Annotated in this window: 78 protein-coding genes; 61 read left to right on the plus strand and 17 right to left on the minus strand. The window is 62.8% G+C overall.

Going from position 1 to position 89,875, the window contains the following annotated elements; genetic code table 11:
- The 4 genes from CRD15_RS07730 to CRD15_RS07745 all read left to right on the plus strand — a co-directional run.
- Positions 1-970, plus strand: a 970-nt coding sequence (locus CRD15_RS07730) for a hypothetical protein (protein ID WP_187402287.1), incomplete at its 5' end; no start/stop codon positions are given.
- 4 nt (positions 971-974) lie between these two features.
- On the plus strand, positions 975-1,226 hold the full coding sequence (locus CRD15_RS07735; protein ID WP_187402288.1) for a hypothetical protein: 252 nt from the start codon (positions 975-977) through the stop codon (positions 1,224-1,226).
- Between the two features lie 109 nt (positions 1,227-1,335).
- Complete coding sequence (locus CRD15_RS07740; protein ID WP_187402289.1) at positions 1,336-1,788, plus strand: hypothetical protein; 453 nt, start codon at positions 1,336-1,338, stop codon at positions 1,786-1,788.
- Positions 1,789-2,018: 230 nt separating this feature from the next.
- Positions 2,019-2,900, plus strand: a complete 882-nt coding sequence (locus tag CRD15_RS07745) for a hypothetical protein (RefSeq protein ID WP_187402290.1) — start codon at positions 2,019-2,021, stop codon at positions 2,898-2,900.
- Between the two features lie 201 nt (positions 2,901-3,101).
- Here CRD15_RS07745 and CRD15_RS07750 read toward each other — a convergent pair whose 3' ends face one another.
- Positions 3,102-3,698 (minus strand): hypothetical protein, encoded by a 597-nt coding sequence (locus CRD15_RS07750; RefSeq protein WP_187402291.1) that lies wholly within the window; start codon positions 3,696-3,698, stop codon positions 3,102-3,104.
- Between the two features lie 158 nt (positions 3,699-3,856).
- Here CRD15_RS07750 and CRD15_RS07755 point away from each other — a divergent pair, with 158 nt between their 5' ends.
- Entirely contained in the window at positions 3,857-5,386 is a 1,530-nt protein-coding gene (locus CRD15_RS07755) for a peptide MFS transporter (protein ID WP_187402292.1), read from the plus strand.
- 29 nt (positions 5,387-5,415) lie between these two features.
- Here the strand turns inward: CRD15_RS07755 and CRD15_RS07760 are convergent, their stop codons facing one another.
- The 4 genes from CRD15_RS07760 to CRD15_RS07775 all read right to left on the minus strand — a co-directional run bounded on the left by CRD15_RS07760 (position 5,416) and on the right by CRD15_RS07775 (position 9,505).
- On the minus strand, positions 5,416-6,507 hold the full coding sequence (locus CRD15_RS07760; RefSeq protein ID WP_187402293.1) for a Xaa-Pro peptidase family protein: 1,092 nt from the start codon (positions 6,505-6,507) through the stop codon (positions 5,416-5,418).
- Between the two features lie 72 nt (positions 6,508-6,579).
- Positions 6,580-6,792 carry a hypothetical protein gene (locus tag CRD15_RS07765; protein WP_034970372.1) on the minus strand — a complete coding sequence of 71 codons (213 nt, stop codon included), beginning with the start codon at positions 6,790-6,792 and terminating at the stop codon, positions 6,580-6,582.
- Positions 6,793-6,952: 160 nt separating this feature from the next.
- Complete coding sequence (locus tag CRD15_RS07770) at positions 6,953-8,776, minus strand: DUF2075 domain-containing protein (protein WP_187402294.1); 1,824 nt, start codon at positions 8,774-8,776, stop codon at positions 6,953-6,955.
- Between the two features lie 36 nt (positions 8,777-8,812).
- Positions 8,813-9,505 carry a DUF1707 domain-containing protein gene (locus tag CRD15_RS07775; protein ID WP_187402295.1) on the minus strand — a complete coding sequence of 231 codons (693 nt, stop codon included), beginning with the start codon at positions 9,503-9,505 and terminating at the stop codon, positions 8,813-8,815.
- 249 nt (positions 9,506-9,754) lie between these two features.
- Between CRD15_RS07775 and CRD15_RS10145 the strand changes: the two genes are divergently transcribed.
- On the plus strand, positions 9,755-9,916 hold the full coding sequence (locus tag CRD15_RS10145) for a hypothetical protein (RefSeq protein WP_255463805.1): 162 nt from the start codon (positions 9,755-9,757) through the stop codon (positions 9,914-9,916).
- Between the two features lie 162 nt (positions 9,917-10,078).
- Here CRD15_RS10145 and CRD15_RS07790 read toward each other — a convergent pair whose 3' ends face one another.
- Positions 10,079-10,813, minus strand: a complete 735-nt coding sequence (locus tag CRD15_RS07790) for an IclR family transcriptional regulator (RefSeq protein WP_187402296.1) — start codon at positions 10,811-10,813, stop codon at positions 10,079-10,081.
- A 58-nt stretch (positions 10,814-10,871) separates the two neighbouring features.
- On the opposite strand from CRD15_RS07790, the gene leuC reads away from it, so the two are divergent.
- Together leuC and leuD are read left to right on the plus strand one after the other, a co-directional pair.
- A complete protein-coding gene (leuC, locus tag CRD15_RS07795; protein ID WP_187402297.1) occupies positions 10,872-12,293 on the plus strand; it encodes a 3-isopropylmalate dehydratase large subunit in 1,422 nt (473 codons plus the stop codon).
- Positions 12,294-12,399: 106 nt separating this feature from the next.
- Positions 12,400-12,996: a 3-isopropylmalate dehydratase small subunit gene (leuD, locus tag CRD15_RS07800; RefSeq protein WP_187402298.1), complete on the plus strand. Its 597-nt coding sequence runs from the start codon at positions 12,400-12,402 to the stop codon at positions 12,994-12,996.
- A gap of 78 nt (positions 12,997-13,074) precedes the next feature.
- Here the strand turns inward: leuD and CRD15_RS07805 are convergent, their stop codons facing one another.
- Positions 13,075-14,058, minus strand: a complete 984-nt coding sequence (locus CRD15_RS07805) for a bifunctional NUDIX hydrolase/histidine phosphatase family protein (protein ID WP_187402326.1) — start codon at positions 14,056-14,058, stop codon at positions 13,075-13,077.
- A gap of 164 nt (positions 14,059-14,222) precedes the next feature.
- On the opposite strand from CRD15_RS07805, the gene CRD15_RS07810 reads away from it, so the two are divergent.
- Together CRD15_RS07810 and CRD15_RS07815 are read left to right on the plus strand one after the other, a co-directional pair.
- On the plus strand, positions 14,223-15,227 hold the full coding sequence (locus CRD15_RS07810; RefSeq protein WP_034976137.1) for an NAD(P)H-dependent glycerol-3-phosphate dehydrogenase: 1,005 nt from the start codon (positions 14,223-14,225) through the stop codon (positions 15,225-15,227).
- 57 nt (positions 15,228-15,284) lie between these two features.
- Positions 15,285-16,418: a D-alanine--D-alanine ligase family protein gene (locus tag CRD15_RS07815; protein WP_187402299.1), complete on the plus strand. Its 1,134-nt coding sequence runs from the start codon at positions 15,285-15,287 to the stop codon at positions 16,416-16,418.
- 534 nt (positions 16,419-16,952) lie between these two features.
- Here CRD15_RS07815 and CRD15_RS07820 read toward each other — a convergent pair.
- Positions 16,953-18,233 carry a DUF3515 domain-containing protein gene (locus tag CRD15_RS07820; protein ID WP_187402300.1) on the minus strand — a complete coding sequence of 427 codons (1,281 nt, stop codon included), beginning with the start codon at positions 18,231-18,233 and terminating at the stop codon, positions 16,953-16,955.
- A gap of 79 nt (positions 18,234-18,312) precedes the next feature.
- Here CRD15_RS07820 and CRD15_RS07825 point away from each other — a divergent pair, with 79 nt between their 5' ends.
- Both CRD15_RS07825 and CRD15_RS07830 read left to right on the plus strand, forming a co-directional pair.
- On the plus strand, positions 18,313-19,311 hold the full coding sequence (locus CRD15_RS07825) for a thiamine-phosphate kinase (protein ID WP_187402301.1): 999 nt from the start codon (positions 18,313-18,315) through the stop codon (positions 19,309-19,311).
- A 9-nt stretch (positions 19,312-19,320) separates the two neighbouring features.
- Positions 19,321-20,028 (plus strand): uracil-DNA glycosylase, encoded by a 708-nt coding sequence (locus tag CRD15_RS07830; protein ID WP_187402302.1) that lies wholly within the window; start codon positions 19,321-19,323, stop codon positions 20,026-20,028.
- On the opposite strand, the gene CRD15_RS10240 is transcribed toward CRD15_RS07830, so the two are convergent.
- On the minus strand, positions 20,025-20,492 hold the full coding sequence (locus CRD15_RS10240; protein WP_080716699.1) for a MarR family winged helix-turn-helix transcriptional regulator: 468 nt from the start codon (positions 20,490-20,492) through the stop codon (positions 20,025-20,027). The two genes, CRD15_RS07830 and CRD15_RS10240, sit on opposite strands and share 4 nt — an antisense overlap.
- Before the next feature lie 13 nt (positions 20,493-20,505).
- Here CRD15_RS10240 and CRD15_RS07840 point away from each other — a divergent pair, with 13 nt between their 5' ends.
- The 15 genes from CRD15_RS07840 (at position 20,506) to lysX (ending at position 41,610) form a co-directional block, all read left to right on the plus strand.
- Positions 20,506-21,006 (plus strand): VOC family protein, encoded by a 501-nt coding sequence (locus CRD15_RS07840; protein ID WP_187402303.1) that lies wholly within the window; start codon positions 20,506-20,508, stop codon positions 21,004-21,006.
- A 125-nt stretch (positions 21,007-21,131) separates the two neighbouring features.
- A complete protein-coding gene (locus CRD15_RS07845) occupies positions 21,132-22,667 on the plus strand; it encodes a DAK2 domain-containing protein (RefSeq protein WP_043011903.1) in 1,536 nt (511 codons plus the stop codon).
- 3 nt (positions 22,668-22,670) lie between these two features.
- Positions 22,671-24,836: an ATP-dependent DNA helicase RecG gene (locus tag CRD15_RS07850; protein ID WP_187402304.1), complete on the plus strand. Its 2,166-nt coding sequence runs from the start codon at positions 22,671-22,673 to the stop codon at positions 24,834-24,836.
- Positions 24,837-24,875: 39 nt separating this feature from the next.
- Positions 24,876-25,112: an acetyl-CoA carboxylase biotin carboxyl carrier protein subunit gene (locus CRD15_RS07855; RefSeq protein WP_187402305.1), complete on the plus strand. Its 237-nt coding sequence runs from the start codon at positions 24,876-24,878 to the stop codon at positions 25,110-25,112.
- A 5-nt stretch (positions 25,113-25,117) separates the two neighbouring features.
- The gene (locus CRD15_RS07860; protein ID WP_034991541.1) at positions 25,118-25,687 is read left to right on the plus strand and encodes an RsmD family RNA methyltransferase; all 570 of its coding nucleotides are present in this window, start codon (positions 25,118-25,120) and stop codon (positions 25,685-25,687) included.
- 10 nt (positions 25,688-25,697) lie between these two features.
- Positions 25,698-26,183 (plus strand): pantetheine-phosphate adenylyltransferase, encoded by a 486-nt coding sequence (gene coaD / locus CRD15_RS07865; protein WP_187402306.1) that lies wholly within the window; start codon positions 25,698-25,700, stop codon positions 26,181-26,183.
- 72 nt (positions 26,184-26,255) lie between these two features.
- Positions 26,256-27,011: a DivIVA domain-containing protein gene (locus CRD15_RS07870; protein ID WP_034970425.1), complete on the plus strand. Its 756-nt coding sequence runs from the start codon at positions 26,256-26,258 to the stop codon at positions 27,009-27,011.
- 18 nt (positions 27,012-27,029) lie between these two features.
- Positions 27,030-27,575: a DUF177 domain-containing protein gene (locus CRD15_RS07875; protein ID WP_070551591.1), complete on the plus strand. Its 546-nt coding sequence runs from the start codon at positions 27,030-27,032 to the stop codon at positions 27,573-27,575.
- A gap of 24 nt (positions 27,576-27,599) precedes the next feature.
- Positions 27,600-28,334, plus strand: coding sequence for a ribonuclease III (rnc, locus tag CRD15_RS07880; protein WP_034976111.1), 735 nt, complete (start codon positions 27,600-27,602; stop codon positions 28,332-28,334).
- A complete protein-coding gene (mutM, locus tag CRD15_RS07885; protein ID WP_187402307.1) occupies positions 28,327-29,190 on the plus strand; it encodes a bifunctional DNA-formamidopyrimidine glycosylase/DNA-(apurinic or apyrimidinic site) lyase in 864 nt (287 codons plus the stop codon). The genes rnc and mutM overlap by 8 nt, the downstream gene beginning before the upstream one ends.
- Positions 29,191-29,216: 26 nt before the next feature.
- A complete protein-coding gene (locus tag CRD15_RS07890) occupies positions 29,217-30,692 on the plus strand; it encodes a sodium:alanine symporter family protein (RefSeq protein WP_043011911.1) in 1,476 nt (491 codons plus the stop codon).
- Positions 30,693-30,698: 6 nt separating this feature from the next.
- The gene (locus CRD15_RS07895; protein WP_043011913.1) at positions 30,699-31,100 is read left to right on the plus strand and encodes a GtrA family protein; all 402 of its coding nucleotides are present in this window, start codon (positions 30,699-30,701) and stop codon (positions 31,098-31,100) included.
- Positions 31,101-31,136: 36 nt separating this feature from the next.
- Positions 31,137-34,625, plus strand: coding sequence for a chromosome segregation protein SMC (smc, locus tag CRD15_RS07900; RefSeq protein WP_187402308.1), 3,489 nt, complete (start codon positions 31,137-31,139; stop codon positions 34,623-34,625).
- Between the two features lie 21 nt (positions 34,626-34,646).
- Positions 34,647-38,300, plus strand: a complete 3,654-nt coding sequence (locus tag CRD15_RS07905; RefSeq protein ID WP_187402309.1) for a hypothetical protein — start codon at positions 34,647-34,649, stop codon at positions 38,298-38,300.
- A gap of 22 nt (positions 38,301-38,322) precedes the next feature.
- The gene (gene lysX / locus CRD15_RS07910) at positions 38,323-41,610 is read left to right on the plus strand and encodes a bifunctional lysylphosphatidylglycerol synthetase/lysine--tRNA ligase LysX (protein WP_370546945.1); all 3,288 of its coding nucleotides are present in this window, start codon (positions 38,323-38,325) and stop codon (positions 41,608-41,610) included.
- Here the strand turns inward: lysX and CRD15_RS10245 are convergent.
- Positions 41,579-42,874 (minus strand): alpha/beta hydrolase-fold protein, encoded by a 1,296-nt coding sequence (locus CRD15_RS10245; protein WP_187402311.1) that lies wholly within the window; start codon positions 42,872-42,874, stop codon positions 41,579-41,581. The two genes, lysX and CRD15_RS10245, sit on opposite strands and share 32 nt — an antisense overlap.
- A gap of 91 nt (positions 42,875-42,965) precedes the next feature.
- Between CRD15_RS10245 and ftsY the strand changes: the two genes are divergently transcribed.
- The 9 genes from ftsY (at position 42,966) to trmD (ending at position 55,870) form a co-directional block, all read left to right on the plus strand.
- Entirely contained in the window at positions 42,966-44,411 is a 1,446-nt protein-coding gene (gene ftsY, locus CRD15_RS07920) for a signal recognition particle-docking protein FtsY (RefSeq protein WP_187402312.1), read from the plus strand.
- A 201-nt stretch (positions 44,412-44,612) separates the two neighbouring features.
- The gene (locus CRD15_RS07925; protein ID WP_034976096.1) at positions 44,613-45,974 is read left to right on the plus strand and encodes an ammonium transporter; all 1,362 of its coding nucleotides are present in this window, start codon (positions 44,613-44,615) and stop codon (positions 45,972-45,974) included.
- Positions 45,971-46,309: a P-II family nitrogen regulator gene (locus tag CRD15_RS07930; RefSeq protein WP_034976093.1), complete on the plus strand. Its 339-nt coding sequence runs from the start codon at positions 45,971-45,973 to the stop codon at positions 46,307-46,309. Before CRD15_RS07925 ends, CRD15_RS07930 begins: the two co-directional genes overlap by 4 nt.
- A gap of 112 nt (positions 46,310-46,421) precedes the next feature.
- The gene (gene ffh, locus CRD15_RS07935; RefSeq protein ID WP_034970463.1) at positions 46,422-48,005 is read left to right on the plus strand and encodes a signal recognition particle protein; all 1,584 of its coding nucleotides are present in this window, start codon (positions 46,422-46,424) and stop codon (positions 48,003-48,005) included.
- A gap of 50 nt (positions 48,006-48,055) precedes the next feature.
- Positions 48,056-52,150 carry a hypothetical protein gene (locus CRD15_RS07940; RefSeq protein WP_187402313.1) on the plus strand — a complete coding sequence of 1,365 codons (4,095 nt, stop codon included), beginning with the start codon at positions 48,056-48,058 and terminating at the stop codon, positions 52,148-52,150.
- 209 nt (positions 52,151-52,359) lie between these two features.
- Complete coding sequence (gene rpsP, locus CRD15_RS07945; protein WP_034976085.1) at positions 52,360-52,875, plus strand: 30S ribosomal protein S16; 516 nt, start codon at positions 52,360-52,362, stop codon at positions 52,873-52,875.
- 233 nt (positions 52,876-53,108) lie between these two features.
- On the plus strand, positions 53,109-54,452 hold the full coding sequence (gdhA, locus tag CRD15_RS07950) for an NADP-specific glutamate dehydrogenase (protein ID WP_034973064.1): 1,344 nt from the start codon (positions 53,109-53,111) through the stop codon (positions 54,450-54,452).
- Between the two features lie 3 nt (positions 54,453-54,455).
- On the plus strand, positions 54,456-55,019 hold the full coding sequence (gene rimM, locus CRD15_RS07955; RefSeq protein WP_034976083.1) for a ribosome maturation factor RimM: 564 nt from the start codon (positions 54,456-54,458) through the stop codon (positions 55,017-55,019).
- A gap of 2 nt (positions 55,020-55,021) precedes the next feature.
- The gene (trmD, locus tag CRD15_RS07960; RefSeq protein WP_034991573.1) at positions 55,022-55,870 is read left to right on the plus strand and encodes a tRNA (guanosine(37)-N1)-methyltransferase TrmD; all 849 of its coding nucleotides are present in this window, start codon (positions 55,022-55,024) and stop codon (positions 55,868-55,870) included.
- A 23-nt stretch (positions 55,871-55,893) separates the two neighbouring features.
- Here trmD and betA read toward each other — a convergent pair whose 3' ends face one another.
- A complete protein-coding gene (gene betA, locus CRD15_RS07965; RefSeq protein WP_034976079.1) occupies positions 55,894-57,678 on the minus strand; it encodes a choline dehydrogenase in 1,785 nt (594 codons plus the stop codon).
- Positions 57,679-57,910: 232 nt separating this feature from the next.
- Between betA and betT the strand changes: the two genes are divergently transcribed.
- The 11 genes from betT (at position 57,911) to CRD15_RS08020 (ending at position 70,680) form a co-directional block, all read left to right on the plus strand.
- A complete protein-coding gene (gene betT / locus CRD15_RS07970; protein WP_043012573.1) occupies positions 57,911-60,094 on the plus strand; it encodes a choline BCCT transporter BetT in 2,184 nt (727 codons plus the stop codon).
- A gap of 91 nt (positions 60,095-60,185) precedes the next feature.
- Entirely contained in the window at positions 60,186-61,757 is a 1,572-nt protein-coding gene (locus CRD15_RS07975) for an aldehyde dehydrogenase family protein (RefSeq protein WP_187402314.1), read from the plus strand.
- 124 nt (positions 61,758-61,881) lie between these two features.
- Positions 61,882-64,155: a Tex family protein gene (locus tag CRD15_RS07980; protein WP_187402315.1), complete on the plus strand. Its 2,274-nt coding sequence runs from the start codon at positions 61,882-61,884 to the stop codon at positions 64,153-64,155.
- Positions 64,156-64,266: 111 nt separating this feature from the next.
- A complete protein-coding gene (gene rplS, locus CRD15_RS07985) occupies positions 64,267-64,608 on the plus strand; it encodes a 50S ribosomal protein L19 (RefSeq protein WP_034976072.1) in 342 nt (113 codons plus the stop codon).
- A gap of 85 nt (positions 64,609-64,693) precedes the next feature.
- Complete coding sequence (gene lepB, locus CRD15_RS07990) at positions 64,694-65,527, plus strand: signal peptidase I (protein ID WP_034970500.1); 834 nt, start codon at positions 64,694-64,696, stop codon at positions 65,525-65,527.
- 12 nt (positions 65,528-65,539) lie between these two features.
- A complete protein-coding gene (locus CRD15_RS07995) occupies positions 65,540-66,166 on the plus strand; it encodes a ribonuclease HII (RefSeq protein ID WP_034970504.1) in 627 nt (208 codons plus the stop codon).
- 4 nt (positions 66,167-66,170) lie between these two features.
- Positions 66,171-66,476 (plus strand): DUF2469 domain-containing protein, encoded by a 306-nt coding sequence (locus tag CRD15_RS08000; protein WP_005295294.1) that lies wholly within the window; start codon positions 66,171-66,173, stop codon positions 66,474-66,476.
- Between the two features lie 165 nt (positions 66,477-66,641).
- Complete coding sequence (locus tag CRD15_RS08005; protein ID WP_051873926.1) at positions 66,642-67,001, plus strand: YraN family protein; 360 nt, start codon at positions 66,642-66,644, stop codon at positions 66,999-67,001.
- A 3-nt stretch (positions 67,002-67,004) separates the two neighbouring features.
- Positions 67,005-68,567, plus strand: coding sequence for a YifB family Mg chelatase-like AAA ATPase (locus CRD15_RS08010; protein ID WP_187402316.1), 1,563 nt, complete (start codon positions 67,005-67,007; stop codon positions 68,565-68,567).
- Entirely contained in the window at positions 68,564-69,754 is a 1,191-nt protein-coding gene (gene dprA / locus CRD15_RS08015) for a DNA-processing protein DprA (RefSeq protein ID WP_187402317.1), read from the plus strand. Before CRD15_RS08010 ends, dprA begins: the two co-directional genes overlap by 4 nt.
- Before the next feature lie 17 nt (positions 69,755-69,771).
- Positions 69,772-70,680 (plus strand): tyrosine recombinase XerC, encoded by a 909-nt coding sequence (locus tag CRD15_RS08020; RefSeq protein ID WP_034972957.1) that lies wholly within the window; start codon positions 69,772-69,774, stop codon positions 70,678-70,680.
- Here CRD15_RS08020 and CRD15_RS08025 read toward each other — a convergent pair.
- Entirely contained in the window at positions 70,655-71,236 is a 582-nt protein-coding gene (locus CRD15_RS08025; RefSeq protein WP_034972956.1) for a M23 family metallopeptidase, read from the minus strand. The two genes, CRD15_RS08020 and CRD15_RS08025, sit on opposite strands and share 26 nt — an antisense overlap.
- Positions 71,237-71,714: 478 nt before the next feature.
- Here CRD15_RS08025 and rpsB point away from each other — a divergent pair, with 478 nt between their 5' ends.
- The 5 genes from rpsB to CRD15_RS08050 all read left to right on the plus strand — a co-directional run bounded on the left by rpsB (position 71,715) and on the right by CRD15_RS08050 (position 75,919).
- Positions 71,715-72,551: a 30S ribosomal protein S2 gene (gene rpsB, locus CRD15_RS08030; protein WP_034991587.1), complete on the plus strand. Its 837-nt coding sequence runs from the start codon at positions 71,715-71,717 to the stop codon at positions 72,549-72,551.
- A gap of 170 nt (positions 72,552-72,721) precedes the next feature.
- Positions 72,722-73,540 (plus strand): translation elongation factor Ts, encoded by an 819-nt coding sequence (tsf, locus tag CRD15_RS08035; RefSeq protein ID WP_034970521.1) that lies wholly within the window; start codon positions 72,722-72,724, stop codon positions 73,538-73,540.
- Positions 73,541-73,712: 172 nt separating this feature from the next.
- Positions 73,713-74,414, plus strand: a complete 702-nt coding sequence (gene pyrH, locus CRD15_RS08040) for a UMP kinase (RefSeq protein WP_222866530.1) — start codon at positions 73,713-73,715, stop codon at positions 74,412-74,414.
- Between the two features lie 56 nt (positions 74,415-74,470).
- A complete protein-coding gene (frr, locus tag CRD15_RS08045; protein ID WP_034976062.1) occupies positions 74,471-75,028 on the plus strand; it encodes a ribosome recycling factor in 558 nt (185 codons plus the stop codon).
- 36 nt (positions 75,029-75,064) lie between these two features.
- Positions 75,065-75,919: a phosphatidate cytidylyltransferase gene (locus CRD15_RS08050; protein ID WP_034982093.1), complete on the plus strand. Its 855-nt coding sequence runs from the start codon at positions 75,065-75,067 to the stop codon at positions 75,917-75,919.
- A 4-nt stretch (positions 75,920-75,923) separates the two neighbouring features.
- Here CRD15_RS08050 and CRD15_RS08055 read toward each other — a convergent pair whose 3' ends face one another.
- A complete protein-coding gene (locus tag CRD15_RS08055) occupies positions 75,924-76,286 on the minus strand; it encodes a lipopolysaccharide assembly LapA domain-containing protein (RefSeq protein ID WP_370546955.1) in 363 nt (120 codons plus the stop codon).
- A 98-nt stretch (positions 76,287-76,384) separates the two neighbouring features.
- Here CRD15_RS08055 and rlmN point away from each other — a divergent pair, with 98 nt between their 5' ends.
- Complete coding sequence (rlmN, locus tag CRD15_RS08060; protein WP_034972950.1) at positions 76,385-77,497, plus strand: 23S rRNA (adenine(2503)-C(2))-methyltransferase RlmN; 1,113 nt, start codon at positions 76,385-76,387, stop codon at positions 77,495-77,497.
- Between the two features lie 5 nt (positions 77,498-77,502).
- On the opposite strand, the gene CRD15_RS08065 is transcribed toward rlmN, so the two are convergent.
- Positions 77,503-77,904, minus strand: coding sequence for a DUF2631 domain-containing protein (locus tag CRD15_RS08065; RefSeq protein ID WP_034982091.1), 402 nt, complete (start codon positions 77,902-77,904; stop codon positions 77,503-77,505).
- Between the two features lie 153 nt (positions 77,905-78,057).
- Between CRD15_RS08065 and dxr the strand changes: the two genes are divergently transcribed.
- The 3 genes from dxr (at position 78,058) to ispG (ending at position 81,715) form a co-directional block, all read left to right on the plus strand.
- Positions 78,058-79,242 carry a 1-deoxy-D-xylulose-5-phosphate reductoisomerase gene (gene dxr / locus CRD15_RS08070; RefSeq protein ID WP_370546957.1) on the plus strand — a complete coding sequence of 395 codons (1,185 nt, stop codon included), beginning with the start codon at positions 78,058-78,060 and terminating at the stop codon, positions 79,240-79,242.
- Positions 79,227-80,471 (plus strand): RIP metalloprotease, encoded by a 1,245-nt coding sequence (locus CRD15_RS08075; protein WP_043012567.1) that lies wholly within the window; start codon positions 79,227-79,229, stop codon positions 80,469-80,471. The genes dxr and CRD15_RS08075 overlap by 16 nt, the downstream gene beginning before the upstream one ends.
- An 83-nt stretch (positions 80,472-80,554) precedes the next feature.
- On the plus strand, positions 80,555-81,715 hold the full coding sequence (gene ispG / locus CRD15_RS08080) for a flavodoxin-dependent (E)-4-hydroxy-3-methylbut-2-enyl-diphosphate synthase (RefSeq protein WP_034972946.1): 1,161 nt from the start codon (positions 80,555-80,557) through the stop codon (positions 81,713-81,715).
- Here the strand turns inward: ispG and CRD15_RS08085 are convergent.
- Positions 81,708-82,430, minus strand: a complete 723-nt coding sequence (locus CRD15_RS08085) for an ABC transporter ATP-binding protein (protein WP_187402319.1) — start codon at positions 82,428-82,430, stop codon at positions 81,708-81,710. The two genes, ispG and CRD15_RS08085, sit on opposite strands and share 8 nt — an antisense overlap.
- Positions 82,427-83,308: an FtsX-like permease family protein gene (locus tag CRD15_RS08090; RefSeq protein ID WP_034991603.1), complete on the minus strand. Its 882-nt coding sequence runs from the start codon at positions 83,306-83,308 to the stop codon at positions 82,427-82,429. Before CRD15_RS08090 ends, CRD15_RS08085 begins: the two co-directional genes overlap by 4 nt.
- Before the next feature lie 154 nt (positions 83,309-83,462).
- Between CRD15_RS08090 and CRD15_RS08095 the strand changes: the two genes are divergently transcribed.
- Genes CRD15_RS08095 through CRD15_RS08115 form a run of 5 tightly spaced genes read left to right on the plus strand, consistent with a single transcriptional unit; the run spans position 83,463 to position 88,588 of the window.
- The gene (locus CRD15_RS08095) at positions 83,463-84,557 is read left to right on the plus strand and encodes a sensor histidine kinase (protein WP_187402320.1); all 1,095 of its coding nucleotides are present in this window, start codon (positions 83,463-83,465) and stop codon (positions 84,555-84,557) included.
- A gap of 9 nt (positions 84,558-84,566) precedes the next feature.
- Positions 84,567-85,217 (plus strand): response regulator transcription factor, encoded by a 651-nt coding sequence (locus tag CRD15_RS08100; RefSeq protein ID WP_034970557.1) that lies wholly within the window; start codon positions 84,567-84,569, stop codon positions 85,215-85,217.
- A gap of 20 nt (positions 85,218-85,237) precedes the next feature.
- The gene (locus CRD15_RS08105; protein ID WP_187402321.1) at positions 85,238-87,130 is read left to right on the plus strand and encodes a penicillin-binding transpeptidase domain-containing protein; all 1,893 of its coding nucleotides are present in this window, start codon (positions 85,238-85,240) and stop codon (positions 87,128-87,130) included.
- A gap of 11 nt (positions 87,131-87,141) precedes the next feature.
- Entirely contained in the window at positions 87,142-88,011 is an 870-nt protein-coding gene (gene map / locus CRD15_RS08110; protein WP_187402322.1) for a type I methionyl aminopeptidase, read from the plus strand.
- Positions 88,012-88,036: 25 nt separating this feature from the next.
- Positions 88,037-88,588, plus strand: a complete 552-nt coding sequence (locus CRD15_RS08115) for a carboxymuconolactone decarboxylase family protein (protein ID WP_187402323.1) — start codon at positions 88,037-88,039, stop codon at positions 88,586-88,588.
- On the opposite strand, the gene CRD15_RS08120 is transcribed toward CRD15_RS08115, so the two are convergent.
- Complete coding sequence (locus CRD15_RS08120; RefSeq protein ID WP_187402324.1) at positions 88,585-89,736, minus strand: HNH endonuclease signature motif containing protein; 1,152 nt, start codon at positions 89,734-89,736, stop codon at positions 88,585-88,587. The genes CRD15_RS08115 and CRD15_RS08120 overlap by 4 nt on opposite strands.
- Between the last annotated feature and the right edge of the window lie 139 nt (positions 89,737-89,875).

Below are 89,875 nucleotides of genomic sequence, written 5' to 3' on the forward strand. Positions count from 1 at the left end.
TCTGGCCGACTCGCAGGAGCATGCATTCAAAGCCAGTCGAATCCGTGAGCTGATGGTTGATGGGGAGCCACTTCATGTGCCCGTGGACGGGGTTGACTACCAGGTGCGCGGACCTAAGTCTAAGACTGTCAAGTTCGGCAAGACCATTTGTCGGAAGTGTAACAACGAGCTGACGAAGCCGTTTGATGATGCATATGACCACTTCATCGCTTTTCAGTACGAGCACTTTGACTACTTCCGCGAACGTGATGAGTACCAATGGTCAGAGATCTTCGATGGAACCGACTTCACGCAACGCGACCTTGAACGCTACTACCTAAAGAATGTGGGATGCCGGATGGTTGACGCGGGTGCACGTGTGCCAGAAGAGATTCGGACATACTTGTTCAACGCCAGGCAACTGCCCTCGCATAGCTTGCTTTTCTACCGTAACTATGAAGTAGACGAAGCCTTTAGGATCCTCAGCACAATAGTCGGCGGGGAACAGGCTGATTTCATGAGTACGTACGCCAGAGCGAGCGCTACCGGACTGGACGGGAATGCCTACGTGCAGGGGCAACCGATGGGCTATTTTGCTGCGGTAATTCAGGACGGACCTGTTGGAGTCGTGTTCCAGTGGGCAGATCCGAGTCTTGAACAAATCCCGCCACTCACCTTTGGCATTCAACCGAACTTCTTCATGCGGGATCGGGAAATGTTTCAAGGGCCAATCCGTGAACTACTCAATACCTGGGATGACTACACTCGAGGCGTATTTCTTTATCGAGACCTTGAAAAGGTTCGGGCGGAGTTGGAGAAACTTACCGCGCAATTAAATGACCCAGCTCTCCAGCCTGTTGAAAAGCTCTCTGTTATGTACGTTGCGCAGACCAAGCAGAAAAGGGTGAATGCGTTGCTCGCGGAGTTTCAGGAGGTCTTACCAAAAGCGCTTCGGCTTACAGGACAGGATAAACACGACAACGGCTACTAAGTCTGTGCCGACTTCGGTTCGACGGACCGTCGCTCAGCTCCCCGCCGAGACTGTCACCCAGACTCAGACCGCAACGGTGACTTCGACTCTTGCAGCTCCGACGGTCGCCAAGACCGTCTCCGCCGAGCCAAGCGACTCCGGTTCATCTGATGGCTCGGTAATTGGCTGTATCATCGGGCTTCTCACCGCTCTGGGCCTCGGTGGTATCGCTGGATTCATGGCTCAGACCATGAACATTCCTGGCCTGAATTTCTAATCTCAGCTGTTGAAACCGACCCCGCTCCGTTGACTCGACGGAGCGGGGGTTCGCCGATCTTGCTCTCATCCGGCATACTCATTCCCGTCCCTACGGCGCAGGATCATGCATGACCGCATCAACATTTGCCCACGAGGGTTTCTGGATCATCGGAGCCGAGACCAAAGCAGCAATCCCTCAATCAGAGTTCCCGCCCGACATCGTGGCGATGATTGATCTGCCTACCGCTCGCAAGTACTGGCCTTACCTCCCTCACGTGGATCTTGACGTGATGGAGCAACGCCACCCAGGAGCCACGGAACTTATCACTGACCTGAATCGCGCTTTGCACAACGAGTGGGACATGCTCGACGGCTGGACGGGACCGTCTGAATCTGGTCAAGCCCAGCTAATCGTTGAGTGTGTCACGGCTGAGGTTGAGGATCGAGAGCTGGCTTCTTTTTGCAGCGGCATCATCGAGGACCTGTTCCTGTGGGCCATGAATGATGAGCGGTTGGCGATGGAGGGGCGCAAGGTTCTCAAAGAATATGGGGTGCAGAATCCCGAGGCACTGTTGACATAACCCGGCTGGGCTTGCTGACGGTGAACTGGAATTGTGGCGATCGGAACTGCGGCGTAACTATCTGCATTGGCTGATCCTGAATGCTGTGGCAGCGGAACGGCAGGGGGATCGCTTGTCAGCATGGCAGGTGACGGGGTTCGCGGCGGTAAGGGAGTGGTTGACGGGCTTGATTGATCATGAATAATTGTGCGCACAGCTCGGCCCAAGCGTGCACCCGTTAATATATTTCCATGTCTGAAGAGTCTTTCCTGCTGAAGTACGATGGCGCACGTCTGCAGTCCGAGCCGATGTCGGTTGCAGAGATCGGTCCCGTCTTCCTGGCGTTGGACGAACTCGTTAAGGCTATCTACCGCAACGTCGATCCACTGTCCGCCGAAGTGCCTGAGCTGGAGATCGTTGGAGTCGAGCAAGGCTCGTATTCGGTCTTCTTCGATGTTGGAAGTCAGGTTCTCGATGGGGTTCTGAACTGGGCCTCGGACCCGAAAGCCAACACTGCACTCACCCTTGCGGGTGGTGTTGTAACTGTCAAAGAAATCATCGGCTGGGTCTTGAAGGCACTGTCAAACAAAGCCGCGATGCAGGAGCAAAAAGAAGCTCCCTATCGAGATCTTCGTGAGAACTTGCAACTTGAAAGGCTAACTGATGCGCTCTTAGCAAAGCCTCGGGGGCGCAAGAATGTTGCAGCGATCGTAAGGCCGACTCTCGAACCAGGGATTGAAACAGTCGAACTGGCCTGCTCTCGCAGCGTTAAAGTGCACATCAACGAAGAAGAGGCACGGAGAATGGTCAACTACGCGGAGACGCTTCCAGAGCCAACCGTTCAAGTTGTGACCGTCTCGGCTCGCTTTGCCACGGCGAATCTCATTGAGCCCCTTAAGCGCAAATGGCGAATTGAGACTGAAGAGTTTGGAACGATATCCATTTGTCTGCTTGACGAAGAGTTTGCAGTTCTCGTTAGCTCGGGCGAAGTGAACCTTGCGCGGACGTACGACATGCGGATCCGTGTAGAGACTCAGGTCGGACCGGACGATGAAGAGAAGTCGAGCTATGAGCTGTTGACTGTATATACAGACGATGATGAAACTGGCGAACAGATGGAGATGGAACTCTAGACTGTGAGCGAAGTGACTCGTGGACTAGATCGCATCCTCGCTGGGTGAGAACGCCGAGGTAGCTGCCTTGCCGTGGTGCACACCCCGAAATTCTGTGGTGCAGGGGTATCGGCAGGTTGGGGGTTCAGGCTGGTGGGGGAGTTTCGTGAAAGCGCTAGAATTGTTAGCATGGCTTTCAGACCGTGCTTTTTTGTTTACGCCCTATAGCTCGCAGGTAGCACCAACCTCGATCAAGCTTTCGGGTGCTCCCAATCCGCGTAAGTAATCCGGTGTGTAGCATCTACCGCCCATTCCGGAGGTGCGTTCACTGTCGGGCGCAACCTTTTCCCACTCCCTGCCGTTGAAGCGTTCAATCCAGGTGGCATCGGTTTGGTATGTGCCAACGTAGGCCCAGAGACCGTCGCAATACATGGAGACTACGTTGCGGCCGGGCTTGGAGACCGCGTTTTCGACCTTGGTCCAGTGGCATTTGCCCTTCGCTTGCTGCGGCGGCTTCGATGCTGTCGGGGATGTTTCTTCGGAAGGCTGCTTAGGTGCCGAGGAACCGAGAGTGGGATTGGGCTTTTCCTTCTTGGTCTCGCTTGGCTTGCCCGTGGGTTCGGTAGATTCCTGGCTTTCCTGCTCGTTGGAATCCGAGGCGGCGCTCGAAGCGGTGGTATCTTCCGCGACGGTCACCGGTGCGTCGTCACTGTCGTCTGAGCACGACACTAGAGCGAGGGGGAGCAGCGCAGTAAAAACCAGAGAGCCGATCCGGCGGGAGGTGCGGGAGGTGCGTGAGGTGTGGGTAGTGAGGTTCATGAACCTGATTATCTCAAAAGCTTGCCCTGAAGAGTCCCGGTTTGATGGTTACTTGCTTCAAATGTGACATCGGAGTTAAGACAGGGGCACAACACTCAATCTTCGAGAAATATGCCAATGACTTCGTTTATCCGCAACGGTTGTGATGGAATTAACGAATGACTTCTCAATCGAACCCGGAGGGTTCCCCCGCACCAGACGGGGCCTCCACAGCAACCGCGCAATCATCTAGCGCACACCAGGAAGAGCGGACATTCTTCGGCCACCCCTTCGGCCTAGCTAACCTCTCCGGCGTGGAGATGTGGGAGCGCTTCAGCTTCTACGGCCTCCAGGCTCTGCTTGCCTTCTACCTCTACTACTCCGTGACTGACGGTGGCCTTGGCATGGACAAGAGCACCGCCACCTCCATCGTCGGTGCCTACGGTGGCTTGGTGTACCTCACCGGTGTGGCCGGCGCATGGGTTGCCGACCGCATCCTCTCTGCGGAACGCACCTTGTACTACTCCGCGGTGTTGGTCATGCTCGGTCACATCAGCCTGGCCCTTTTGCCGGGCTACATCGGCGTGATCCTGGGCCTGGTGTGCATTGCCGTTGGCTCCGGTGCCCTCAAGACGACCTCGCAGGTGGTTCTGGGCGACCTCTACGACCGCGATGACCCTCGCCGCGACGGTGGCTTCTCTATCTACTACATGGGCGTGAACATCGGTGGCCTGCTCGGCCCGCTGATCACCAACGCGCTGTGGGGCTGGAAGGGCTTCCACTGGGGCTTTGGCGCCGCCGCCCTGATGATGGCTATCGGCCTGGTGCAGTACACCCTCCTGCGTAAGCAGACCATTCAGGACGCGGGCCACGACGTTGTTAACCCGCTGCCGCGTAAGAAGTACCTGCCGGTATTCATCGGCGCTGCTGCAGCGATCGTTGTTTTCGTACTGCTGTTCATCACTGGTGTGCTGAAGGTTGGCCAACTGTCCAACATCACCGCGCTCCTGGCCGTCATCATTGCCGTTGTTCTGTGGGTACAGATGTACCGTTCCAAGCTGGTCACGGATGTCGAGCGTTCCCGCCTTGTCGGCTTTGTCCCCATGTTCGTGGCTTCCGTGGCGTTCTGGTCGCTGTTCCAGCAGCAGTTCACCGTGATTGCCGTGTACTCCGACGAGCGTCTGAACCGCAACCTCTTCGGCATGGAGATTCCCCCGGGCGTGGTGCAGTCCATCAACCCGCTGTTCATCATCCTGTTCGCCGCCGTGTTCGGCGCGATGTGGACGAAGCTGGGGGACAAGCAGCCTTCCTACGCCGCGAAGTTCTCTATGGCACTGGTTGTGATTGGCGGTGCGCTGCTGCTGTTCCTGCCGTTCGCCGGTGGCGGAGCGAACTCCACCCCGATGTGGGCCATGGTGCTGATCCTGTTCCTGTTCACCATGGGCGAGCTGATGCTGAGCCCAGTGGGTAACTCCATGGCCACCCGCTTGGCCCCGAAGGCATTCCCTACCCGCATGTTCGGCCTGTGGTTGCTGTCGATCAGCTTGGGCACGTCCCTGTCGGGCAGCCTGGCTGCCTTCTACAACCCAGAGGATGCCTCCGCGGAGCGGACTTACTTCATCGCGATGTTCGCGGTGATGGTCGGCCTGGGCGCGGTCATGTTCCTGGCCCGCAAGTGGATCCTCAAGCTGTTCGTGGATGTCCGCTAAACCCAGCTGGTTATCCAGCTAGGCTTCTCTCACCCCACGCGCACAAGCTCGTGGGGTGTTGTGTTTATGGGCTCTACCTTTTTGGACGCCACAATCACAATGTCTTCGATGCGTGCGCCCCACTGACCGGGGATGTAGATGCCGGGTTCAATGGAGAATGCCATGCCCTCTTCAATCACAAAGTCATTGCCGGCGATGATGTACGGCTCTTCGTGGCAGGAAAGCCCGATGCCATGGCCGGTGCGGTGGATGAAGTACTCGCCGTAGCCGGCCTCTTCGATGATGTCGCGGACGACCTTGTCCACGTCGCCGGCCGTCACGCCGGGCTTGGCGAATTCCAACCCGGCTTCCTGGGCGCGCTGCAGCACGTCATAGATCTGCTGCTGCTCGTCGGTGGGCTCGCCGACGACGTAGGTGCGGGTGCAGTCGGAGTGGTAGCCGCTGGCCAGGGTGCCGCCGATGTCGACGACCACCACGTCGCCGGATTCGATGACGCGATCGGAGTGATCGTGGTGCGGGTCCGCGCCGTGCGGGCCGGAGCCGACGATGATGAAGTCCACCACCTCGTGTTCCTCGAGGATGAGGCGTTCCAGTTCTTTGGCCACGTCGTTTTCGGTCACGCCTGCGCGCAGCAGGTTCGGGACCTGGCGGTGGACTTCGTCGATGGCGGCGCTGGCGCGGCGCAGCTCGGAGAGCTCTTCATCGTCCTTGCGGATGAACGCCTGGGCCAACACCTGGGTGGCGTTGACGGTGGAGATGCCGCGGGACTGCAGCTCCAGCAGGTGGTCGGCGGTCATTGCAGCGCTGACGGCATAGGAGCCTTCGGCGATGTAGCCGTAGGGGTCTTCGCCGTCGTTCCACCCGATGATCTCCACGCCGAGTTTGCCCGCCACGGACTTCTTCAGGTCTGCGACATCCACGCCGGGGACGATGATGCGGGTGGCGTCCTTAGTAAGAACCAGAGCCGTGAACCGCTCGTGGGTGGTGATCTTCGACGAGATCAGGTACTCCATGTCCGGGCCGGGGGTGGCGATTACGCCGTCCAGGCCCGCCTGTGCGGCGATGTCGCGGACGGTGGCAAGACGCTTGCTAAACGTTTCGGTTGGGAAGAATTCACTCATGGCCACCAGGGTACGCTCCGGGGTGTGGGGGAGCAGTGGGGTGTGGGTGGAGAACCGGCGGGAAGGGGACGGTTAGCCGTTGCAGTTGGGGCCTTCGGTGAGGACAATGTTCGGTACGCCCATTTCGCGCAGGTAACGCTCCGTGTAGCAGGGACCGAAGCCACTTTCGTACTCACTGTCCTGGGGGATCAGCTTCCATTCGGCGCCATCGAACTTGTATAGGGCAAGTCCACCAGAGCCGTAGCGGCCAACGATTGCCCATCTCCCATCGCAATACTTAGACACGAGGTTATCGGTCCCTGGTTGGTAGGTGGCATGGTAAACATCCGGCCAGATGCATTCGCCCTTCGCTGGCTCCTTTGTCTGCTCTTCTGGCTGCTGAGTCTGTTCGGAGGATTCTTCGGATTCTTTAGAGCCGACGGTTGAATTTGTCTAGGGATTTCTTTTACGCATGGAATTTCTGTGCCTGGATTAGAGCATTCCGAAGCTCCTCATCGCACGCGTAGACAAACAATCCGTGAACGCCACGGGTCATCAAAACGTAGAGCTGATTCCACAGAAGTTCATCGGAAAAATCCCCTTTGCCGGAGCCATAGCTGAGTGTCCGCTTATTTGTTGCAGCTCTGAAGAAGCTCTTATCAGGCGAGATTCTGATCTGGCCGTTTTCTAGCTTCACCGATGGACCGATGATTACCCCGGCATAGTTCAAGTCGAAGCCTTGAACGGTGTATACCGAACCAACCTCGTTGATAGTCTGAGGCTGCTCCGCCCAGGCAAGCTTCTTCCGCTTGGTTGCGGCGTCAACTGTTATTTCTCTATTCCAGGGCATAAAGAAATCCCCGATGGATACACCCCACGAGTCACCATTTTCCGGCTTCCTAGAAGCGTTGTATGGCCAGTCGTATGTAGCAACCATTCTGCTTAAGCCACGGTCAGTGTCCGAGGCCTTATGTTTGATTGCGTTTCGCATATCGTTGACGTCGGCAAAAAACTCTACGTGATAGCCCTCGGCATCCCGATGGGAGGTATCCAAGTCGAGATTGGTGATTCTATGTTCCTTAAGGAACGAATTGAGCCAGTCCAAAGTGCCTTGAGACGCAGCCATGCGCATCTGTTTCCTCAGGGGAACCTTTGAATACTTATCCGCAGCCACGAACTCGTGAGGTTCCTTCTCCCACCATTGGTTTGCCTGTAATACCTGTTGCTTATCGTAAACGGCGACGGTTACCTTAGCTCTACTGATGATGTCTAACAGCTGGTTATCGCCCCGGTAGCTTTGCTTGCCTTGGGTCCACAGTAGGTGTGCTTCGTCGATCAGTACGAGATCAACCTTTTCGTTTGTCGAATGGCGATCAATAAACCTGGTTGGCTTCAAGACCCGTTCGTTGCTTTTCGAGTGAAGACCAAGCTTTTCAGCGATCTGCGTGTAGACATTTACCTGTTCGTCGTGGTTAACGACCAGGTAACAATCGAGTCTGCGTTCTTCACCAGACTTGGTGGTGACGGGGTTTTGCATAATGTCGTAGAAAAGGCTACTGAGCAATACGGTTTTACCTGCGCCGGCCTCACCTTCGACCATGACTAGGTTGCCTTGCGACCCCGCATGAATCTTTTCGTACAGCACCTCCATGATATCTCGCTTGGCTGCGACTTGTTCCTCGGTCAAGCTGTGGAAAGGGGAGGCCTTGTAAAGAGCGGAGTCATAAACTTTTTCAAGCTCCGGGAAAAGATTCGCATCGATGGTCTGAAGCTGTGCCCAGATTTCATGGAAAACTTCGTCGAATCGCTCTTTGGTGTAATAATCTAACTGATCGTTGCTGCGCCGGTTCTCAAGTTTTTTAACAGCGTCCACGCTGGAGAGCATGAGCATTAAACGATTCTCTACGTCGAGAGTCAATGACTTATTAAAAAGCTCATGGCCGAGGATGATTAGCTGACTGTTCTTGGAATCCTTGAGCTTGGTCCAGTCTGCGTCATCTTTTCTAGTGTTTTTTAGGTGGGATGTAGTGCGTTGGATAATATCCGTAGTTTCACCCACATACGCCGTATAGGGCTTGGTTTGATTCTTTTCTTCATTCTTGATTACGTAAACGACCGGAAAATTATAGAGAAGATCATCGTCAGTTTTAATCGTTCGATCTCTAAATGCTGCTAGGCGATCATTCTCTTCGCGGCGGATTTTTAGCGACTGAACCCCCGCTTCGTTAAACGCGATTTGTTGATGGATCGCCTGTGTGTCGGCCTGTTTGCGCAATTCAGCATTCTCCATATTTGTTATTCATTACTAATGGTGGTCGTTCGGTTGCTAACCCCGCACAACCTTCACGGTCACGCCGCCGAAGATTGACAGCCCGCGGATCCGCAGCAGGGGAGCGTCCGCCGGCAAGCTGTTCGGGTGGATTGCGCCGTTCTCCACCACCAGCTCGTCGCCGCCAAAAATGCCCAGGCCACCCATGTCGATGCGCACGCCCTCCGGCACCAGCACATCCGCGCCACCAAAGCAGCTATTCAGCCACAGCGTGGTCACCGGATCGCTAAACCGGCATTCCCGCAGGTCAAAGTCCGAACCGCCGAAGATGTTGAAGTTCCAGTGGGTCTTCGGCACCTGCCACGCCGCCTTCGTCACCCCGCCGAATATCGCCAGGCTGAAGCCCGTCTCGGAACCCCCGCCAGTCACCAGCGACCGCGACCGCGCAAGAACCATTTCGCGGTGGCGTTGGGCGTCCGAAGTTTGGTGAGCAGCCCACTCCGCGTCACTCGGCGCGCGGTGCGCAACCGCAGTGCTCGCCTCGATCCTAAACAGCATTTCCGCAGGCTCGTCCACGAGATCATCCAGCAAGTCCACCAACTCGCTACGCTGGGTAGCAGCATGCGCCTGCCCCGACCGCTCGTCGAACTCCGTGAGGGTCAACTGCCCATCGGCCAGAGCACCGGACAGCACCTCCACAGCGGCGGATCTTTCCTGGTCAGTGCAGCGCTTGTCCTTGTAATCGCTCATACTTTTACCCTACTAAAGGAGTCCCCCATTCTCTCTCCATATCGCGTAAACCTGGACTGGCTCTGGGGCACCCCACCCGGCAACGACGGCACGCCCGCCACTGTTCGTGCCGCTCTTTTTGGTATTGACGCCCACACTTCAGCCGAAGCCTGGCTCCGTACCCTCTCGGCGGACGAGGACGGCCGGCGGGGTGAGGGAGGCTGGGGCGCCGAACTGGCCAACCCCGACGACACGACTGGCCCGGCCTTGGTGGACATCACTTCCGCCGGCGAGGATGTGGCCGACGGAATCGAGGACGGCACTCAGAACCTCTACGAGTTCCTTGCCGAACGTGTCGCCCGTGCCGAGCGCGGCGAAACCCCCGGTGCCAGCGAGCTAACCGTGGAGTGGCGCGAGCTGCCGCGCACCTAGCGCATCCAGCCCGTCGCTACTTGTCGTCGTTCTCCAGCGGGCCGAGCTCCGCGACCAGAACCTCCTGGGCGACCTTCATGGCTGACAGGGCAGCAGGCTGCGGTCGCGGCGGGCTAGCCCGTCGCGGGTCCACACGGAACCCCAGACGGGCTAGGGGAGTAGCTACTTCCGCAGCAGGTTCTCCAGCTGGCGGGCGGATTCCTTTAAGTCCGCGCCGAACTTCTCCGCCGGGTGGTCGCCCATGCGCGCCACGGGGCCAGAAATGGAAAGGCAGGCGATGACTGTGCGATTCGGCATATCCGCCCCGAAGATCGGCACGGATGCCGAAGCCAGGGAGGGGTCGCGCTCCGCAGAGGATTCCGCGATCCCGTCGGCCGCGATCTTCTCCAAATCCTCGCGCGTGTACGCGGCCTGGGGGAGCACCTGGTTCTGGAACGCCTCCGGTGCATAGGCAACCAGCAGCTTCGCCGCGGAGCCTGCAGACAATGTCATCCTGTGACCCACCGGAACCGTGTCCCGCAGACCAGTGGCGGGCTCGGCGTTGGCGATGCACACGCGCTCCATCCCGGAGAGGCGATATAGCTGCACGGATTCGCCGGTCTTTGTCATGAGGTCGGGGAGGATGAACTCTGCGGCGTCCTCAAGACGAGAAGAGGTAGACGGCGCCATCTCGGACAGGGCTGGGCCAGTGACCCACGCACCGTCGACCCCGCGCTCGATCAACCGGTGCTTTTCCAGTGCGACGGCGATACGGTGCGCGGTGGCGCGCGGCAGGCCGGTGATGGCGCACAGGTCGGAAAGGTTGCGAGGTTCTGCTGCGATGACCGATAGGATGAAGATCGCTCGGTCCAAAACTTGAATACCGCTAGTTGCGGGAATTTCCGTATTGTGTCCCATGATTTGATACTATACATTCCATCCAGTGGAACTGTATAGCGGACACAGAGGAGAGACCGTGACGAACCAACCCTTAACCCTCGCGGAAAAAGTTTGGCGCGACCACATCGTCGCAGCGGGCGAAAACGGCGGACCCGACCTGCTGTACATCGACCTGCACCTGGTTCATGAGGTTACCTCGCCCCAGGCCTTCGACGGCCTGCGACAGGCCGGCCGCACGGTCCGCCGCCCGGATCTGACCATCGCCACCGAGGACCACAACGTTCCCACCATCGGCGTGAATACCGGCGACCTGCAGGAAATCCAGGAGCCCACCAGCCGCCTGCAGGTATCCACCCTGCGCGACAACGCCAAAGAATTCGGCATCCGCCTGCACTCCATGGGCGACATTGAACAGGGCATCGTCCACACCGTCGGCCCGCAGCTGGGCCTGACCCAGCCCGGCATGACGGTCGTCTGTGGCGACTCGCACACCTCCACCCACGGCGCCTTCGGCTCCATCGCCATGGGTATTGGCACCAGTGAGGTCGAGCACGTCCTGGCCACCCAGACCCTGCCACTGAAGCCTTTCAAGACCATGGCCATCGAGGTCTCCGGCGAACTGCAGCCGGGCGTGACCTCCAAAGACCTGATCCTGGCCATCATCGCCAAGATCGGCACCGGCGGCGGCCAAGGCCACATCATCGAATACCGCGGCGAGGCTATCGAGAAGCTGTCCATGGAAGCCCGCATGACCATGTGCAACATGTCCATCGAGGCCGGCGCCCGCGCGGGAATGATCGCCCCGGATCAGGTGACCTTTGACTACCTGGAAGGCCGCCCGCACGCACCACAGGGCGCGGATTGGGATGCAGCCGTGGAGTATTGGAAGTCCCTGCGCACCGACGACGACGCGCAGTTCGATACCGTCGTCCACATCGACGGCTCTGCACTGACCCCCTTCGTCACCTGGGGAACCAACCCCGGCCAGGGTTTGCCACTGGCGGAATCCATTCCGCAGCTGGAGGACTTCACCAACGACAACGACCGACTCGCCGCCGAGCGCGCCATGGAGTACATGGACCTCAAGCCAGGCACCCCGCTGCGCGACATCAAGATCGATACGGTCTTCCTCGGCTCCTGCACCAACTCTCGCATCGAGGACCTGCGCGCGGCCGCGGAGGTCGTCAAGGGCCGCACCGTTGCCGACGGCACGCGGATGATCGTTGTTCCTTCCTCCACGCGGGTGAAGATGCAAGCGGAGGAAGAGGGGCTCGACCAGATCTTTATTGACGCCGGGGCGGAGTGGCGCACCGCAGGTTGTTCCATGTGCCTAGGCATGAACCCGGACCAGCTTGCCCCGGGCGAGCGGTCGGCCTCCACCTCCAACCGAAACTTCGAAGGCCGCCAGGGCAAGGGCGGGCGCACGCACCTGGTCTCCCCACCAGTTGCCGCCGCCACCGCCGTGACGGGCCACCTTGCAGGCCCGGCGGATCTGTAAACCGACCGCTAGATACCCGCACAAGACCCGCCCAAAAATTTTTTTCGAGCCTCCCCGCCAGCGACCTAGACAGCAGGTGGGGGAGCAGAAAGCAGAAGAGAACACCATGGAAAAGTTCAACACCCACACTGGCGTGGCGGCACCGCTGAACCGCTCTAACGTCGACACCGACCAGATCATCCCCGCCGTCTACCTGAAGCGCGTGACCCGCACCGGCTTCGAGGACGGCCTGTTCGCCGGCTGGCGCAAGGACCCGGAGTTCATCCTGAACCAGGAGCCCTACAAGAACGCCTCCGTGCTGGTGGCCGGCCCGGACTTCGGCACCGGCTCCTCCCGCGAGCACGCCGTCTGGGCGCTGATGGATTACGGCTTCCGCGTGGTTCTTTCCTCCCGCTTCGCGGACATCTTCCGCGGCAACTCCGGCAAGGCAGGCCTGCTGGCCGCCCAGATGGAACAAAGCGACATTGAGCTGATCTGGAAGCTGCTGGAACAGCAGCCGGGTGCGGAAATTACCGTGAACCTGGAGGACCGCACCGTCACCCTGGGCACCCACACCTTCGGCTTCGACGTAGACGACTACACCCGCTGGCGCCTGATGGAAGGCCTGGACGACATCGGCCTGACCCTGCGCAACGAGGAAACCATCGAGGCCTTCGAATCTCAGCGCGCCAGTTTCAAGCCACGCACCATTCCCGCCAGCTAGCGCAGGCTAGCTACGGCGCCGGAGCAGCAGAGTCAGGGGGACAGGCCGGGGCGCCGGAGCAGCAGAGCCGGGGACCGCTTACTTTACAGACAGCGGGCTGGCCAGGTAGTCCAGCCCCAGCAGCTTATCCCCGGCGAAGTGCAGCACCCACGTGCTGGACTTCTTCACCCGCATATCCTCAATCTCCACGTCGTGCTCGCCCGCAACGCGGGCCAGCACGCCCGGGATCACCGTGCCCTGGGCAACGACCATCGACACAGGCGCGGTCGTGGTGGCGTGGAACGCATCCACCGCTGCATCCGAATCGGCAGCCCACCCGGCATCGCCCAGGTTGGCGTCAAAAGAAACTTCCAGGCCCAAGTCCTCAGCGATAGGCGCAGCCGTGTGCTCGCAGCGCACCGGCACGGCAGACGCGATCGCCTCCGGGCGGTAACCCGACAGCTCAGAGACCAGCAGTTCCGCCTGGCGGCGGCCCTTCTTCGTCAGAGGGCGCAGGTCATCATCGCCAGCCCAGCCCTCGCGGGCGTGCGCCTTCGCGTGGCGGACGTACAGCACACGGCGGTCGCAACCCAGCTGCAGCAGCCCCATGGCGGCATCCACGACCTTGAGGTCAGCCTCGTAGCTCAGCAGCTCCTTCGCCTCGGCAGGGGAGACCCAGCGCAACTCGTCGGACTCCTCGTTGGCCTCGAACTCGCCGGACAGGTGCTGGGCAGTCCAGTAGTACACCACCTTCGTGCGCGAACCGACCGGGTAGTGGACGTACCCCAGAAGCCAGCCCAAGCGCACGTCAAAGCCGGTTTCTTCCCAGATCTCGCGCATGGCGGTACCCGGCAAGTTCTCGCCCGGATCGACCTTGCCCTTCGGCAGGGACCAGTCATCGTAACGCGGGCGGTGGATCAGGGCGATCTCCACGTTCGTGGACTCTGGGGCGGAAGGGGTGGAGGCGGCGGCGTCCTTAGAAAAGCGCCAAATAACCGCGCCCGCGGCGAAGGTGGGGCGGGCAAACTCCTCGCTGGGGCGGGATCCGATGCGGGTCACGTGCCCCTGATCGTGCCGCGACATAGCCAGGGACGTAGAAAGATCGCCAGTTCCTGTGTGAGTGATCACTTTTAAAGGGATCCCTTTCGATAGACTATTGCCGACAATCGTATAACGAACCCAAAAGTTATATCGAACTCAAGCAGACAAATAAGCGCACGCAGTGCAGGTGGGAAGGCAACAAGCAGATGGTGCAAGTAGCAGTGATGGGCGCAGGATCCTGGGGCACGACTGTTGCCAAGGTATTTGCCGACGCCGGAAACGAGGTCCGCCTCTGGGCACGCCGCTCCGAAGTCGCCGAGGACGTACGCGACAATCACCGCAACAGTGCCTACCTGGGGGATATCGAACTGCCGGAATCACTGACCGGGACTTCCGACCCCGCCGAGGCCCTGGACGGCGCGGAGATCGTGGTGCTGGGTGTGCCTTCGCAATCGCTGCGCGGGAATCTGGAGAAATGGACAGAGGCCGAACTGATCGGCCCAGACGCCTCCCTGGTGAGCCTGGCCAAAGGCATCGAACATTCCAGCGGCCTGCGGATGAGCCAGCTGATCTCCGAAGTGGCGGGCGTGCCCAGCGAACGCGTGGCCGTGCTAACCGGGCCGAACCTGGCGCGCGAGGTAGCACAAGGCCAACCCGCCGCAACCGTCGTGGCCTGCACCGACATGGACCGCGCGAAGCTGATCCAGGCGGCCGTGGCCGCGCCTTATTTCCGCCCGTACACGAACACGGACGTCATTGGCTGCGAGATCGCAGGCACGTGCAAGAACGTCATCGCGCTGGCGGCGGGCATTGCCGCGGGCATGGGATTCGGCGACAACACTGCCGCGACCGTGATCACCCGCGGCCTGGCGGAGACCACCCGCCTGGCCCTGGAGGTCGGGGCCGACGCGCGGACACTCAGTGGCCTGGCGGGTATGGGCGACCTGGTGGCAACGTGTACCTCTACTCTGTCGCGCAACCGCCGATTCGGCGAACACCTGGGCAAGGGGGAGACCCTGGAAGAGGCTGCTGCCTCGACTAAGGGCCAGGTTGCCGAGGGCGTGGTCAGCAGCCAGTCCGTGTTCGAGCTGGCGGGGAAGGTCGGCGTGGAAATGCCGATCACGGAAGCCGTCGTGGGAGTGTGCCACGAAGGCGCAGACGTGCAGCAGGTGATGATGGGGCTGCTCGGGCGCAGCCGGAAGGCAGAGTAGGGGAAACTGCGGGGCGGTGGGGATGTGGCGTCCAGAAAAGGGCTAAGGTAAAAACCCGTGAGTAACGAACCCAAGAAGCACGCACGAACCACCGTCGCCGTTCTGTACGGCGGGCAGTCGACTGAGCACTCCGTATCTTGCATTAGTGCAGGTGCGGTGATCGACCACCTGGATCCCGAGATCTACGAGGTGGTGCCAGTCGGGATTACCGAAACCGGCGCGTGGGTGCCGGGGACGACGGATACTACGCAGCTGCGCGCGGATGGGCGGGAGATGCCGCGCGTGAAGGACGACGGTGTGCACGTGCAGCTGACTTTTGGCGGCTCGGCTGGCTCGGCTGAGGGCGGCGCTGGCTCGGCTGAGGGCGGCGCTGGCGAGATGCGCTACGTGACCGGCCCGCAGGCAGGCGAGGTGTTTGCCCAGGTAGACGTTGTGTTCCCCGTGCTGCACGGCATGAACGGCGAGGACGGCACCGTGCAAGGCGTGCTGGATCTGGCGGGCGTGCGGTATGTCGGCAACGGCGTGCTGGCGTCTGCGGCGGGCATGGACAAGGACTTCACCAAGCGGCTGGCGCGCGAAGCTGGGATCCCCGTCGGCGAGGAGCTGATCCTGTTCCAGCCACGCGAACTGACCGCGGAGGAAAAGGAGCGGCTGGGGCTGCCCGTGTTCGTGAAGCCCGCGCGCGGCGGATCCAGCATCGGCATTTCCAAGGTGGACAGCTGGGAGGACTTCGATTCCGCCGTTGACCTGGCCTTTTCCCACGATGGCAAGGTGATCGTGGAGGCGATGATCCACGGCGCCGAAGTCGAATGCGGTGTGCTGCAGCACGCGGATGGCTCGATCGTGTCTTCTGTTCCGGCGATGCTGAACGGCACCGAGGATGGCGCCGAAGGGTTCTATGGTTTTGACGCCAAGTATGTCGATTCGACCGTCTCCGCCACCATCCCGGCGCCGCTACCTGCGGAGACGTTAACGGAGATCCGTCAACTGGCCATTCGCACGTTCAACGCGCTGGGGTGCGACGGCATCGCGCGAGTGGACTTCTTTGCCACGGAAAACGGGCCCGTGCTGAACGAGATCAACACGATGCCTGGGTTTACCCCGATCTCGATGTATCCGAAGATGTTCGCCGCTGATGGCGTGAGCTTCGGCGACCTGGTCAGCGCGCTGATCGCCCGCGCCCTGGCCTAGTGACATTTGGCGCGGGGAGTGTCTGTTTTAGCCAGCTGCGGGGGCAGATTTCCGTTCTGACGGCATTGGGGCTGGGTGTGCCTATTGTCAGCCTGCGTGAGGGAGGGGGTGTGTCGGAACGGTTGTAGTTTTTGGCCGCGGAGGGCGGGGCAGTGCCGGGACAGTTGCAATATTTTGGGCCGCGGAGGGCGGGGCAGTGCCGGGACAGTTGCAGTTTTTTGGGCCGCGGAGGGCGAAAGTGTCGGAAAAGTTGCAGTTTGTTACTGGGGCGCATTTTCAATATTGCAAACCTGCTGGTCAGGAGCTTTTTGCTCGCGAGGGTGCGAGAGACAAGTTTACGTTCTGCAACTTTTCCGACATTTAGCGACATTTAGCGACATTTAGCACTTATAGCATGGTGCGCGTGAGGTTCCTGTTGCAGCTGGGAAGCGCCGGACTGCGGGGAAGGGCTGCTTCTGCTGGGTCTGGGGGCTGTTGCAGCTGGGAAGCGCCGGACTGCAGAAGTGAGCTGCAGAGGTGAGCTGCAAGGGCGGGCTACTGCTGGGCAGGGGCAGGCTGCTTCTCAGTCTTCTTAAGGGAAGAGGAGATTGCACTGGTCACGGAGGCAATGACCTCGTCGCCGGCGGATTGAGGCATCGCGAGGCCGACGATCTGTTCGTGGCCAAGTGCATACCAGTGACCCATGGTTGAGCCTCGCGAAAGCGAGGGGTCGGAGAACCAAGGGACGTCGTCTACCTGGGTCAACTGGGCTCCCGGGGCGTAAGACTTGGGCATGGCCAAACCACAGCGAATGACCACCGGCTCACGGTCGTCGGCCAAGTATGTGGCCGAGCCGCTGGGGGCCTTGTCAAGTGCGGAGCGGCTCACATCTTTGGGAAGGGAACCAAATTTGGCCTGGTCAGAGGACTTGCCAGAGCCGGTGGAAGTGTGGACCAGTCGCCAGCTGCCCAACGCGGACGGCAGGGAGTCCAGGAACTTGCGGCACGCGGGAGAATTAGTCTCGCCGCCGGAGGTGCCGGAACCGCCGGAACCCTCGGAACCGCCGGAACCCTCGGAACCGCCGGAACCGTCGGAAGTGCCAGCCCTACCGGAACCGTCGGAAGTGCCAGCCCTACCGGAACCGTCGGAAGTGCCAGCCCTACCAGCCCCACCGGAACCGTCGGAAGTGCCAGCCCTACCAGCCCTACCGGAACCGCCGGAACCGCCGGAACCCTCGGAACCGCCAGCCACCGGAGCATCGGACAGGGGGTAGGGGGCGGGCTTTGCTGGAGAGTTGGCGTCATAAATAGAAGAAAGAGCGGAACCCACCGCGCCGAGCGCGCCACCCACATCCGCCGACGTCGTCACCGCCACCGCGGGCGAACCCCCGACCGCATACCAAGTCCGCAGGTCAGAGCCAGGAGTCGCATCGGACACAGCCGTCCAGCGCACTTCCCCCGCAGAAAACACCGGCGACAACACTGTGTACTGGTCGGGGACGTTCACTCCGCAGCGCACGGACAGCTCTGCGCCGGAAGAGTCGCGGTACCCGGCAGCGCCCGAAGGCGCGGGCTCCCGAAGTTCCACAGCGCGGAAGCGCCCCAGGTCGCCCGGCAGCCTATCCACGAAATCGGCGCACACCTGCGACGACGCCTCCGGCGCATCCACCGGCCCCATCGCCATCGGTGCGTACACCTTCCGATCCACCGTGATCTTCGCAGCCGTAATCACCGCGATAATCAGCGCAACGGCCAGCACCGTCGACAGAATAATCAGGTACCGCGGGGTATCAACGGCACGCGGGGTGGAGTCGGGGGAGGAGGCTTCGTCACTCATAGCGCACCATCTTAATTAGACTGTTCGCGGGATCCCAAGGTGACCCCGCCCGCACACCGCACTACGGAAAGACTGTTGCATGCGCACTTCACTCACTGTCGCCGAGGCCGGCGAGGCCGCCACCATCGCGGCGATCCGCAACGCCGCGCCGAGTTCTCTTAATGGTGATGACGCCGCAGTGTTGGAACCCGCCGGTACCAATTCACGGCACGTGTGCTCGACGGACATCCTCGTTCAGGGGCGGCACTTCACGTTCGACTACTCGACTCCGTGGGAGGTCGGGGTGAAGGCGGTGACGCAGAACTTCGCGGACATCCAGGCGATGGGCGCGCGGCCGACGGCGATTCTGATGGCGATTGCCACGCCGGGGGATCTGCCGCTGCAGACGGTGGCGGATATTGCGCGGGGGATCGACGAGGCCGCATCGCCGTGGGCTGCGGAGCTTGTTGGCGGGGACGTTGTGACCAGCAAGGACCTGGTCATTTCCATCACCGCGATGGGGGAACTTTCCGGCCCGGCCGCGGCTTTGACGTTGGATGGCGCGGGCGTGGGGCAACGGATCATCGCCAGCGGGCCGATTGGCTACAGCGCGGCCGGCCTGGCGATTCTGCGGCACTATGGTTCGCGCAAGGCGATCCCGGCCGACGATCTGATCCTCAACGAGCTGGCCGATTGGCACTGTGCCCCGCGCCTGCAGCCGGGACGTGGCTCTGTTGCGCGGGCGACGGGTGCGAGCGCCATGACCGATAACTCCGACGGGCTGATCGTGGACCTGTGCGCCATCGCGGAGCGTTCCGGGGTGTGCCTGGACTTGGACGGGGCGGCGCTGGTGCCCGACGAGAAGCTGCGGCACGCGGCGCAGATGACGGGCAAGAACCCTCTGGAGTGGATCTACACCGGCGGCGAGGACCATACTCTTTTGGGAACTACGGACGCCCGCATGCCCAGCGGCTACCGCCGCATCGGGACTGTGCGTAGCCTCTCGGAGGAGGTTGGGGAGGACCCGGCTGGCGGGTTGGACTACGTACTGGTCGACGGTGGCCGCCCGCCATTTACACATGGCTGGCAGTCGGTGTAGGCAGTGGATATGGACTCTGCACAAGCACAAGCACAAGCACAAGCGCAGGCACACCAGCTGATCGAGCGCATCCACCCGGCGTGGTACCTGCCGGGGTTGCAGTCGGTGCTGGCCGGTGCTCTGGAGGAGGCACAAGCTGCGGCAGGCCAGGGTCAGCGGGCGCAGACCCTGCCCGCGCCAGAAAAAATTTTGCGAGCCTTCGAGTCCGACCCCACCCAGGTGAAAGTGCTGATCGTCGGGCAGGATCCGTATCCCACGCCCGGGCACTCGGTGGGGCTGGCGTTTTCCGCGGAGCTGCCCGCGGGCGAACCACTGCCGAAGTCGCTGAAGAACATCTACACCGAGTACACAGACGACCTCGGGCTGCCCGCCCCGGCCGACGGGGATCTCTCCCCGTGGGCCGACCGTGGGGTGCTGCTGCTCAACCGCGTCCTCACTGTGCAGGCGGGCAACGCGGGCAGCCACCGCGGCCGTGGCTGGGAGGCCATCACCGAGGTCGCCGTCCGCCAAGTCGCCGCAAACCCGCACTTCGCCGCGATCCTGTGGGGTAAGCAGGCCCAGCAGCTCGCACCCCTCATTGGCCAGGAGCGCTGCGTGATGTCCCCGCACCCCTCGCCGCTGTCCGCCTATCGTGGTTTCTTTGGTTCGCGACCGTTTAGCAGGGCAAATGCGATCCTTCAGGCTTCCGGCGGTGCGCCCGTCGACTGGCGGCTCTAGCAACGATGGCCGGGTCCATTCGTTGCTTTGTCGGATTGTGCAGCCTCCAGTTTTCCGAGGAGGTCTTCCAGAGTGTTCAACTCTCGATGGGTGAGTCCCTGGAAAAATGAGTCACGTCCTTGACGTAGGGCAGGCTGAACATCGTGCCACCACTGCTGGCCAGCGGGTGTCAAACACAGGAGTCGCGATCTCGCATCGGCGGGGTTTGATCGAGCTTGAACCCACCCGGCCGTCGTGAGCTTTTTGATTGTGGCGCCGATGTTTCGCGGGTCAACGGCTGTAACCATTGCTACCTCGTTTTGCGTTCGTTCGCCTTCCGCAAGCGCCGCCATGGCCGTGAACTGCGCGGTGGTAATTCCCTGCTCTGTGAGGAGAGCTGCCCATGCTCTCTCGGCGCGGCGTCCAAGTGTGGCCAACAGGAAACTGGCGCCTTGGCGGTACTTGACTTTGCTCGAAGTATTCATATTTTATGTATACATGACTTCGTTGAAAATCCCGACTGGACACAACACAATAAACCCCTTCGCTATCGTCCCCGACTCCGTTAGCTTCATTCACTTCGTGGAAACAGTTTTCGATGGTCGAGAAGCAGCCCATGTTCGCACGCCGGATCGAGATGGTTCGATCATCCATGCGGAAGTTATGGTTGGAGATGCCACCATCATGCTGTGTGATCGAAAGCAGAATTGGCCGTTCACGCCAGCCCTCCTGCAGATCTACGTTCCTGACGCCCAGGCGTGCCTTGATAGGGCTGTAAAGGAAGGAGGCCGCGTCGTCACTCCAATTAGTGACTTCTACGGTGGCTATCGTCTCGCAAGACTTCTTGATCCGTGGCAAAACCTGTGGTGGCTCTACGAGCCGACGGCTCAACCGCTGAGCCAGGACGAGCGCGACAGTGACACTGAGTGGCACGATAACAAGCCGAGTACCGTCTACAGCACTCTCATGGAGACTATGTGCTCTCTGGGTGAACGATAAGCAAGTCAACACCCGCCTGGATTCGTGATGGATGCGGTAGATCTACATCACTGGCACGGAAGGAATAACGCGCCACGATCCCGCAAACCGCCCTGCTGTCCGGCTGGTTCGCTAGGGTAGTGGGAGTGAAATCTAGGAAGGCAGAGGCGCAACCGGTGGCGGAAGCACAGCCGGTGAATCAGGCACCCGCCCAGCTCGACGCGCAGGTTGTCGCCCAGTGGGCGCGGCATTCCGCCAGCCAGTTGCGCGAGAACTGCCAGGCCATCAACGCCCTCAATGTCTTCCCGATCCCGGATTCCGATACCGGCTCCAACATGGCCCACACCATGGCCACCGCCGTCGCGGCCGTCGATGCGCTGCCGGAGGGCGCAACCCTTTCCGAAGTCACCATCGCCCTGGCCACCGGCGCCGTCCGCGGCGCCCGCGGCAACTCCGGCCTGGTGCTCAGCCAGGTGATGCGCGCCCTCGCCGAAAGCGCCTCCAAGGGGCACATCGACGGCGCCGCCGTGGCCGACACTTTGTCGCAGTCGGTGGGCTTCGTCCGCGCGGCGATTTCCTCGCCTGTCGAGGGCACAGTCATCACCGTCCTCGATGCCGCCGCAGCCGCCGCCCACAACGGTGATCCGCAGCTTTCCGCCGTCGCTTCCCGCGCGCTGCACGCCGCCGAGCAGGCCCTGGCCGATACCCCCAACCAGTTGCCCGTCCTCGCCGAAGCGGGTGTTGTCGACGCGGGCGGCCAAGGCCTCGTGGTGATCCTGCAGGCCCTGGTCGATGTGCTGGACGGTGCTGGTTTTACTGATGACGCCCCCACGCCCGACCACGACCGAACCCAGCAAGAAGTCGAAGTGATGTTCTTCTTCGAGGGGAACCTGGATGCCCTGCGGGGGTTGCTGGAGGCCCACGGCAACTCCGTGATCGTGGGGCCGCTGGCCCCGGAGGCCGGCACCGCGCACGTGCACACCGACCAGGCCGGCCCGGTGATCCAAAAAGCCTTCGAACTGGGCACCGTCACCGATCTGCGCATCGAAGTTCTGCCCGCCGACGGGGAAGCCAGCCACCCCGGAATCCAGGGCGCGCCCGCCCCGACGACCAGCCAACCTAAGGCGGAAAACCACGGGCCTTTCATCGTGGCGCTCACGCCCACCGGCGGAGTCGCCCAGTTGTTTGAGGCCGCTGGTGCTGTGGCTGTGGCGTCACCAAACAACAAAACCTTGGGCGAAGCAATGCGGAACCTGGGCAGCGGACCGGTCGCCGTGCTGACCAACGGGCAGGACATGTCGGTGCTGCGCGGGCTGGATGGCGCGCGCGAGATCGACATCATCGACACAAAATCGCTGGTCGGCGGCCTAGCGGCGCTGGCGGTGAACGATCCCGGGGTGGACTGGGACGACAATGTCGAAGAGATGATAGACGCAGTAGACGCGCAGCGCTACGCTACCTGCCCGCCAGAAGGCATGGTCGATACGCTGAGCTCCATGCTGGCCGACGGCGGCGAGCTAGTCACTCTACTGTGGAGTGCCCCGGCAACCGATCAGGCGACCATCGACGGGCTCAAGGCCACGTTCGCGGAGCTCTACCCGGACGTGCAGATCGACGATCACCGCATCGAACTACAAGGCAACGACTATGACCCGCGCCTGGTGCAGATCGGAGTGGAATAGCCCATGTTGGGGTGGCAGGACCCGCGCCCGCTATCGGTAGCGATCTCCAACGACCGCGCCAAACGGCTGGCGGATAAACCCGGGATCAAGACGATCGCGGATGCGGTGTTGAACTTCCCAACAACCTACGCGCGGCTCGGCTCGCCGCAGAGTCTGGACGAGCTGCGCGTGGGGGAGAAGTACACGTGCGCCGGAGAAATCCTCCATGCCACTGAGCGGGAGAACCTCTCCGGGCGCGGTCCGCGGAAGTTCCTTTCCTTCACTTTCACCGACGGCGTGCGGAACTTCCGCTCCGCACTGTTCGGGAACGTGGCCTACCACCGGCAGCGCATCAAGAAGGGCTCGATGATGCTGCTGCACGGCAAGCTATCCGAGTTCAACGGCCAGTGGGAGCTCAAAAACCCCAGCTACGTATCCATCCTGCCCGCCCTGGATGCGGAGTTCGGGATGTTCGGGCCGCTGAAGACCATCGTGGACGTCATGGGGTCGGAGACCGCCGCGCAGGAACTGTTGGCCAAGCCGTGGATGGCGGGCTACAAGCGCCGCCCCGGCACCTCCACCGCGGAGATGTTGGGCGTGATGGACCACGTGCTGCGGGTAATGGACGAGCCCGGCGAGTTCCTGCCCCTGCCACGGCGCAACCCCGGCGCGCCCGCCTGGCCCGTCGACGGAAAGGGGCGGCCATTGATCAGCTTCGCCGACGCACTGCGGCACATTCACCAGCCCACCGAGGCCGGGCCCGAACCCGCCCGGCGCAGGCTGAAGTTCAACGAGGCGCTGGAGTTGCAGCTGGTCATGGCTCTGCGGCGTAGTGACGCCACGAAGCGCACCGGCGTGGCACTCGCGCCGGGGGAGAACGTGGGGAAGCTCATTGCGGGGCTGCCCTTCGACCTCAGCGCGGGACAGAAAATGGCGCTGGAGGACATCGGATCCCGGCTGGGTGGGACGACCCCGGCGAACCTGCTGCTGCATGGTGAGGTCGGCTCCGGCAAGACGATGGTCGCGCTGATCAGCATGCTGTGGGCCGTGGACTCCGGCTACCAGTGCGCATTTATCGCGCCGACGGAGATCCTGGCCGTGCAGCACGCCCGCAACCTAGTGAAGATGCTGGAAAACACCGACGTGCGGGTATCCGTGCTGGTTGGATCCCAGAAGCAGGCCGACAAGCAGCGCACGCTATTGGATCTGGTGTCGGGGCAGACCGACATCCTGGTGGGCACGCACGCGGTGATCCAGGACTCGGTGGAGTTCTATCGCCTGGGCATGGTCATCGTCGACGAACAGCACCGCTTCGGCGTGGAACAGCGCAACAAGCTGCGGGAATCCGCGCCGGTGGACGCGACCCCACACATGATGGTCATGACCGCCACCCCGATCCCGCGGTCGGTGGGAATGACAATGTTCGGCGACCTGACGCCCATCACGCTGGTCGGCAAACCCGGCGGACGCGGGGACATCGAAACGGTTGTAGTGCCCGCCGACAAATACCACTGGGTGCGGCGGGCCTGGCAACGCATGCGTGAGGAAATCGACGCTGGCGGGCAGGCCTACGTCGTCGCGCCCCGCATCGACGGCTACTCCGGCGTGGAACAATGGAGCGAGCGCATCGCCACGCAGGAACTCCCCGGCTGCAGCGTGGCCATGCTGCACGGCAAAATGGACGCCGCCGACAAGGACCGGGTGATGCAGGACTTCGCCGCCGGGAAGATCGACGTGCTGGTCGCCACCACCGTCATCGAGGTCGGCGTGGACGTGCCGAACGCCTCCATGATGATGATCCTGGAGGCCGAGAATTTTGGCTTCTCCCAACTCCACCAGTTGCGCGGGCGCATCGGCCGCGGGCGGCGGGATTCGCTGTGCCTGCTGCACACCACCGCCGCGCCGGATAGTCCCTCCTTCCACCGCCTGCAGGTGGTGGCCGACAGCAACGACGGATTCCGCCTGGCCGAGGAGGACCTGAAGATGCGCACCGAGGGAGACATCCTGGGCGAGGACCAGTCGGGGCGGTCGGCGCGAAGGGCGTCACTACTAGACCTCAGCACCGACGGCGAGATCATTGAATCGGCGCGCGACTATGCGGAGGCGCTGGTGGCCTACGATGAGCAGCTGGCGCGCTCGCTGGTGGTGGACATCGAGATTGACGACCAGGACTACATCGAAAAGAGCTAGCCGCCAAGAGCGAGACACTGCATTGCTAGACTCTGGGGCATGGAAATCTGTGCCCCATTCGCGGGAGTCGTGCACTTCCTCGTCGCCGACGGCGAACCCGTAGATACCGGCGACGCGCTATGCACGGTGGAATCGCTGAAGCTGGAAGCGCCCGTGCTCGCGCCGGGGCCCGGGGTGGTGCGCAGGACGAACTCTCAGGACTACGTGGACGTGCACGGCGGGGACGTGATGCTGCACGTAGAACCTCACCCGGTACAACAGTTAGGCAGGACCTAAAAACAATGACACGCATCATCTCCGGCACCGCCCGCGGCCGCAGCATCAAGGTCCCCAGCGAGGGCACGCGCCCCACGGCTGACCGCGCCCGCGAGGGACTGTTTTCCTCCCTGCAGGTCCGTTTCGGCTTCGTCGACGAGGTCGTGCTGGACCTCTTCGCCGGCTCGGGCGCCCTTGGACTGGAGGCCGCCAGCCGCGGGGCCAAGGAAGTCACGCTCGTCGATAACAGCGCCGCTGCGATCAAGGTGATCAAGGACAACGCGCGCGTCGTGCCTGAGGCGAAGGTGCAGGTCGTGGAGGCGAAGGCGTCATCCTTCCTGGCCGGAGCTCCGCGCAACCACTACACAATGGTTCTGGCCGACCCGCCCTACGAGCTCACCGACGAGGCTGTCGCTGAAATGGTGGAGGCGCTCATTCCTGTTCTTACTAGTGACGCCGTCGTGGTGATCGAACGCAATAGTGCCTCACCAGAGACCGCGTGGCCGGAGGGTTTCGAGCCGACCGGGCAGAAGCTAAAGAAGCGCACCTACGGCATCGCCCGCTTCGACATGGCGATCTGGCGGGGCGAAGGTTAGGTTGGTTGGCATGCGAGTAGTTTGCCCTGGATCTTTCGACCCCATCACGCTGGGACACCTGGATATCTTTACGCGCGCTGCGGCTAACTGGGAGGAGGTCGTGGTTCTGGTGACCTATAACCCGAACAAGAACGGCCTGTTCACCGCGGAAGAGCGTATCGAGCTGATCGAGAAATCCATTGCAGCCATTCCCGACGGGCCGAAGAACATCACGGTGGATACCTGGGACAAGCTGCTGGTGGACTACCTGAAGGAAAACGACATTCAGGCGATGGTCAAGGGGCTGCGCAGCTCCCTGGACTACGAATACGAGCTGCCGATGGCGCAGATGAACAAGCGCCTGTCGGGCGCGGAGACGTACTTCCTGCTGACCTCCCCGGAGTACGGGTACGTGTCCTCCACCCTGTGCAAGGAGGTAGCGAAGTACGGCGGGGACGTGTCCGGGTTGCTGCCGGAGCCGGTGGTTGAGGCGGTGGAGGAGAAGTTCCGCGGCTAACTCGCCCAAAGCCGTACCCAAAAGCCGTGTCTAAACCTGTAGTTGAGGTCAAGTGATGGCATGGTGGGAGCCATGTACAAAACATTCCAGGGTATGGATGACCTACAGCAAATGGTGGAGCAGGCCTATGGCGTGCCCATGACCTCCAACTGCATGGTTCCGCGGCGCGAGGTCCTAGACATTCTCGACGAAATGCGCAACGCAATTCCCATCGAAATGGACGATGCGCAGGACGTCCTCGACCACCGCGACGACATCGTTGCGGACGCGCAGGATCAGGCGGACGCCACCATCTCCAGCGCCAACTCTGAAGCCAATGCGATCGTGCAGGACGCACAGAACCGCGCCGACCAGATCCTCCAGGATGCCCAGGAACGCGCCACCAACACCGTCGCGCAGGCAGAGGATCAGGCCGACCGCCTGGTCAGCGATGCTCGCCGCGAATACGACCAGGTCACCGGTCGCGCCGCCGATGAGGCCGAGCGCCTGGTCAGTGAAGGTAACGCCAGCTACCAGCGCTCCGTCGACGAAGGCCTGGCAGAGCAGCGCCGCCTGGTCTCCGAGTCCGAGGTTGTGCGCAACGCAGAGGCCGAGGCCAAGCGCATCATCGAATCCGCCCACGCCGATTCCGACCGCCTACGCACCGAGTGCGACCGCTACGTCGATTCCACCCTGGCCGAGTTCGAAGACACCCTCACCACTACGCTGCGTACCGTCAACCGGGATCGCTCCGCACTGCGCAAGGGCGCTGGTGCTTCCGGCTACCAGAACGGCACCGCCGGCTACCAGAACGATTCCGACCCCCACGGTTACCGTCAGCAGCGATAACCGGGTAGAAAGAAGGGTATGAGTAACCCCTTCGTTCTTGCAGTCGGCGATATCCCTACTGGACTCAGCGAGCCGGTCGACGCCCAAGGGGCGTCCCCAGTACCGTGGGGCGGCAACATGCTGGGCGTAGCAGAGGGCGCGCCCGTCGAAGTTCATGGAACCCTGGCGAACTTGGGCGAGGCGATCATGGCCACCGTGCAGGTCAGCGGCGAGGCCACGGGCACCTGCTCGCGCTGCTTGCAGGATCTTTCCACCACCCTGGAATACTCCATCAGCGACGTGTTCGGCCTGACCCCGGACTTCATCACGGCCGAAGACAGCGCGGACGACGAAGCCGAGGAAGAACTCGACGAGCCGCTGCTGGTCCACGACAACGCCATCGACATCACCCAGCTGGTCATCAACGAAGCCGGGCTCAACGCCCCGTTCAGCCCCGTGTGCACCGACTTCGGCGCCGAGTGCCGCGAGGATACCCCGAGCCCGGACGGCATCAGCGAAGAGGCAGACGACGAGGACAAACCCGATCCGCGCTGGGCTGGCCTGGAAAAGTTCAAGAACCTCTAAAAAGGAAAGGCACCCTAAAACCACATGGCTCGTAAACGCCGACTGACCGGCGAGGCCGCCCTCAACGCCGCCTATGGCAAGTCCGACCACGCCCCGCTGCTGGAAGCCTGGGGCGTGGATCTGCCAGATGATCTGCTGCGCCTGGCACTGACCCACCGCTCCTTCGCCAACGAAAACGGCCATCTGCCGAACAACGAACGCCTGGAGTTCCTCGGCGATGCCGTCCTGGGCCTGGCCGTTGCAGAGCAGCTGTACCGCCAATTCCCGGAGCGTGCGGAATCCGATATCTCCAAGATGCGCTCCGGCGTGGTGAACATGTACGCCCTGGCCGGTGTTGCCCGTCGCCTGGGCATGGGGGAGTACATCCTGCTCGGCCGCGGCGAAATGCTGACCGGCGGCAAGGACAAGCACTCCATCCTGGCGGACTCTGTGGAGTCCATGCTCGGCGCGATCTACCTGCACCACGGCTTCGAAGTCGCCCGCGCCACAGTGCTGCGTATTTTCTCCGACATGATCACCGAGGCTCCCACGACTGGCCTGAACATGGACTGGAAGACCGTGCTGCTGGAGAAGCTCTCCGACATGAAGCTGCCCCTGCCCACCTACGAGGTGCGTGGCGAAGGCCCGGAGCACGACAAGACCTTCTTCGCCACCGTCACCATCGACGACCTGGTCGCCCACGGCGAAGGCCACACCAAGAAGGTCGCCGAGCACGCCGCCGCCAAGCAGGCCGTGCAAAAACTTAAAGAGCGTGCCTGAGCTACCCGAGGTTGAGGTTGTCCGCCGCGGCCTCGAAGAGCACCTCGTCGGCCGTCGCTTTACCGACGTCGAGGTCTGTCACCCGCGCGCCGTTCGCTCCGGCGACCCGGATGCGCTTGTCTCTTTTCTTTGTGACGCCACCGTCTCCGCCGTCAAACGCCGCGGAAAATTTTTGTGGCTGGATTTTGGCCAAGACCTCCTGCTGCAAGTGCACCTGGGCATGAGCGGCCAGATGCTCGTGGCCGACCCCGGCCAGGTGCAGTCCCCGCACGTGCGCATCCGGGCTGGCCTATCCGATGGGCGCGAGCTGTGCTTCGTGGATCAGCGAACCTTCGGCGAGTGGCGGCTGGAAAAAGCCGTGCCGGATCCGTGGGGAGTGGGGGCCGAGGGGGCGTCCAAAAAATTTTTACCCCACAACGTCCGCCACATCGCCGCCGATCCGCTAGAGCCCGCCTTCGATGCGCGGGAAGCGGTGGAGCGGATGAAGGCCAAGCGTGCGGCGGTGAAGACGGTGCTGCTGAACCAGGAGGTTGTCTCCGGTATCGGCAACATCTACGCCGATGAGGCGCTATTTCTGGCGGGCGTGCGGCCGCGGCGCAGTGCCGCTTTGCTGAGCAGGCCCACGCTGCACCGGATCGTGGACGCGGCGGCGGAAGTGATGGAACGCGCCCTGGAACAGGGCGGCACCAGCTTTGATTCGCTGTACGTCAACGTCAATGGAGCATCGGGCTATTTCTCGCGTTCCCTGAAGGTGTACGGGCGCGGCGGAGAGCCGTGCAAGAGGTGTGGGTCACTGATCAAGCGCATTGTGATCGGTGGCAGATCCACGCACTATTGTGCTCAGTGTCAAAGATAGCAATCGTTTCGGGTAAGTTTTTTCCCATGGAAATGATTGAAAATTTCGTTGCGAATACGCTGAACGAAAATATTTGGAAGATTATCCCCGTCTTCCTGCTCTCCGCCGGCGCCTACTTCGGCATCCGCACCCTGCTGGTGCAGCTACGCATGGTGCCGGACATGTTCCGCTCGGTAAAGGAACCCGCGGTCGGCAAGAGCGGCGAGAGCATCTCCGCATTCCAGGCCTTCAGCATCTCGGCTGCCTCGCGCGTGGGTACAGGCAACGTCGTGGGTGTGGCCATCGCCATCACGCTCGGCGGGCCGGGCGCAGTGTTCTGGATGTGGATGGTCGCCCTCGTCGGTGGCGCGACTGCCTTCGTGGAGGCCACGCTGGCCCAGCTGTGGAAGTCCCGCGACAAGGACGGCTACGTGGGAGGCCCGGCCTACTACATGACGAAGGGCTTGGGCGCGAAGCCGCTGGCACTGGTCTTCGGCATCGCCATCACCATCACCTATGGCTTTGTGTACAACGCGGTGCAGACCAACTCCATCGCGGAGGCCGCGGGTTCGTCCCTGCACGCCCTGAACTCCAACATCGCACCCGATGCCGCATGGCTAAAGGTTGGCGTTGGCCTGCTGGTGGCACTGCTGACCGCCCTGGTGATCTTTGGTGGCGTGAAGCGTATCGCTAACGCAACCCAGGTGATCGTGCCCCTCATGGCCACCGCCTACATCCTGCTGGGCGTGCTGGTTCTGGCAATCAACATCAGCGAGGTGCCAGCTATGTTCGGCACTATCGTGGAGCACGCCCTGGGTATCAAGGAGATCGCCGGTGCTACCCTGGGCGCGGCGTTCATGAACGGTATGCGCCGCGGTCTGTTCTCCAACGAGGCCGGCCAGGGCTCCGCCCCGAACGCAGCCGCCACCGCGGCGGTATCCCACCCGGTCAAGCAGGGCCTGGTGCAGACCCTGGGCGTTTACTTCGACACGCTGGTGGTTTGTTCCATCACCGCCTTCATCATCCTGCTGTCCAACCCGGCCTACGGCGAGGGCGTGCAGACCGCCAACCTGACCCAGAGCGCGCTATCCGCTCAGGTGGGCGAGTGGGGTACCCACTTCATCACGATCATCCTGTTCTTCCTGGCGTTCTCCTCCGTGCTGGGCAACTACTACCTTGCACAGGCGAACGTGGAGTACTTCACCAAGTCCAAGACCAAGCTGAACATCTTCCGCGTGCTCGTGGTGCTCTGCGTGTTCGGCGGCGCCATCGGCACCGTCCCGCTGGTCTGGTCCCTGGCCGACACCTTCGCCGCCTCGATGGTTCTGATCAACCTTTGCGCCATCGTCCCGCTGGGTGGCGTGGCTATCAAGCTGCTGCGCGACTTCTCCCAGCAGAAGGCCGCGGGCGTGGATCCGATCTTCCACCGCGACAGTCTGCCGGAGTTGAAGAACGTCGAGTGCTGGGACGGCACGGATCCGGAGTGCCAGCGCCGCGAGCTCCACAACGGGGCTACCAGCTAGTTACGGATGGAACTGCCCGCACTAACCAAGAAGATCGGCGCATTCACACTCGTGGGCGTGGTGGGGGCGTGCTTTGACTTCGGGACGAGGACGTTGCTGCTCAACCTCGGAGTCATCGGCTTCGTCGCTCGTGCCTGCAGCTACATTGTGGGCAGTACCGTTGCCTATTACCTCAACAGCTTCTTTACGTTCCAGGGGGATCGTTCGAACGCTGAGAAGGCTCGCGCTGCGGTGGTCTACACCATCTGCTTTCTAGCGGCGGTTCTTGTCGACGCCCTCATGCGCCTCTCGGCAACAGAGATGCCTCACATATTGTTCTGGTCGTGGTTCGTTTCCCAGGCGGTCGCCACGGTTTTGAACTTTGTCCTACAAAACACCTGGGTGTTTAGAGCACAGAGCGCTGCCTAGCTACTGAGCGCTGTAGCGCTTTGATAGCATCAGGCAATGCACTTAAAGTCGTTGACGCTCAAAGGATTCAAGTCCTTCGCGTCCGCGACGACCCTGAAATTAGAGCCGGGCATCTGTGCAGTGGTGGGGCCGAACGGTTCCGGAAAATCCAACGTCGTGGATGCCCTGGCCTGGGTCATGGGGGAGCAGGGCGCTAAGACCCTGCGCGGCGGGAAGATGGAAGACGTCATCTTCGCCGGAACGGGGGACCGCAAGCCACTGGGGCGCGCGGAAGTCACTCTGACCATCGACAATTCCGATGGCAAGCTGCCCATCGAATACTCCGAGGTTTCCATCACCCGCCGCATGTTCCGCGACGGTGCCTCGGAATACGAGATCAACGGCGCCAAGGCCCGCCTGATGGACATCCAGGAGCTGCTGAGCGACTCCGGCATCGGCCGCGAAATGCACGTGATCGTCGGACAAGGCCGACTATCGCAGATCCTGGAATCCCGCCCCGAGGAGCGTCGCGCCTTCATCGAGGAGGCCGCTGGTGTGCTGAAGCATCGGCGTCGAAAAGAAAAGGCGCAACGCAAGCTGGTCAACATGCAGGCCAACCTCGACCGCCTGCACGACCTGACCGACGAGCTGCACAAACAGCTCGGGCCGTTGGCGCGCCAGGCAGAGGCCGCGCAGAAGGCCTCCGCCGTGCAGGCCACCATCCGCAGCACGCGCGTGCAGCTGGCCGCGCACAAGGTTAAGCAGCTATCCGAGGAGCTCAGCGATTCCACGCGGCGCAGTGAGATGCTGGCCGAACAGCGCGCCGAACTGCAGGCGGAGCTGGAGGAACACAGCGAGACCCTGGCCGTGACCGAGGAAGAACTGCGCACCGCCTTGGAGGAAGCCGAGGCGGCGAAGAACCTTTGGTACCGGCTGTCCGCGGTGCAGGAGAAGAACTCCGCCACCTTGCGCATCGCCAGCGACCGTGCGGAGCAGGCGCAGGTCGCCGAATGGTCCGGCCCCGACCCACAGGAGCTGCTGGAACGCGCCGAGCGCGCCGCCGAGGAGCAGGCCGAGCTGGAAGAAAACGTGGAGATCGCCGCGGACAAGCTGGAGACGATCGCCGAGCAGGTCGCCGAGGCCGAGGAGGCCGCCCACGCCGCCGAACAGGAACACTTCGCCCAGGTCCGTGCTATTGCCGACCGGCGCGAGGGCGTGGTGCGCCTGCTGGCCCAGCACGAGGCTGCCGCCACCCAGCGCGACAACGCCGCCGCGGAGGTCGAGCGCCTGCAGGACAACGCCGCCGAGCAACAGGAAACCCTCGACGGCCTGCTGGAGGACATCACCGAGGCAGAGGAAGCCTTGCGCGAGACCGAAGCCTCCGGCAGTGACCTGGAGGAAACCCGCGCCCAGGCCGACCGCGAGGCCGCAGGCGCGGAGGAGCGCGCCGAACAGTTGCGCGCCGAACAGCTGCAGCTGGAGCGCGACATAGCCACCGCCGAGGCCACGATTGCCGCCTGGCAGGACCGGCTGACCCCCACCGACGGCGCTGCGGTGGTCGTCCGCGCCGCCGACAAGGCGGGCATTGCCACCCGCCGCCTGGCCGAGCAGCTGCACATTCACGACGGATGGGGTGCCGCCGCGGCCGCCGTTTTAGGCGATGCGGCAAGCTCGGGAATTGTTGCCCCTCTTTCGGACGCCCTCATCTCCGCCCTCACCGATGCCCGCGAAGGCCGGGCGGTGCTGCTGGACCCGACGGCTCCGGAAGGGGACGCCAGCGCGACGTTCCGCCTGGATACCGACGTCTCCGCAGGCAATTGGCTGCTGGATCTGATGGACGTCCCCGCCGACCTGCTGCGCCCCCTGACCGCCCTGCTGGTGGACGTTGTGGCGGTGGATAGTGCGGCGGAAGCCAGGAAGGTCGTGGCCGCGGACCCGCGCCTGCGCGCGGTGACGAAGGACGGCTCCGTCTACGGCGCCGGGTGGGTTGCCAGTGGATCCGGCGGGACCACCCCTGTCGAGTTGGCGGATAGGATCGCGGCGGAAACAGAGGGCGTCACAAAGAAAAAGAAGGAACTAGGCGACCTGCAGGCCGCACTGTCCGGTGCGCTCGACGCGGCCAGCGACCTACGTACCGCGGCGGCTGCGGCGCGCGCAGCGGAGCAGGAACAACGGGCCCTGCGCGACGCGGCAGCCAAGCGCCTGGGCGCGCTGCAAAAGCAGGGCGACGCGGCACAGAGGCAACTAGAGCGCAGTACCGCCGAACAGCAATCGGCCGAGCAGCGCTTGGCGAAGGCCACCGAGGAACTCGACGAGCTAGCCGACCGCGTGGCGCGCGTGGACGACGAGGACCACACGACCGAGCCCTCCTCGGCCGAGCGCGATGCCGCAGCGCTGCACCTGTCCCAGGTCAAGGCCATGGAAATGGAAGCCCGCCTGGCGCAGCGCACCGCGGAGGAACGCGCGCAATCCACCCGCGGCAAGGCCGAGAACCTACGCCGCCAGGCCCGGGCGGAAGAAGCCGCGCGCAAACACCACCAGCAGCAACAGGCCCGTCGCGCCGCTGCCCGGGAAATGGCGACCTGCGTGCGCGAACAATCCCAGAGAATCGCCGACCGCATCGCCGACGCGCTGGCCACCGCCGAAGCCAACCGCTCGCAGACCGAGCATGCACACAAGCAGTGGCAGACCACGATGGCGCAGCAGCGTGACAAGGTCTCCGCCCTGACCGCGCAGCTGGGGCGCATGAACGACAACGCACACACCGCCGAGCTGGCGCGCACCCAGGCGCAGGTGAAGATCGAGCAAGCCGTGGCCGGGGCGATGGAGCAGCTGGGGCTCACCGCCGAACAGCTGCTAGCCGAGGAGCTGCCGGAGGACTTCGACGCAGCCGCCACCAAGGCCGAGCTGAAGAAGGCCGAGAAGGCACTGAACTCGCTGGGCAAGGTCAACCCGCTGGCGCTGGAGGAGTTCAAGGCGCTAGAGGAACGCTACAACTTCCTGGCCCAGCAGCTGGACGATGTGGAGCGGGCGCGCAATGACTTGCACGAGGTCATCGCCGACGTGGATGCCACGATTCTGCAGCTGTTCACCGAGGCATGGGAGGACGTCGAGGTCGCCTTCCCGCACGTCTTTAGCACCCTGTTCCCGGGTGGCGCGGGCCGATTGGTGCTGACCGACCCGGACGACATGCTGACCACCGGCATCGAGGTCGAAGCCCGCCCGCCGGGCAAGAAGGTCAAGCGCCTGTCGCTGCTGTCGGGTGGCGAGAAGTCCCTGACCGCCCTGGCGATGCTGGTGGCGATCTTCAAGGCCCGCCCGAGCCCGTTCTACGTGATGGACGAGGTCGAGGCCGCGCTGGACGACGTGAACCTGCGGCGCCTGATCGCCCTGTTCGAGGAACTGCGGAAGGATTCGCAGCTGATTGTGATTACCCACCAGAAACCCACCATGGATGTGGCCAACGTGCTGTACGGCGTGACCATGCGCGGCGACGGTGTGACCAGGGTTATTTCGCAGAGGATGGCTCCCGAGAAGACCGCCTGAACGGTGGCGTAGGATGGTCGCGTGAGTTCTAGCGAGAAGAGTCCAGCCAGCGCAACAGCTAACACCAGCCCGATCTCTGATCTGCAGGATTCCCTCCTGCCGTGGGCATCGACGACGGAGGCGACCCTTGCCGGGAAGTTGGCGGACGTCGAGCTCTTCGTGGAGCTGGATATCGACGGCGACGAGCTAGAGCGCCTTACCCGCTTCTTCGGCACCTTTATCGCCCGCCAGGTCGCCGCTGGATCCACCGAAAAGGCCCTGCTAGAGGCCTGCCCAGCGCTGACGATCGCCACTCTGCTGTCCCGCGCCGCGCGGTTCAATGAGGTCTCGGAACTGCCAGCGGAGTACTGGTACGGCCTTGGTTTGGAGCCGACGCCCACACGTACCCAACTGATCGAGGGGCGGTTCGCGGAGCTACTGTCCGCCGCTGGGCTGGATCCCATGGACGGCGTATCCGGCGGGCCGGATGGGGAGCTCGGGCGCCTGTTCGCCCACGTGGGCATCGCCTCGGACTGGGTGCCGGAGCTAATCGAGCTGGTGGATAGGCACCGCCAGCAGGGCGCGGATGCCGCGACGGAGATAGACTCTTCCGAGATTGCCGCCGAGATCGCCCGCGGCATCGTCGCCGAGCTGGCCGACGAGCCCCGGCAGGTGGGGCCATTGTGCGCCACGCTGCCGGACACCGCGGCGAAGCTGATTGCCCCGATCGTGGAGATCGTCACCCACGCCGCGGCACACCCGGAATCCTGGGAGTACACCCTTCCGCCGGTGGAGCTGCCAGCACTCATCCTCGAGGATGTGATCGAAGAGCTGCGTGAGAGGCCGGTGGGAACGGAAGATCGGCGTCACAGCGTAGGCGTGGCGCACCGCGAGGACCAGCCGCGCCTGCAGCTAGACACGCTGCGACAGCGCGTGGTTCTGCGCCTGCCCGCCCAGCCCCTAGAGGTCGACGGGAAGCTACACACCGAGGTGCGCTGGCGGGTCGACTTCGACGGCGCGCCCGCGGCCTTCCGCACGATGCACGCCGACAACGCGGGGCGGGCCGTATCGGAGATCCTGGACATCCCGGTGCGCCAGCCACTGCGCAAGGTCAGCGTGCGCAACGCCAACGACGGGCAGCACTGGCAGCTGCCACTGGTGGATAACGATGATCCGGTGCTGGTGTTCACCATCCGCGGGGCCGATCTGACCGGCCGAGTTTCCCTGCACCACCAGCAGGTCTACGTTGTCGTTCCCGCCGAAACCACCGCCGTGGATCCGGTGACCGGCACGGAAATTCCGGTACTGGAAGAACAGCCGATGAAGAGCTGGAACGGGTGGGTAATCCGACTGCTGGACCTCAGCGAATCCCTGAGCCTGCACATCGCCAAGCCCGGCGAGCACAGCCCGTCCATGGTCGGCGTGCGCGCGGTGGACCCGCGCCAGCGCGTGCAGTTCGTCGAGCCCGACGACGTAGTTGGAGGCGTGGAAACGACTAGTGGCAAGGTGATCCACTGCGAAAGCCTGCAGGTGGAGTTCCCGCCGACGATCTCCGGCGCGGCGGAGACCTGGTACCTGTCCGTCTCCTCCTACGCCGGGCCCGGCGAAACGGGCGAGGAAGTCTCGGACGAGGAACCGCTGGAGGTTCCGGCTGAGGGTGGCCTGTTCGACGTTTTCGACCCCGAGGCCTGGGAAAGCCCCTGGGTAGGCGAGTACCTGGTGCGCCTGCGCGGCCCCCGCAACGAATCTTTCCGCCACGAATACGCGCTGGTGGAAGGCCTTTCCCTGGAGATGGACTTCAGCGGCCCCAGCGCTCAGACGCGCCTGCCGATGGCCGGCGGCCTGAGCCCTGTCACGGTGCGCCTGCTGCCGGGGGACAAGCCTTTCGAGAAGATCCCTCCGCAGAAGCTCGGCCCCACCGATCGCTTCACGACGACAATCGTGGAGACCGACGCGGGCGATGCGCTGCCCGTCATCGTGAAGCCCTCGCGCCTGCGCTATCAGCTGACGATGCAGGGCGAGGATCCGATGTGGCGCACCGACCCCATTGAGGTCTCCGCCCGTTCCATCGACACGCAAACCCGTTTCCGCGTGCGCCCTGGCTTCCGCCCCGGCATGGGCTCGAAGGCAGAGAACCGCGCGCTGATGGGGGACGCCCGCGTGGTGATCCGCAACCACCACGGCTCGCCCGTGCGCACCCTGAAGCTGCAGACAATCGACGAGGTCACCTGGTTCGTGGACCTGGCCGAGGCCGAGGCCTCCCTGGCGACCCTGACCTCCGGCTCCATCGAGCTGGAGTTCGTCGAGGATCGCCGCGTGAGCGTGCGCCTGGCCCGCATCGTGCCGAGCTTCGATTACTCCGCCACGGTCGACGGGGCGGCACTTTCCATCACTAGCGACGCGCCGGATGTTCCGGTGAACTTCGGGGCTCCCGGTGCGGGTGCGTGGGTCTGGCCGAACACCGCCCCCTGGCAGCCGGCGACCTTCGTCGAGTTGGCAGCTGCCCCCGCGGGAGCAGAAGGCGGGGCCATCGCACAAGGTACCCTGCCCGCCGAGCTGGTGGGCGCCGGCCCGCTGAGCGTGCAGCTGTTCGGCCGGGATCGCTTCAACTACCTCCGCGCCCCCGTAGCGGCGGGCCAGCACAGTGCGGTCGCAGAGGCCACCGGCTACTTCGGAGCCCACAGTGAAGGCGCGGACGAGGATCCGTGGGCGAAGCTCTCCGCATTCCTGGCGGGAGAGTCCACGGAACTGCCCAGCGACACGGCCACACTGTCTACCCTGTGGGACGTGCGGGCAGGCTGGCTTCGCGGACGCTTCGACGTGCTGGATAACCTGCGCACGGCGCTGACCAAAAACCCGCGCGAATCCGTGCACGCCATGTCCCAGTCCCTGGTTCCGGCGGCGGACCGACCCGCGCAATTCATCCTGTCCGGGCTGGTGCATTCCACCCTGGTGGGTGCGGAAGCCGAACGATCGAACACGCCCTGGATCGCAGCCCTCGAGATCCTGGGGGACCTGTCGCTGGTGGACCCGGAGGGGGCGTCAGAACTAGAAGCGCAAGAAGCACAGACCCAAGAAGCGAAGGCGAAGGACAAGCGCCTGCGCCAGGAACTCAAGCAAGTCGCCGGGCAAGCGGTCGTGCAGACGCTGGACACGGGGCGCGATGTCTCGCTGGATACTGCCTGCATCGACAACACCACCGTGCAGATCGCACACATGGACGCGGCACAGCAGCAGGCCGTGCTGGACATGTTCTTCGGCAAGGCGGGCGTGGTACCGGGCGCGCTGAGCGACGAAAACAGCCGCCTGATCGCGGTGTTCGAAACGTTTAACAAGCGGCAGGAACTGTCCGCGCTGCTGGGCGACCCGGAACTGATGAAGACCGCCGTCACGCTGCTGCGGAAGGTTAAGTCCGCCAACCGCCAGCTGTACCTGTCGGCGCGCGTGCGCTTCGACAAGCTGGAGGGCGTGGATACGGATACCCCGGAGAACCGCTGGGCGCTGGCGCCCGTCGTCTCCATGGTCTTCGCGCTAGCCACCCGCATGTACGCGCACAAGAAGATGTCCAGCCTGGGCAAACTGCTGGATGCCTACCCGGGGTGGGCGGCCATGGCGCGCCTAGTGCCGGATCTGGTGACGGGCGACATTGTGATGGCAGATGCGATGGTGCGCGGCGTGTTCGGCCCGACTGTGTAACCCAGCGTGCATAATTCATTGGGTGAATGTTGATCGCAGAAACCTACCAAAGCTGCGGACCCGCGCAGGGGGCCGCGCCGCGAAAGACCCGCTAGCGACACAGGCGTTCTTCCCCCGCTTCATTGGCACCATCCTGTGCGCCTATGCGCTGATGGCACTGGTGCTCAGCATCTCCAGCGCCGCCCGCGTGCATGTCCGACAGATGCTGGTGGTGATGGATAACGTCTTCCTGCCAGTGCCTGTGCCCTCGGTGGCGTGGTCGGCGGCGCTGCTAGTGCTGGGAGTGGGGCTGTACAAAGCGAAGCGCGCCGCCTGGGTCGTGGCCGTGGCAGCGCTGCTGATCCTCAACGTCAGCAACGTGCTACTTCTTTGCCTGCCGCAGTACTTCGACCCGGTCCCGCAGTGGGCACACTCCCTGTTTGTAACGGGTATGGGAGTGCAGTTCCTGCTGCTGCTGTTGATGCTCAGGCAACGCAGGGATTTCTTCACCCACACCGTCAAGGGCGCAATCCTCGGCGCATTCCTAACGTGGCTGGTTGGCACCGTCGTGGTGTTCCTCATCGCGCTGGTGCTGGTTAACGTGTTCCACGGGAACCTATCCGCCGAAACGCGCACGCTGTGGTCGTTGAACCACTCCGCCGGGTTCTCCCTGTTTAACCACGCCCACGTCGCCGGCACACCGCCGAAGGTCGTCAGCTTCCTGGTATCGGCCCTGGCCGCGGTCGTGCTGTTGCTGGCGGGGCTGTTTCTGCTCCGCTCGCACCGCGACGAATACGGTATCGGCCCGGAGGACGAGGCAGCACTGCGAGCCCTCATCCGCCGCTTCAACACCAACGACTCCCTGGCATACTTCGCCACCCGGCGCGACAAGTCCGTCGTCTATGAACCGAAGGGTCGGGCAGCGGTGACTTATCGCATCGAAGCCGGCGTGTGCTTGGCGTCAGCCGACCCGATTGGCGATCCGAGGTACTGGGATCAGGCAATCTCCGCCTGGCTGGACCGTGCGCGCTCGTTTGGATGGGTTCCGGCTGTGATGGGGGCGTCCGAACCAGCGACCAGAGCGTACGAACGGCATGGGCTGAGCTCGATCCACCTGGGGGACGAGGCCGTCATCGACACGCAGAATTTCCGCCTCTCTGAGCTGCGCGAGGTGCGCCAGGCCCGCGCGCACGCACAGAAGGCGGGTGTGCGCGTAAGGATCCGCCGCCACGGCGAACTCAGCGCCGAAGAGATGCAGCGGGTCGAGGCACTGGCCGACCAGTGGCGCGATACGACCGACGAACGCGGCTTTTCCATGGCCCTGGGCAGACTCGGCGACCCGCAGGACAAAGACTGCCTGCTGGCCGAAGCGCTGGTGGGGGAGGAAACGGTGGCGGTCCTGTCGTTTATCCCCTGGGGGCTCAGCGGCGCGTCGCTGGACCTGATGCGCCGCAGTCCCAGCGCCCCGAATGGCACGGTCGAAACGATGATCGTGGCGCTGTGTACCGAGGCGAAGCTGCAGAAGCTATCGCTAAACTTCGCCGTGTTCCGCGAGCTCTTCGCCAGCGAGGATGCCGTGGCCGTCGGACCGGTGCGGAGGCAAGCGCGCCGGGTTTTGACGTACCTGTCCAAGTGGTGGCAGATGGAGACCCTCTATAGGTCGAACCAGAAATACAAGCCCGTGTGGATTCCGCGCTATGTCTGCTACCCGGATTCGCTGTCGATGGCGCGAGTCGGGTTGGCCTCCGGCATTGCGGAGGGCTTCGTGCCGACCATGGGCAGCCTGTTCAACCGCAGCGGCAGCGAAGAGCACCGCGGCTACACATCCACAGCCACCAGCCAGCCCGAGGCAGCCCAAGCGCTGAACTACGTGGAGCAGGTGACGGATGCGAATAAGCAGACCGCCAGCGAGCAAACGGCCGTGCGCATCAAGAAGGCCATGGCGCTGCGGGAAGCTGGGGCGGAGCCCTGGCCCGTTGCTGACCCTATCGCTGGCTCTGGTGCCGTTGCGGTTGTGCGGTGCGCGGAGGTTGCCGAAGGTCAAGGCAATGGTAGTGACGCCCACCGTGGCGGTCCGCTGCGCGTATCCGGCCGGATCGTGGCCAAACGCGACTTTGGTGGGGTGATTTTCTTTGAACTGCGGGATGCCTCGGGCACCTGCCAGATCCTGGTCGAGGTCCCGGGGGAGCAGTTGGCCTGGAAGATCCGCGCGCTCGACTTGGGTGACCTGGTGGCGGCGACGGGTGTGCGCGGGGAATCCCGTACCGGCGAGCCTTCGCTTCTGGTGGAGGACATCACGGTGGAGGCGAAGGATCTACACCCATTGCAGTGCCGCGGTGCTGGCATCGGGGAGGTCAACCAGCGCCTGCGTGCCCGGTCGGTGGTGAACGCGGCGATCCGCAGCACCCTGGACGGGTTGGGATACATGGAGGTTGAGACCCCGATTTTGCAGCGCGTGCACGGTGGTGCGAACGCGCGGCCGTTCAAGACCCGCAGCAATGCGGCCAACCAGGACCTGTACCTGCGCATCGCGCCGGAGCTGTACCTGAAGCGCCTGCTGACCCAGGGGGCGGAGAAGGTCTACGAGCTGGGGCGAGTGTTCCGCAACGAGGGTGTGGATGCCACCCACAACCCGGAGTTCACCACGGTGGAGGCCTATGCGGCGCACGGCGATTACGAATCCATGCGATTAGTCGCCCAGAAGATCATCCAGGCCGCCGCCACGGCCTATTACGGCGAGCCAGTGGTGATGGACCCGGAGGGCCAGCTGGTCAGCATCGCGGAGGACTTCCCGGTGAAGACCGTTTACGGCGCCATTAGCGAGCGTCTGGGGCAGACCATCACGCCCGAGACGGACTTCGAACAGCTGCTGGCCCTGTGCACCGACCGTGACATTGCGGTGCAGCCGGGCTGGGATGCCGGCGAAGTGGTGCAGGAAATGTATGAGCATTTGGTGGAGTGCACCACCACCACGCCGACGTTCTATACGGACTTCCCGACTAGCGTGTCGCCCCTGACCCGCCAGCACCGCAGCCAGCCCGGTGTGGCCGAGCGTTGGGATCTGGTGGCCTGGGGCGTGGAGCTGGGAACGGCCTACTCGGAGCTCACCGACCCGCTGGAGCAGCGCGACCGCCTCGAGGCGCAGTCGTTGAAGGCCGCTGGCGGCGACCCGGAGGCGATGGAGGTCGACGAGGCTTTCCTGCGCGCCCTCGAAAACGGCATGCCGCCGACCGGCGGCTTGGGCTTGGGCGTGGACCGGCTGATCATGCTCCTCACGGGCCGATCGATCCGCGAGGTCCTTAGCTTTCCAGCCCACCCCGGCGGACAATGAACGGGAAGGCCAGGTTCAGCCCTCCGCGCCAGGTCTTAAAATTGTGCGCGCCGGATATCTCGTGGTAGCTGGCCTGCATCTTCGCGGCGACGGCCAGCGGCTGCAGGTGCTTGAGGGCCGCCTTGGCAGAGCTATCGTCCCGGCCGGCGATAAACATGCCCGCGGTCCGCGGGTAGGTCCGCTTCTTCAGCAGATCTTCGGGGTTCTGAGCCTTGAACTTGTCCTCGGAACCGCCAAAGAAGTTCTGCACTGTGGATTCGTGGCTGGTGCCGTCGTCGGGGGTGCGTTCGCCAGAGATGTTGACGAAGCTGCCGTAGCTGTCGGGGTGGTTGGTGATCACCTGGAAGGCACACGTGCCGCCGTAGGAAAGCCCGCCGATCGTCCACGTGTGCTGATCCGGGTTGGGGGACAGGTGCTGTTGCACCCAGCGGGGCAGGTCGACCGTGAGAAAGGTCTGCACCTTTCCCTTGTTGGAGTCTGTACACACTGGGTTTTCCCAGGTACCGCCCGTCGCGTCTGCGGAGATGATGATTGGGGCTACACCACCGTGCTGTTGTTGGTACCGGCGAGCGATCTCGGTAGCTTGTCCCGAATCGAACCACTGGTCGGGATCGCCCGGGATGCCTGCGAGCAGCACCAACACCGGCAGCTGGGGGCGCGGCGAGCTAAACCATGCCGGTGGCAGGTAGACCCGCAGATCCCGCGCATGGAATCCCGATTCCTTCTTCGGTGCGGAGACGTTGAGCATGCTGCCTTCTGTAGGCAAATCGGGGTGCTTGGTTCCTCGCCACTGCTTCAACGGTACGGCCGGTGCTTTCGGTAGCTCGTCCACGCTGTGGAAGGTGCGCAGTTCCACGGGGTCTACCTCGCCGACGTCTTGGTATAGCTCGTAGGACTGGTTCGCCGCCGCCACTGCGCCCACGGCAAGTAGCGCTACTAGCAGGATCGTCCAGGATTTTTTTATTGATGCCCCCACGCACCAACCCGCCATGTTTGCAGCGAGGATCAGCGCGCTTGCACCCAGCAGTAGACGGAAACCGATTTCCGACCAGGGAGTGGTGGTGCCCAACATCAAGACTGCGAGCCCGGCGCCGGTGAGCACGACAGTGACGGCGAGGGACCACAGGACTGCGCGCCATCGGCGCCCCGGGGGATCTGAGGGGAGGGCGAAGAAGAGTGCGGAGAGAACCGCCAGAATCACAGCCCAGGTGACAACCTCTGGCCATGTACCCGTGAGGGGAATTTCGCGAATGAACTCGATCACGAAGGCTTATCTTATGCCGGTCGAAGTGAAACTTGGTACACGTCAGTGCTGAGCACGACATTATGTGCAAAGTTCTGATTCACTGGAGGTCATGAATAGTGTTTTGATGTGGGTCCTCATTGGACTATTGATTCTGGCCATCATCGTGGCGCTGCTGGTTGTCCTAGGTTTGCGCCGGAAGAAGGCCAAGCAGATCTCCTTCGAGAAGAAGGAAGAGATTGAGCAGAAGAAGCCCAGTAGTGGCGATTATCAGGCGCAGGGTGGATTCAATTTCACCGCCGGTGGTGGCGCCGGTGCAGCCGTTGCCGAGAAGCAGCCAGAGAAGCAGCCGGAACTGCGCCCCGACCAGGAGCTGAAGCAGACCGCGCCAGCTCCCGAGCCAACTCCTGAACCGGAACCGACTCCTGAACCGGGACCAACCCCGGAACCGGAGGCCACCCCTGAGCCGGAACCGACTCCTGAACCGGAGGCCACTCCTGAGCCCGAGGCTCCGAAGGCAGTGCCCACCCCGGCGCCCGTCGCTGAACCGGAGCCAGAACCAGAACCCGAGCCTGTCGCAGAGCCCGAGCCAACCCCAGAGCCAGAGCCAGCTCCAGCCGAGCAGCGCGAGGAGATCGCACCCGTCCAGGGTCGCCTGGGCAAGTTGCGCGGACGCATGTCCAAGTCGCAGAACGTCATCGGCCGCGGCGTGCTGGGCATCCTCAGCGCCGGTGACCTCGACGAGGACGCGTGGGAGGAGATCGAAGACACCCTCCTCATGGCTGACCTGGGCACCCCAACCACACTGAAGGTGGTCGAGGACCTGCGCGAGCGCATCGCCGTCAACGGTGTGTCCAGCGAGGAAGAAGCCCGCGGCATGCTCCGCGAGGCTCTGATTGATGCCTGCAAGCCCGACATGGATCGCTCTATCAAGGCCATGCCCTACGAGGGCAAGCCGGCCGTGATCATGGTGGTGGGCGTCAACGGAACTGGCAAGACCACCACCACCGGCAAGCTGTCCCGCGTGCTCATCGGCATGGGGCACAAGGTTTTGCTGGGCGCGGCCGATACGTTCCGCGCAGCTGCGGCTGACCAGTTGGAGACGTGGGGGCGTCGAGTAGGGGCAGAAACAGTACGCGGCGCCGAGGGTGCGGATCCCGCCTCCGTAGCCTTCGACGCGGTGGCGAAGGGCGTCGAGGCAGGCGTAGACGTCGTTCTAGTCGATACCGCCGGCCGACTGCACACCAGCGTGGGCCTGATGGATCAGCTGGGCAAGGTCAAGCGCGTCGTGGAGAAGAAGGCCAAGGTCGACGAGGTGCTGCTGGTGCTGGATGCGACCGTCGGCCAGAACGGCCTTATGCAGGCGCGCACGTTCCGCGAAGTTGTGGACATCACCGGCGTGGTGCTCACCAAGCTGGACGGTACTGCCAAGGGCGGCATCGTCTTCCAGGTCCAGGAGGAACTCGGCGTTCCGGTGAAGATGGTGGGCCTCGGCGAAGGTGCGGATGACCTGGCGCCGTTCGAGGTTGAAAGCTTCGTCGACGCACTGCTGGGATAGCGCTACCCCCGCCGGACATTGTTCAACTAAAAATTTTCCCGATCCAGCCCCGTATGCGTGAAGCAAACGGGGTTGATCTCTTATCTGGGTCGAAAATCTAGTGATCTGCGTCTCAAAAGTTTTTTTGCCACTTTTTGTGCAAAAGCACCTGGTTAACCTCTGCTGCACAAGTGCTGAGACTCACAGATATGGATGTAAACCATGACCCCAGACCAACTTGTACTAACCTCCGGAAACTCGGCCTGGATGCTCATCAGCGCTTCGCTGGTGCTGCTGATGACACCGGGCCTGGCACTGTTCTACGGCGGAATGACTGGCCGCCGTCAAGTGCTCAACATGATGATGATGTCCTTCGGCGCCCTGGCCATCGTGCCCGTCCTCTACGTGCTGTGGGGATGGTCGATGTCCTACGCGGGTACGGATGTCGCGGGATTGTTCGGAAACCCCTTCAATGCGTTCGGTCTTTCTGGCGAGATTATTGACGCCACAGGCAAACCGGTCGAAGGTGCCAACGGATACCCCAACGCCATCGACATCGGCTTCCAGGTGACCTTCGCCATCATCTCCACCGCGATCATCTCCGGCGCCCTGGCCGGCCGTGTGAGGTTCGCTGCTTGGTTGGCCTTCGCCGGCGCGTGGGTAACCCTGGCGTACTTTCCGCTGGCACACATGGTGTGGGGTGGCGGCCTGCTCGGCGACGGTGAGCGTTCCATTGCCGCCTGGATGTTCGGAACCACGGATGGTGAAGCCACCATTGCGCCCATTGACTTCGCAGGCGGCACCGTGGTGCACATCTCCGCCGGTACGGCGGCGCTGGTGCTGGCGCTGATCGTTGGCAAGCGCGCCGGGTTCCCCGCAAAGGTTGGCCGCCCGCACAACCTGCCGATGGTGATGCTCGGCACCGCGCTGCTGTGGTTCGGTTGGTACGGCTTCAACGGTGGCTCTGCCTTCGCTGCTGACGGCATGGCTGGTCTGGCCTGGGTCAACACCACGGTTGCTGCCTCGGCTGCGATGCTCGGCTGGATGCTCTGCGAAACCATCCGCGACCGCGCCGCTACCTCCTTGGGTATCGCCTCTGGCGCCGTCGCAGGTTTGGTTTCGATCACCCCGGCGGCGGGAGCGTTGACGCCCCTAACTTCCATCGTCCTCGGATTCCTAGGTGGCGTCATCGCCTGCATGGCAATCGGTCTCAAGTACCGCTTCGGCTACGACGACTCCCTCGATGTCGTCGGTGTGCACCTCGCCGCCGGGCTGTGGGGCACGGTCGGACTGGCGCTGCTGTCGAAGGACAATGGCTTGTTTACCGGCGGCGGGGTGGATGGCCTCAAGCTGCTGGTGGTGCAGATCGTGATCGCGCTGGTGGCGATGGTCCTTTCCGGCGTGGTCACCTACCTGATCGCGATCCTCATCAAGGTCACGATTGGCTGGAGGGTCGACGACGAGGGCGAGGATACGGGCATCGACCTGGTGGAGCATCGCGAGTCGGCCTACGATCTTAAAGTCACCTCCAGTTCGCACATTCGCAGCATGTACAGCGCCCAGCCCAAGGGAGAAAAAGAATGAAACTCATCACCGCAGTAATCAAGCCTTTCACGCTGCCGGATATCCGGCAGGCTCTTGAGTCGATTGAGATCCACGGGCTCACAGTCAGCGAGACCCAGGGCTTCGGCCGCCAGCGCGGCCACAGTGAGGTCTACCGCGGCGCCGAGTTCGCATCGGACTTCGTGCCAAAGGTGAAACTGGAGATCGTGGCGGCAGACAACTCAGTGGACAGCATCGTCGATGCGATTGTCGGCGCTGCCTGCACCGGAAAGATCGGCGACGGCAAAATCTGGATCACCCCGGTGGACGAGGTGATCCGCGTGCGCACCGGGGAACGCGGAGAAGCGGCGCTATAAGACGCTGTAAGAGCTGTAACACGGGTGGCGGAATGTGACTGTTTTACTGCCTACTGGCTAAGCTGGGGGAGTTAAAAGCCATCCTTCGACACCTACAAGGGAGCACTCACTAGTGTTTGAGTCTTTGTCAGACCGCTTGCAAAATGCCATGAAGGGACTTCGTGGCAAGGGCAAGTTGTCCGAGGCTGATATCAATGCCACCGCACGCGAGATCCGCCTTGCGCTGTTGGAGGCCGATGTTTCCCTCCCGGTGGTGCGCGCCTTCATCAAGCGCATCAAGGAACGCGCCGCCGGGGCAGAGGTATCCGAGGCACTCAACCCCGCCCAGCAGGTCATCAAGATCGTCAACGAGGAACTCAAGGAGATCCTGGGTGGCGAGACCCGTCGCCTGAACCTGGCCAAGCACCCGCCGACGGTCATCATGCTGGCCGGTCTGCAGGGTGCTGGTAAGACGACCCTGGCCGGCAAACTGGCCCTGCACCTGGCCAAGAAGGGCCACACCCCGATGCTGGTGGCCTGTGACCTGCAGCGCCCCGGAGCGGTGCAGCAGTTGCAGATCGTCGGCGAGCGCGCCGGGGTGAAGACCTTCGCCCCGGACCCGGGCACCAGCCTGGATTCCCACGATCACGAGATGGGCACCAGCCACGGCGATCCCGTCGACGTTGCGCAGCGCGGTATCGAAGAGGCCTACCGCAGCCAGCACGACATCGTCATCATCGATACCGCAGGTCGCCTGGGTATCGACGAGGAGCTCATGCGCCAGGCGCGCAACATTCGCGATGCGGTGGAGCCCGACGAGGTGCTCTTTGTTATTGACGCCATGATCGGCCAGGATGCCGTTACTACGGCCGAGGCGTTCCGCGATGGCGTGGATTTCACCGGTGTGGTCTTAACGAAGCTGGATGGTGACGCCCGCGGTGGTGCCGCCCTATCGATCCGTGAGGTCACCGGCAAGCCGATCCTGTTCGCCTCCACCGGCGAGAAGCAGGAAGACTTCGACATCTTCCACCCGGATCGCATGGCCAACCGCATCCTCGGCATGGGTGACGTGCTGACCTTGATCGAGCAGGCCGAGCAGGTACTGGACGCCGAAAAGGCCGAAGACTCCGCCATGCGCATGGCCTCCGGCGAGCTGACGCTGGAGGACTTCCTCGAACAAATGCTAATGGTCCGCAAGATGGGTCCCTTGGGCAACATCTTGAAGATGATGCCCGGCGGCTCCCAGATGTCGAAGATGGCCGACATGGTGGATGAAAAGGAGCTCGACCGCATCCAGGCCATCATCCGCGGCATGACCCCGGCGGAGCGCAAGGATCCGAAGATCCTCAATGCCTCGCGCCGCAAGCGCATCGCCAACGGCTCCGGCGTTAGCGTCTCTGACGTCAACAAGCTGGTCGAGCGTTTCTTCGAGGCCAAGAAGATGATGGGCAAGATGGCCGGCCAGTTCGGCCTGGGTGGGCGCTCCGCGACCAAGAAGCAGAAGAACCACCGCAAGGGCAAGAAGGGCAAGAACGCCAAGAACAAGAACCGCAAGAACATGCGCAAGGGCATGGGCGGCGGCATGCCGGGAATGCCGGGGATGCCGGGCATGGGCGGCGGAATGCCCAGCATGAAGGACCTGGAGAAGATGCAGGAGCAGCTTCCCCCGGGGTTCGAGGGCATCGACCTGTCGAAGATGAACTTCCCCAAGAAGTAGCGTCTGGCTTCGCCCTGTAAATCCAGTCGAACCGCTGTAGCTTGGGCGATATGGAATTCGAGTTTCATTTCGTCCGGCCCGAGCCACGCTTTCTGAACAACGCTGAAACTCAGGCCACGTTGTTGCGGGCTGCGGATCTCGACGAATTGCGTGGCACGCCGGATCCAGAAATGGAAGACTTTGCCCAGGAACTCGGGGGAATCCTGGGGGCGGATTTTCCGCCTCACCGTCTGATCAGCGCCTCGGTAGACACCGATAATCCTTTCGCAGTGAACGACGTTCGGCGTGCTGCGATAAAGCACCGTGTTTCTGCGTACTTTGGTACGTCGGATCTTTTTGTTGACGCCAGCGGCATCAGCGGGGCAATCGCTCCAGAGTTCTATGTGACGAACTCCCTGGGCACTGCGTGGGCTCAGGTCAGTGAACGCACAATTGACTGGGCGTTTGCGGATGCTTTGCGCGCACCCGTTAGCGAGGGGGTGTGGGTGCGCATCACCACGTACGATCCGCGTCCCGACGAGTTCGGGCACTCGATGCGTTTCCACCTGCTGGAAAGCGGGGAGGTCAAGGTGGTGTGGGCGAAAAGCACGAATGAGATCTTCGATATTCAGTGGCGCCAGGCGGTGAAGTATGAGGAGGCGCGAGCTCAGCTCCTCGCCTTCGCCGATCGCTGCCCGACAACTCTTCATCACTACTGGCAGGATCCTCAGCGCCACGGAAACGCGCCGGTCGCGGAAACCAGCATCAAGACCTGCGAACTCAGCCAACGTTCGCAGTACAGGCTGCGTCGGCTCGGGGCATTCCGTGAACTTCCTCCGGGTGTTCCGCTACGCCTGCACGACCAGGTTGAAGGTGCTCTGGAGCTGGGTAGAGATCAGGAAGGGCAGTGGCGTGCTTCCTTGAAGCGATCGCCTTACGAAGGGGTTGAAAAAGATTTTGAAAGCCCCGATACCTTGCTGGAGATCGCGGAGGCCTATACCTGCAAGGAGAGGGGGAAGGTTCTCGACTACTTCCCGGAGACCGCCGAAATCCCTGCGCCACTGGCGCATACCGTGAGCGCCGTGGTGCTTCCGGAGCGCGACGAGCCGTGGACCAACTCCTCGGTGTGCAGAATGCACCTGTGTGCGATGAGCCATAACTTTGCAGCGGTCGGCTCGGTGGAAAATTTTTTCCAGAAGATAAACCGGGACTTCGCTTCGTGGTTCGATGTCATCGACCCACACAATGCAGAGCGCGGGCAGATTAAAATCAAGATCCCGCGAAAGGAATCCAACCGTGCCTTCGACCTGCTAACTGCAGTGGCGATGCGGCACGGCGTTTCTTTAGTTGTTGACAACAGTGAGGTGCTGTTCAATTCGTCTGGGCGGCGCCGAGAAGGGCAGTGGCGCAGCACAGCAGAACTTTTTGAGTCCGGCCAGTGCCGAAATCGGTGGGAAGTCGCCACGCCTCAGGTGCTATTGGAAGCGATGGTGCTGAACTATTCGAACTGGCAACTCCGGCTAACCTACACGTCCGAAGATCACCCCAGGTGCCGACAAATTCTCATCGTCGAACCGAACAGCCAAGAGCACGACCGCTTCACCATCACGGCCTACGAATCCGGCAGTTTCTTCCATGAGCAATGGCGGAGCCGGACCACACGGGAAGCTACGTCGCTGTCGCAAGGACAAACCCTCGACCTTATCCAGCAGGTAGCCTACGAACCGCTACAGCTTGACGAGTTCATTCACTGGGACTCTAGGCTTGGTTATTCGCTTGGCCCTGAGGAGCTGCCGTTCAAGATCAGCACCCACACTCGAAAATCCACCTCCTTGGACGACCGCCTGTTCAAAAAGGCACTAAGGGAGTTTGCGTCCGAAGAAGCTGGCGGCTGGATCGAGATAACGGACGTGCGCACCCCCGGAGATTTCCTCCGGATCGAACCTGCCGACAACCCCGGGTGGGTCATTACCAAATGGGGCTACAACCGCGGCGGAACCGAACGCGGCAACGTATACGCCAGCGATATGGACGCGGCCACCGAGATCTACCAGTCATTCGTCGGCGACAACTGGACTTCGCTGGATAGAAGGCGAATTAAGGTAGAGCCGAAGAGGGCGCACACCCCGTTGTACGTTCACTTCCCTAAAACTCAGACACACACAAGCCACCACGAGCTTGTCCACGAGTTTTATGCCCAAGAGCAGCCGGATCTGGACGTTCCGCCTCCAGGGATGGAGGACGTATGCCGGGATCTCGAAGGCTTTTTGAAGCAGAAGTATGTGCCACAGCAACGGGTGAAGATCCTCGTAGATCCGGTCGATACGGAACGGATTCGGGGCATCTGTCAGATCGCAATGAAGCACCATGCTCTCGTCTTCGATGACGATAGAGGTCTACTCGCGAACGGCGTCGGCTCCGATATGCAGGTCGGCAGTGGAGCCAGATTGACGAACTCGCTCGGAAGTTTTTGGCGCGAAGTCTCCGGCAGAACCTTGGACCTAGCCTTTGAGGATGCTCTGCGCCCCCGTCATCCGACCGACGTATGGCTAAAGGTGGGGATCGGACGGAACTTTATCCGGCCAAGCGACACATTGTCCTCCACACTTGAAGCGGACGGCAGCTGGCTGATGACATGGCAGTTTGCGGAGACTGCGCTCGGCGTCCATAAAAAGAACCTCGAGTTTCGTGCCAGTAACTACGAAGAAGCACGAGAGTTGCTGCTCGCGTTCGCGGATCGTAGCCCATACCTTGAGCATCTCCCGTGGCAAGAGAGTGAAGCAAAGACCACGTCAGAGAATGTAACTCTGGTGCAGCGAGCGGCGATGCCACTGCGCAGGTTTGAGGCTGTGCTCGAACTGCCGCGGGGAACCATGATGCCGCTGCAGGACAAGAATGGTGAGCGCTTACTATTTGGCCAGACTCGCACGGGCCGATGGCTCGCTGCCTTAAGCCGGGACAACGGGTTTGTTGCGACCCGAACATTCACCAGCGGCCAGGGGGTAGTGGAGTTTGCCCGCTGGTACGTAGCTGCTGACGTGGCCGAAGTTAATGATGTCTTCAAAGCTTTTATCCCATCGCTGGAAGAGCGCTGGGCACCCCGAGGGATGGCGGAGGTGAGCTTCCTGATGCTGCCGCAGCGCGCCGAACCGTGGGCGGATACGACCGTTGTGCACTTCCAGCACTGGCTTGCGCAGAACAACCACGCCGCCTCTGAACAGATGCGTGGTTTTGTCGGAGCTTTGCTGGAAGCGCGTTCGGCTGGTTTGCAGTTTACGAGTTCGGCTGGTGGCGCTGTCGAAGCTCAGGCTCTAACGAGCGTATGGGTGGATCGCGCCGGGCTTTTAGATACATTGACGCAGATGTCTAACATCGCAGTGGCTCACGGTATTTCCATGGTGGTGAACGGAAACCACGTGCTACTGAACTTTGCATGGACTGCCACAGACTCGTCGAATATCTGCCTCATGATGAAGGGAACCGATAGCTTCACTAATAAATCTTGGATGCAGCCGTCCAGTGCCGCTTTTGCGCAAGCTATACAGAGAATCGCCGACGATGAAAAGGTAGTTGTGTGCAACCGTATTCACACGGGACCTGGTGTGGCGGACGAAGACTTCCAAGAGTTTCTGATGGCTATCGAAACCGATAAACGAGGCTACTGCCTATCGTACGAATTGCCCGGTGGGATGAAGAATGATGCGCATGATTTGTCGGGTGGGCAGGTCAGCGATGCTTTCAAAATTTTTGTTCAGTCGCCAACGCAGCTTCTCGGTTCAGTGAGCTGGGACAGTTTTGGTCAGTCGCAGATGCTAACGGCGGAATTGGAGCGTTTCGAGATGCAGTCGAACCTTTTTGAACCCGTTCCGCTGGGGGCTGACAACCTGCACGAACTGCAGGCCGTGAGGCTGCCGGCGACCGGAGATTTCATCCAGGTGCTCGACTCGCAGGTTGAGGGCGATTATATCCGCGTCTACAACGACAGCGGTAGGTTCCGCACCGGCTTCCTCGTCAGTTGGGGGCACGACTTTGGGCAGATCGAAAATTATCAGCGCAAGACCAAGCACCTCGACGAGGCTCTGAAGCTCGTCGCGCACTACGTTGCGGGCGATCGTCGCGAATTTGCCGGGCTCGGTTGGAAGCGACGGGAGGTGAAGGGGCGCTAGGAAGGGGGATTTGGTTAACGCAGGTACCGGCCACTACACTTATCCGGGTTGTCTGTGTAACACCGTCCCCGACCACGGTCGGCCGGTGGTCACGCGCAGCAAAAATACCAAGGGCTGAACCGGTTCCGAGCAGGGAAAATTTTTGCAGAAATTTGTTCTCGGAGCGTCTGAACTGCCCAGTGACCAACTCAAAGAAAAGGAGCCAACACATGGCCGTCAAGATTAAGCTGCAGCGCCTGGGTAAGATCCGTACCCCGGAGTACCGCGTCGTCGTTCAGGATGCTCGCACCAAGCGTTCCGGCAAGGTTATCGAGAACCTGGGTATCTACCAGCCGACCCAGGAGCCGTCCCTGATCCAGATCGACTCCGAGCGCGCACAGTACTGGCTGGGTGTCGGTGCACAGCCGACTGAGCCGGTTCTGGCTCTGCTGAAGATCACCGGTGATTGGCAGAAGTTCAAGGGCATCGAGGGCGCCGAGGGCACCCTGAAGGTGGCCGAGGAGAAGAAGTCCAAGCTGGATCTGTTCAACGAGGCTCTGGCTGAGGCTGCCGATGGCCCGACCGCAGAGGCTATCACCGAGAAGAAGCGCAAGGCCAAGGAAGAGGCAGAGGCTAAGGCCGCTGCTGAGGCTGCCGCTGCTGAAGAGGCTGCTGCCAAGGAAGCTGAGGAGGCCGAGAAGGCTGAGGCTGCTGAGGGTGAGGCTGAGGCTGAGTCCGCAGAGTAAAATCTGCTGGTAGTTTTCACTACTTACTCCACTAACCCCAGGACAGGTGTTCGCACCTTGCCTGGGGTTAGTTGCGTTTGAGGCCATTTGCGTTTGGGGTTAGTGTGTGCTGCCCCCGAGCTACCACCCTAAAGGTGTTGTCCACCACGAGGAGTAGAGTGAATGACTGTCATCACAGATCGGCTGAATGCCGATCGCGGATTCTATGCAAGAAGCGAAGAAGGCACATTTTTATGAACGTCGAAGAAACCGTCAGCGGATACTACCAGCAGATTATTCAGCGCAATGCCGGTGAACCCGAGTTCCACCAGGCTGTCGCAGAGGTGCTGGACAGCCTGACGTACGTGCTGAAGAAGGACGAGCACTACGCAGACTATGCCCTCATCGAGCGCATGTGCGAGCCAGAACGACAGGTGATCTTCCGCGTGCCGTGGATCACGGACGAGGGCGAGGTGCGCGTGAACCGTGGCTTCCGCGTGCAGTTCAACTCCGTGCTCGGCCCGTACAAGGGCGGCCTGCGCTTCCACCCATCCGTCAACCTGGGCATCATCAAGTTCCTCGGCTTCGAGCAGATCTTCAAGAACTCCCTGACCGGTCTGCCGATCGGCGGAGGCAAGGGCGGCTCCGACTTCGACCCGAAGGGTAAGTCGAACCGGGAGATCATGTCCTTCTGCCAGTCCTTTATGACGGAGCTGCACAACCACATCGGCGAGGAGGTGGACGTTCCCGCCGGCGACATCGGCGTGGGTGGCCGCGAGATTGGCTACTTGTTCGGCCAGTACCGCCGCATGACTAACCGCCACGAGTCCGGTGTGCTCACCGGAAAGGGGCTGACCTGGGGCGGCTCGCTGGTTCGCACCGAGGCCACCGGCTACGGCACCGTGTACTTCACCCAGGAGATGATGGCTGCCCACGGCGACCGCTTCGACGGCGCCAAGGTGATCGTCTCCGGCTCCGGCAACGTCGCCATTTACGCGGCTCAGAAGGCTCAGGAGCTCGGCGCAACCGTGGTGGCTATGTCCGACTCCTCGGGTTATGTGCACACTCCGGAGGGCGTGGATATCGAACTGCTGAAGGACGTTAAGGAGGTGCGCCGCGCCCGCCTGTCCGACTACGCCAAGGAGACCGACGGCGTGACCTACCACGCGGCCGGCAATATCTGGGAGGTCGAGGCCGACGTGGCTCTGCCGTGCGCCACCCAGAACGAGCTGGACGGCGAGGCCGCGAAGACGCTGGCCGACAACGGCTGCCGCTACGTCGCCGAAGGCGCGAACATGCCCTGCACCCCGGAGGCCATCGAGGTCTTCCGCAAGCGCAAGATCTTCTTCGCCCCGGGCAAGGCTGCCAACGCCGGCGGTGTGGCTACCTCGGCGCTGGAGATGCAGCAGAACGCCTCCCGCGATTCCTGGTCCTTCGACTACACGGACAAGCGTCTGCGCGACATCATGCGCAACATCTTCAAGTCCTGCGACGTCACGGCCAAGGAATACGACAAGGAAAACGATTACATCATCGGCGCCAACATCGCCGGCTTCCGCAAGGTAGCGGACGCAATGCTGGCCCAGGGTGTCATCTAGCCTATGGAGTTGCAGATCGGACGGGTTATCAAGCCCCACGGCGTACGCGGCGAGGTTGTCGTCGACGCGACCACCGACATCCCGGAGCAGCGCTTCGCCGCAGGTGAGGTGCTGAAAGGCAAGCAGGCGGGCAAGGAGCTTTCCCTGACGGTGCGTTCCTACCGCCCGCACCAAGGCCGCCTGTTGGTCACCTTCGAAGAAATCGCCGACCGCACCGCCGCCGAGTCCCTGCGCGGCGTGCGATTCTTCGCCGCCCCGGTGCACGACGAGGACGACGACGGCTACTACGACCACGAACTCGAAGGCCTCACCGCCTACCTGTTGGCCCCCGAAACGGATCTCGAGGGCGACGAGATCCAACTCGGCGATCTGGTCGGCCAGGTCGTCGCCGTCGAGCGCACCCCGGCCGGGCAGTTGCTGGTTATTCTTATCGACGCCGAATCCCAGCTGCCAACGGCTGGAAAGGAAGTACTCGTTCCCTTCCGCCACGAAATCGTCCCCGTGGTGGACCTGGAAGAAGAAGTACTAGTACTCACCCCGCCTGAGGGGCTTTTGGAGCTGAGCTAGCCGTGCGCCTGGACGTAGTAACGATCTTCCCCGAATACCTCGAGCCCCTGCGCCACGCCCTGCTGGGCAAGGCCATCGAACAGGGGATCCTCAGCGTCGGCGTGCATAACCTGCGCGACTGGACCAGCGACGTGCACCAGTCTGTGGATTCCACGCCCTGTGGCGGTGGCCCCGGCATGGTGATGAAGCCCGAGGTCTGGGGGCCTGCCCTCGACGACGTCGCGGCCGGCACCGGGCCGGTGGCTGCCTCTGCCGACCTGGAAAGCTCGGCGGAACACAAGCGCAACCTGCTGCCCGCAGCACCCGAGGGGAAGGCTGAGACGGCAGGGGAGGAAGCGGGTGGCGTCCAAAAACCGCTGTTGATCGTGCCCACACCGGCAGGAAAGCCTTTCACCCAAGACATGGCGGAGCGATGGAGCAGGGAAGAGCACGTCGTATTCGCCTGCGGCCGCTACGAGGGTATCGACCAGCGCGTGGTCGACGACGCGCAGAACCGCTACCGGGTGGAGGAAGTCAGTATCGGCGATTACGTGCTGATCGGCGGCGAGGTCGCGGTGCTGGTGATGGCCGAGGCGATGGTGCGCCTGATCCCCGGCGTGCTGGGCAACCAGGCCAGCCACCAGGAGGATTCCTTCCAGGACGGGCTGCTGGAAGGCCCCAGCTACACGCGCCCCCGGCAATGGCGCGGGCTGGACGTGCCCGACGTGCTGTTTAGCGGCAACCACGCCAAGATTGCGCAGTGGCGCCGGGAACAATCCCTGGCTAGAACCAAAAAAATACGCCCTGACCTGCTGGATAGCGTGGAGCTATCCGCGGCAGATCGGGCGTATCTGGACGGGTTGGAACCCTAGAGCCCTAGAGCCCTAGCCCGCGTTTAGTGGTCAGCGCCCGGGATGGCGTTGACGTGATCGCGGACCTCTTCGCCTTCTGCGTACAGCGGCATGCCCTGCTTTGCGCGGTAGAAGGGGATGTCGATCGGATCCAGGGGCTTTTCGCCCTTGATCAGGTCGGCAGCCTTCTCCGCCAGCATGATTACCGGGGCGTAGATGTTGCCGTTGGTGATGATCGGCATGACGGAAGCGTCGGCGATGTACAGGCCCTCAACGCCGTGGACCTGCATGGTCTCCGGGTCGACAACCGCCATCTCGTCATCGGCGGGGCCCATCTTGGCGGTGCAGGACGGGTGCAGTGCGGTCTCCGCATCGTTGCGGACCCACTCCAGGATCTCCTCATCGGTCTGCACGGCAGCGCCGGGGGAGATCTCGCCGTCGGTGAATTCCTTCATCGCCGGGGTATCCAGCAGCTTGCGGGAGGTGCGGACAGCCTCGACCCACTCGCGGCGATCCTGGTCGGTAGCCAGGTAGTTGAACAGGATCTCCGGCTTTTCCTTCGGGTCGTTGGACTTGATGTGTACGTGGCCCAGGGTGTCGGAGTACATCGGGCCGACGTGGAACTGGAAGCCGTGCTCGCCCTCCGGCTGGGAGCCGTCGTAGCGGATCGCCATCGGCAGGAAGTGGAACATCAGGTTCGGGTAGGCCTCGTCGTCGTTGGAACGGGCGAAGCCACCGGCCTCGAAGTGGGAGGAAGCAACCGGTCCGCGGCGGGTCAGCAGCCACTGCAGGCCGATGAACGGGCGGTTGATCATCTTGTAGTACGGCTGGGAGCTCACCGGCTGGGTGCAGTTGTACTGCACGTAGACCTCGAGGTGGTCCTGCAGGTTGTTGCCGACGCCGGGCAGGTGCTTCTTGACCTCGACGCCCGCCTTTTCCAGCACCTCGCGGTCACCGATGCCGGACAGCTCCAGCAGCTGCGGGGTGTTGAAGGCGCCACCGGAAAGGATGACCTTGTCCGCGAATACGCGGTGGGTCTGACCCTTCCATTCGTACTCCACGCCCACGGCCTTGCCGTCTTCGATCAGGACCTGGGTGGTGAATGCGCGGGTGCGGACGTCCAGGTTCTTGCGGTCCTTCACCGGGTGCAGGTATGCGCGGGCCGCGGACAGGCGCTTGCCGCCGAAGATGTTGCGGTCGAAGGGGGCGAAGCCTTCCTGGCGGTAGCCGTTTACGTCGTTGGTCAGGTTGTAGCCGGCCTGCTGGACGGACTTGAAGAAGGCCTGGAACAGCGGGCTGGTAGCCGGACCGCGGGTCAGCTTCAGCGGGCCGTTGTGGCCGCGGCGCGGGTCGTTTGCGTCGGCGCCCAGGGCGGTTTCCATCTTGTTGAAGTAGGGCAGGACGTGGCTCCAGCCCCAGTTGGACATGCCCGGCAGGTTGCCCCACTTGTCGTAGTCCATGGGGTTGCCGCGCTGGAAGATCATGCCGTTGATGGAGGAGGAACCACCCAGCACCTTGCCGCGAGCGTGGTAGATGCGACGACCGTTCATCTCCGGCTCCGGCTCGGATTCGTACTTCCAGTCGTAGTGCTTGTCGCCGATGGGGAAGGAGAAAGCGGCCGGCATGTGGATGAAGAGGTCCCAGAGGGAGTCCGGGCGGCCTGCCTCCAGCACCATGACGTCCTTGGTGGAATCTTCGGACAGTCGGTTGGCCATCACCGAACCGGCGGAACCGCCACCGACGATGACGACGTCGCGCCGGCGGTCCTCGATTACCTGGCCAGCGGTGTCGTTCTTCTTACCTGGAATCAGCTTGTCGATGAAACCCATCTATTCACTTGCCTCCTAGTTAAATGATTGATCGTTGACCAGTATGCCACATTTATTTATCGGTTCGCTAGGTAGCAGGTCGGAAGCATGATTAATGTACCTCGCTAGTGAGGTAGATAAAGCACCGATGTGAGGGGATGTGCTGACTTCCTAGTAATACCTGTGTACTCTAGACAATTGTATTTCTTAGAAAATGAACTCCCTTTGGCGGGAAGTACTTGAGGAGAATTACATGACAAATTCCGAAAACGACCACCGGCGGGCATCTGCCGGCGGTGCCGAATCGACCGGCGCCACCCCGCGCGTCATCGTCGGCTCTTTCGATGTTAACGACCGCGACAGCTATTCGCCGGGCGAAGTCACGCCCCCGAATCCCAACTGGCCTGTTTTCGCTATTTCGGCAGTCGGTATCCTGATCGTCGCCCTGTACGCATTCTTCGGCCGCGAGCAGGCAAAGGAATCGCTGTTTTCCGTCACCGGTTGGATTTCCACCAACCTCGGCTGGTTCTACATCGTCACCGCAACCGTTGCTGTGATCTTCGTCCTGGTCGTCGCGTTCTCGAAGTCCGGCTCCATCCGCCTCGGCCCGGATCATTCCCGCCCGCAGTTCCGACTGTTCTCTTGGTCGGCGATGCTCTTCGCCGCTGGCATCGGCGTAGACCTCATGTTCTTCGCCGTCGCCGAGCCGGTGACTCAGTACATGGCGCCTCCGGTGGGGGATGGGCAGTCCCGCGAGGCTGCCGAGCAGGCCGTCGTGTGGGCGCTGTTCCACTACGGCATCACAGGCTGGGCTCTGTACGCGCTGATGGGTATGGCCTTTGGTTACTACGCCTACCGACTGAACATGCCCCTGGCCATCCGTAGCGCTCTGTACCCGCTGATCGGCAAGCGCATCCATGGCCCAATCGGCGGTGCGGTGGACGTCGCCGCAGTGCTGGGAACCGTCTTCGGTATCGCAGCCTCCCTGGGCATTGGCGTGGTGCAGCTGACCTATGGTCTGCACCTAATCTTCGGATGGGAGGAAGGCGTGGCCGTACAGTCCGGCCTGATCGTCTTCGCCGTCGGCATTGCCACTCTGTCCGCTGTCTCCGGCGTGGACAAGGGTATTAAGCGCCTGAGTGAGATTAACGTGTTGCTGGCCATCGGCCTGGTCATCTACGTCACGGTTACGGGCCAGACTGCTTTTCTTCTTGACGCCCTCGTCATGAACATCGGAGACTACGTGTCTTCCTTCCCTGGCATGACGATGGATACGTTTGCTTTCTCCGAGGATCCGGAATCCACCAAGGCCTGGATGGGCGCGTGGACGCTGTTCTTCTGGGCTTGGTGGGTGGCCTGGGCTCCGTTCGTCGGCCTGTTCCTGGCCCGCATTTCCCGCGGACGCACCCTTCGCCAGTTCGTGGTCGGCGTGCTGACCATTCCTTTCCTCTTCATCCTGCTGTGGATGAGCCTGTTCGGTAACACCGCCCTGAAGCGCGTGATCGGTGGCGACGATGACTTCGCCAACAGCACTATGGAAAACCCGGAGCAGGGCTTCTATGCCCTACTGCAGGACATGAACGGCGGCACCGTGTTGATCGTCCTGTCCACGCTGATCGGCCTGCTGCTGTACATCACTTCCGCCGACTCCGGCGCGCTGGTGACCGCCAACTTCACCTCCAAGATTGAGGATTCCCGCCAGGATGGAGCCAAGTGGTCGCGCATCTTCTGGGCCGTGCTGGTCGGTGTGCTGACGTTGGTCATGCTGCAAATTAATGGCGTCGAAACAGTACAGTCCGCAACGATCGTGATGGGCCTACCGTTCACCATCGTGATCTACCTGATCATGTTTGGTCTGTGGCGTTCGCTGCGATTGGAGAACTACGCGGCCGAAGCGCGCGGGGTGTCTCTGCACGCCGCAATGTCCGGACGTTCCAGTGGTGGGGGAGACAAGCAGACCTGGCGCAAGCGCCTGTCGCGCGCCTCCACCTGGCCGAGCCAAGACAAGGCAAACGAGTACCTGCAGAACGTCGCCCAACCCGCGCTGGAATCCGTCGCTCGCGAGCTAAAGGCAGAGGGGATCGAAACTACGTTGGTGGCCGCCAAGGTGCCGAACCTGCCGGTGAACCAGCTGGATCTGACCCTCCACCTGGGCGAAGAGCAAGACTTCCGCTACCAGATCTACCCCATGGAGCACCCGGTGCCGAGCTTCACCCGCAGCACCAGCAACGAGGAGAACTACTACCGACTCGAGGTGTTCGACAACACCGGCTCCCTGGGCTACGACATTTACGGTTACACCACCGAGCAGCTGATCGATAACGTCCTGGACCTGTACGAGCGCCACCTGGAGTTCCTGCACATGCAGCGCGACCTTCCGGGAACCTCGGACATGTCCGACGGTGCGGATCCGGTGCGCACCTGGATCGAGGACTAGCCCAACATTCCCGCCCCAACATTCCCGCCCCAACATTCCCGCCCCGACATTCCCGCCCCTGAAGAACCCCAAGAAAGCGAGAAACCCAACCGTGAACACAGCACTGTTCGACCCAACCACCTGCGAGCTGCTGGCCGGAGTGCACAAGAACTCTGGCGCCCCCGCTTCGCTGTTCATCAACGGCCAGTGGGTGCCAGCCGAAGCCGGCGAGACCCGCACGATCATCAACCCCGCCGACAACACCACGGTCGGTGAGGTCTCCGAGGCCTCCGACGTGGACACGGAAAAGGCCATCGCCGCGGCCCGCGCTTCCTTCGACTCCGGCGTTTGGGCCGACGTACCCGCCGTCGAGCGCGGAAAGCTGCTGCTGCAGGTGGCGGCCAAGATCCGCGAGAACAAGGACGTGTTCGCCCGCGCAGAATCCGCCGATACCGGCAAGCGCCTGGTGGAGTCCGAGATCGACATGGAGGACATTGCCAACTCCTTCGAGTACTTCGGCACGTTGGTCCAGCACGAGGCCGGTCGTGTGGTCGATCCGGGTGACGCGAACGTGCGGTCCCGTATTGACGCCGAACCGGTTGGCGTCTGCGGCCTGATCACCCCGTGGAACTACCCGCTGCTGCAGGTGGCCTGGAAGGTGGCTCCCGCTCTGGCCGCCGGTAACTCCTTTGTGCTGAAGCAGGCAGAGCTGACCCCGCACACCGCCATGCTGCTAATGAGCATCCTGGATGAGCTGGGCCTGCCGGCCGGCGTGGCCAATCTGATCACCGGCGCAGGCGCGAACTGCGGTAACCCGCTGTCGCAGAGTCCGGACGTGGACATGGTCAGCTTCACCGGCGGTCTTGTCACCGGCAAGCTGATCGCCCGCAATGCGGCGGAGACCGTCAAGCGCGTGGCCCTGGAGCTGGGTGGCAAGAACCCGAACGTCATCTTTGCAGACGCAGACTTCGACGCTGCCGTGGATAACGCGCTCAACGGCGCGTTCGTCCACTCCGGTCAGGTGTGCTCCGCGGGCTCCCGCATCGTGGTGGAGGAATCCATCCACGACAAGTTCGTCGAGGCGCTGGTGGCCAAGGCCGAGCAGATTAAGATCGGTGGCCCGCTGGACGAGGCCGCCGAGACCGGCGCTCTGATTTCCGCCGATCACCGTGACAAGGTCGCCGCCTACGTCGACCACGCACGCGAGCAGGGGGCGAAAATCCTCTGCGGCGGTCGTATTCCAACGGCTGAGGACAACGAGGGCTCCCACTCCACGGGCAACACTGATCTGACCAATGGCGCGTTCTACCTGCCGACCGTCATCGACGGCTGCACCAAGGAGATGGACTGCGTCCACGACGAGGCCTTCGGCCCGACCGTGACGATCGAGACCTTTACCTCCGAGGAAGAGGCCGTGGCGATCGCCAACGACACGGAATACGGCCTGGCCGGCGCCGTGTGGACCTCGGACGCCGGAAAGGCAGAACGGGTTACGCGCAAGCTGCGTCACGGCACCATTTGGATCAACGACTTCCACCCCTACTTGCCGCAGGCGGAGTGGGGAGGAATGAAGCAATCCGGTAACGGTCGCGAACTCGGCCCCACCGGGTTGGCTGAGTACCAAGAGTACAAGCACGTCTACACCAACATCGCCCCTGCCGTGACTGGTTGGTTTAAGGGCTAAGGCTTTCAACGCCAGGTGGTTGGTTGCCGACCGCCACCTGGAATGCCTGCAACGGAATTCACTGGTGTTGCTCCCGAGTGGGGCGAGGATTTCGGCAAGCAGTAGCCCCTCTAGAATGTGGGGAATGACAGATAGCATCGCTAGCATCATTGCCCGTGAACTCGGAGTAGATACGCCCCGGGTTCAGGCCACCATCGACCTGCTGGACGATGGGGCTACCGTGCCTTTCATCGCCCGCTACCGCAAGGAAATCACCGGCGGTATGGACGACGGCCAGCTGCGTCAGTTAGAGCAGCGCCTCAACTACCTGCGCGAGCTCGCCGCCCGCAAGGAAGCGATCCTGAAGAGCATCGATGAGCAGGGAAAGCTGACCGACGAGCTGCGGCAGAAGATCATGGCCGTGGACACGAAGGCGCGCCTCGAAGATCTTTACCTACCGTTCAAGAAGTCTCGCCGCACCAAGGCCGCCATCGCCCGCGAAGCCGGCCTGGGCGAGCTAGTCGACAAGCTGCTCGCCGGTGGCAGCCCCGATGTGGCGGAGGACTACGTCCAGGAAGGGTTTGTGGACGCCGCCGCCGTGATGGCCGGCGCCCGTGCCATCGTGGTCGAGGACATTTCCACCGACGCAGATCTGGTGGGGGAGATCCGCGAGGAATACTTCCGCCGCGGCCGCGCGGAATCCGCGGTGATCGAAGGGCAGGAAGAACAGGGGCAGAAGTACCGCGATTACTTCGAATTCGACGAATCCTTTGAGGACCTGCCGAGCCACCGCATCCTGGCGCTGCTGCGCGGAGAGAACGAGGGCGTTCTGCGCGTGAACTTTGCGCCAGGGGAGGACGACGAGTTCTACCAGGGCATCATCGCCGACCGGACTGGACTGCAGCCGCAGGGGGACGACGCAGACAGGTTCCGCGCCGAATGCGTGCGCTTCGGCTGGCGCACCAAGCTGGCCGTCAGCTCCGCGGTGGATGTGCGCATGCGCCTGAAGGAAAAGGCCGATGAGGCCGCCGTGAGCGTGTTCTCTAAAAACCTCAAAGACCTACTGCTGGCCGCCCCCGCTGGTCACCGGGCAACGTTGGGCCTGGACCCGGGGTACCGCAACGGCGTGAAGTGCGCCGTGGTGGACGGCACCGGCAAGGTGCTGGACACGGTGGTGGTCTACCCGCACTCCGGCCAGTGGGATAAGGCGCGGGCAATCCTCAGCGCGCTGGTGAATAAGCACGGCGTGGAGCTGCTGGCGGTCGGTAACGGCACGGCCAGCCGCGAAACCGAGAAGCTGGCCAAGGAGATCGCCGGTCTGGCCGAGGGAACCAGGCCGCAGACGGTTGTTATCTCCGAGGCGGGCGCCTCTGTGTACTCGGCCTCCGAGGTGGCGGCCCAGGAATTTCCGGACATGGATGTCTCGCTGCGCGGTGCGGTCTCCATCGCCCGCCGCCTACAGGATCCGTTGGCGGAGCTGGTCAAGATCGACCCGAAGTCCATCGGCGTGGGACAGTACCAGCACGACGTGAACCAGACCTTGCTGGCCGCTGGCCTGGATAGCGTGGTCGAAGACGCGGTGAATTCCGTGGGTGTGGACGTGAACCTGGCTAGTGCATCCTTGCTGAACCGGGTGGCGGGCGTTACCCCGACACTGGCGGAAAACATCGTGGCCTATCGCGACGAAAACGGCGCATTTAAGTCCCGCAAGGAGCTGCTGAAGGTGCCGCGCCTGGGGCCGAAGGCCTTCGAACAGGCCGCGGGCTTCCTGCGCATCAATGGCGCGGCCGATCCGCTGGACGGCTCCGCCGTACACCCGGAGGCCTACCCACTGGTGCGCCGCATCGTGGAATCCACCGGAGTGGAGGTTGCCCAACTGGTGGGGAACACCGCCGTGTTGAGCAAGCTGCGGGCCGGGGACTTCGCCGACGATACGTTCGGTATCCCCACGGTCACGGACGTGCTGGCTGAGCTGGACAAGCCGGGGCGTGACCCGCGCCCGACGTTCAAGACGGCTACGCTCGCCGAGGGGATTGAGACCATCAAGGACCTCACACCCGGCATGGTGCTGGAAGGCACCGTGACGAATGTCGCCGCCTTCGGTGCCTTCGTCGACATCGGAGTGCACCAGGACGGCCTGGTCCACGTCTCCGCCATGAGCAACAACTTCGTCAAGGACCCGCACGACGTGGTCAGCTCCGGCGAGGTTGTGAAGGTGCGGGTCGTCGACGTGGATATTCCCCGCAACCGCATCGGCCTGTCGCTACGCCTGCAGGACGAACCCAACGGCCAGCCCAAGCCGCAGAAGGGGGCGGGGCAGAAGCGCAACCCTAGGAAGAAACCCAGCTCCCGAAACCAGGCGCCCCAGGGCAGCATGGCCGCCGCGCTGAAGAACGCGGGATTTGGTAATAACCGCTAGTCGGTGGCATACTACTCAAGTTAATTTCTGTTGTGGGTACGAACCCGTAGGCGCGCGCCACGCGAAAAGCCGCGAGGATCCTCTATCCAGACGAGCAAAAGGATTTCATCCATGCACATTCTAGATAAGGTCGATGCAGCTCAGCTGCGCGACGACATTCCAGAGTTCCGTCCCGGCGATACCCTGGACGTCCACGTCAAGGTTATCGAGGGCTCCAAGTCCCGTCTGCAGGTTTTCCGTGGCGTTGTGATCCGTCGCCAGAACTCCGGCATCCGTGAGACCTTCACCATCCGCAAGATCTCCTTCGGCATTGGTGTGGAGCGTACCTTCCCGGTTCACTCCCCGAACATCGACCACATCGACGTTCTGTCCCGCGGTAAGGTCCGCCGTGCGAAGCTGTACTACCTGCGCGATCGTCGCGGTAAGGCAGCCCGCATCAAGGAGCGCCGCTAACCCTTCACCCCGAAGCGGTACCAACCCAGTCACACTCGTGTGGCTGGGTTTTTTGCTGTTGAGGGCACTGGTATCCTGATTCCTTGTGACTCATCGACAGGATTCGAACGACCCCAACGCAAACCCCGACAAGCGCCCCGAAACGGATTACGTCAACGGTGCGCCGCAAGGCGAGGCTCAGCCGGAGGAGGGGGCGTCACCAAAAAAGAAACAGAAGAAGACCTACCCATGGTGGGTAGAGATGCCGATAATCATCTTGATTACGATGCTGGTGCTCGGCGCCTTCAACAACTTCGTTGGGCGCATGTACCTGATTCCTTCCGAGTCGATGGAACCCACCCTGCACGGCTGCCACGGCTGCACGCCCGACCGCATCTTCGTGAACAAGCTGGCTTACCGCGGGGACAAGAGCCCGGAGCCGGGCGACGTGATCGTCTTCGTCGGCACGGAATCGTGGAATGAGGAATACGTTTCCCGCCGCAGCTCCAACGGCGTGATGCGTGGCCTGCAGAACCTCGGCGCCACGATCGGCATCATTGCACCGGACGAGAACACCCTGGTCAAGCGCGTAATCGCCACCGGCGGCCAGACCGTGCAGTGCCAGGAAGGTGACCCGGGCATCATGGTCAACGGCAAGAAGGTCGACGATTCCTACACAATGAACCCGCCGGTCAACCCGATCGACCCCACCACGGGCTCCAAGGAGTGCCAGGGTGACTACTTCGGGCCGGTGACCGTGCCGGAAAACTCCGTGTGGGTGATGGGCGATAACCGTACGAACTCGCTGGATTCCCGCGCGCACATGGGCGACGAGTACCAGGGCACGATCCCGGAGGAGAACATCGTCGGCGAGGTCGAGTCCATCCTGCTGCCGTTCAGCCGCATCGGCGGCGTGGATTCCCTGCCGATCCAGGGCTAGATCCCAGGCTCGATGGAAAGTGAGCTCATCGCCGCGGGACTGGGGCCAGTCGCCGGAGTGGACGAGGCCGGTCGCGGGGCGTGCTGCGGGCCGATTTCGATCGCAGCCTGCATTCTGCCCGCGGAGTTGGAGAACACGGGGCTAGACCGCCTGACCGATTCCAAGAAGCTGACGGAGAGGACCCGCGAGCGCCTCTACGACGTCATCCGGGACGTCGCCGTTGCCTATTCGATCATCCACATCAGCGCCGAAGACATCGACCGCTTTGGTATTCAGCACGCCAACGTGTCCGGCATGCGACGGGCAGTGGCGGCGCTGGAGGTGCAGCCCGGCTACGTGTTGACGGACGCGGTCAAGGTTCCCGGCCTGCCTATGCCTCACCTGCCTGTGGTGAAGGGCGATCAGATGGCCAAGTGCATCAGCGCGGCAAGCGTGCTGGCAAAGGTTTCCAGGGATCGAGTGTTGCGAACGCTCGACGAGGAATTCCCGGGGTATGGTTTGGCTAGTCACAAGGGTTATGGCACCAAGGCTCACATGGACGCGGTGAGTCTGCACGGTGGCACCCCGTATCACCGCTACAGTTACAAGAACGTGGCTGCTGCGCACCGGCAGTGGCTCGAGGGAAAGGATCGAGGGTAGGTTCGTGAGCGCTGAGGAACTAGACGACTACGAAGCAAACGTCGAGCTGTCGATGTACCGCGAGTACCGCGACGTGGTCAGCCAGTTTTCCTATGTGGTGGAGACCGAGCGCCGCTTCTACCTGGCCAACGCCGTGGAGCTGATCCCGCGCAACTCCGGCGGCGAGGTCTACTACGAGGTCCGCATGTCCGACGCTTGGGTGTGGGACATGTACCGCCCCGCCCGTTTCGTCCGCTACGTGCGCGTGATTACCTACAAGGACGTCAACATCGAGGAGCTCGACAAGCCCGAGCTGCAATTACCGGACTGACCTGCTTTTTCTCTTGTGAACTCACAGCCCAGGGGTTTTCCACAGCCCCCTGGGCTTTTGTTGTTCTTGTTTGTTTAGTGACGCCCCCTTGCGGGGATAATGCCCCACACTTGTGAACCAGGTGCCGACCGTGGGGGTCGGTGCCGGTATCAAGAAGGGGACGCAATGGCGGTAAACAAGCGCGCGGTGGGCGACGCGGGGGAGAGTCTGGCCACCGAGTATCTACAGCGGGCGGGGTACGAGGTGCTGGATCGGAACTTCTATACCCGCTACGGGGAGCTGGACGTGGTGGCGCGGACACCCGAGGACGGCCTGGCTTTTATCGAGGTGAAGTATCGTACTTCGGACTCCGACGGGGGCGGAGTGGCGGCGGTGGGGCCGCGGAAACTGAGGCGGATCCGCACGCTGGCCGGATTGTGGTTGGAACAGAACCGCGAGGGGGTGCAGTTTTCTGGGGGACTGCGCGTGGACGTGATCGATGTTGGTCCCGATGGGGTACGCGAGCACGTCGAAGGGGTGTGGTGACCAGTGGCCGTGGGGCACGCGCAGTCGATTGCGTTGGAAGGGACACGGCGGACGGTGATCACCGTCGAGTGTGATGTGAGTAGGGGGCTTCCCGGCATCTCGATCGTCGGTATGGGGGATACCGCAGTGGTGCAGGCGAAGGATCGCATCCGTTCGGCGCTGAAGAACTCCGGCGTGGGGTGGCCGGGGTCGCGGACTGTCATGAGCCTATCGCCTGCCGGGTTGCCGAAGCAGGGGGCGGGTTACGACCTGGCGATGGTGTGCGCGATGTTGTCGGCGGTCGCTGACGATGCGCTGGGGGCGGGGAGGCTTTCGGGTGCAGTCCTAGTGGGGGAGCTGGGACTGGACGGGCAGGTCCGTCCGGTGCAGGGGGTATTCGCACTGGTGCTGGCCGCAGCGATGGAGGGCTTTTCCACGGTCGTGGTGCCCGTCGGCAATGAGGCCGAAGCTGCCGAGGCAGCCGCTGCCGTCGACGGATCTATCACTGTCCTGGTCGCCCGCAACCTGGGCGGGGTGATCGATTGGCTGCGCGGTGGGGTGTTGCCGGAAGCGTGCCCGGGGGAGCACGCTGCACCCCGCCCGGTGGGGGATCTGGCGGACGTTCTGGGGCAGCCTGCCGCGTGCCGGGCCGTGGAGGTCGCCGCAGCCGGGGGCCATAACCTGCTGCTGACCGGGCCGCCAGGCAGTGGCAAATCCATGTTGGCCGAACGGTTGCCGGGGATTCTGCCACCGATGACGGACAGTGAGCGCATAGAGGCCGCCGGCGTCCACTCGTTGGCGGGGGTGAAGGGGAACCTGCCGGAGGTACTTGCGGGGCAACGGCCGTTCATCGCCCCACACCACAACGTCACACCAGCGGCCCTGATCGGCGGCGGGCGGATCCCGGTGCCCGGGGCGGTGAGCCTGGCACACCACGGAGTGTTGTTTATCGACGAGGTCGCCGAGGCACGCCGGGATTCCTTGGAATGTCTGCGCGTGCCGATGGAGCAGCGGCGCGTAGAGCTCATGCGCGCGCAGAGGATTTCCAGCTTCCCCGCCGATTTTCAGCTGGTGCTGGCCGCAAACCCCTGCCCATGCGGGGCGGAGCTGCCCATAGATTGCCGCTGCCCGTCGGGCATTCGTAGCCGGTATCAGGCGAAGCTATCCGGACCGCTGCGGGATCGCGTGGACGTGTTCGCAGCCACCACCGGCAGGCCGCAGATCGAGGGGCTCAAAAATTTTGGAGAGCCCAGCGCCACCGTAGCCCAGCGGGTGGCCGAGGCCCGGGATCGTGCCCGACAGCGATGGGGCGCCGCTAGTAACGCGCTGGTGCCCGGAAAAATTTTGCGCCAGGTCGGGGTGGACGAATCCGGCTCGCTACTGCTGGAGGACATGCTGCGCACCGGCACCATCACACAGCGGGGAGTGGACCGCGCCATTCGCGTTGCCTGGACCCTTGCGGACTTGGACCACGCCGCCGCCCCGCATCTGGGCCATATCAGCGACGCGGTCGAACTTTTCGGCGCAGACAGCGAGCTAGCGAGCAGAGAACCGGCGAGTAGAGAACCAGCGGAGGCACAGCGATGACTACTCAAAAAAATCTTCTAGCGTGGGCCTACGTGCGGCGAGTCATTGAGGCCTCCCGCCTGGACGTGCTGGACATGCTCTGGCCCGACGGCTGGGATCAGGCCGGCCCCTCCCAGGTACAGGCCGTAGCTGACGCCCTGGCGCGCCGGGCTGGGACCCTGCCCGATGCCCTGGCCGATGCGACCTCCCAGCGCTACGACCACGACCCCACGGCCGACGCGGAGCTCGCGGCTGCCCGCGGCTGGCGCCTGGTAACGCCAGAGGATGACGAGTGGCCTGCGGAACTGACCGCCAGCTTCGTCCGCATGGCAGATTCGGGCGCGGATCATGATTCTTCCGTCCGTGGCCAGGCTGCCGCTCCTTTTGCTCTGTGGGTGCGCGGCGATATGCGTCTGGACACGGCCGTGCGGCGTTCCGTCACGGTCGTCGGCACCCGCGCGGCCACGCGCTACGGCGAGCAGGTTACCAAGTCCTTTGCAGGAGACCTGGCGGATGCGGGCTTCAGCCTGATCTCCGGCGGCGCGATCGGTATCGACGCACTCGTTCATCGCGCGGCGTTACAGTCCCAGATCCCCACCCTGGTGGTCATGGCATGTGGCCTTGACGTGCCCTATCCCAAGGCGCACGCGGAGCTGTTCGAGCAGATCGTCGCCGCCGGTGGGCTCCTCATTAGCGAATATCCACCGGGCACTCCGCCGGCTCGCCATCGCTTCCTCACCCGTAACCGCCTGGCCGCGGCGCTCAGCCAGGCCACTCTGGTCGTGGAGGCACCTCTGCGCAGCGGCGCACTGAACACCCTGAACTGGGCCGAGGCCTTCGTGAAGCCGACCTTCGCCGTCCCCGGCCCCGTCACCTCGCATGCCTCGCTGGGGTGCCTCGAACGCATCCGCACGTCGCGCGCCACCCTGGCCGTCAGCGCCCGCGACCTCATCGAGGAGCTCAGCCCCCTCGGCGAGCAGATGGCCTTGGGGTTTGGTGCGGAGGATCGCTCGGAGCTGTTGAATTGGGAACATGTCGCGGTTATCGACGCCGCCGCCCTCCCCAGCGGCCGTGGTCCCGAAGGCCGACTGCCCCAGTTGGTGGAGGCCACCGGTTTGCCCGCGCGCACGGTGATTCGGTGCCTGCGCGACTTGGAGGGGATGGGCAGGCTTCGCCGAGAGGCCGATCGCTGGATTAGGGTCGAGTGACCAGCTAAATTGGTCACATGAACAACTCTCGTCCCACTGGCACCACGGCGCCGCTGTGGTCTGCGCTGGACGACTACGAACAGCACCTGCGCCACGTCGTGGGGCGCAGCGAGAACACAATCCGCGCTTACCGACGGGACCTCGACAGCGCTCTGGAGGGTCTGGAACGAATCGAACAATTCGACCTCGACCGCGCCCGAGACGTGCTCGGCTGGGCGGTCGATAACGGCGCCAGCAGGGCCAGCCTGTCCCGTCTGGCCTCCAGCATGCGCGGTTTCGGGGCGTTCCTGGCCCACCGTGGATTCGTGCAGGCCAACCCCGTCGCAGCGCTGAAGGCACCCAAGCCGCAGCGCACGCTTCCGCGCGTGTTGCGGGCCGATCAGGCCGCCGACTTGCTGGACGGCTTGCGCACGGAACCGCAAGATTCCGACCCGCAGAGCATCCGCGACTGGGCGATGGTCGAGCTGCTCTACGCCACCGGTATCCGCGTATCGGAACTCGCGGGGTGCGACGTTGACGATGTGGATTTCTCCAATAACCTCCTCCGGGTCACGGGTAAGGGCAACAAGACCCGGGTTGTGCCCTTCGGCGCTACGGTCTCGGCTGCTTTGGAACAGTGGCTTTCGGCTCGCACCACGATGGCCAAGGGAACCCCGGCACTGTTCGTCGGGACTAGGGGCAAGAGGATCGACCCCCGCCAAGTGCGCACCGTTGTGAACCGCGTAACCCAGGCAGGCCCCGGGCCGCGCCTGTCGCCGCACGGCCTGCGGCACTCCGCGGCCACGGCAATCCTCGAGGGCGGTGCAGACCTGCGGGTGGTGCAGGAGCTGCTCGGCCACGCCAACATGTCCACCACGCAGATCTATACTCACGTGGGCACAGAACGGCTGAAGGCCGTGTTTAACCAGGCGCATCCCAGAGCCTGACCCGCACACTGCCGAGCAAGGTCATCGGGTCGATGTAGGCTCGCTTTCTGCCCTCCAGCCTGGCGCCCCAGGACAGTCCCGGGGATTTGCGGGCGTAGTCGGGCAGGGCAGCGGCATCCGCCAGCACTCCGATGGCCTCGCCCCGGCGGATCTTTTGTCCGGCACGGACGCGGGCGAGTACCGGCTCGTACGTGGTGCGAATGCCATCCGAATGGCTGATCGAGACCACCGGCGTGCCCGCCACCACGCCAGCGAAGGCCACGATGCCACCCCTGCTGGCCACGATCACCTGGCCGGGCGAGGCCTGCAGATCCACGCCGCGGTGCCCGGGCTTCCAGACCGCGTCCGGAATGTCCGCGGCGCGGATCACCTGCGCATCCTTCGCCGAGGGCAGTCGGTGGGAGCGGACGATGCGGGGTAAATCTGATTGAGTCGCTGCAGAATGGGGCTCTGCAGATTGGGATAGGGCAGAGGGTGCAGGGGATAACGGAACGCCCGCACAGAAGAAGACCAGTGCAAGAGTGAGGCAGAGGGTGCGGTTAAGCCGTGGGATCATGGTTAAAGATGATGCGTGGGGGCGTCATAAAAAAGAAAGGGCATAGGCGTGAGGTTGTGGATAACTAAAAGTTGTCCACAGGACACGCGCGGGTGGACTTGTTTCAGCAGCGTGAGTGGGGGTAGGGTAGCAGTCGCAGTATGTCCGGGCTCGTCCTCATGCAACTCGCATGTGACATTCACATGGAGGGCAAGCGGTTTCGCGAAGACCGTGGGGTAGAGCAAGGCTACTGACTACGCGTAGATAATTCGCACCCCACACAATGGCTCACCAGCACGGTCCCGCTAACGACGGCGGGCGAACATGGCGAGTCACAGCTACACCGGGGAAGTATCTGCCAGGATGGTGCATAAGCCACGCACGTACAGTGAGTGTCGAGTGCATCGTGAAGAAAACCGTCAAACCCTAAACTTTGAAAGCGAGGAAGGGGCGGCGCCGACCACACGGCCGGCTAGAAGAAATACGCCCCTGTAACACCATGGCTGTTGTTACTATGCGCGAGCTGCTGGACGCTGGTGTCCACTTCGGTCACCAGACCCGTCGTTGGAACCCGAAGATGAAGCGCTTCATCTTCACCGACCGCAACGGCATCTACATCATCGACCTGCAGCAGACCCTGACCTACATCGATGAGGCTTACGAGTTCGTCAAGGAGACCGTAGCCCACGGCGGCAACATCCTGTACGTTGGCACCAAGAAGCAGGCTCAGGAAGCAGTTGCTAACGAGGCTGAGCGCGTTGGCATGCCTTACGTCAACCACCGCTGGCTGGGCGGCATGCTGACCAACTTCCAGACCGTTGCTAAGCGTCTGCACCGCCTGAAGGAACTGCAGGCAATGGACGCAGCTGAGGACGGCTACAAGGGCCGCACCAAGAAGGAAGTTCTGATGCTGACCCGCGAGCGCAACAAGCTGGAGCGCGTCCTGGGCGGTATCGCGGACATGACCAAGACCCCGTCCGCACTGTGGATCGTCGACACCAACAAGGAGCACATCGCTGTCTCCGAGGCGCAGAAGCTGAACATCCCGGTTGTCGCAATCCTGGATACCAACTGCGACCCGGACGTTGTCGACTACCCGATCCCGGGCAACGACGATGCCATCCGTTCTGCAAACCTGCTGACCAGCATCATTTCCTCCGCTGTTGAGGCCGGCCGCCAGGCACGCGCCGAGCGCCAGGAAGCTGCTGCAAAGGAAGCTGCAGGCGACGCTGACAAGGCTCCGGCTGAGGCTGAGAAGACCGAGGCTCCGGCTGAGGCTGAGAAGACCGAGGCTCCGGCTGAGGCTGAGACCGCCGAGGAAAAGTCTGAGGCATAAGCTGTTGTAGAACAGCTATAAAGCGCCCACCCCCGTATGGGACACAGATTGAATCCCGTGTCCAACGGGCGTGGGCGTTACTTGTAACCTAGGCTGGAAAACAGGACTGAGTTTAGAAACTGTAATTTCAGCCACCATTAATACTTCCACCAGAAGGAGGATCGCCCCACATGGCGAACTACACCGCTGCAGACGTTAAGAAGCTCCGCGAGATCACCGGCTCCGGCATGATGGACTGCAAGAAGGCCCTGGAAGAAGCCGCAGGCGACTTCGACAAGGCCATCGAGATCCTGCGCATCAAGGGTGCAAAGGACGTTGGCAAGCGCGCAGAGCGCTCCGCTTCCGAGGGCCTGATCGCTATCTCCGGCAACACCATGATCGAGGTCAACGCTGAGACCGACTTCGTGGCAAAGAACGCCGAGTTCATCGAGTTCGCCGACAAGGTAGCTGCCGCAGCTGCCGAGGCCAAGGCAAACTCCCGCGAAGAGCTCGAGGCAGTTGAGGTTGACGGCCAGAAGGCTGTTGACGCTCTGCAGCAACTGTCCGCAAAGATCGGTGAGAAGCTGGAGTTGAAGCGCGCCACCACCATCGAGGGCGACAAGGTTGCTGTTTACAAGCACCACCGCTCCGCTGACCTGCCGCCGGCAGTTGGCGTTCTGGTTTCCTACGAGGGCGACGACGAGGGTGCTGCCAAGGCTGCCGCTATGCAGGTTGCCGCTCTGAAGGCTAAGTACCTGAGCAGCGACGAGGTTCCGGCCGAGACCGTTGCCAAGGAGCGCGAGATCGCCGAGGCTACCGCTCGCGAGGAGGGCAAGCCGGAGAAGGCACTGCCGAACATCATCGAGGGTCGCCTGAAGGGCTACTTCAAGGACGTTTGCCTGCTGGATCAGCCGTCCGTCACCGAGTCCAAGAAGTCTGTTAAGCAGGTTATGGACGAGGCCGGCGTGACCCTGAAGGGCTTCAAGCGCTTCGAGGTTGGCCAGGCTTAAGGTCTGCACACTCCGAAAATTTTTTCGGCAGAGGCTCCGGCACACGAATGGGTGCCGGGGCCTCTTTTGTGTGTCCGGGTGGGGTATTATGACCACCAGTGCCAAACACGTCTACCTCAAGGAGCAAACCCCGGTGAGTACAGCCGAAAACCGCGAAGGCTACAAGCGCGTTATGTTGAAGCTGGGGGGTGAGATGTTCGGCGGAGGAAAGGTCGGCATCGACCCCGACGTTGTCCAGAACGTCGCACGGCAGATCGCGGAAGTCTCCAAGTCTGGCGTAGAAGTAGCCGTGGTTATCGGCGGCGGTAACTTCTTCCGCGGTGCCGAGCTGCAGCAGCGCGGCCTGGAGCGCTCCCGCTCCGACTACATGGGAATGCTCGGCACGGTGATGAACTGCCTGGCTCTACAGGACTTCCTGGAGCAGGAGGGCGTGGACTGCCGCGTACAGACCGCCATCCAGATGACCCAGGTCGCAGAGCCCTACCTGCCTCTGCGCGCACGCCGCCACCTCGAAAAGGGACGCGTGGTTATCTTCGGTGCAGGCATGGGCATGCCGTACTTCTCCACCGACACCACGGCCGCCCAGCGCGCCCTGGAAATTGGCTGCGAGGTCCTGCTGATGGCCAAGGCCGTCGACGGCGTATACAGCGACGACCCGCGCACCAACCCGGACGCGGAGCTGTTCCACGAGATCACCCCATGGGAGGTCATCGAGAAGGGCTTGAAGGTCGCAGACGCCACCGCGTTCTCCCTCTGCATGGACAACAAGATGCCGATCCTGGTGTTCAACCTGCTTACCGAGGGCAACATCGCCCGCGCGGTCGCCGGCGAGCGCATCGGCACCTTGGTCGACAGCAACGTCCGCACCAGCTAGCCATACAAGCGGGTCACTCAACACTTTCCCCACCGTAGACTGGTAAATTCTTAAACATGATTGACGATATTCTGCTTGAATCCGAAGAGCGCATGACTAGCTCTGTGGAGCACGCTCGCGAAGACCTGACGACCATTCGTACCGGTCGCGCGAACCCGTCGATGTTCAACGGCGTGGTAGCCGAGTACTACGGGGTTCCCACTCCGATTACCCAGATGGCCACCATCAGCGTGCCGGAGCCCCGCATGCTGCTGATCAAGCCCTACGAGCAGTCCACCATGGACGAGATTGAGAACGCTATCCGCAACTCCGACCTGGGCGTCAACCCCACCAACGACGGCCAGGTGCTGCGCGTAACCATCCCGCAGCTCACCGAGGAGCGCCGCAAGGAAATGGTCAAGGTGGCCAAGTCCAAGGGCGAGGACGCGAAGATCGCCATCCGCAACATCCGCCGCAAGGGCATGGAGCAGCTGGGCAAGATCCAGAAGGACGGCGAGGCCGGCGAGGACGAAGTCCGCGCGGCGGAGAAGGATCTGGAGAAGATCACCCACAACTACGTCGAGCAGGTCGACGCCCTGGTGGAGGCCAAGGAGAAGGAACTGCTCGAGGTCTAAAGAGGACCTCCTCGGCGCAAGAAAGGTTCTGTACTCATCGTTGCTCGCCCGAAGCCCAAGAACAGCGCCGGCCGCGACCTAAAGCAGGCAATCGCGGTCGGCGTGTTCTTGGGCGCCATCGCAATCGGGGGGCTGTTCACGCCCTTCGCCTGGTATCCGCTGGTCGCCCTGGCTCTGTCCCTGGCGGTCTACGAAGTGTGGCGTCGACTGTACGAGGCCGGATACGTACTGAACCTGCCTGTCCTGATCCTGGGATCTCAGGTGATCGTGTGGCTGTCCTGGCCATTCGGGCCGACGGGCGCGCTGGGAGGGTTCGTCATCAGTGTTTTGCTGGTGATGGTCACGCGCCTGTTTCACCACGGCCGTTCTTCGCCGCCGCATAACTATCTGCGCGACACGGCGGTCGGCATTTTCCTGCTGACGTGGATACCCCTGTTCGGTAGTTTCGCCGCCATGCTGTCGCGCATGCAACGCGATCACATTGACGGCTGGGCCTTTATCGTCACTTTTATGCTGTGCGTCGTCGGTTCCGACGTCGGTGGTTATATCGCGGGCGTGCTCTTCGGCTCGCACTCGATGGCTCCCGCGGTGAGCCCGAAGAAGTCCTGGGAAGGCTTTGTCGGCTCGCTGGTTTTGTCCACCGCCATCGGCGTGGCGTGTGTGACTCTGCTGCTCTCCGGCCCGTTCTGGGTGGGGCTACTGTTGGGTCCGGGGCTGGCTTGCTGCGCTACCCTCGGCGATCTTGTGGAGTCGCAGTTCAAGCGCGACCTAGGCATCAAGGACATGTCAGGCATGCTGCCGGGCCACGGCGGTTTGATGGATCGCCTGGACGGCATGTTGCCGTCGGCGATGATCACCTGGGTGGTGCTGAATATGCTGAGCGGCGTGTAGCCCCCTAGCGGGTGACCTGCTTGCGCAGCTGGATGATGCGCACGCCACCGACCAGCGCCATAATTAGCGCGCCGACGATCGCGGCAATCAGCATGCCCACGCCGATCGGGAAGGTCATCGTCCAGCCCAGCAGCTGCAGCTCCACGGACTCCTGATTCTGCAGGATGAACACCAGCAGCAGGATCAGCAGCAGCACACCCACAATCAGGCCGACCCACGTCGTGCCTGCCAGCGACTTCTGTACTTCGCGGTGCTCTTCGGGGTTCTTTGGTGTTGACGCCGCCGGCTCCACCCCAGCCGGCGGTCCCTGAACTGGCTCGTTGTCAACGGGCTGAGCGTTGTTCTCTGGCATGGGTGGGCGGTTCATATTGTCGTTCATACCTCCCATTCAACGGCATATCCGGGCGCACTTCAGATTTTGGCAATGTGAGGGTTACCCCCGGTACGTGCAATAATGGGCGCATTATGGCTACACCAGTGAAACTTCAGTTCGCCGCGCCTAAAAGGGGCATGCCGCCTGCACACATGGCGGATCTAGATCAGGAAACTCTGCAGCAGAAGGTCCAGGAGCTCGGTTTGCCGAAGTTCCGGGCCGACCAGATTCGGCGTCAATACTACGGGCGCCTGCAGGGCGACCCGATGGAGATGACGGACCTGCCAGAGGCGAAGCGAGCAGCGGTGAAGGAGGCGCTGTTCCCCGAACTGATGCGCCCGCTGCGCAACATGGAGGCCGACGACGGCGAAACGCGCAAGACGCTCTGGCAGCTGCACGACGGCACGATGCTGGAGAGCGTGCTGATGCGCTACCCGGGGCGCGCGACGCTGTGCATTTCCTCCCAGGCTGGCTGCGGAATGGCATGCCCGTTCTGCGCTACCGGTCAGGGAGGACTGGACCGCAACCTCTCCGTCGGCGAGATGGTGGAGCAGGCCCGCGCCGCCGCCGTGGCGATGCGCGACGGGGAAGTCGATGGGGAAGAGGGGCGCCTGTCTAACATCGTGTTCATGGGCATGGGCGAGCCGCTGGCGAACTACAAGCGAGTGGTGGAGACCATCCGTAAGGTGTCGGCCCCCGCGCCGGAGGGATTTGGCATTTCTCAGCGCAACATCACCGTCTCCACGGTGGGGCTGGCTCCGGCGATCCGCAAACTGGCGGACGAGGATATGAAGGTGCGCCTCGCGGTCTCCCTGCACACCCCCGATGACGAACTGCGCGATGAGCTAGTTCCGGTGAACAACCGCTGGTCGGTGGAGGAAGTGCTGGATGCCGCGCGCTACTACGCGGATACTTCCGGGCGCCGCGTATCCATTGAATACGCCCTGATCCGAGATATGAACGATCAGGATTGGCGTGCCGACCTCTTGGGCAAGAAGCTGCGCGGAGCGCTGGGCTCGAAGGTGCACGTTAACGTGATTCCACTGAACCCGACTCCGGGCTCCAAGTGGGATGCGTCCCCGAAGGAACGCCAGGATGAGTTCGTCCGCCGTGTGGAGGCCCAGGGCGTGCCGTGCACCGTGCGCGATACGAAGGGCCAGGAAATTGCTGCGGCCTGTGGCCAGCTAGCGGCGGAAGAGCGCTAGGAAGACTAGCGCGCGACCGTCGTCGGGTCGATGTTCTGAGCGCGCAGTTCGTCGTCGCTCAGGTTGGAGTATGCACCGGTCAGGTTCAGCTGGTCAGCGGACCATACCGGCTCGACGTGGCCTTCCGGCTTGTTGCGCGCGGTGACGGTCTTGCGCTGCTTGAACTTCGGGGTAGCCAGCCACAGGCCCAGGCCGACGAATACCACGACGGCCAGGACGATCAGCCAGATGTTCTCAACATTGCCCTTGTGGTTGCCGAACAGCATGCCCAGCAAGAACAGGCCGCCGATCACACCGGCAGTAATGATTCCGCGACGCGGAAGCTCGCTCCAGCCCCAAGCCGCAGACGGTACGTCCGCGGTGGATACGCCGTTGTAAACTTCAGCTTCCTTAGAGTGGTGCGCCACCGTTTCCTCCTGAATGTCAAAAGAATTCTATCTCTCGTATTTTGACACACCCGACCCCAATTGTCCCTATCCGCGCGCGGGGAATGGCAGGAAAATACCTACTTTGGGTGGGGATGTGCGGGCGTCCCAAAGAAAAGAAATAGAATAGGCCGCGTGAAAACGCGTGTAGTAGTTCTAGGCAGTACCGGCTCCATAGGCACCCAAGCTTTGGAGGTGATGGCGGATAACCCGGAGCGTTTCGAGCTCGTCGGGATTTCCGCGCACGGATCGAAGCCGGAGCTGCTGGCGGATCAGGTGCGCCAGTTCGGATTGGAGCTCAGCCACGTGGCGGTGGCCTCCGAGCGGGCAGCTGAGTGGCTGGACGGGGAGATCGGCGGGGGACGTTGCATCCGCGGCAAGGATTCCGCCCGCGAGTTGGTTGAGGCGCTCGGGCCGGGGCTCACCGAGAACGATGTGATCCTCAACGCCCTGGTGGGGTCGTTGGGCCTGGACGCCACCCTGGCCGCCTTGGGAACGAAGGCGAAGCTGGCAATGGCGAACAAGGAATCCCTCGTGGCCGGTGGGCAGCTGGTGCTCGAGGCCGCGGCGGAAGGGCAGCTGATTCCCGTGGACTCGGAGCACTCCGCGATGGCTCAGTGCCTGCGCTCCGGGCGGGTGGATGAGGTCGACTCGCTGGTGCTGACCGCCTCCGGTGGCCCCTTCCGCGGCTACACCCGCGCGCAGCTGGAGGATGTCACCCCGCTGCAGGCCGCCAACCACCCGACCTGGTCGATGGGCCAGATGAACACGCTGAACTCCGCGACGATGGTCAACAAGGGGCTGGAGCTGATCGAGGCCAGCCTGCTGTTCGGCATTCCCGCCGAGAAAATCGACGTGACCGTCCACCCGCAGTCCATCGTCCACTCCATGGTCACCTTTATCGACGGGGCGACGATCGCCCAGGCCTCCCCGCCGTCGATGAAGCTGCCGATCTCCCTGGCCCTCGGCTGGCCAGATCGCATTGCCGATGCCCAGCCGAAGCTGGACTTCTCCACGGCCGCGGATTGGCACTTCGAGCCGCTGGACGACGACGTCTTCCCGGCCGTCACGCTGGCACGCCAGGCCGTCACTGCCGGCGGAACGATGCCCGCGGTTTATAATGCAGCGAACGAGGAAGCGGCCGTCGAGTTCCTGAACGGCAGGCTGAGCTTCCCCCGCATTGTGGATACTGTGGCGGCCACCATGGAGGCCTGCCAACACCTGTCCGCCGAACCCAACGACCTGGAAGATGTGCTGGCAGCGGAGCGCGAAGCCCGTGCCAAGGCGCATGAAAGGATGGCCACGTGGCTTTCGGACTAGGGGTAGTTCTTTTCGCCCTAGGCATCGCCGTCTCTATTGCCCTGCACGAGGCAGGGCACCTTATCGCCGCCCGCATGTCGGGTATGCGCGTGCGGCGCTACTTCATCGGCTTCGGCCCGACGATCTTTAGCTTCCGCAAGGGGCACACCGAATACGGCCTGAAGGGCGTCCCCCTGGGTGGTTTCTGCGACATCGCCGGCATGACGAAGCTGGACGAGATGACCGACGAGGAGCGCCCGTACGCCATGTACGACAAGCCGGCGCACCGGCGCATCTTCGTCATGCTCGGCGGCATCATCATGAACATAGTCCTGGCCCTGGGCATCCTCTACGGCGTGGCCTTGGCCTGGGGATTGCCGGACCGCAGCGTGGTGTTCACTCCCACCGTCGAATCCACCCAGTGCGCACCGGCGAAGCAAAATTCGGACGGCACGCTCGCCAAGTGCTCGGGCGACGGTCCGGCGGCGGAGTCCGGCGTCCAGACCGGCGACACCTTTCTATCCGTCAACGGCGAAGAAACAAAGGACTTCCGGGCCTTCACCAAGGCCATCGCCGACGAGGCGAAGCACGCGGCCGACAACGGTAAGAAGGTCGGCGACCGCATTACGGTGCCCGCCGTTGTAGACCGCGAAGGTAAGCACCAGAACCTCGACCTGCAGATCGAGCTGGTGGAGCGCCTGAACTCCGCCGGCAACCCCATGACCTCCGGCGCTGTCGGCATCAGCGCGAAGCGGCCGAAGTTCGTCATCAATCAGTACAACCCGGCCAGCGCGGTGGGCGGCACGCTGTCCTTCACCGGGGGAATGGTCAATGACACGTTCCACGGCCTCATCGAGCTGCCGCAGCGCGTGCCGGGCGTGGTCAAGTCCATCTTCGGCGGCCACCGCGCCGACGATTCCCCGATGAGTGTGGTCGGCGCCTCCCGCGTCGGCGGCGAGCTAGTGCAGTACCAGCAGTGGATGAGCTTCCTCATGACCCTGGCGAGCCTGAACCTCTTCCTCGCCGCCTTCAACCTGGTGCCATTGCCACCGTTGGACGGCGGCCACATCGCCGTGGTGATCTACGAGAAGATCCGCGACTTCTTCCGCCGCCTGCGCGGTAAGCAGCCGGGTGGCCCCGCCGATTACACCAAGCTGATGCCCCTGACCTACGCGGCCACGGCAGTGTTGTTGGTGTTCGGCATTATCGTCATCGTCGCTGATGTAGTTAATCCGATCCGTATTTTCTGACGCCCACATCTGCGCGCCTGCAACGACGCGTAGAATTGTTGAAGGTTCAACGGCATTCACAACTGAAAGGTTTGTCTTCGTACATGTCTGGTATTTCCCTGGGTATCCCCGACGGTCCGCCCCCAGTTCTGGCCCCGCGCCGTAAGACCCGCCAGCTGATGGTCGGCGGGGTAGGGGTGGGCAGCGATCACCCGATCTCGGTGCAGTCGATGACCACGACGAAGACGCACGACGTTAACGCGACGTTGCAGCAGATCGCCCAGCTGACCGCCTCCGGCTGCGATATCGTCCGCGTGGCGTGCCCGAAGACGGTGGACGCCGAGGCGCTGCCCGCCATCGCCGCCAAGTCCCCGATCCCGGTCATCGCGGACATTCACTTCCAGCCGAAGTACATCTTCAGCGCCATCGACGCGGGCTGCGCGGCCGTGCGCGTGAACCCTGGCAACATCAAGGAGTTCGACGGCCGGGTCAAGGAGGTAGCTAAGGCTGCCGGGGATGCAGGCATTCCGATCCGTATTGGCGTCAATGCCGGTTCGCTGGATAAGCGCATCATGGAGAAGTACGGCAAGGCCACGCCCGAAGCGCTGGTCGAGTCCGCCATGTGGGAGGCCAGCCTGTTCGAGGAGCACGGCTTCGGCGACATCGCCATCTCTGTGAAGCACAACGACCCGGTCGTGATGGTGGAGGCCTACCGCCAGCTGGCCGCGCAGTCTGACTACCCGCTGCACCTCGGCGTGACGGAGGCCGGCCCGGCCTTTCAGGGCACCATCAAGTCCTCCGTCGCTTTCGGCGCGCTGCTGGCCGAGGGCATCGGTGACACGATCCGCGTGTCCCTGTCCGCCGATCCGGTCGAAGAGATCAAGGTCGGCGACCAGATCCTGCAGTCGCTGAACCTGCGCCCCCGCAAGCTCGAGATCGTGTCTTGCCCTTCCTGTGGTCGCGCGCAGGTGGATGTGTACAAGCTGGCCGACGAGGTCACCGCTGGCCTGGAAGGCATGGAGTTCCCACTGCGCGTGGCCGTCATGGGCTGCGTGGTGAATGGCCCGGGCGAGGCCCGCGATGCCGACCTGGGCGTGGCCTCCGGAAACGGCAAGGGGCAGATCTTCGTGAAGGGCGAGGTTATTAAGACCGTGCCCGAGGATCAGATCGTGGAGACCCTCATCGAAGAGGCCATGCGCATCGCCGAGGAAGAGGGCCTAGAGGCCGTCGAGGGCCAGAAGGCCGACGTGCGCGTGACTAAGTAGTCACGGGCGCTGCCTCGCTGGCTTTGCCGTCCACCAGCTCGATGCGGCGACCCAACGTGGCCAGCTGCTCCTGGTCGTGCGACACGTACAGCACTGGGGTGTTGCGCTCGCGTGCCAGACCCACGATCAGCTCCGTGACGCGCTGCGCGTTGGTGGTATCCAGCGCCGCGGTCGGCTCGTCGACCAGCAGTAGCGCCGGGTCGTTCATCATTGCGCGTGCCAGGTTAACGCGTGCCTGCTGGCCGCCGGAAAGCTCGGAGACCTTCGCGTTCTCTCGCCCTTCCAGGCCCACTTCCTTGAGCATGTGCTCGGCTTTCTCTTCTTGCTGACGCCACACTTTTCCGCTGATACCGAATGGCTTATCCAGGCGGCTCATCACCATGAGCTGTTCCTTAGCGTTCAGTGCGGGCAGGAGGTTCGGCTGCTGAAACACAATGCCCAGGTGGCGGCGGCGGATCTCGGCGGCCTGGCGACCCGACACGGTACCGAGCTCCAGTGTCTCCTCGCCGTGCAGGGTGGCCGACCCGCTGGTGGCGGTCTCCAGGCAGCCGATGATGGACAGCAGGGTGGACTTACCGGAGCCGGAGGGGCCGGTAATGCCGACGACCTCGCCGGGATCCACGTTGAAGCTGACGTCGCTCAGCAGGTTGCGCTTGGTGGTTCCGTCGGTGATCTCCAGGAAGATGTTCTTGACTTCGAGTGCGGGGAAGATCATGAGTTCATTGCCTTTCGCGGATCGACCTTCATAACGGGGATGATGGACAGGCCAGCGCCGAGGAGGCCTGCGGCCAGCAGCATGCCGGCGGGGACGAGGGTGGTGTTGGCGGTGACCTCCATGGGGATTCCATCCAGGAACCCACCGACGCCGACGGTCATCAGGGTGCCCGCCGCGATGCCCACGATCAGGACAACCATCGCCTGGCCGACCGCGTCGCTCAAGATACTGGAGCGCGTGCCGCCCAGCGCGACCGTGATGGCCACGCCTCGTAGGCGCTGCATCGTCCACACGGTGAAGAAGGCACCCAGCACCAGGGCGGAGATGACGTAGAGCAGTACAATCATGAGGTTCAGCGACGACTGCTCGCCCTTGTAGGAAGCGCTAGCGTTTAAGGCCTCCTTGCCCTTCAGCATGACCGCCCCGTTGATTGGTTCTACGTCGCCGGCAACCACGCCGAAGGTGGAGGCGCCGGGCAGGCCCTCTACCTCATCGGTACTCATCCAGTGGATGGGCTGATGCTCTAGGTAGAGGTCCTCGCTGGGCTTCTCGCCCTCGTAGGACATCGCAATGAACGGCTGACCTTCCGCATCCTTCGAGCGGGCCATCGTGACGACCTCTCCGCCACGGCTCTCAACGGCGCTGGCTTGGGCGTCACTAAGAGAACCCGTACTCAGGTTCACAGTGCCGCCGGCATCGTTGAGCACGAGTTGACGGTCGCTTCCGACCTTGTGCTGCAACGCGGAGGCGGACTGGAAGCTCAGACCTGCAGACAGGGAGCTCAAGAGAGTGACCATCGCGGTGATCAGAAGGACGGTGGTGATAATAAGCGCCGTCTTACCGCGGGATACGCGCAGTTCGCGGATCCCTTGAAACATAAAGCCCCGGACGGGGGTTAACGACTTATTACTTAGCATGGCTCCAATTCTTCGCGCGGAGAAGAAGGAGCACATCGGGCAAAGTAGTAGTCTTCGACTCATACTTTAGGTGGAGGTGCGCTGCACCTTGCGGCCGTTAGACTTGGGGACAATCATGATTCACACATCAAAGTCGACCGCCAAGTCGAACAAGGTCATTGCGCTGAACCGGGCGTGGATCTACCTGGGCATGGGGCTGCACTTGCTGATGGCGCTTCTGATGGCGGTGACCGTCATCCGCGACGGATGGTCGTGGAACGCCGCAGCGCTGTGCTTCATCTACGTCATGGGGCTGTGGCTGCGCCCCAGGTGGCTGTGGTTGACTCTGGTGATCGCCGCCTGGGCGTGCCTGCTGTTGGTGGCTCCAAGTGCTGCGTTTATGGCATTTGCGCTGTTCTTCCTGTGCGTCGGCGTGCTGCCCATGTGGCCGGCGATCGTGTGCAACACAGTGGTCACCGTGCTGTCCATCTACCACAGCGGGGAGGCCTTGGGGCCGATCGTCGCCGCGGTGGTCGCGACGGTTGTCGGCTTGGGCTTCAAGGAGCTGCGCGACGAAGCCAGCGCCCGGGAAACTGCCAGCCGCCTCGCCGGCGAAATGGACGAACGCACCCGTCTGGCAGGGGAGATCCACGACACGGTCGCGCAGGGCTTAAGTTCCATTCACATGATCCTGCAGGCCGTGGAGAAGCGCGTCGATGACCCCGAAATCCTGGAGGATCTGCGGCTGGCGCGCACCACCGCCGAAGACAACCTGGCGGAAACTCGCCGCATCATTGCCGCCCTGCAGCCCGGGCCACTTGTCGGCGGAGACCTGCCCATCGCTCTGGCCCGCGTGTGTTCGGGCACCCCGCTGAGCGAGGCCTTAAGCTTCGACGTCGAGGGCGATCCCTACGACCTGGACGAAAAGGTGGAACAGGAGCTCACGCGCATCACCCAATCGCTCGTGTCTAACGTGGTGAAGCATTCGGAGGCCACGCGCGCCCGCGTGACCCTGACCTACCAGGACGACATGCTGAGCCTCGATGTGGTGGACAACGGCCGGGGAATGGACGAAGAGCAAGTGCAGAAAATCGCCGCCGACCAGATGAGCCTGTCGCCCGTGGGCCTGGCGGGCGTCCGCCGTCGCGCCAATCTAATCGGGGCAACCATGCACGTGGAGAGCTCCCCAGGGGCCGGGTGTGGCGTTTCCATCCAAGTGCCGATGCGTTAGGAGCTGACTATGCCAGACCAACTTCGTGTGCTGATCTGCGATGATCACCCCGTTGTGCGCGCCGGAATCGAAGCCATGCTGCGGGGTACCGGGGACGTGGAGGTCGTCGCCTCCGTCGGCGAACCCGAGCGGGCCGTCGCGATCTGCGAGATGGAACGCCCCGACGTTGTACTGATGGATCTGCGCTTCGGCGAAGGCCCCGGCAGCGAGGGCGCCGAGTCCGGGGGAGTGCGTGCCACCCGCGCCATCCGCACGCAGCGGCCCGCCCCGCAGGTGCTGATCCTGACGAACTATTCCACCGACAGCGACGTGCTGGGCGCCATTTCCGCAGGCGCGGTCGGCTACCTGCTGAAGGACTGCTCCCCGGAGGAGCTCGCAGAGGGCATCCGCCAAGCCGCCCGCGGTCAGACCGTGATGAACAAGAGCATCATCGGCAAGCTCCGCGGCCGCCTGGCCAACCCCTTCGAATCGCTGACTAACCGCGAGCAGGAGGTGCTTACCCTGGCCAGCCACGGCAAGTCGAACCGCGCCATCGCCAAGGAGCTGATTCTTACAGAGGCGACCGTGAAATCCCACATGGCGCACGTATTTTCCAAACTCAATGTGAAAAACAGAACAGCTGCCGTCGCCGTGGCGCGGGAACGCGGAATCATCGATTAACCCTGCTAACCTCTGTGCCTATGCGCACCCCCACTTTTTCCCTCAGCTCCGCCACCCGACGGAGTATCACCGCGGCCGTCACTACGGCAGGGCTAGTGCTGGGGGCTGCGGCTTGTACGCCGAAACCGGATGTTGCTGATGACGCCGCCCAGGCCTTTCTTTCTGCCCTTTCCACACCGGGGGAGGCTTCCGTAGCTGGCGGGGAGACCGATAACCCCGATAAGGCGTCCCAGGCCATTGACCAGGTGTGGAAGTCCCTGCAGGCCGAGGGGCTGCGGACGGAACTGAAGAACGTCAACTCCAAGGACAACCAGGCCACCGCCCAGTACTCGATGCACTGGCAACTGCCGGGTGGCCGCGATTTTTCCTATGACTCGTCCATGAGTCTGACCCGCACCGGCGACGACTGGTCCGTGCGTTGGCAGCCGGCTGTGCTGCACCCGGAGCTCGGCGCGAATCAGCACCTGGAGCTGCGTAGCGTGCCAGCGCCGGTGGCGAACGTCGTGGGCTCCGATGGTGCGGTGTTGCTGAAGCCGGGTACCCAGTACCGCATCCTCGTGGACACGAAGAAGGTGGCCAGCGTACTTGGAACGATGCGCCGCATCGCCGGTGAACTCGACGCCCTGCGTGCGGGCGACAAGTCCGTGCCCGCCATCAACCCCGAAAAGAAGGCCGAGGAAGCCGACGGGGTGGACGGCGAGTACTCCGTCGTGAGCGTCAACCAGGCTCAGGGCAAGCGCTTGCAGGAAGTCCTCGGCAACATCGAGGGCGTCCGCATGAACGAAGAGCCCGCTTTGGTGCGCCCCGATCCTTCCTTTGCCCCGGACATCATGTCGCGCGTGAGCAGCGTGGTGGAAAAGGACCTGCAGGGCGTCAACGGCTGGAAGGTCGTCGCCGCCACCAACGAGGGTAACGAGGTTGCCCAGGTCGGCGGCGAGGAAGCCAAGTCCGCGCCGAGCGTGCGCGTCTCCCTGTCCCGCAAGGTGCAGGAGGCCGCCCAGAAGGCCGTGAATACCCGCGCCGACTCGAAGGTGATGATGGTGGTCATGCGCCCATCGACCGGCGAAGTGCTGGCCGTCGCGCAGTCGGAAAAGGCCGACGAGGACGGCAACACGGCTCTCATGGGCCAGTACCCGCCGGGCTCGACGTTCAAGATGCTCACCGCATACGCCGGCTTGCAGAAGCAGGGGCTTACTCCGGATTCGATTGTCGACTGCCCCGGAACTCAGGACATCGGCGGACGCGTGGTGACCAACTACAACGGTTTCTCGCTGGGCAGCACCCCTCTGGAAAATGCCTTCGCCAAGTCGTGCAACACCACCTTCGCGGACATTTCCACCAAGCTGAAGCCGGGCGAGTTGAAGGACGTCGCAGCGCAGTTTGGTCTCGGCGCGGACTACGACATCGAGGGCCTGGACACCCTCACCGGATCCGTGCCCGAGGGGGAGAAGATGCTCGACCGCACTGAAGCTGGTTATGGCCAGGGCCTCGACCTGGCCAGCCCCTTCGGCATAGCCCTGGTCGCTTCCGCTGTGGCAGCCGGCAAGGTGCCCACCCCGTACCTCATCGCCGGCGACAACCACCACACGGAGGCCAATAACGACGAGGCCAAAAAGGACGCCAAGAAGAAGCTGGATCCGAAAATCATTCAAGAACTCCGCCGCATGATGCGGGCAGTAGTGACCAATGGCTCGGGCTCCGGAGTGGCTGGCGCCGGAGAGGTCTACGCCAAGACCGGTGAGGCGGAAATCAATGAAGGTTCTCACAGTTGGCTAGCCGGATACCGCGGCGACCTGGCCTTTGCGACTCTCATTGTGCTCGGCGGCGGATCCGAGCACGCTACCGCCGTGACTGCCGATTTCTTTAAGAACCTGGATGGCCCGGGCGCGGAGGCGGAAGGGCGTCAAGAGTAGAATAAGGACCCATGACTCGAGCACCATTGACCCCCGGTAACCCCACGCCCATCCGTAACGTCCCGGCCAACATCGAAAGGCCAGAGTACGCCTGGAAGGACAGCGTGCAGGAGAACATCGGCGAGCCGTGGGTGCAGACGCCCGAGACGATCGAAAAGATGCGTGAAGCTAGCCGCATCGCCGCCGACGCTCTGCAGGCCGCCGGAGCTGCCGTCGCCCCCGGTGTGACCACCGACGAGATTGACCGGGTGGCGCACGAATACATGTGCGACTACGGCGCGTACCCCTCCACCCTCGGCTACCGGCACTTCCCGAAGTCCTGCTGCGTGAGCCTCAACGAGATCATCTGCCACGGCATCCCCGACAGCACCGTTATTCAAGACGGCGACATCGTCAACATCGACGTCACCGCCTACAAGAACGGTGTGCACGGCGACACCAACGCGACCTTCCTAGCTGGCGACGTCTCCGAAGAACACCGCCTGCTAGTCGAACGCACCGAAAAGGCCATGTGGCGCGGCATCAAGGCCGTCAAGCCGGGCCGCCAGATCAACATCATCGGCCGCGTGATCGAGAGCTACGCCAAGCGCTTCGGCTACAACGTCGTGGAGGACTTCACCGGCCACGGCGTTGGTCCGACCTTCCACAACGGCCTTGTTGTGCTGCACTACGACCGCCCAACCATGTACACCGACCTGCTGGAGCCGGGTATGACCCTGACCATCGAGCCGATGATCAACCTCGGCGGCCTCGACTACGAGGTCTGGGACGACGACTGGACCGTCCAGACTAAGGACCGCCAGTGGACCGCGCAGTTCGAGCACACCCTCGTCGTTACCGAGGACGGCTACGAGGTTCTCACGATTCCCAGCGAGTCCTAGCCCGACCGACTAACCTCCCAGAAGTATGGGAGACAAAACTACACCTCTGGGGCCCGGCCCTGTACCGCGCAAGCAGCACCTGCGCCGCCTCGGCCCATTCGGCGCCTTCGCCACGGGCATCGGGGCCCGCGTAACCAAGAAAAAGAACCTCGGAGTGTTCGCCACCATCGGCCGCGCCCCGCGGTTGTTCTTCTTTTGGCTGCTGTACGGCGGCTCGATGATGCCCTTCGGCTACCTCTCGCGCGTCGAAACCGAAATGATCATCCTCCGCGTCGCCTACCTGCGCGGCAGTGCTTACGAAGCCGACCAGCACCGTGCCCTCGCCGCACGGGTTGGGGTTAAACGTATTGACGCCCTATTCCAACCCGACCACGGCTTCACCGGCCGTCACGGCACCTTGCTGGACGCAGCCGAGCAGCTGGTCCGCGACCGTGGACTGACCGCCGACATGGCCCAGCGCGTGCGGGATCTGCTGAGCGAGCGGGAGCAGGTTGCGTTCGTCATGCTAGTCACCAACTACGACGGTCTGGCCACGGCGCTGGACGTCATGGGAGTCCCAGTCGACGAGCCGCGCTAGGCTGCCCGTCGACGATTCTCCGCTCGCTGGGCGAAGGTTTCCCGGCCCAGTGGCCCGTTGGGAGCCGTCATCACCGTGTGCCCGTCGCCGTGGCTCGTCCAGGTCTCGTTGCCGTCGGGATGGATGGTGACGTCCCAGGAGCCAGTCGTCTTCGCGTTGTGGTGCTTGGCGCACAGGCAATGCAGGTTTGACGTCGCCGTTGGCCCTCCTGCCTGCGGGTTTTCATGGTTATAGCGCTGCACGTGGTCCAGCTGGCACTTGTGTGCGGGCACCGAACATCCCGGGAAGCGGCAGGTTCCGTCGCGCCCCTCCACGCTGGCCCGCACCAGAGGTGTGGGGGAGTAGCCCTCGTTGCTTGCGGCACCGGGGAACTGGACGTGCGTAACGCGATCTTTCCATCTCTGCGTGGCCTTTGAGCTGACCCAGCCACCCGCGGCCCAGATGGGGGCGTCTGGCTGATCCGTACTCTGATACAGGTTTAGCGTGATGTCCGCCGTGGTCTGCCTGCGCACCAGGCGCATCAGGGCTTCGGCGCGAGAGCAAGAACTGTTTTTGACCACGTTATTGAGCGTTCGTTGGAGCTCTAACCCTTCGAGTTTGGGCAGCGTCAAGAAGAAAACAGTGGTGGTGTCGGGGCGATCGTCGATGTCGAGGCGCGCGGAGGAACCCGTGTCCGTATCCTTCGACTCCTCCGGCAGGGCCTGGGGATCGTGCTTGCGGATCACTTGCTCGATGCGACTGCGAATGGTGGCCCGGGCAAGCATGGCCTGGTTGGGGACGGTGGGGGAGATCGCCTGAAAAATTTTTTCCTCGAAAATTTCGGGCACGTCCATCTTGACGGGACTGAGGCACTCGGCCATGCATCGCAGCAGGTCAAGTGAGTAGGCGCCGGTGCGGGCCAGCTCGAGGATGGTGGGGAAGCGACGGAACATGTGGCCGATCTCTACCAGGGTGAGCGCGCGGTATTCCGTCAGGCCGAGGCGCACGGCCAGGCGGGTGGATACGTCGATGACGCACTCGTCCATCTCGGGCGTGCAGGCCACGGCGAGGCGCACGTGCCCGCGGTTTACTTCGCACGCTGCGGCGCTTAGCGGATCGTTCGGGTCGGTGATGCGCCAGCAGGGTGTGGTGGTGGAATGCTCGAACATGGTCTTTCCCCTTTTGCCTGTTCGGAGGTGGTTTTGTGGTGTAGCCAAAAAATTTTTCCAGCTTGTGCGTGCAGTATATAAACCGCCCCGGACAACCCCCTTGCGTAGAAGCTAGAAAAATCGAACAGCGGGCTAGCAG

Origin of the sequence: Corynebacterium sp. LK28 (assembly GCF_014335105.1) — a bacterium.
GTDB lineage: Bacteria > Actinomycetota > Actinomycetes > Mycobacteriales > Mycobacteriaceae > Corynebacterium > Corynebacterium macclintockiae.

What these genes read in the sequence shown, in the direction of transcription:
- CRD15_RS08095 (WP_187402320.1), top strand. Translation starts at nt 83,463, where the DNA reads ATGATTCACACATCAAAGTCGACCGCCAAGTCGAACAAGGTCATTGCG.
- CRD15_RS07775 (WP_187402295.1), bottom strand. Translation starts at nt 9,505, where the DNA reads ATGAGCGATTACAAGGACAAGCGCTGCACTGACCAGGAAAGATCCGCC.
- CRD15_RS08005 (WP_051873926.1), top strand. Translation starts at nt 66,642, where the DNA reads ATGGCGGTAAACAAGCGCGCGGTGGGCGACGCGGGGGAGAGTCTGGCC.
- CRD15_RS08105 (WP_187402321.1), top strand. Translation starts at nt 85,238, where the DNA reads ATGCGCACCCCCACTTTTTCCCTCAGCTCCGCCACCCGACGGAGTATC.
- map (WP_187402322.1), top strand. Translation starts at nt 87,142, where the DNA reads ATGACTCGAGCACCATTGACCCCCGGTAACCCCACGCCCATCCGTAAC.
- CRD15_RS07840 (WP_187402303.1), top strand. Translation starts at nt 20,506, where the DNA reads ATGACTTCGTTGAAAATCCCGACTGGACACAACACAATAAACCCCTTC.
- betT (WP_043012573.1), top strand. Translation starts at nt 57,911, where the DNA reads ATGACAAATTCCGAAAACGACCACCGGCGGGCATCTGCCGGCGGTGCC.
- gdhA (WP_034973064.1), top strand. Translation starts at nt 53,109, where the DNA reads ATGAACGTCGAAGAAACCGTCAGCGGATACTACCAGCAGATTATTCAG.
- CRD15_RS07930 (WP_034976093.1), top strand. Translation starts at nt 45,971, where the DNA reads ATGAAACTCATCACCGCAGTAATCAAGCCTTTCACGCTGCCGGATATC.
- rplS (WP_034976072.1), top strand. Translation starts at nt 64,267, where the DNA reads ATGCACATTCTAGATAAGGTCGATGCAGCTCAGCTGCGCGACGACATT.
- CRD15_RS07740 (WP_187402289.1), top strand. Translation starts at nt 1,336, where the DNA reads ATGACCGCATCAACATTTGCCCACGAGGGTTTCTGGATCATCGGAGCC.
- CRD15_RS07940 (WP_187402313.1), top strand. Translation starts at nt 48,056, where the DNA reads ATGGAATTCGAGTTTCATTTCGTCCGGCCCGAGCCACGCTTTCTGAAC.
- CRD15_RS07790 (WP_187402296.1), bottom strand. Translation starts at nt 10,813, where the DNA reads ATGGGACACAATACGGAAATTCCCGCAACTAGCGGTATTCAAGTTTTG.
- CRD15_RS07870 (WP_034970425.1), top strand. Translation starts at nt 26,256, where the DNA reads ATGTACAAAACATTCCAGGGTATGGATGACCTACAGCAAATGGTGGAG.
- CRD15_RS10240 (WP_080716699.1), bottom strand. Translation starts at nt 20,492, where the DNA reads ATGAATACTTCGAGCAAAGTCAAGTACCGCCAAGGCGCCAGTTTCCTG.
- CRD15_RS07805 (WP_187402326.1), bottom strand. Translation starts at nt 14,058, where the DNA reads ATGTCGCGGCACGATCAGGGGCACGTGACCCGCATCGGATCCCGCCCC.
- rnc (WP_034976111.1), top strand. Translation starts at nt 27,600, where the DNA reads ATGGCTCGTAAACGCCGACTGACCGGCGAGGCCGCCCTCAACGCCGCC.
- CRD15_RS07855 (WP_187402305.1), top strand. Translation starts at nt 24,876, where the DNA reads ATGGAAATCTGTGCCCCATTCGCGGGAGTCGTGCACTTCCTCGTCGCC.
- CRD15_RS08085 (WP_187402319.1), bottom strand. Translation starts at nt 82,430, where the DNA reads ATGATCTTCCCCGCACTCGAAGTCAAGAACATCTTCCTGGAGATCACC.
- CRD15_RS07875 (WP_070551591.1), top strand. Translation starts at nt 27,030, where the DNA reads ATGAGTAACCCCTTCGTTCTTGCAGTCGGCGATATCCCTACTGGACTC.
- rpsP (WP_034976085.1), top strand. Translation starts at nt 52,360, where the DNA reads ATGGCCGTCAAGATTAAGCTGCAGCGCCTGGGTAAGATCCGTACCCCG.
- rpsB (WP_034991587.1), top strand. Translation starts at nt 71,715, where the DNA reads ATGGCTGTTGTTACTATGCGCGAGCTGCTGGACGCTGGTGTCCACTTC.
- CRD15_RS08100 (WP_034970557.1), top strand. Translation starts at nt 84,567, where the DNA reads ATGCCAGACCAACTTCGTGTGCTGATCTGCGATGATCACCCCGTTGTG.
- CRD15_RS07850 (WP_187402304.1), top strand. Translation starts at nt 22,671, where the DNA reads ATGTTGGGGTGGCAGGACCCGCGCCCGCTATCGGTAGCGATCTCCAAC.
- CRD15_RS07895 (WP_043011913.1), top strand. Translation starts at nt 30,699, where the DNA reads ATGGAACTGCCCGCACTAACCAAGAAGATCGGCGCATTCACACTCGTG.
- rimM (WP_034976083.1), top strand. Translation starts at nt 54,456, where the DNA reads ATGGAGTTGCAGATCGGACGGGTTATCAAGCCCCACGGCGTACGCGGC.
- CRD15_RS08055 (WP_370546955.1), bottom strand. Translation starts at nt 76,286, where the DNA reads ATGAACCGCCCACCCATGCCAGAGAACAACGCTCAGCCCGTTGACAAC.
- CRD15_RS07750 (WP_187402291.1), bottom strand. Translation starts at nt 3,698, where the DNA reads ATGAACCTCACTACCCACACCTCACGCACCTCCCGCACCTCCCGCCGG.
- CRD15_RS08020 (WP_034972957.1), top strand. Translation starts at nt 69,772, where the DNA reads ATGAACAACTCTCGTCCCACTGGCACCACGGCGCCGCTGTGGTCTGCG.
- CRD15_RS07925 (WP_034976096.1), top strand. Translation starts at nt 44,613, where the DNA reads ATGACCCCAGACCAACTTGTACTAACCTCCGGAAACTCGGCCTGGATG.
- pyrH (WP_222866530.1), top strand. Translation starts at nt 73,713, where the DNA reads ATGTTGAAGCTGGGGGGTGAGATGTTCGGCGGAGGAAAGGTCGGCATC.
- CRD15_RS07860 (WP_034991541.1), top strand. Translation starts at nt 25,118, where the DNA reads ATGACACGCATCATCTCCGGCACCGCCCGCGGCCGCAGCATCAAGGTC.
- CRD15_RS08115 (WP_187402323.1), top strand. Translation starts at nt 88,037, where the DNA reads ATGGGAGACAAAACTACACCTCTGGGGCCCGGCCCTGTACCGCGCAAG.
- CRD15_RS07995 (WP_034970504.1), top strand. Translation starts at nt 65,540, where the DNA reads ATGGAAAGTGAGCTCATCGCCGCGGGACTGGGGCCAGTCGCCGGAGTG.
- CRD15_RS07770 (WP_187402294.1), bottom strand. Translation starts at nt 8,776, where the DNA reads ATGGAGAATGCTGAATTGCGCAAACAGGCCGACACACAGGCGATCCAT.
- CRD15_RS07810 (WP_034976137.1), top strand. Translation starts at nt 14,223, where the DNA reads ATGGTGCAAGTAGCAGTGATGGGCGCAGGATCCTGGGGCACGACTGTT.
- betA (WP_034976079.1), bottom strand. Translation starts at nt 57,678, where the DNA reads ATGGGTTTCATCGACAAGCTGATTCCAGGTAAGAAGAACGACACCGCT.
- ftsY (WP_187402312.1), top strand. Translation starts at nt 42,966, where the DNA reads ATGAATAGTGTTTTGATGTGGGTCCTCATTGGACTATTGATTCTGGCC.
- frr (WP_034976062.1), top strand. Translation starts at nt 74,471, where the DNA reads ATGATTGACGATATTCTGCTTGAATCCGAAGAGCGCATGACTAGCTCT.
- CRD15_RS07755 (WP_187402292.1), top strand. Translation starts at nt 3,857, where the DNA reads ATGACTTCTCAATCGAACCCGGAGGGTTCCCCCGCACCAGACGGGGCC.
- leuD (WP_187402298.1), top strand. Translation starts at nt 12,400, where the DNA reads ATGGAAAAGTTCAACACCCACACTGGCGTGGCGGCACCGCTGAACCGC.
- CRD15_RS08090 (WP_034991603.1), bottom strand. Translation starts at nt 83,308, where the DNA reads ATGTTTCAAGGGATCCGCGAACTGCGCGTATCCCGCGGTAAGACGGCG.
- CRD15_RS07980 (WP_187402315.1), top strand. Translation starts at nt 61,882, where the DNA reads ATGACAGATAGCATCGCTAGCATCATTGCCCGTGAACTCGGAGTAGAT.
- CRD15_RS07890 (WP_043011911.1), top strand. Translation starts at nt 29,217, where the DNA reads ATGGAAATGATTGAAAATTTCGTTGCGAATACGCTGAACGAAAATATT.
- rlmN (WP_034972950.1), top strand. Translation starts at nt 76,385, where the DNA reads ATGGCTACACCAGTGAAACTTCAGTTCGCCGCGCCTAAAAGGGGCATG.
- CRD15_RS08025 (WP_034972956.1), bottom strand. Translation starts at nt 71,236, where the DNA reads ATGATCCCACGGCTTAACCGCACCCTCTGCCTCACTCTTGCACTGGTC.
- dprA (WP_187402317.1), top strand. Translation starts at nt 68,564, where the DNA reads ATGACTACTCAAAAAAATCTTCTAGCGTGGGCCTACGTGCGGCGAGTC.
- CRD15_RS07820 (WP_187402300.1), bottom strand. Translation starts at nt 18,233, where the DNA reads ATGAGTGACGAAGCCTCCTCCCCCGACTCCACCCCGCGTGCCGTTGAT.
- CRD15_RS07830 (WP_187402302.1), top strand. Translation starts at nt 19,321, where the DNA reads ATGGACTCTGCACAAGCACAAGCACAAGCACAAGCGCAGGCACACCAG.
- CRD15_RS07745 (WP_187402290.1), top strand. Translation starts at nt 2,019, where the DNA reads ATGTCTGAAGAGTCTTTCCTGCTGAAGTACGATGGCGCACGTCTGCAG.
- CRD15_RS07825 (WP_187402301.1), top strand. Translation starts at nt 18,313, where the DNA reads ATGCGCACTTCACTCACTGTCGCCGAGGCCGGCGAGGCCGCCACCATC.
- coaD (WP_187402306.1), top strand. Translation starts at nt 25,698, where the DNA reads ATGCGAGTAGTTTGCCCTGGATCTTTCGACCCCATCACGCTGGGACAC.
- smc (WP_187402308.1), top strand. Translation starts at nt 31,137, where the DNA reads ATGCACTTAAAGTCGTTGACGCTCAAAGGATTCAAGTCCTTCGCGTCC.
- tsf (WP_034970521.1), top strand. Translation starts at nt 72,722, where the DNA reads ATGGCGAACTACACCGCTGCAGACGTTAAGAAGCTCCGCGAGATCACC.
- ispG (WP_034972946.1), top strand. Translation starts at nt 80,555, where the DNA reads ATGTCTGGTATTTCCCTGGGTATCCCCGACGGTCCGCCCCCAGTTCTG.
- CRD15_RS08120 (WP_187402324.1), bottom strand. Translation starts at nt 89,736, where the DNA reads ATGTTCGAGCATTCCACCACCACACCCTGCTGGCGCATCACCGACCCG.
- CRD15_RS07760 (WP_187402293.1), bottom strand. Translation starts at nt 6,507, where the DNA reads ATGAGTGAATTCTTCCCAACCGAAACGTTTAGCAAGCGTCTTGCCACC.